This window comes from Rhodopseudomonas sp. RCAM05734 (assembly GCF_052658035.1).
On the sequence record NZ_CP199742.1, the window covers coordinates 4,587,443 to 4,702,785 of the forward strand.

Sequence of the window (115,343 nt, forward strand, 5' to 3'; positions counted from 1 at the left end):
AACAGCATGGCGCCTGCGGCGGGGATCGGCGAGGAGGCGCCGACAGCGACGTGGCGGACGCCGTCCAGCAGTCGCGCGATGGTGCAGATCAGCACTTCACGGGGAAGAACGCGGACCATCAGGCGGGCTCCATCTGTGCATTGCTCATATAGTCGGCGAATCCATCGGCAGTTCGTGCCGCCTTGGCATAGCGGACCAGCTCGGCCGTATCGGTGGCATATTCGCCCCACAGGCCGTAGGGCCACGCCCCGCGCGGCGCATGGCTGACGGCCGTGACGTAAATTGCCGGCAGCACGCCGGCGGCGCTCATCTCGTTGACCAGCAGGCTCTCCTCGACAATTCGCTCCACGGTGACCAGCACGGTTGCCGACGCGTAGGCCATGGCGGCCAGTTCGCGGCGCCGTCCGATCCAGACATTGCCGAAGCGGTCAGCCATCGGGGCGTGAAAGATTGCGACGTCCGGATGGATCGCCGGGATCAGAACGATCGGATCGCCGCCGTCGGCGAGCGGGTTGTCGATCATACGCCAGTCCTCGCGGTGGCGCAGCAGATTGCTGCCGATCAGGCCGCGAAGCGGCATGAAGGGGCTGCCTTTCTGTGCAGCCATCAGGCCGGCATGGATGGCCGGACAGGTGGCGTCTCTCAGGCGGATGGTACCTTCACGAACCGCGGCATTGAAGCGGGGTGCGCCGCCGGCTTCGCCGAGCGACACCGCGCTGGTCTCGACGGTGCGAACCAGGCCCGCGCCGATCAATTGATCCACCTGAAGACCGCCGGTCGGCACGCAGACCAGATGGAGATCGCCCGCGCCGTGCGCGATGATGGGACGCGTCATCGCCATGGAGACGCCGGCATAGTCGACCGGCAGTGCGATCCGCATGCCGGGTTCGATATGCTTCGCCATTGCGCAAAGTTCGCTCGGCACGTTCAACTCCCTGATCTTATGTTCTATATTATAGAACTTAGTTCTGAATAAAAGTAGTCAGACGAGGGTGGGGCTGTCAATCCGCTTGTGCGGAAAAGGCCTTTGGTTGTTGGGTTCTCGCACAAGCATCGTTGCGCGCGACGTTCCTGAAGGTCACCGGCACCATCGCATTGCTTGACAAGATCGAGCGCCGCGCCAACAATATATGAAATAACGTTCTATAGAATAGAACATGCAGGGAGGTTTGGAATGGTTGAGCCTGTGGCTCTGCGCTCCAGCGGTGTTGCCGTGCGGACAAGGCAGGACGTTCGCTCGCGTGACCGCGACGTGATCGGATCGAGCATTGCCGTCCGCGACGCGGTGAAGCGGTACGGCACCTTTTCAGCGGTGGACCGCATCAGTCTCGATATCGAACCCGGTGAGTTCATCACCCTGCTCGGGCCTTCCGGCAGCGGCAAGACGACGCTACTGAATCTTCTTGCCGGATTTCAGCAGCTCGACGATGGCGAGATTCTCGTCGACGGCAAGCCGGTGCAGGACGTGCCCACGCACAAGCGCGGCTTCGGCATGGTGTTCCAGAGCTACGCGCTGTTTCCGAACATGACCGTGACGCAGAACGTGGCGTTTCCGCTGCGCATGGCCGGCGTCGATCGTGCGACCACGGATCGACGGGTCGCCGAGACGCTGGAGATCATGCGGCTGTCCGAGCACGCGGCGAAGTCGCCGTCGCAGATGTCGGGCGGTCAGCAGCAGCGCGTGGCCATCGCGCGGGCAATCGTGATGCGGCCCAAGGTGGTGCTGATGGACGAGCCGCTCAGCGCGCTCGACCGCCGCTTGCGCGAATCGATCCAGATCGAGATCCGCGACCTGCATCAGACCATTGGTAGCACTGTCCTGTTCGTCACGCACGACCAGGGCGAGGCGCTGACAATGAGCGACCGCATTGCCGTGATGGACGCCGGAAAGATTGTGCAGATCGGCCGTCCGCTGGAGATCTATCGCCACCCGACGAATCGCTTCGTCGCGTCCTTTGTCGGCGAGAGCAATCTGCTCGACGTGGAAGTGATGCAGAAGCGCGGCACGACCATCACGGTCAAGAGCCGCGCCGGCTACGTGTTCAACGCCGAGAGCCGCGACACCGTCGAGCAGAGCAAGGCGACTGTGCTGGTTCGCCCGGAGCGGATCGTGGTCTCCGACGCGCCGACCGCCAAGTCAGCACCCGTCACCGTGACGTCTGCAATCTTTCTCGGCGAGATCCTCCGCATTCAGGCCGAGATGAGCGGTGGCGATCTGTTGTTGATCCGCTGCACAGACACCGCCAGCCGGCCGCTGCCGGCTGTCGGTGATCGCCTCCACGTGAGTTGGGACGCCGAAGACTGCTGGGTTCTGTCATGAGCTCGATCCTGCTCGACACAGTATCAAGGCGCCCCGCCCGTCGGGTGGTTGCTGAGGCCATGAAGAATCCGGCGCTGCTGCTGCTTCCGGCGGTCGCATTTCTCTCCTTCATCTATCTGCTGCCGCTGATCGATCTCATTCGCATCAGTTTCAGCGGGCCGACCTGGTTGGCGCATTTCGAGCGGGTCTTTGCAGTGCCGCTATACTGGGAATCGCTCGTCCGCACGATGCAGATCTCGCTGACGGTGTCGTTCCTTTGCCTGCTGTTCGGCTATCCGACCGCGCTGCTCATTCACCGCAGCCGGGGCATTGTTCGCATCCTGGTGACGACGGCGATCGTGCTGCCGTATTTCATTGCGATCCTGATCCGCACCTATGCCTGGATGGTCCTGCTGGGCCGCAACGGCCCCGTCAACAAGCTGCTGGTCGGGTTGGGAGTCCTGAGCGAGCCCGCGCAGCTTTTGTTCAATCGCGGCACGGTGCTGCTCGGCATGACCGCGGTGCTGCTTCCGCTCATGGTGCTGAGCATCTACTCCAGCGTGGCGCGGCTCGATCAGGGGCTGACAAGGGCTGCTTTGGCCAGCGGGGCAGGGCCGATTGCCGTGTTCTGGCGCGTGGTGTTGCCGTTGACCCTGCCGGGCATCGGCGCCGGCGTGCTGCTGGTGTTTGTCGCCGCCATCGGCTTCTTCATCACGCCGACGCTGCTGGGCGGCCCCGGCGACCAGATGTTCGCCATGCACATCACCCAGCAGGCGGACTCGGTGACGTCGGAAGGCTTTCTCCAGGCGCTCGGTGTCGTGCTGCTTGTCATCACGCTGGCCGTGGTGGCCATCGCAGGGCGCTTCATGGGCCTCGAATTCATCTGGGGTGGCCGCAAACTGGATGAAGACGCGCCGAAAATGGCCGGATCCGCAAAGGCTTCCGGCCACAGCCGTTGCGGCATCGCCAGCATGCTTGCTGACCTGATCGGCTGGCCGTTGCTGCGGCTGTCCGGACATTTGCCTGCGGGTTTCGGCAAGTGGACGGTCCGATTGATGGGCGGTGCCGTCGTCGCCATCCTGATCCTGCCGATCATCGTGGTGATGATCATCTCCTTCAGCAGCGCCAGCTACCTGACCTTTCCGCCACCCGGCTTTTCGCTGCGCTGGTACGAGCAGTTCTTCTCGGACTCGGGCTGGATGCGCGCGTTCTGGACGTCACTGCTGGTGGCGACGATCTCGGCCTGCATCGCGGTTGCGCTGGGTACGTCGGCTGCTCTGGGTGTCGTGCGCAGCAAGATCTCGCGGAAAGTCCGCGATCATGCTGCTGCTGGTCAGTCCGATCATCGTCCCGCCCGTCGTTCTCGGCCTGTCGCTGTACAGCCTGTTCCTTCGCTTCGACATGGTCGGCTCGGTGTTCGGCCTGGCCGCCGCCCATGCCATTGGCGGGCTGCCCATCGTTGTGGTGATCCTGTCGGCGGCGCTGCAAGGCGTCGATCCCAGGCTGGAGCAGGCGGCATCCGTTCACGGCGCGTCATCGCTGACGGTTTTCCGGCTGGTGACGCTGCCGGCGATTGCGCCGGGCCTCGCCGCGGCAACGTTCTTCGCTTTCCTGCATTCGTTCGACGAACTGGTTTTGACGCTGTTCCTGTCGAGCGCAGAGCTCAAGACGCTGCCGCTGATGCTGTGGGGCGACATCAACTACCGTCTCAACCCCGTACTTGCCGTGGTGTCCTCGCTCGAGGTCCTGCTGGTCGTCGGGGGACTGATCCTGGCGCGGCCGGTGCTCACCACATCACGAAAATCTGCATAATAAGAACTCACAGGGAGGATAAAATGTCGAAATACAAGCATCTGCGACTCTCGGCTTCCGTGCTCGCATCGGCCGCCATGCTCTTGATCGGGACCGGCGTTGCGCCTGCTCAGAGCAACGTCGTGATCATGCAGGACCCCGGCGGCGGCTACGGCGACGCGCTGCGCAAGGTGATGTACGATCCGTTCGAAAAGGCGACGGGCATCAAGGTCGTGACGGTCCAGGAGGCGCGCAGCGGCCCGCGCATCAAGGCGCAGGGCGAAGCAGGCAAGGCGCAGTGGGATCTTACCTTCATCTTCGATCAGGAAACCAAGCTGCTTGGCGACTGCTGCCTGGCTGACATCGATTATACCAAACTGTCCGAACCGGCGCAGAAGACGCTCGCGGCCATGCCGGACAACCTGAAGCGCAAGAAGGGCGTCGCGCTGCAGGTGATCGGCGTCGGTCTCGTCTACAACAAGGACAAGTTCAAGGGCGCCAACGTACCGGCAAGCTGGGCAGACTTCTGGGATGTGAAGAAGTTTCCGGGTCGTCGCTGCATGCCCGCCTGGCCACGCTTCGTGTTCGAGGCGGCGTTGATGGCCGACGGGGTCGACAAGAGCCAGATCTATCCGATCGACATGGAGCGGGCGCTCAAGAAGATCAAGGAGATCAAGCCTCATATCGCCAAGTGGTGGACGACATCCGCGCAGCCGCCGCAGCTGCTGCTCGATGGCGAAGCCGACATGTGCATGGCCTACACCGGATCGATGAGCAAGCTGGCACTCGAAGGCGCTCCGATCGATCTGACGTTCAATCAGGGGTTCATCTATTACGATTTCTTCTCCATTCCGAAGGGAGCTCCGAACTACGACAATGCGCTGAAGCTGTTGTCCTGGCGTCTCGATCCGACGCGCGCCGCACAGCCGACCTCGACATTCCCGGTCGCGCTTCCGTCGTCCGTCGTGTTCGAAGCGGCCACGGACAAGAAGATCGCTCGCTATTGGGCGAACAATCCGGACAATGTCAGCAAAGCGATCGAGTGGAGCCCGACCTATTGGGGTGCGCCGTCGCCGGCCGGTAACTCGACCAACGAGGAATATGGGCAGGAGAAGTTGAACGCGCTGCTCGCACAGTAGGCGACCGTATGATCTCGGCGCTCAGCTTCAAGCTGGGCGCCGAGGTCCTGCGCTGCGAACCGATCGGGCGAGGCGAAGATCAAATATGCGGCGGTGGTTATTGGATGGATAAGGCCTTTATCAAGGGACTTCGTCTTCTCGAAACGCTTGCTTTGAGCGAGCGGCCTCGGGGCATCACCGAACTTGCGAACGAACTGAAGTTCACCAAGAGCAACGTGCACCGGCTGCTCATGACGTTGCAGTCGCAGGGCTACGTGCGTCGGGTTCCCCCGCACAGCACCTATGAGCTGACGACCAAGATCTGGGCGCTCGGCACCCATGTCATCTCTCGGATGGATTTGATCAAGATTGCCCGTCCGGTCATGGCAAAACTGGTGCAGGTGACCGGCGAAACGATCCATCTTTCGATTCTGGAAGACACCGACGTGGTGTATGTCGACAAGATAGAAAGTGAACATCACATTCGCGCCCACACCAGCGTCGGCATGCGCGCGCCGGCTTTCACGATGGCGACCGGCAAGGCGATGCTGGCGTATATGCCGGACGATTATCTTGAGAAATTCAAGCCGCATTTCAGGCGTTATACAGACACGACGCGCATGACGATCGAGGAGCTCCGGGAGGACATCGCACTGGCGCGATCGCAGGGGTATTCCTACGTTCTGCATGGCGAATGGCGTGAAGGTATCGCGGCCTGTGCCTGCGCAATTCTGGGGCGGTCCGGCGAGCTGGTCGGGGCCATCGGCATGTCGGGGCCGGATACGCGCATCAAACGCAAGCAGATTAAGGAATACTCCGTTCACGTGATGGAAGCGGCCCGCGCCATCGGTACTGCGCTCGGCTATTCCCGGTAAGTTTTGGTGCAACAAGCTGAAGGATGATCTCCATCCGAAAACAGCCGAATATCTCACAATGCGTGCGGACTGTTTGCGCTGCTTCAGTCTGACTGACCTGAGCTGGTACAGGTTCAGTGGACGCCGAGTTAAGCTAATCCGACCTTGCGTTCGAACTCAACAGGGCTGAGGCGTGCGATCGTCGAATGGCACCGGCCCGCGCTTTCGCGCGGATTACCTCGCCGGTTGGGCCGTCGTCGGCAACGGGGCGCCGCCGACCGAAATCGCGCCGGCTGGCTTCGGCGCCGGTGGCTTTTTCGGCGCAGGCCTGGGGGCGGCAACGACTGGCGCGGCGGATGGGGCCGGGGCGGGGCGGGGCTGCAACTGGTCGATCTTGGCGGTCAGGCCCGACACCTGCTCGGATAGCCGCCTGACTTCGGCCTGCTGGGCCTCCAAAAGCTGCCGGGTCGCCAGCAAGGTGTCCGCCGTCTGTTGCTGGATCGCCTGCAGCTCCTTGAGCGCTGCCGCGTCCTCGCCAGCCGTGGAACTGGCGACCGTGCCGGTATGGGACGAGGCCTCGACCAGATGATCGTAATTCAGCCAGAGCAGCCCGGAGACGCCCGCGATGACCGCCAGCGCAGCAAAGATGCCGAACACGCCGGAATAGGACTTTCGCACGGCCAGCGGGGGCCTGCCGACTTCGATATCGTGCTGGAACTGGTCGGCCAAGTAACGTCCTCAATCTGTGCGGTACTTCCTGCACCTACAGCAGGTTGTAAGCAATATGCGCGCCGCTGGGAACTGGCGGCGCCGGGGAAATTTGGCAGCCAACGGGAGTACGGCGCAAGGCGCTCAAATATCACCGCGCTGTTGCCGCAAAAAGGCACGTCGTCGCGGCAATTTCGGCCCTAATTGCCGACGACAAGGCGGTCATGAAAACCTTGGCCGTTGTCTTCGTTCTCGCCCTCGCCGCCATCGCCGGGTCCGTCTATACCGACGAACTGTGGACTAATGCCCAGGCGCAAGTCGGTGCGGGCGAATTGCCGGTGATGATGGGGCAGTCGCACGCGCCATTGGGCATCCGCTGATCCTTAGCCGCGCCGGAGCCTAGCCGCCCGACTTGTTCAGCTTCTTGATCTTGGCGTCGGTGGTTTCCATGGAGGTCGCGAGTTCCAGGATCGCCTTGGAGAGCAGCTCAATGGCTTCCTTCTCGTCCTGCGATCGTGCTGCGCGCAGCGCATAATTCTTGGCGGATGACAGTGACATCGGTAGGTTCTCCTTCCGCGGAGCAGGCTGATGTAGCGCGGATTGCTGCGAATAGTTACGGCGCAAAAAACCCGCCGGGTTGAGGCGGCGGGTTCTAGTTGGATCTCGCGGTACGATTGACCAGGTTCCGCGATTGCCAGAATCGTAGCCAATCCCGGTTAACAAATCGCAGCCACGGCGGCATCGCCAGGCCGGGGCGTGCGTGCGATATTACTGCATTGCCGTTCAACCCGCCGGACCTGCCATGCTGCCAGCCGATCCCGATCCCGATCCCGCAACCCCCAAGCCGCCGCGCTGCGCCATGTGCCGCAGCCGGATGGTGCTGGCCGGCACGCAACTGGCCGCCGACGGGGCGGGAACGATCACCTACAAGTGCCCGAAGTGCGAGTTCACCAAGACCAAGATCGCCGGCGATCCGCTTAATGGCGGGCGCCATCGCGCCCCCAGGAAGAAGGCGGTGCGGCCGGCCTGAGGCCGATGGGGTGCGCGGGTGGCCCGCTCGGCGGTCTAGCATTCGCTGCAGATCGGACCTATATTGGGGAGGTCGCAAGACGATGGCGCTGAAACTCATAGCGGACCGCAGGCAGACCCGGGGGCAGTACCCGGCGCCTCCACCGCAGCAGCTTCACAGGTCCCGCGGGACCGGATTTGCCGAACGGTAAATCACGAGGGCTGCTGCGGCGGGGGCGAAACAGGATCGATGACTGCGAAGAAGGTATGAATTGTGCTCGGCATGATACCGCCGTTATCGGGTCAAAAACCTAAATGCAAACGATAACGTTGCATTGAACGAAGTGCGCCTCGCGGCGTAACCTGTTCGGGGGACGAAGCACCTGGCAACAGAACGCTTCATGGCCGCGTCAACCGCAAGGTTGGCGCGGCTTTGTTTTGGACGGATCCGATCGCAGTTCCCGGCGCGACCCGTTAACCCCAGGGAAACCACAGCGAGACAGGGGCGCAACCATTGCGCGCCAAGACGGTTGACCCTGTAGCAATACGGGAGTGACCCATGACGATCGATTTCACAGCGATGCGACAGACACTGGCACCCGGCCGACGCTTGAGCACGTTGCACAGCAACGCCTATCAGGTTCGACAGATTTCGCTGGGCGCCAGGGGCGATCTTGAGGGCTGGCAGATCGCGCGGCTGATGCGCGACGCCGCTACCTTGCCGCAGATCAATACCGCCGAGCGCCGGCTCAAGATCTGGCTGCAGATCCGTTCTCTCAAGCTGCCCCAGGCGGCGTAGGGCGCAGCCCGCGCGCGGACCCGATCATTACGGGCTTGCGACGTCGCCGGCGATAGCCTCGTCGATAGCGTTGATCAGCGCCTGGATTTCGATGAACTTGATGCGGGCGCGTTCGGCCTTGTCGCGGTCGAACGGCGCCGCCAGCACCTTGGCGAAGGCATCGCGGTCGTCGACCATGCGACTGCGAGCCCTGTGCAGCGTATCGAGTCGTTCGCTCATCTGGATGTCCTGACGGTTCAAGAGCCGCTGTGATGGGCGCTTCGGGCACCGATGACCAGCCAATTCGATTGATCCGCGGAGCAGGCTGGCGCGCCACATGCCGGGCCTTCTTCCGACCGCCTGTGGCGAACACCAAAATTAACCATTCGCTCACCATCCCGAGCCTGACCGCATTTCCGCCGCCTTCTCGCTGCGATATGTTTACCTTCCGGTGCGGATGTGGGCTGTATCGGAAGTATCGGCCGGGGGTGCCCCCGATGGGCAGACGGCTGCGGGAATGGTATTGGGGACTATGGGGATTCGTGGGTCATATCGACTCGGCCGGGCCGCGCGAGCGGTGACGGCTATCGGCGCGTGTATGTTCCTGGCGAACTGCGCGTCCTCCGGCAAATTCAGTCGCGTCGACCCCAAATATGGCGTCTCCAGCAGCCCGCGCGTGGTTGGAATGGGCGAACCCGTGCCCAAGGGCGGCGGCACCTATCGCGTCGGCAAGCCCTATACGGTCGCCGGGAGAACCTATGTACCGGAAGAGAACCTCAATTACCGCGCCGAAGGTCTGGCGTCCTGGTACGGCGATGATTTCCACGGCCGGTTGACCGCCAATGGCGAAGTGTTCGACATGGCGTCGCTGACCGCGGCGCATCCAACCCTGCCGATCCCCAGCTACGCCCGCGTCACCAATCTCGGCAATGGCAAGTCGCTGATCGTGCGCGTCAACGATCGCGGGCCGTATCATGGCAACCGCCTGATCGATGTCTCCAACAAGGCCGCCGAACTGCTCGAGTTCAAGGGCCGCGGCATTGCCAATGTGCGGGTCGAATACGTGGCACGCGCGCCGCTGGAAGGCTCCGACGATCGCCAACTGGTGGCCACGTTGCGCACCGGCGAGCCGGCGCCTTCGCCATCCCTGGTCCGCGTCGCGTCCGCGCGCTCCTTCGTGCCGGACATGCAGGGCGGACGCGTGGTCTCGCGCGATATTCCGTTGCCGGAAGGCCGTCCCTATACCCTCGGCAATACGCCGGCTGATGTCGCATCGATCAACGCGACCTCCGAGCTGTCGGCGTCCGGTCGCATGCGGCCGAGCCCTCGCATGACGGAAAATCACCGCGTCGTGTCCTATGAAGCCAGTAACGACGCCGCCCCGCGCGAGCGGCCGGTCGCCGCTTACGCGCCCGCCGACGAGGCCCGGGATATCCTGTCCGGCCGCGGTCTCTACTGAGCCGTCAGCGTCTTCAGAGCGCGCCGCCGGATCGTCCGGCCGTGCGTTGTTTGCGCCTGCCGATCCTGTTAAGACTTGGCCTTCAGGATAGCAGATGGCACCGAAACTCAGAACCAGTGACCGATCGCCGACGGCCGTTTCGCGCTGGCGGCTTCTGCTCGCCGCAACCGTGGTCGCGGTCATCGCGTTCGGCGGCATGGCTTTCGCGGCCAATCAGAGCGTGCAGGGCGCCAAGAAGCAGGTCGACGAGGGCTACGACACCGACGCGCCGACCGCGATTCTGATCGAGGCCGGCAGCGGCAGCGTTCTGTTCGAGAAGAACGCAGACGAATTGCGCGCGCCGTCCAGCATGATGAAGCTGATGACCGCCGAGGTGGTGTTCAGCGCCCTGCAGCGCGGCGACATCAAGCTGACGGATGAGTATCGCGTCAGCGAGAACTCCTGGCGCAAGGGGGCGCGCCGGCCGGCGGCGCCACCATGTTCGCAGCGCTGAACAGCCGGGTTCCGGTGAGCGACCTGCTGCGCGGCATGATCATCCAGAGCGGCAACGATTCCAGCATGATCCTGGCCGAGGGCATGGCCGGCAGCGAGAAGGCCTTTGCCGAAGTGATGACCAAGCGGGCCCGCGAGCTCGGCCTGACCAAATCGACATTTGCGAATTCCAACGGTCTGCCGGACCCCGACAACAAGATGACGATCCGCGAGATCGGCCGGCTGACGCGGCACATGATCCAGACCTATCCGGAATTCTACAAGCTCTACAACGAGCGCGAATTCACTTGGAACAAGATCCGCCAGACCAACCGCAATCCGCTGCTCAATCTATTGGAAGGGGCCGACGGCCTGGTCACCGGCTACACAAAGGAGGGCGGCTACGGCATGGCCGCCTCCGCCGTGCAGAACGGCATGCGGCTGATCGCTGTCGTCAACGGCGTCGATGACCCCGACGACCGCGTCACCGACGCCAAGAAATTGCTGGAATGGGGTTTCAAGAATTTCGAGGCGCGCACCTTGTTCGCAGCCGAGCAGCCGGTCGGCTTCGCCAAGGTGTTCGGCGGCGAAAGCCGCTCGGTCGGTCTGACCAGCAAGGAGCCGGTCAAGGTGATGGTGCAGAAGAACGGCACCGACAAGCTGATCGCACGCGTGGTCTACAGCGGCCCGGTGCGCGCGCCGATCGAAGCGGGCCAGCAGGTGGGTGTGGTCCGCGTCTGGCGCGGCGCCAACATCGCGGTCGAGGCGCCGGTCTACGCGGCCGAGGCTGTGGCGACGGGTTCGACCATGCGCCGCGCCATCGATGGCGCCGGCGAGCTGGTCGTCAGTATCTTCCGCGCCGGCGTCGAGAAGCTCTGACCATGGCCGATGCCGTCGACAACAGGGCGCCCCGACGCGGGCGCTTCATCACCTTCGAAGGCGGGGAGGGGGCCGGCAAGTCGACGCAGATCAAGCTGCTGGCCGACCGGCTCGACGCGGCCAAGTTGCGCGTCCTCGTCACCCGCGAGCCGGGCGGGTCGCCCGGCGCCGAGATCATCCGGCATGTCGTCTTGTCGGGGATGGGCAAGCTGCTGGGCGCGGAAGCTGAAACGCTGCTGTTCGCCGCGGCGCGCGACGATCACGTGCATGCCGTGATCGAGCCCGCTTTGGCGCAGGGCGTCTGGGTGCTGTGCGACCGCTTTGCGGATTCGACCCGCGCCTATCAGGGCGCGCTCGGCAAGGTGTCGCCTGGGCTTCTCAACGCGATGGAGCGCGTCACCATCGGCAACCTCAAGCCGGATCTCACCGTCATCCTCGACGTGCCCGTCGAAGTCGGGATGCAGCGCGCCGCAGCGCGTCGCGGCGAAGGCGCTCCCGACCGGTTCGAGGCGGAAGACATCGAGTTTCACCGCGGGTTGCGCGCGGCGTTCCGGCAGATCGCGGCGCAGGAGCCCGGACGCTGCGTGCTGGTCGATGCCAGTGCCGATCCCGCGACCGTCGCGGCCGGCATATGGGCGGCAACCCGCGAGCGCCTTCTGACAATGCTGCGACAGAACGAGACGGCATCCGCATAATGGCCCGTTCACCCGAGACCCAGAGCGCGATCCCGCATCCACGCGAAACCACTGCGCTGTTCGGACATCACGATGCCGAACAGGCCCTGCTCAATGCCTATCGCGGCGGGCGCATTCCCCACGCATGGCTGATCGGCGGTGCCCAGGGCATCGGCAAGGCGACGCTGGCCTATCGCATGGCGCGCTTCGTGCTGGCGCATCGCGATCCATTGTCTGCGCAAGTGCAGTCGGCGGATACGCTGGCCATCGATCCTGAGCATCCCGTCGCGCGACAGGTCGCCGCCGAGGCGCATGGCGGCCTGCTGACGCTGGAGCGCAGCCTCAACGACAAGGGCGTGATGCGCACGGTGATCACCGTGGACGAGACGCGCGAGACCATCTCGTTCTTCGGCTCCACCGCGGCTGTGGAAGGCTGGCGGGTCTGCATCGTCGATACCGTGGACGAGCTGAATGGCAACGCCGCCAACGCGCTGCTCAAGGTGCTCGAGGAGCCACCGCAGCAGTCGCTGTTCCTGCTGGTCAGCCATGCCCCGGCCCGCGTGTTGCCCACCATTCAATCGCGTTGCCGGAAACTGGCCCTGCGGCCGCTCGCCATCGCGGACGTCATCGCCGCCACGGCGCAGGCGGCAGAGACATCGATCGGCGATCCGGCCCTCGCTGAGGCCGCACAGGCGGCGGAGGGTAGTGTCTCCCGCGCCCTGACGCTGCTCGGCGGCGACGCGCTGAAACTGCATCAGCGCACCGCGGCCCTCTTGAATACCCTTCCGCACGTCGATCCCCGGGAGCTGCATGCGCTGGGCGACGCGCTGGGCGGTAGCGACCGCGTGGCGCTCGGCGCCTTTGTCGACAGCGTAGATCGCTGGATCGGCGAACGGTTGCGCGCCGACGATGCCCATGCCAACGCCAACCTGCCGCGCCTTGCGCGGCTCGCGGAGGTATGGGAAAAGATCAACCGCGCCGCGCGCGAGACCGAATCCTACAATCTCGAGCGAAAACCGCTGGTTTTTTCGGTATTCGGGCTGCTGGCCGAAGCAACGCGCTGAGTTCGACCGATCGCGTCAGTGTCGCAACGCCGATGACGACAATCCGATGAAAGGCTTTCGCAGCTATGGCGAATGCGAACAATTTGTCCCGCGAAACCTATTACATCACGACGGCGATCGTCTACCCGAACGGCGCGCCGCATATCGGTCACGCCTATGAGGCGATTGCCACCGATGCTCTGGCGCGCTTCCAGAAACTCGACGGCAAGGATGTTTTCTTCCTGACCGGCACCGACGAGCACGGACAGAAGATGGTGCAGACCGCGCAGCGGGCGGGCGTCACCGCGCTCGAGCTGGCAACGCAGAATTCAGCTTTGCTGCGCGACCTTGACGAGAAGCTGAACGTCTCGTTCAGCCGCTTCATTCGCACGTCGGAGGAACAGCACCATCGTTCGGTCCAGGAAATCTGGCGCCGCATGACGGACAACGGCGACATCTACCTGGCCAGCTATGCCGGCTGGTACTCCGTGCGCGATGAAGCCTATTACGCCGAAGACGAGACGGTGGTCGGCACCGACGATATCCGTCGCGGGCCGCAGGGGACGGCCGTGGAGTGGGTCGAGGAGAAGAGCTACTTCTTCAAGCTGTCCGCCTATCAGGGCCGGCTTCTCGCGCTCTACGAGCAGCAGCCGGATTTCATCGGGCCGGATTCCAGCCGCAGCGAAGTGGTCAGCTTCGTCAAGGGCGGCCTGAAGGACCTGTCGATCTCGCGCACCACCTTCGACTGGGGCGTCAAGGTGCCCAACGATCCCGACCATGTGATGTATGTCTGGGTCGATGCGCTGACGAACTACATTACCGGTGTCGGATTTCCCGACCGGTCCGACGCCAACTGGCGCTATTGGCCGGCCGATGTCCATATCATCGGCAAGGACATCATCCGCTTTCATGCGGTGTACTGGCCGGCCTTCCTGATGTCGGCGGGGTTGCCGTTGCCGAAGCGGGTTTATGCCCACGGCTTCGTGTTGAACCGCGGCGAGAAAATGTCGAAGTCGCTCGGCAACGTCGTCGATCCGTTCGTCATGGCCGAACGCTATGGCGTCGATCAGCTGCGTTATTTCTTTCTGCGCGAGGTGCAGTTCGGGCAGGACGGCGGCTACAGCCATGAAGCCATCGTGGCGCGCACCAATGCCGATCTTGCCAACGACCTCGGCAACCTCGCACAACGCTCGCTGTCGATGATCGCCAAGCAGTATGAAGGCGTACTGCCGACACCGGGTGAGTTCAGCGACAACGACAAGGCCATTCTGGCGCAGGCCGACGGCATGATCGAACTGGCGCGCGCCGCGATGAGCACGCAGCAGATCCATCATGCCTTGAACGCGATCTGGGCCGTTGTCGCCGAAGCCAACCGGTACTTTGCCGGCGAGGCGCCATGGGCGCTGGCCAAGACCGACCCGGCGCGGCAGCGCACCGTCCTGTATGTGACCGCCGAAGTGGTCCGCCAGGTCGCCATCCTGGCGCAGCCGGTGATGCCGGAGTCCTGTGGCAAGCTGCTCGATGTGCTCGGCATTCCCGCCGATCAGCGCGATTTCGCAGCGCTGGGCGGAGCGACCCGGATCAGCGCGGGCACGGCGCTGCCGACACCGACCGGCGTGTTTCCGCGCTATATCGAACCGACCGCAGCGTAACGGCCGGACGATGCTCGTCGACAGTCACTGCCATCTCGACTTTCCCGATTTCGCCGATGACCTCGACGGCATCGTCGCGCGCGCGGAAGCGGCCGGCGTGGGCCGCATGGTCACCATCTCGACGCGGGTGAAGCAGTTGCCGGCCCTGCTGGCGCTCACCGCGCGCTTCCCGAACGTCTATTGCTCGGTCGGCACCCATCCCGGGCATGTCGACGAGGAAGACGGCATTGCGGCAGAAGAGCTGATTGCGTTGACGGCACATCCCAAGGTAGTCGCGCTCGGCGAGGCCGGGCTCGACAACTTCTACGGCACCGACTTTAACGAAGCGCAGGAGCGCGGCTTCCGCGCCCATATCGCGGCGGCCCGCGCTACCGGACTTCCTCTGGTGATCCACACCCGCGTGGCCGACGAGCAGTGCGGCCGAATTCTCGAAGACGAGATGGGGAAGGGCGCCTTCCGCGCGGTGCTGCACTGCTACACCGGCGGGCGCGACCTGGCGATGAAGGCGATCGACCTCGGCCTTTCAATCTCCTTCACCGGCATCCTGACCTTTAAAAAATCGCAAGAGCTGCGCGACCTCGCCGCCGAGTTGCCGGCCGATCGCATCATGGTCGAGACCGACGCGCCGTATCTGGCGCCGGGCAAATTTCGCGGCAAGCGTTGTGAGCCGGCCTATGTGGTGGAGACCGCCAAGGTGATGGCAGAAACCCGCGGCGTCTCGCTTGAGGACATCTCGCGGCAGACCACGGAGAACTTCTTCCGGCTGTTCAGCAAGGTGCCGCGCGGGAACGCCGCATGACGCTGACCCTGACCATTCTCGGCTGCGGATCCTCCGCCGGCGTGCCGCGCCCGGCGCTGGGCTGGGGCGCCTGCGATCCGACCAATCCGAAGAACCGGCGGCGCCGCTGCTCGATCATGGCCGAGCGTGAATCCGCGGCGGGCGTCACCCGCGTGGTGATCGACACTTCGCCGGATCTGCGCGAGCAGTTGATCGATGCTGGCGTGGATCATCTCGACGCGGTGTTTCTCACCCACGAACATGCCGACCAGACCCATGGGATCGACGACCTGCGGTCCGTGGTCATGCATCAGCGCAAGCGCATCCCGTTCTATCTCAACGAGTCGACGGCGCGCGAAATCCTGCCACGGTTCTCGTACTGCTTCGAGTCTCCGGCGGGCAGCGACTATCCGCCCATCCTCGAGCGGAAATCCATTGAAGCCGGCGAGAGCCGGACCATCGACGGCAAGGGCGGTGCGATAACCCTGTCGGCCTTCATCATGCAACACGGCAACATCCCCGCGCTCGGCTACCGCATCGGCAATGCCGTCTATACGCCTGACGTCAGCGACATCCCGCAGGAAAGCTGGCCGGCGCTGGAAAATCTCGATCTGTGGATCATCGACGGACTGCGCTATGCCCAGCACCCCAGCCATTTCAGCCTCAGCGATGCGCTGTCGTGGATCGACCGCTTCAAGCCGAAGCGCGCGGTGATCACCAACATGCATGCCGATCTGGACTATGAAGCGGTGCAGGCGCAGGTGCCCGACGGCGTGATCCCGGCCTATGACGGGATGCGGTTGACGCTGGATCAGGGCTGAGTCACGCGCCCGTTTCCCGGACGCGGTGCGGCATCCTTATGCCGCTCCGCAGATCCGGGATCCCGGTCTTCTTTTCCCGTGTCACCGGGGCCCCGGATCTGCAGCGCACTACGCCGCCTGCGGCGGCGCATTGCGCTGCGTCCGGGGAACGGACCGGGGTTATCCCGAAATCGCCTTCGTCGATTTCACCTGATCGCGCAGCGCAAATTTCTGGATCTTGCCGGTCGAGGTTTTCGGGATCGCGCTGAACACGATCGACTTCGGCGTCTTGAAGCCTGGCATGTGCTCGCGGCAGAACGCGATGATCTCGGCCTCGGTGGCCTGCGCGTTCTCTTTGAGCTCGATGAAGGCGCAGGGCACTTCGCCCCATTTGGGATCGGGGCGCGCGACAACGGCGGCGAATAGCACCGCCGGATGCTTGTAAAGCACGTCCTCCACCTCCACCGACGAGATGTTCTCGCCGCCGGAGATGATGATGTCCTTGGAGCGGTCCTTGATGATGACGTAGCCGTCGGCGTCGAGCACGCCGAGATCGCCGGTGTGGAACCAGCCGCCGGCAAAGGCCTCTTCGGTGGCCTTGGGGTTTTTCAGATAGCCCTTCATGACGATGTTGCCGCGGAACATGACCTCGCCGATGGTCTCGCCGTCGCGCGGCACCTCGCGCATGGTGTCGGGGTCGAGCACGGTGACGGCTTCCTGCAACGGGTAGGGTACGCCCTGCCGGCGCTTGAGTTGCGCGCGCTGGTCGGCGGGTAGATCGTCCCAGCCCGGCTGCTCGGCGCACACCGAGGCGGGGCCATAGACCTCGGTGAGGCCGTAGACATGGGTCAGCTTGATGCCGATGTTCTCCGCGCCGGATAGCACGGCCACCGGCGGCGGCGCACCGGCGATCGATCCGTTGACCACCGGGCCGCCGGTATACTTCGGCGCGTCCGGCGCGTTGATCAGCGTGTTGTAGACGATCGGCGCGCCGGACATGTGGGTGACGCCGTGCTGCTTGATAAGCGCGAAGATTTTTGTCGGGTCGACTTTTCGCAGGCAGACGTTGATGCCGGCGGCGGCGGCGATGGTCCACGGGAAGCACCAGCCGTTGCAGTGGAACATCGGCAGAGTCCACAGGTACACCGGGTGCTGGCCGAGATTGGCGGCGAGGATGTTGCTGACGGCGTTGAGATAGGCGCCGCGGTGATGGGTCACCACGCCCTTCGGGTTGCCGGTGGTTCCCGAGGTGTAACTGAGCGCGATGGCATCCCATTCGTCTTGCGGCGGCGTTGCGGCAAAGCCGGGGCGGGCTGCCGCAATCGCATCCTCGTACTCGATCGCTCCGATGCGCTGGCCGCCGGCGAAAGCGGCGTCATCGACGTCGACCACGAAGGGGTGCGGACCGCTCATCAGCGCCAGGGCGTCGCTGATGACCCCCGAAAACTCCGGGTCGACCAGCAGCACCTTGGCACCGCCATGGTCGAGCTGGAACGCGATGGAGGCGGGGTCGAGCCGGATGTTGAGGGCGTTGAGCACGGCACCGGTCATCGGCACGGCAAAGTGGGCCTCGTTCATGGCGGGGATGTTGGGCAGCATCGCCGCCACCGTATCGCCGCGGCCGATGCCGCGGTCGGCCAGGAACGACGCGAAGCGGTGGCAGCGCTCGCGGGTCTGCACCCAGGTGAAGACGCGCCCTTCGTAGACCGCGCTGGTCAGGTTTGGGTAGACCGCGGCGGTGCGCTCGAGAAAACTCAGCGGCGACAGCGGCACGAAGTTGGCGGCGGTCTTGTCGAGATCGACGCTATAAGGACCTTGAGGATCGATAGCCATTTTACATCCAATATCAATGTCTTATGCAGATATTCTCTAGCATCAAGTAGTTAGCTCAGACTATGCCAAAATTACGCTGCTTTATGGCATAAGCTATTGAATTTGCGACGATCTAGAGAAACCCAATCGAGATCCACGGAAAGATCGCCACGATGATCAGGCCAGCCAGCAACGCCAGCATGTAGCCGAGGATCGGACGGATTCCCTCGGCAGGATCGACCCGGCCGATGGCGCAGGCGGCGTAATAGCCGACGCCAAATGGCGGTGCGAACAGGCCGATTCCCATGGCGAGAATGACCACCATGGCGTAGTGCACCTCGTGGACCCCCACCAGTCGGGCAATCGGGAACAGCAGCGGGCCGAACAGCACGATGGCGGGAATGCCCTCCAGCACGCTGCCGAGGATCACGAAGGCCACGATCGACACCGCGATGAAGCTGGCGCCGCCGCCGGGCAGGCCGGTCATGGCGGCCGCCAGCGCCCGCGAAAAGCCGGACTGGGTCAGGCCCCAGGCCATGCCGGTGGCGGTGCCGATGATCAGCAGGATGGCGCCGGACAGGCAGGCGGTGTCCACCAGCATCGGCATCAGCCGCGACCAGTTGAACTGCCGGTAGATCAGGATGCCGGCGAGCAGGGCATAGACGATGCCGATGGTGGAAACCTCGGTGGCGGTGGCGATGCCTTCGACCACGGCAAAGCGGATCACGAACGGCAGCGCCAGTGCCGGCAGCGAGATCACGAAGGCCTTGAAAATCTCGCCTGATGTGGCCCGCTTGACGTGGCTGAGGTCCTCGCCGCGATAGCGCCACCACACCAGGATCGACAGGGTGATGGCCAGCACCACGCCGGGCAGCAGCCCGCCGGTGAACAGCGCCGAGATCGAAACGCCGGTGACCGAGCCGATGGTGATCAGCACCAGGCTCGGCGGGATGGTCTCGGTCTGGGCGCCGGTGGCGGCAAGCAGGGCGACCAGATCGCCCGGCTTGGCGCCGCGCGCCTTCATCTCCGGAAACAGCACCGGCGCCACTGCGGCCATGTCGGCGGCCTTGGAGCCGGAAATGCCGGACACCAGGTACATGGCGCCGAGCAGGACGTAATGCAGGCCGCCGCGGACATGGCCGAGCAGGCTGGCCAGGAAGGCGACCATGGCCTTGGCCATGCCGGTCATCTCGATCAGCAGGCCGAGGAAGACGAACAGCGGCACCGCGAGCAGGATCAGGTGGCTCATGCCCTCGTCCATGCGGCCGACCAGCACGATCAGCGGCGTATGCGTGGTCAGCGCCATATAGCCGAAGATCGCCAGACCGAAGGCGAAGGCGATCGGCACGCCTGCAAACACGCACAGGCCGACCACGCCGACGAAGAAGATGATCAGATTGAGGTTGCCGAGCGTCCGCAGCAGCGGCTGCGCCAGCCAGAACACGCCGATGATCGCCACCACGGTACCGAGTGCCAGCAGCACGGTGCGCGGATTGCCGAAGCGCGCCAGCCGGAGCAGGGCGAACACCGCCATGATCGAGATGCCCACCGGCAACGCCGCGGCGCGAAAGCTGTTGGCGATCTGCAGCGCCGGCGTGGTGATGTAGCTTTCCTCGTAGGCGTATTCGTAGGACGGCCACACGATCATCAGCAGGAACGCCAGCGCCGAACAGGTCGCGATCAGGTCGAGAAACGCCCGCGCCGCCGGGCCGGCGCCGGTCACTAGCGCCGTCATCCGCATGTGTTCGCTGCGGCGGAACGCCACCGCCGATCCCAGCATGGCCAGCCACAGGAACAGGATCGACGCCAGTTCGTCGGACCACACCAGCGGCCGGTGCAGCCCGTAGCGCGCGACGACGCCGGCGAACAGGATGACGACCTCGGCCACCACCAGCAGCGCCGCCGGAATCTCCACCAGTGCTCCCAGGATCGCCTCGAGCGATGACAGCGACGAACGCGGGCGGGGAAGGTGGGTCACCTCCCCCGCGGCCGGATGGATGTCGACATGCGCCATGGTTGCGGCTTAGGCCAGCTTGCCGACGGATTTCTCCAGCAGCGCCCAGGCCTGCTCGCCGTATTTGCCCTTCCATTCGGCGTAGAATCCGGCCTGGCGCAGCTTGTCGCGGAACGGCGCCACGGTCGGCTGATTGAAGATCAGGCCCTTGCCGGTCAGCTCCTCGCGCACGGTGGCGTTCAACTTCTCGGTGTCGCCGCGTTCCTTGACGGCCGCCGCATTGATGTTCTTCGCGACGATGGTGCGCAGATCCTCGGGCAGCTTCTCCCAGGCGCGGCGGTTGGCGAGGAACCAGAAGCCGTCCCACATGTGGTTGGTCAGCGAGCAGTATTTCTGCACTTCGTAGAGCTTGGCGGTCGAGATCAGCGCTAGCGGATTTTCCTGGCCTTCGACGATCTTGGTCTGCAGCGCAGAATAGACCTCGCTGAAATTGATCGAGGCGGGCGAAGCATCGAACGCCTTGAACATCGAGGTCCACAGCGGCGACACCGGCACGCGGATCTTGAAACCCTTGAGGTCGTCGGGACCGTTGATCGGCTTGGTCGACGACGTCGTCTGGCGGAAGCCGTTGTCCCAGATCTTGTCCATGACCACCAGGTTGGCCTTGGTAATCTCGCCGCGCACATAGGCGCCGAGTTCGCCGTCCATGGCCTTCCACACGGTGTCATAGTCCGGGAAGGCAAAGCCGATGCCGTTGATCGACGCCGCCGGCACCAAAGTCGCCAGGATCAGGCCGGACAGTGTGAAGAACTCGACGCCGCCGGAGCGGATCTGGCTCAGCATGTCGGTGTCGGAGCCGAGCTGGTTGTTCGGAAAGATCTGCAGGTCGACACGGCCATTGGTCTCGGCCTTGATCGCGGTCGACATCTCGCGCGCGCGGACGTTGAGCGGATGGGTGTCGGGCAGGTTGTTGGCATATTTGTAGACGAATTCGGCGTTCTGCGCGCGGGCCACGAATGGCGCGCCGACGCCGCCGAGAACGGTCGCTGCGGCCGATGCCTTCAGCAATGTCCGCCGTGAAAAATGCATTTGATCTCTCCCTGCCAGTTCTTGTTTTTGCGAGATCCACCATAAGGACCCCTTGCCGTCTGGTCATCACGCCACCGCCGCCCGGTCAAGCTTTTTCACCCCGACCTTCGGCTGAGACCGCGTCGCGCTTTCCCGAGCGCCTGCGGCAACGGACCGTCCGACGGCCGTCAGAGAGCGTCCGGGCGAGGGTGTGTTGGCCGGCCATCGGCGGCCTGCGCTGCCGGCGTCCGAACGCACAGCCGGGTCGATCGGTGGCCCAGCGATCGTGCCGTCGCTTCTCGTGCGGCGCTCGTCATCCGTCTTGCCGGCGTCCGACCATGGGTAGCCCGCCGGATTGACAAGCGCTCACGGTCGACCGCGATATGCCGTGCAGCGGCGACTGGCGCGGCATTGCCGCCTTGCGTGGCCCGTCACGCGAACCGACCGGACGAAGACGTCATTCCAGCCGGGCCCGGTTAAGATCCTGAGATCACACCATATAAAATATTCCATAATATACCTTATGCGAATCCGAAATAGGCTATGCGAGGCGCCGCCGATCGGGATTGCTGTCGATCCCCACATAAGACCGACATGCTTTCATCAAGCAGGCCGACAGATCGTCAACCTTAGATGGTGATCGCATGCCAAATCGTGGTTTCAGCTCATTTGCGGTCGGTCGACTGTGCCGTAATCGACTGCTTACCCCGTGACCAAATCGACCGCCGGTTCAGGCTGACCGCTCCAGACCAGTCGATAAACGTCGCCTTGGGCCACTGATTGGACCGCGTGTGGAAACAGCGCGACCAGACACGTGCCGCCTGGATTGCGCACCGAGGGATAGATGATCCCGTTCAAGCCGCGCGCTCGCGCCTCTTCGGCCATCGCGTTGCCGACCGGGTAGCCGATGGCCTTATCCGGGTCCAAGGCTTGGTGCGTTCGGTGCAGCCTCAGATCGACGAATTCGCCTGCGAAACTCGCGAACATCTCGGCGTATTCGACCGTGGCGTTGAAGTCGCCGGTGGCCGCCAGTGCCTGGGTCAGGTGGAATGTCACCTCAGCCAAGCTGGTTTCGACTTCGAACCCGGCATACCAGGCACCGCGCTCTGCACCGTTGAATCTGTTCGGTTCACGGGGTTTGGCATAGGCGAAGGAAGCGTTGATGAAGTGGGCGTGCGGAACGCCGTACCGGAGTTCATTAGACGGGACATCGCCTGCCCCACGAGTTTGGGCAATGCGTCGGTTGCTTGTGGCGCCTTCGATTTCGCTGAGGGCTTCGAGTTCTGACGCATCAACCAAATCGCGCAGGACGGAATCGCGCAATCGAGCGGTGGTCACAAGTCGAACGGTCCGCTCGATTGCTTGGCGGCTGATCGTCAAGGATTCAAGCATTGATCAAAGGCCGCCGCGCACCGCATCGACGTAGCGACGGGTTTCGAGCATAAGCGGAATGCCGCCTTCGATCATAGCATCGACGGGCGTTCGCCTCTGGAAGATCGGACCCGTGTTCGCCAGCTTGACCCAACGCACAGCCATGTCGTCAGCGAAAAGTAGTCGGAGCCCCTTGTAGACACCGATTGCCGCCGATGCCCGCGTGAGCTGGTCCTGCGACAGCGGTTGATCCCAGACCCCTCTTTTGATCCGATCCCAGGTGCTTTCGGATACCCCAAGCAGCGTCGCCGCTTCGGCGTTCGTAAGGGACCATTGCTCGACGATATTACGGAATGCCTTGATGGCGACCGGAGACAGTCGCTCGCGATCCGGCGCTTTCGTAAACGTTTGTACATCGGCAGGCGTGACGTCGGTCGGCGCTCCGAATGATGCAGCTCGAGCCATGTCTATGTCCTCTTGTGCGCGACACAATACATATCGTCAATTGGTGCGATGTCAAGCGTCAAATGACGAGTTTTATTGATCTAGCAATCGCATAGGGAATGGTCTCTTGCACCCTACCCGGTCAATCTTTTGCTGAAACCAAAAGGGGGGAATTCGAGTGATCAATGCATTCGATACGCGCGAGACCGTCGAGATGCCCGGGGACGTCAGCGAGGCAATCGACGCCTATCTGGACGAGAACTTCGGCGACGACGTCTTGGATTTCCAAATCTATTTCAATGATCGCGGGGAGCATAGCGTTGCAATCGCGTTCCAGACGGAAGACGTCGTAAATGGCGGCGTCCTTCTGGTGATGCCCGTTCCATCTTCGGGCGAGAATATGTACGATCTGACCGGAATTTATGAAGACGAAGGTCCCGTGGCTTGCCTCTGCCCGCAGCGCATTCTCGATCTTCTATCTCCGACCGATAGCCAACTGGCGATCGATTGGCGAGAACGGTGTCGGGAACGGTTGCGGAGGGAGGTGGGTCAAGCTGCCCTGCCCGCGCCCCTCCCGGAAGCGATGGCCGACTTCTCGGATCGCCTCACTGACAAAGGTTTCCCGATGCCTAAGGACAACGGTCCCGACGATATGGACGATTTCAACCGCGGACACGATTGGAAGAGCGACAGGCGACTGAACGATGTTGTCGAAGAGCCTTCTGGGCCGCGCTTTTGATAGCCGAAAAACTCCGCCGCGCTTCGCCCTACCCTGTATATGGTGCGCACCGACGACGGCACGCTTCGCTCGCGACCGAAAATGTGCAATTCGGATCGGTCTCGCCAAGCGACGGATCCGGATCAGTCTCGGACGCATTCATATTCCGCGATCAATGATGGGTTCTATCGTCTCCCGTCGTCAAGTATGGGGTTTCGCGCGGCCTTCGATACGATGCGTGTGCCTACAGGTATGCGGTGAACGAACTCACCCAAACAATAACGGACATAATGATCCCGATCGGTCCGGCATTCTCCGCGAGAGCCCATGCGCTTCCGGACATTCCGAGGCGCAACTGCGTACTGTCGTACCCATCTGGCACCGAGATCACCGCCGGGTAGCCTTGCGCTCCGCCAATAGAACCTACGCGCGCGAGTTGGCCCGAAACGGCCATCTGACCTTGACCAACACCGCGCGGAATTACGAGTATTCGCGCCTTAAAGACTCGACCAGGATTGTCGTCGAAGACGAGCTTAACCGCTGTACCGGGTTTGACGGTTTGGAATCCGTTAGGCTTGAACGTCCCGGCGATAGTGATGTCACTGGTGATGATGAACGCCATTGCGGGACGCGCAGTCAGAGCTCGGGCGCCGACCGCCAGAGCTAGCGTACTGACGTAACCATCCCCCATCGCACGTATCGTCGTCTGATCCAATTCCCACCGGGAATTCTCAAGTTGAGCCTGGAGTTGCGCGACATTGGTATTCTCGCCGCCAATTTCAGATTCCATTGCGAGCCGCGCATTCTGTACCGCCGCCTCCGCCGCTACCAGTTGGTGCCGAACCGTATCGTACTTCACCTGCACATCTTGCAATTTGAACTCGGCCTGCGCGCCCGTGCTGGTGAGTTTGCGCATATCGGCCAGTCTTTGCGTGTGGTAATCGAGTTGCTCCGTCAAACCATCCGCGTTCGCCCTGGCCTGGTCATAACTGGCGCGAAGTTGTTTGACCTGCTGCTGCGCCTGAGCCAGGGAGGCCTCTAACCGCCTCACCTTGTATTTGTATGGCGTGGGGTCAATCTGAAAGAGTACATCACCCGCCTTGACAGGCTCATTCGCTTCCACGGGAATATTGACCACCTGGCCCGATACGTTTGGCGTGACCTCGACGACGCGGGAGATCACGACGAAACGGCCCGCGGGGGTGAGATAGTTAAACAGCCCCAAGAAGACCAGCATGATGAAGACGCCCATCACCGTGGTGATGATACCGGACCACTACCCCCATCTCACAACTCTCAGCTTTGAAAACAAGAGCCAAACCAAGAAGATGTAGAGAACGAGTACAATTGCCATTGGCGCTCAAGCTCCCGCAAAAAATGCGCCAATCTGAATGGCTTTTAGCGTCGCTCCGAAAGCAAAATAGACAAGAAACTTAACCTGTGCGCTTGATACAGATCAAAATAACAAAAAATGAATTCTGCCAATAGAATTGCACTGAATTGCAAACTGGCCATGAGAACATTCGGCGCGAGACGTGTATTTCTGATGGCTGCGGTGATCGCGGCCGGAATTTCAACCTCGATCGTGTCCCCGCCAGGAGAAGGCGGCGGAATGGGATTGTCAATTGGTAGCGCGCAGGCACGTGTCGGTAGGCCTCTTACGCCTCTTAGTGGTGCTGGCGTTGCGCGGCGCACAGTACGGCGCCACGTCTATCGCGCACAGGTGGTGGCGGCTCCGGTCGTAGTGGCTCCGGCCTGCGTTCGCGTTCGTGTGAACGGGGTCTACGTCTGCCGCTAACTGCCATTGGCCGGACAAATTGAGACGACCTGAAGCTGGCGGCTTTTATCCAAGCCGTCGGTTTCGTATGCAAGCTTGGGCATTTTTAGTGAGTAATCGAACATAGCTCCGCGTGGAGGTTTTCAATGATCCGATTTAAATCGCCCTTTGGGCGGCTCGGCTTCCTCGCAGCGAGCGCGGTTCTCGCATTCCTTCCCGACAGCTCCCGCGCCGACGAGAATGGCATTTCGTTCTGGTTGCCAGGGCTATACGGAAGCCTTGCTGCAACACCGACGACGCCGGGATGGTCCATAGGTGCGATCTACTACCATGCAAGCCTGAATGCATCGGGCGCCACCGCGGCGTCGCGGCAATTCCAGGTCGGACGGCTCTCGCCGAACGTCAATATCAACCTGAATGTGGCGTTGAGCGCCCAAGCCGATCTCATGCTCCTTGCGCCGACCTATACCTTCGCGACGCCGGTTCTCGGCGGCCAGTTGTCGGCGACGCTCGCTAGTGTTTACGGCAGGAACGCCGCGAGCCTCTCGGGTACCCTGACGTCGGCTATCGGCCCCGTCGTGACCACGCGGAATGGATTTCTGGGAGACGATCTCACGTCATATGGCGATCTCTATCCGACGTTGAAGCTTAAATGGAATAACGGCGTTCACAATTATATGGTCTATGCTGCTGGCGACATACCGGTCGGAGACTACAGCTCCGGCCGTCTCTCCAATATCGGTCTCGGTCACGGTGCCCTCGACCTCGGCGGGGGTTACACTTATCTCAATCCCGCAACCGGCGTGGAATTCTCCGGCGTAGGCGGCTTCACCTACAACTTCAAGAACCCGGATACGCAGTATCAGAGCGGCGTCGATTTCCATTTCGACTGGGGAGCGTCGCAATTCTTGTCGAAGCAGGTCTTCGTCGGCCTTGTCGGCTACGGCTATCAGCAGGTCACGGATGATTACGGGCAACCGGCCATTCTCGGCAGCTTCCGCTCCCGGGTTTTCGGTATCGGCCCGCAGGTCGGCTATATCTTCCCGATCGGAAGCAACCAGGCGTTTCTCGGGCTGAAGGGTTATGGCGAGTTTGCTGCCGACAATCGGCCATCCGGCTGGAACACGTGGCTGACGTTCTCGATCTCGGAGCCTGCACCCGTTAGCACGGTGACACCGACCAATCATCTGGTTCGGAAATAGGTCAGTTCAATTTATTGGCCTTGGCTCGGCCGTATAATTCTTCTTCAGCAACTTATGACACATAGCGTCATTGCGCTGCGCTGCAAATTCGGAGCACAGCGCGTTGATGAACGGCAAGATGTCCACGTCAATCTTGGGCCAAATGTTTAACTCGTACGTCTCGTGCCAGACGCAGCCCTTGGAAGGGCCACATTCTGACTTCCGCTTTCCGTCCGAAAGAAGAACTACCTTGGCAAAAGTGCTATGTCTGAAAAGTGCCAAACTCAGACATCAATGACCGGCAGTGCTTCACTGCGCGCGCTTTAGTGGTGGCGCGGTCCACTTGCCTTTCACGGCTTCGTCTTTCGGCCAGTAGAGGCGCATGGCCATGAAGAACGGCCCTTTCGGCGCAGGAAGCCAGTTTGCTTCTTTATCCTTGCCCGGGTTTTCGTTTTGGACCAGCAGCGTTACGCCACCGTCGCCATCGCGATTGAAATCTGGCAGCATTGGTGAGTTGAGGAGATAGCGGTTGAGCGGATTGGCCGAGAGCAGGCTCGACGGCAGTTCATACATCGTCAGCGACCAAAAGGCGTTTACAGGTGGCAACTGGCCCGGCGCAAAGCGCACCCTGTAACGGTTGGTCCCGTCCAGCTTCTGCCCATCGGCATCGACGGTATAGATCGGATACATCGCTTCTAACTTGGAGTTGCCGTAGATACCAACCACGGCTGCGGCCATGCGGTAGAGGTAATTATTCTTGAGATACTGCCGCGTCCCGAACAAATCGCCGGAGGTTATTTCCTTGGCGTCCATTCGTTTTTGCAGTTGGGCCAGAGCTTGCCACGCGTCCGCCATGCCCTGTTCAACAGCTACCTTCACTTCGGGCGAAAGGTTGTTCGCGTTGAAGGTCTTACCTGCCCCGATACCGACTTTGGCGAACCGCGCCATAAGTGCTTTCTCGGACGGGTGTGTGGGGCAGAACTGCAAGACGGAGTTCAGGATATTGAAAAACTCGAGCGAAGTCTTCTGTGTATTGGGCGTCAGCGGCTTGATAAAATCTATGGCCGGTGCGGCCTTCGGTGCAGGTTGACCGAGGAATGCAGAGAGCGGCTGCGCGCTATATCCGGCTTGCACTTTCTTCACGTTTTCGAGGTCGTCCAGATTGAATAATTGGGTGCGATAGACAGCGAGCACCACCTCGGTCTCCGAACGGATCACCTTTTTCACGCCCTTGGGCGTCTTGCCTTTCCAGTTTGGTCCGGCGATGAGGAAGCTGCCCCCATCATTGCCGGTAGCGCGGCTGCCGATGTAGTCAAAGTTGAAGGTGTAGGCGTCGATGAGTTGGATGCTGAAATAACGGTTCTTCTCGATCTTTGGCACGGTAAGGACGATAGGTTCAGCGCGCAGGTCCATACCCAACATAGAGTAAGGCGTGTCCGAATTGGGCGTCTGCACCGCCTTATCATCCGGCGTATAGACGCGAGGGATGTTGCGAAGCTGGTTCCAAGGAGCTTTGTATTCGGGATTATTCTGATCCACGAAGTAGGCGTGTTGGATGCGATAACCATCCACCATCGGGTAGCCGTAGATGTAGGCTTCCTTGGCGATGGCACGGGCCTCAGAGGCACCGACGCCAGTTTGGGCGTGCGCCACGGAAATTGAAGATGAGATAACCAGCGCCGTCGCGCAAATGAGAGCTTTTAGCACGGAGGTTTTCACAATCATCGTCCTTGTCTGGTGATAGTCCCACCACCCGTGCTTGGCAGCATTGAGTTGGATCAACTATCGGCTAGGCCGCCGCACCGGGTGTTTGTCTGCGCCTGCTGAATGTCGCAGATGGGTCAAACGCTGTAGATTGGGCGTTTTCTTATATTGATTGCTCGTTCTATGAGCCGCCGGTGATTTTCTGCGTCACGATAGATGGAGTGAAATCTTATACGAGCGCCACTATGGTAGACGTGACCAAATCACATTCAGCTTCAAATCGAACCGATCCTTTTACGAACCCGGATTTTCTCTTCAAGATGCTCGATTCCGCGAAGGAAATCGGTCGTCCGGAAACCGTCGGTCATTACTTGACGATGATTGAGGAATGCGTCGCTGACGCGCCAGATCCATTGATTTTAAGTCGCCTCGTTGCTGCAAGACAATGGCTTGTTTTTGCTCGTGAGCACGAAAAAGTTCACGGCAAGAACAGCCTTCTCGACCGAACGCACCCGACACATCTCCGAGCCTTAAAAATGATCGCTCGGGATCGTCAAGGTTTAACAGGTGCCGACTCATCCTCGATATCCGGGTCCGTTAACGCAGTAAGCGCTTCTTGTATAGATTGAACTCCTAAATCGTCTTTGGGATCGTAATCATGGGCGGTCGGATGCAAATCCTCGGATTCCGAATCCCAGAATGCGACCGCCAACTCGCCATTGTCCCGTTCGAACTTAACGGCTTTCCATTGATCATCATGGAAGCGTTTTTCAATCTGGGCGAGTTTCTCCTCAACGGACTTCTCCGCGCTTAACGCCCTCATCTTTCGAACCGAATAGACGACCAAGAAGAAAACCACGTCGAGACTTGCCGACCCAGCATGGCTTACCTCCCAGGGGAAAGTCACCGAAAACATTGAAAAATTTCGTTCAGGATGCCGATCTTATGAGGGGATCAACAATTGCGGCTCCCCCACGATCCCCCACTTGGTCCCCAAAGCGCTCCCCAAGGCCGTCGCATTCCCTCCGTAAGTCGAACCGGTTTGTCGCTCAGGCTGGACGGTTGCTGATGCACTTTTCGGATACGACTGGCGCTCGCGATTGCATGGCAACTGGAACGGGGCTTCTGATGTTGAAATACGTTGCGCGCATGGGGGCGCTTGGCGCGGTTGCGGCTGTTGTCGTGCCGATGTCCTGCCTGGGCGCAAGCGAAGCGCTTGCTCACACCGTCACGACGGTCACGGTCAGGAACAATACGGCCTTTGCCATGACCTTCCGTTCGCCCGCCGGGCAGATTCTCGGAACGGTGTCGCCCGGTCCGACCGGCATTGCGGGCGCCGGCGGCGGGACGCTGACCTTCACGGTGGACAGCCACATCCCGACCGTCGCATCGATCCACTTCTATCTCGAGAATGGCTCCCGGGGCTGCCGATTCGACACGTCGTACACGGCGAACGGCGGCTATACGAAAATGGCGGCCTCCTCCGGCGGCACGTTCGTGAGCTGCGCGGCCGGCGCGATCAGCTTCGATCCGACGACGCGCGACTATTCGATCACCTTCACGCTCAACTGATCCGCATCAGACCGGCGAGCGAGTCCCGAGGAACTCGCTGATCCGGTATCGCGCAAGGCGGCGACGCGCGCACCCCTCGCTGCGCAATTTTGGGCACCAAGGGACTGGCGTCGCTTTGCGAGCGGGCGCATCGTTTCCGATAGCCTGCTCAGCCTTGGCCCACCCGAACATCATGCGAAGCATGGCGTTCGGATCGAGTGCGTTCCAACCTAGAAATGGTAGTTCACACCGACCTGTCCCGCATTGGAGTTCGCCACGCCGGACGCGATGCCGGCCGGCACCAGGCTGGCGAAGTATTTTTCGCCGGACAGGCTGCGATACAGATATTCAGCCTTGAGCGACCATTTCGGCACAAACATCCATTCGACACCGCCGCCGGCGACCCAGCCACTGTGCATTTGGCTGTCGCTGAAGCTGTTACCGGGCAATGTGAAGGAAATCTGGTTGTCGGCCCAGGCATAGCCGCCGGTGCCGTAGATCAGGACGGTGTCGAAGGCGACGCCGAGTCGGCCGCGGACCGATCCCGAGGCTTTCACCTTGTGGTCGAGAGTGTTGAGCAGCGGAAGACCCGCAGCGAGTCTGACGTTGGCTGCGGAAGACTTGACGTCGCCCCAATGCGCGTCGACCTCGATTCCGCCGACAAAGAGGCCGGCCTGATAGTTGTATCCGAGCGTGCCGCCTGCCCGTACGCCTTTGACGCCGAGGCCGCTGCTGCTGACACTCTCCGTGTAGCCGGCGTTGGCGCCGATGTAGAATCCGCTCCAGTTGGTGGCCGGCGAGACGCGCGGCGCCTTGGTGGCATATGGCAGGTCGGCCGCATGGGAATCAGCCGCAAAAAAGCCGATTGCGAGCAAAGTTGGTATCAAGCGCTTCATCAATTCATTCCCCATTGACGGCTCCAAAGCCGAATCGACCTTAGGTGCAGGGTCCCGAGAGTCAATTGCTGAGGTCGATCGAGCGGCCGGTCAATTCTTGTACGGCATTGCGATGCCCCAACTGCCGGCGAGCGCAATCGTCGTGCGTTCGCTGGTTATTGCCGGACAATCCGGCATCGAAGGAGTCGCGCAGTACCCTCGCCTATTTCGCCGGCACCGCGACCGCCTGCGTCCCGAGGTCCTTCTTTGAATCCTCGAAATACTCGTCGAGCACCTTGCGGGTAAATCTGCCGATCGCGGCATATTCGATGTCGGTGAGATTGGCGAGCGAAACCCGCGCCGATGTGTCGACCACCTCAAATCCCTTGCCCGGCAGCAGAACCACCCCGGTTTCCTCGGCGAGCCGGAACAGGAAGCGGGTGCCGAGATCGCCCTTGATGAACCAGCGCTCGAAGTCCGGGCCATACAGCTTGCCGCCGAGTTCCTGCAGGTCGATCAAGGTGTAATAGTTGACGTCGCAGGGCTTATGCGGAGCAGCGACGCCCATGTTGCGATACAGCGTCTGGTAGCGTTGACGGATCAGCTGCTTGGCGGCGTTCTTGTACTGCTCCTGGCGGTCCATCAGGCCGTTCAGTGCGAACAGCGCCATCTGCAGCTGCTGCGGCAGCGACAGACCCGCGGTGTGGTTGAGGGCCACTGCCCGGCTGTCTGCCACCAGACGGTCGATGAAGCGCAGCTCGCGCGGCGTTGTCGTCAGCGACTCGTAGCGCGTGTCGAGCAGCTTCCTGGTGGCTTCCGGCAATTTCGCCAGCGCGGCATCGATGGCATTGTCCTGATGCAGCGCGATGACGCCAAGCCTCCAGCCGGTCGCTCCGAAGAATTTCGAAAACGAATAGACGCACAACGTGTTGCGCGGGCATTTGGCGAACAGCGAGACGAAGTCATCGGCGAAGGTGCCATAGACATCGTCGGTGACCACCAGCAGGTCCGGCCGCTTGTCGTTGATCAGTGTAGCCAGTCTGCCGAGCACCATGTCGGACAATTTCGACGATGGCGGATTGCTGGGATTGACCAGGAAGAACACCTTGACCGCGGGGTCCAGCAGTTTTGCCATCTCCTTGTCGGAGAACTGCCAGTCGGAGGCCTCATCCATGCGCACGTCGACAACATCGAGGCCGTATTCGGCCAGTACGGGAATTTCCAGATAGGGCGAGAAGATCGGCGTGGCGATGGCGATCTTGTCGCCTTTCGCAATCAGCTTGTTGACGCTGAGACTCTGGAAAATGTAGGTCATCGCCGCGGTGCCGCCCTCGGTGGCGAACACATCGAACCTGCCTTCCGATCGTAGCGGTCCGAACATTTCCTTGGCGAGATAGGCTTTGACGATCTCCTCGCAGTGCACGAGCATGCGCGGTGGCGTCGGATAGTTGCAGCCCAGGAACGCCGCGACCATCTCGAACAGGAAGGCTTCGCGGTCAAGGCCGAGCTGATCCTTCACATAGGAAATGGCAGAGCGCAGGAACTTGATGCCGTCGGTGTCGGTGTGATGCGTCGCATAGGCCTCGAAGCGCTGCACGATGCCGCGCAATTCCGGCAGGCCGCCGAAGCCGCTGTCGAGATAGGAATAGGCGCGCTCGGCTTCCAGCATGGCGAACTCGCCGAGGCTGAGGAATGCCCAGCGCGGCAGCGTGGCAAGGAAGTTGGGATTGCCCCTGCCCGCGTTCAGCATCAGCCGCTGGGCGTCGGACGACGCCACCGCCATCAGCTTATCCTTGAGTTCGAACGGACTGAGACCTTCGAACTTGCTGAAATCCTGTTCTGGCTTGTTCATATGCGTCGATCCTGGTTCAAGGTGTCGCGTTCTTGGTGATGATGCCGACGATGATCGGCCCCCACAGCGTCAGGAACACGTTGGCCACGGCGTAAGTCACCGTGAAGGACACGACCGGCGTGGCGTTGCCGGCCTTTTCAAGCAGCGCTGCAAACGCCGGATTGGCACTGCGACCGCCGGCGACGCAGGCTAAGGCCTCGATCGGATTGCGGATGCCCAGCACGTAATAGGAGAAGAAGAACGTCACGATCTGGGGTACCAGCGTTACGGCGACGCCAAGAAACAAAAGCGTCAGGCCGGATTGCTTGATGGCCACCAGTGCCTGCGGTCCGGCGGTAATGCCGACGATGCCGACGAACACCGCGAGACCGAAATCGCGCAGAAAGTTCGAGGCGCCCAGCGGCAAAGCCGCAAAGTTCGGGTGCACGCTGCGCAGCCAGCCGAACAGCAGGCCGGACAGCAGGCAGCCGCCGCCGCTGCCGATGGACACCGGGACGCCCCATAAGCGGAATTCGATCATGCCGATCAGGATGCCGATCGCCATGCCGATGCCGAAGAACACGAAGTCGGTGACCGCCGCGGCGCTGATCTTGTAACCGATCTTCGCCTGCACCCGGTCGAGATCCTTCGGACTGCCGACGAAGTGCAATTCGTCGCCGGACTTGACTTCGAGCTTGCCGAGCAGGGGCAGCCCGAGCCCCATCCGCTTCACTTCGGTGAGGAACACGCCATGGCGGGTCTCTACGCTGGCGTGGTCGTGGATGTCGGCGATGGTGCGACCGCTGAGCGCGCGGTTGGTGAGGATGATCTCGCGGTTCTCCTCGACCGGCTGGAAGCCTGCGGGCGCGGCAACTTCGGCGCCGAACAGGTCGCTGGCGCTCGCCATCGTCCCGACCCTGCCGGTGACGGCGAGCAAGTTGCCGACCTGCAGACGGGTGGTGTCGTCGAATTGGATCGGCGAGCCGTCGCGCAGCACGGCTTCGATGGCCGCATCGGTGATGAGTTCGTTGATCTCGAGTACGGTCTTGCCGGCAGCCCTGCCCTGCGCGTCGATCGCGTAGAAACGTGTCACGACGCTGCGGATCGCGTTGAACTGGCCGGGATCGAGTTCGGCATGGCCGCCCGACATTTGCTGGGCAAGCTTGATCGCCTCCGCGCGGATGTCCCACTTCATGATGGTCGGGAAGAACCAGGTGACCATGATGATCGGGCCGAGCGAGCCGAAGATGTAACAGACGGCGTAGCCGACCGCGACGTTGGTCTGCATGATCTTGGTGAGGTCGGCCGAGAGCCCGAGCTTGCCGATGGCGTCGCCTGCGGTGCCGATGATCGCCGACTGCGTGAGGCCGCCGGCGGCGAGGCCCGCAGCCATGCCGCGATCGAGATCGAACATCCAGGCGGCGCCGAGCACGCAGAGCAGGCCGACGGCGCACATCACGAAGGCCGAGACCGGCTGGTTGAGCGAGCGGCGGTTGAGCGCATGGAAGAATTGCGGGCCGCCCTGGAAGCCGACCGCATAGATGAACAGCGCGAAGAAGATCGCCTTGATGCCACTATCGATGTTGATGCCGATCTGGCCGATCACCACGCCGACCAGCAGCGTGCCGGCAATGCCGCCGAGGACAAATTTCTGCACCCTGAACTTGCCGACGAAATAGCCGAGGGCAATGGTAATGAACAACGCCACCAGCGGTTGGCTGGCGAAGAGCTCGCGCACGACGGTCATCTGTGATTCCGGAAGGCTTGCGCGGGAACGCCTGTCGAGGCGACCACCCATGACGCGGGCGGCGTGCTGCTTCGCGCGGAGCCTGACACATAACCGCGCTTTTGCCGGCGTATTGTCCAGTCTTATCGTACGGTCGGCGACTTATATATATTTGGCTATGCCAATGCCCGCGTCATGAATTTGATGAAAACGCGAGAAGGCTTCCAGAATAGGCTATTGCGCTGCATGCGACGCGACAGATTCGGGACAGCGACGGTTCGATGCGCTGATGTTCAGTGTCGCTGTTGATCTGCATCAATGCGGATCTGTCTGCTGCCCGAACGCCCAGCTACGATTGCGCTACAAATGCGGATTGGAGTCGCGCGTGCTGCCCGGCGGCGGAAACCGTATGGTCGTGCCGACCGTGATCCAGTCGGCGTTCTCGCCGGTGATGTTGTGGCCATAGATCACATCGACCGAGAAAATATCGTTGGGCCGATAGCGCAATCCGGTCTGGAATTTCGGACGCGTGACGCTCGGGATGTCGGCCGCGCCCACCTGCCCGTAGACTTCGATCGTGTACTGGAAAACGTCGGTAAGCTTCCAGTCGAAGCCGGCTCCATAGGTGAAATAGTGGCGGTCGACGGTGCGGTCCCACAGCCAGCCGGCATTGAGATTGATCCGCGTGACCTCGGAGAATCGCCAGGTGACGGGGATCTCGCCGAACATCGCGGTGTTCTGTCCGGTCTGCGCATCGAACGCGACGCCACCAAGGGCCGAGGCGCCGAACTTGCCGATGCCGGTCGGCACGAGGTTGATCTTGGCCTTCGGCGCCACCGACGTGCCCCAGTCGCCGTCGCTGCGAGACCGGTTGGTCATGACGCTGAGTTCGACCGGCCTGACGATGTCGACCACGCAGGATGGGTTGGCGACCGCGGAAAAGTCGGTGTTGGTGGCTGTCGACAGCCAGCTTTCCACCTTGCATGAGCCGAGATCGGAGATGTCGGCGGCATCGACGGCATAGGCGCCATTGGCCGCCTGCGCATATTGCGGCGCCAGCACTGCGGCGCCGATCGCCAGCATCGACAGCGCGGTTTGCAGGCTGCGCGTCAGATGTGGGGGCATGCAGTTCATGGGGGTGAGGCTAGCAGAGCCCTGCCCTCGACATGCGGTATTTGTTGCGATTATCCTCAGCCCATGAGCGAACATCATCACGATCATGATCACGACCATTCCGAATTGTCAGAAACCGAGCTCCGGGTCCGCGCCCTCGAGACCGTTCTGACCGAAAAAGGCTATGTCGATCCGGCGGCGCTGGACACCATCGTCCAGGCCTACGAGACCAGGATTGGCCCGCACAACGGCGCCCAGGTGGTGGCGCGGGCCTGGACCGATCCGGCGTTCAAGCAGGCGCTGCTCGCCGACGGCACCAAGGCCGTCAGCACGCTCGGCCATGTCAGCCGCACCGGCGACCATCTGGTGGTCGTCGAGAACACGCCTGAACGCCACAACATGGTCGTCTGCACTCTGTGCTCCTGCTATCCGTGGGAACTGCTCGGCCTGCCGCCGGTCTGGTACAAGGCGGAGCCGTATCGCTCGCGCGCGGTCAAGGATCCGCGCGGCGTGCTGGCGGATTTCGGCGTCAGCCTGCCCGGGGATGTCGAGATCCGGGTGTGGGATTCCACGGCGGAGACGCGCTTCCTGGTGCTGCCGATGCGCCCCGCAGGCACGGAAGGTTTGAGCGAGGCGCAACTCGCCGAACTGGTGACGCGGGACTCGATGATCGGCACCGGCCTGGCGACGACACCGGGCGCGCTGTCATGAACGGCGTCCACGACATGGGCGGCATGGACGGCTTTGGCAAGGTGGAGCCTGAAGCCAACGAGCCGATGTTTCACCACGAATGGGAATCGCGCGTGATGGCCATGGTGCGCGCCATGGGTGCCGCCGGCGCCTTCAACATCGATGCGTCGCGTTTTTATCGCGAGATGCTGCGGCCCGACATCTACCTGTCGAGCAGCTACTACCGGAAATGGCTGCTCGGTCTGGAAGACCTGCTGGTGGCCAGGGGCTATGTCGCCCGCGAGGAGATTGCAGCGGGCCACGCGTCGGCCCCGCCGAAAGCGCTGTCGCGCGGTGCGTTCACGGTCGGCGATGTCGAGCGCGTGATGATCCGTGGTGCGTTCGGCCGCCCGGCCCCGGCCCCGGCGAAATTCAAGGCCGGCGACCGCGTGCGCGCCAAAAACATCCATCCCGTCACGCATACGCGGCTGCCGCGCTATGTGCGCGGCCATGTCGGGGTGATCGAGCGCGACCACGGCTGTCATGTGTTTCCCGACACTGCCGCCCATGACGCCGGCGAGAACCCGCAATGGCTCTACACCGTGGTTTTCGATGGTGCGGAATTGTGGGGCCCGGACGGCGATCCAACCCTGAAAGTGTCGATCGAGGCCTTCGAGCCGTATCTGGACGCCGCCCAATGACTGTTGATCCGCAGGCCGCGCAGCGCGCCACGGCAGCCCTGCCCGGCATTCCCGTCGATGCCGACGGGCCGGTGTTTCGCGAGCCCTGGGAGGCCCAGGCCTTTGCCATGGCGCTGGCGCTGCACGAGCGCGGCCTGTTCACCTGGACCGAATGGGCGGCGGCGCTGGCCGCGGAGATCAAGCTCGCCCAGGCGGCCGGCGACGCCGACACCGGCGAAACCTATTACCGGCACTGGCTGGCCACGCTGGAAGGCCTGGTCGCCACCAAGGGTGTCGCCTCGGCCGAGATGCTGCATCGCTACCGCGATGCCTGGGACCACGCCGCCGACCGCACCCCGCATGGCCAGCCGATCGTACTGACACCGGCGGATTTTGCGCATTAAGGGATCAGTGTCTCCGTGCCCCGGATGCTGCGCAGCGCGTCGCCCTTGCAACGTAATGCTCTGCTGATCCGGGGCCGTACCAAATGCCGGAGCTCGTTACGGTCCCGGTTCTGCGCGGCAGCACTTCCGCGCGAAGCTTCGCTTCGCCAGGCTGCAGCGCGTCCGGGACACGAGACTATGCCGGTCTCGCCGAAAACTCCCGCCATCCCTTCGCCCGCAGCTCGCACGCCGGACATTTGCCGCAGCCATAGCCCCAGTCGTGCAGCGCGCCGCGTTGGCCGAGATAGCAGGTGTGGGAGTGCTCGCGGATCAGGTCCACCAGACCGGCGCCGCCGAGTTCATGGGCCAGCGCCCAGGTCGCTGCCTTGTCACGCCACATCAATGGCGTGTGCAGTTCGAATTGGCGGTCCATGCCGAGATTAAGCGCGGTCTGCAGCGCGCGGATGGTGTCGTCGCGGCAGTCCGGATAGCCGGAATAGTCGGTCTCGCACATGCCGCCGATGATGTGGGCGATGCCGCGGCGATAGGCCAGCGCGGCGGCGAAGGTCAGGAACACCAGGTTGCGGCCGGGCACGAAGGTGTTGGGCAGCCCGCCTGCCCCCATCTCGATGGCCACGTCGCGGGTCAGCGCGGTGTCGGAGATCACACTCAGCGTCGGGATGTCCAGCGTATGGCTGTCGCCCAGCTTGGCGGCCCAGCCTGGGTTCAGCGCCTTGATCCCGTCGAGCAACTTTTCGCGGCTGTCGAGTTCGATCAGGTGGCGCTGGCCGTAGCTGAAGCCGAGCATCTCGACACGCTTGAACCTTGCCAGCGCCCAGGCCAGGCAGGTGGCGGAATCCTGGCCGCCGGAGAACAGCACCAGAGCGGTTTCTTGTGAAAGATCGTCGGTCATGGACGTGCCATTAGCATCTGGCGCGGCAGCGGGAAAGTTGCGTCGTTTTGTAGGGCGGGTTAGCGAAGCGTAACCCGCCGGCCGAATTCATATGGCGGCAACGTCGGCGGATGACGGCTTCGCCTCATCCGCCTTACGGCTCGGAGCTTCAATGACCCCTTCCCGCGACATTGCCGGCCTCATCGAAATCATGGCGCGGTTACGCACGCCCGGCACGGGCTGCCCCTGGGATCTCGAACAGACCTTTGCGACCATCGCGCCCTACACCATCGAGGAGGCCTATGAGGTCGTCGACGCCATCGCCAACAACGACCTCGGCGATCTCTGCGAGGAACTCGGCGATCTCCTGCTGCAGGTGGTGTTTCACGCCCGCATGGCCGAGGAACAGCAGGCCTTCGCGTTTGGCGACGTGGTCGAGGCCATTACGCGAAAAATGATCCGCCGGCATCCCCATGTTTTCGCCGATGCCGACGGCAATATCACCCCCGCCCACGTCAAGGGCGTGTGGGACCGCATCAAGGCCGAGGAAAAGGCCGAACGCGCCGCGCGCCGTCCCGCAGTCGCCGCACCGTCATCGCTTCTGGCCGGCGTCAAGGCCGGGCAGCCAGCGCTGAGCCGCGCCACGGCGCTGCAGAACAAGGCCTCGACCGTCGGCTTCGACTGGAACGACCCGCGTGCGGTGCTGGCGAAAATCCGCGAGGAAGCCGACGAGATCGAAGCGGCGCTCGACGCCGGCGACAAGGCCGAACTGGCGGCGGAGACCGGCGACCTCTTGTTCGCCGTGGTCAACCTGGCGCGCCATGTCGACGCGGATCCGGATCAGGCACTGCGCGGCACCAACGCGAAATTCGAACGGCGGTTTGCCTATATCGAACAGGCGCTGGCGGCGAAGGGGCGCACGCTGCAGGACGCGACGCTGGAAGAGATGGATGCGCTGTGGAATGCGGCGAAGGGAACGGAGTAGCCACGAATTGTAGTAGCGCAACGCTGATGGATTCCCTCCCCACCACGCGCAGCTTCGCTGCACGCGGGGGAGGGAAAGGAAGAGCTGTGACGTCAGTGAAAGCGTTGCTATCGCTTACCCCGTCGCATCGTCAGGATGCTGCACGGCCTTGTACTTGCTCATCACGATGTCGCGCTTGGTCTCGTCGACGCGTACGGTCATGTCGAAATGATCGTCATGCAGTTCCTTGACCAGCACCTCGGCGTTGCGATGCAGCCAGCTGATGCCGGCGCCGTCGGAAGCGGCGATGGTCAGGTCGAGTGTGATCCGCGCCGCCGCCAGCCGCTCCTCGATGGCGTTGAGCAATGCATCGATGCCCTCGCCGGTTTCAGCTGAGACCATGAAGCACGGCTTTTCCGGCGGACGGCGCGCGGCGATGTTGGCGAGGTTCTCGCGCTGCTCGGGGTCGAACCGGTCGATCTTGTTCCAGACTTCGAGGATGCGGCCGCCGGCCTCGGCGTCGATGCCGAGCTGCTGCAGCACCTTGTCGACGTCGCTCTGCTGGGCGTCGGCGTCTTCATGGGAGATGTCGCGGACGTGCAGGATGATATCGGCTTCCAGCACCTCTTCCAGCGTGGCGCGGAAGGCGGCGACGAGTTGCGTCGGCAGGTTCGAAATGAAGCCGACTGTGTCCGACAGCATCGCCTTGCCGCCATGCGGCAGCGTCAGCGCGCGCAAGGTCGGATCGAGCGTCGCGAACAGCATGTCGGCGGCGGTGACCTCGGCGCGGGTCAGCCGGTTGAACAGCGTAGACTTGCCGGCGTTGGTGTAGCCGACCAGCGCCACGACGCGATAGGGCACGCGCTGGCGGCCGGCACGATGCAGCCGGCGCGTCGCCTGGACCTTCTTGATCTCGTTCTCGATGCGCGTGATGCGGTCGCCGATCAGCCGGCGGTCGGCCTCGATCTGGGTTTCGCCGGGGCCGCCCATGAAGCCGAAGCCACCGCGCTGGCGCTCCAGATGGGTCCATGACCGCACCAGCCGGCTGCGCTGATAGTTGAGATGGGCGAGTTCGACCTGCAGCGCGCCCTCCTTGGTCTTGGCGCGGCGGCCGAAAATTTCCAGAATCAACCCGGTGCGGTCGAGCACCTTGGTGTTCCATTCCTTTTCCAGGTTGCGCTGCTGAATCGGCGATAGCGCGCAATCCATCACCACCAGCTCGATGTCATGGCCGGCGATCAGGCCGAGGATTTCCTCGACCTTGCCCTTGCCGAGATAGGTGGCCGGCCGGATCTGGGCGAGCGGCGCGACGATCGCCTCGGCGATGGTCAGGTCGATGGCCCGCGCCAGACCGACGGCTTCCTCGAGCCGGGCGTCGGCATTGCGGACATGAATCTGCGCTTGCGATTCGGCGTCGCCACGCCGTTCACGCAAATACGGGCCGATGACTACCACCCGCCCGCTGTGTTCGCCTTGCGCTGACCCAGGACGGTCAACGCCCCCTTCGAAGCTCCGGGGTTCCAATCAGTTTAATCTCAAGCTGGTGCGTCCTCGCCGCCTTCGAACAGCTGGATCGGAGCGCCCGGCATGATGGTCGAGATTGCGTGTTTGTACACAAGCTGAGAGTGACCATCACGGCGCAGCAGCAGACAGAAATTGTCGAACCATGTGACAATACCCTGCAGCTTCACTCCGTTGACCAGAAAGATCGTCAGGGGCGTCTTTGTTTTACGTACGTGGTTGAGGAAGGTGTCCTGTAGATTCTGTGCGCGGTCTGCCGCCATTTTTTTATCCCGCAGTTTGTTGTGCTTGTTTTTTTTTAACCTGACGCAGCTCTCTCCGGAGCGTCGACTGGCCGCCGCGTTTCCCTGAGATCCCCCTCCGGGAGCGCGACGAATTGATTAGAGGGCAGGCAAGCTTTTTAGGCAAGCCAGTTCAGCCAACGGCCGGGCAAATCTGAGGCAAATCTCAGGAAATCGCCGAAAATCGATGAAATTCCTCGCGCAATCGCGTGGCGATCGCGCCCGGCTTGCCGTCGCCAATGGTTTTGCCGTCGATGCTGATGACGGGCATTACAATCTGACTCGCCGAGGAAACGAAAGCCTCGGCGGCCTGATAAGCCTCCTCCGGCGTGAAGTTCCGTTCTTCGAGCTTGAGCTGCAGCGACTCCAGCACCTCGATCAGAACCGCGCGGGTGATGCCCGACAAAATGCCACGTTCGGCGCTGCGCGTGACCACCTTGCCGTCGCGGGTGACGATCCAGGCGTTGCACGAGGCGCCCTCGGTCACAAAGCCGTCGGCATCCACATACCAGGCCTCATAGGCTCCCTTGTCGCGCGCTTCCTGGCGCGCCAGCACGTTCGGCAACAGACCGACGGTCTTGATGTCGACGCGCGGCCAGCGGTTTTCGGCGGTGGTGATCACCTTGACGCCGCGCGCGGCCTGGGCCTGGTTCTTGGCAAAGTTGAGCGACTTGGCGGTGATGACCAGGCTCGGCTTCACCTCCGGCGACGGAAAGCCATGGTCGCGGTGGGCGACGCCGCGGCTGATCTGCAGATAGACGATGCCGTAGCTGATGCGGTTGCGCCGGATCACCTCCTGCATCACGATCTTCAAGGATGCCAGCGGCATCGCCTCGGCCATGCGCAGCTCGCGCAGCGAGCGCTGCATCCGCGCCATATGGCGGGGAAAATCCACCATCTTGCCGCCGATGATTTCGCAGACCTCATAGATGCCGTCGGCGAACTGATAGCCGCGGTCTTCGACATTCACGGCGGCATCGCGCAGGTTTTGATAGTGACCGTTTACATAGGCAATGCGCGACATAGGACGTCCTGATGGCTGAGGATTTGAGTGACAGCGAGCGAGTTAGCCGACGCCGAGCGCCTTGAGTTTGCGGTGCAGGGCCGAGCGTTCCATACCGACAAATTCCGCGGTGCGCGAGATATTCCCGGAAAAACGACTGATCTGGGCGATCAGATAATCGCGTTCGAACACTTCGCGGGCCTCGCGCAAGGGCAGACCCATGATGTGCTCGCCATTGTTGCTGGTGGGCATCGACGGCACCATGGAGCCGACGTCCTGCGGCAGCATGTCGGCGGTGATGATCACCTCCGGGCCGCCGCCGGCGAGAATCATCACGCGCTCGACGTTGTTGCGGAGCTGCCGGATGTTGCCGGGCCAGACATGCGACTGCAGCACGGCCATGGCGTCCTGGCCGATCTGGCGTTTCGGCAGGCCGGTGGCCACCGAAATCTGCTCCATGAAATACTCGATCAGCTCCGGAATGTCCTCACGATGCTCGGACAAAGGCGGCACGCGGATCGGCACCACCGAGAGGCGGTGATAGAGATCCTCGCGGAAGCGGCCTTCGGCGATTTCCTCCTCGAGATTGCGCGCGGTGGAGGAGATGATGCGGACGTCGACATGGACCTTGGTGGTGCCCCCCGCCCGCGTGAACGTCTGGTCGACCAGCACGCGCAGGATCTTGTTCTGGGTCTCGCGTGGCAGGTCACCGATCTCGTCGAGGAACAGCGTGCCGCCATGGGCTTCCTCCAGCGCGCCGGCCTTGCGGGCCTGTTCGCCGTTGGTCTGCTCGATACCGAACAGTTCGACCTCCATGCGCTCCGGCGTGATCGCCGCGGCATTGATGACGACGAACGGGCCTTCGGCGCGCTGCGAGGCATTGTGCAGCGTGCGCGCCGCCAGTTCCTTGCCGGCGCCGGACGGGCCGACGATCAGGATGCGGCTGTTGGCCTTTGCCGCGCGGTCGATGGTCTGGCGCAACTGGTTCATGGCCGCCGAACGGCCGGTCAGCGAACTTGCCACCGGCGCGAGTTGCTTGAGTTCCTTGACCTCGCGTTTCAGCCGCGAGGTTTCCAGCGCCCGCGTCGCCACCAGGATCAGGCGGTCGGCCTTGAACGGCTTTTCGATGAAGTCATAGGCGCCGCGCTTGATGGCAGCGACGGCGGTCTCGATATTGCCGTGGCCGGAAATCATTACCACCGGCATTTCGGTGTGGTCGCGCTTGACCTGTTCGAGCAGTTGCAGACCATCCAGCTTGCTGCCCTGCAGCCAGATGTCGAGGAACACCAGGTTGGGACGGCGGTTGGAGATTTCCGCCAGTGCGCTGTCGCTGTCGCGCGCGGTGCGCGTGGTGAAGCCTTCGTCCTCGAGGATGCCCGCCACCAGATCGCGAATATCGGCTTCGTCATCGACGATGAGAATGTCATTTGCCATGGGATGCGCTCTGTCTTTTTTCGTTCGGTCAGTTGCCGCTCACGGCGACGGTCTTGATTTCGTTGCTCTGCGCGGCTTTTGGCTCGGCGTTTGCCGCATCGGGCTTCTGGCCGGAAATCGCAAAGCGCAATCGCATCCATGCGCCGCGGGCACCGGGCCGGATGTCAGAGGCATCGTTGAGCTCGATTCGCCCGCCGTGGTCCTCCAGAACGCGCCCGACAATGGCGAGACCAAGGCCGGTGCCCTTCTCGCGCGTCGTGACATAGGGCTCCAGCAGCCGCGACCGGCTCACCGTGGGCAGACCGATGCCGTTGTCGATCACGTCGATGACGATGTCCTCGCCCTCGCGCGCGGCGATCACCTCGATGCGGCCCTTGCCAAGCTCTTCCGCCGGCACCGCCTCGATGGCCTCGGTGGCGTTCTTGATGATGTTGGTCAGTGCCTGCGAGATCAGCCGGCGATCGAACCGGGCGCGCATCGGCTCTTCCTTGATCTCGGCCTCGATATCGACGTCGGGATGCCCGACCCGCATCAGGAACACGGCCTGGCGAACCGTATCGGCGACATCCTCGCCCTCGATCACCGGCTTCGGCATCCGTGCAAACTTCGAGAACTCGTCGACCATGCGGCGGATGTCGTCGACCTGGCGGACGATGGTGTCGGTGCACTGCTCGAAGATCGCCTTGTCGGCGACGATCACCTTGCCGAATTTCCGCTTGATGCGCTCTGCCGAGAGCTGGATCGGCGTCAGCGGGTTCTTGATCTCGTGGGCGATGCGGCGGGCGACGTCGGCCCAGGCCGAAGTGCGCTGCGCCGACACCAGCTCGGTGATGTCGTCGAGGGTGATGATGTAGCTGTCGCGCGACTGGCTGGTCTGCTCGGCGCTGATGCGCACTGACAGCACCCGCTCCTGGCCGCCGCGCGCGATGTTGATCTGGCCCTGCACCAGCCGCTGCGAGCCCTCGCGCACGGTCTGCATCATCTCGTCGAGTTCGGGGATGATTTCGTGCAGGGGGTGGCCGAGGGTCTCGGATTCCGAATGGCCGATCAGCTTTTCCGCCGAGCGGTTGAGGATGCCGATGCTGTTGGCCCCGTCGACCCCGATGATGCCGGCACTGGCCGAGGACAGCACCGCCTCGATGAAGCGGCGGCGGCTGTCGATGACGTCGGAGGCCGACACCAGTTCGTCGCGCTGGGTGCGCAGCTCCTGGGTCATCTTGTTGAAGGTCTCGCCGAGATGCGCCAGATCGCCTTCGGACTGGATCACCGGCACCCGCACATGCAGGTCGCCGGTCGACACCGCATTGGCGGCGCCCATCAGACGGCGGATCGGCGTCACCAGCCAGTTGGCGAAGTTCAGTCCGATCAGCACCGACGACATCAGCACCGTCAGCGCGATCACCGTGAACATCAGCGCGAAGGCCACCTGGACGCCGAGCCGGCGGGATTCGAGGTCGGCATATTCGGCGACGCTGGCCTGGGTCTGGCGCAGTTGCGCCACCACCCGTGGATCGAGCAGCCGCGCCACATAGAGGAAGGTATCGTCGAAGGCGCGCAGCCGGATCACCGCGGCGACGTAATTGGCTTCGATGAACACCGCGATTTGCGGCTCGGTCTCATCGACATTCTTCAGAAAGTCGGCGGCCGGGGTCGTAAAGTCCTGGCGGATGCCGGTCTGCGCCGATTCCAGGACATTGCGGTCCTTGTCGATGATCATCGCCCCCGGCAGGTTGCGCGACGCCGCGCTGGCCGTCAGCAGGCTGCGAAAGGTGCCGCGGTCCTGGTCGTATAACGGCCGCGCATGGGCGATGTCGTTGGCCATGCCGAGGATGTCGCCGCGGATCAGCTGCGCATGTTCGTGGAGATAGGCATTGGCAACGATCAGGGAGTTCTGGATCACCTCGCGGGTCGGCCCCGAAAACAGCCGGTCGAGGCCGCGATCGAGGGTGACATTGGCGACGATCGAGACCAGCACCGCGGGAATCACCGCGATCACCGAGAACAGGCTGACGATCTGGACATGCAGCCGGGCGGCGGCGCGCCCGCGGCGGCGGGCCTGCACCACCTTCCAGACTTCGCGGGCGATAATGACCACAAGCAGGAACACGGCGGTCGCGTTGATCAGCAGGAAGGTGACGACTACGTTGTGGGTCGGCGAGATCGGCGTCAGCCCGGTCAGGACGACAAAGGTCAGGAAGGCCGACAGCAGCGCCAGACCGACGGCAATCGGCGGCAGCAGCCGGCGCAGAGTCCATCGGCGCGGTTCAGCCGGCGATGCTTCAAACGCTGGGGGCGACGTGTCTGCGCTGGTCATTCCGGATTTTGGTGAGCGTGAACGCCATGTCGTCGCGGGATCGAGCCCGACACGTACTGATGCAATCATACAACAATGTTGCTCAATTACGACAATTCCGCGGCGTGTAAAAGCCGCGGAAAGCGCAGTCGTGCCGGTTTCACGTCGCGATGACGTGGAATTGCTCGATCTGATGCGTTTCCCTCGCCCGGGTCCTGCGGGTAGAGGGGCGCTCGAAGGACCGAGGTCGTCCGAGTCGGGTGAGGAGCGGCTGCGAGCGAACACTAACAGCTCACCCGGAGCCTCGCTATCGCTCGGCTCCGACCTCTCCCCGCAAGAGCGGGGCGAGGTTAGTCCCTGTGCGCGGCGCCCTACCCGCCGGTGCGATAGACTTGGATATCCAGATCGCGAATCTTCTTGCGCAGGGTGTTGCGGTTGAGGCCGAGCAGATCGGCTGCACGGATCTGGTTGCCGCGCGTCGCCGCCAGTGCCGCTGTGAGCAGCGGTACTTCGATCTCGCGCAGGATGCGGTGATAGAGGCCGGGCGGCGGCACGCCGTTCGGGAAGCTCGAGAAGTGCGAGGACAGGTAGACCTCGACGGCGCCGCCGAGGTTGTCGACGCCGTTCTGGGGGCTGCCGCCGGACACCACCGCAGGCGGTGCCAGTTCGCCGTCGATCACCGAGCCGGTGATGACATCCTGCGGATAGAGCGCCGCCAGCCGGCGGGCCAGGTTCTCCAGCTCGCGGACGTTGCCGGGCCAGCGATGCTGCTTCATGCGCTCCAGCGCCAGGGCGTCGAGCTTCTTGGGCGGCAGGCCATCCTTTTCGGCCAGCGCAAAGAAATGCCGGATCAGGTCCGGGAGATCCTCGATGCGTTCACGCAAAGGAGGAAGACGCAGCGGCACGACGTTGAGGCGGAAGAATAAATCCTCCCGGAACAGGCCCTGCTGGATGAGAATCCGGAGGTCCTTGTTGGAGGCCGCAACGATGCGCACGTCGGTCTTGATCGGGGTTCGGCCGCCGACCGTGGTGTACTCACCCTGCTGCAGCACGCGCAGCAAGCGGGTCTGCGCCTCCATCGGCATATCGCCGATTTCATCGAGGAACAGCGTGCCGCCCTCGGCCTGCTCGAACCGGCCGGAGGCGCGGGTGTTGGCGCCGGTGAAGGCGCCGCGCTCATGGCCGAACAGTTCGGATTCGATGAGGTCGCGCGGGATCGCTGCCATGTTGACGGCAACGAAGGGCCCGTTGCGGCGCTTGCCGTAGTCGTGCAGCGCGCGCGCCACCAGTTCCTTGCCGGTGCCGGACTCGCCGGAGATCATCACCGTCAGGTCGGTCTGCATCAGGCGCGCCAGCACGCGGTAGATTTCCTGCATGGCCGGCGAGCGGCCGACCAGCGGGATCGAATCGAACTCGCCGTCATCGGCAACGCTGGCGACGCGCTCCTTCGGTTCCGCCAGCGCGCGGCCGACGATGGCGATCAGTTCCTTGAGGTCGAACGGCTTCGGCAGATATTCATAGGCGCCGCGCTCCGACGCGCGGATCGCCGTCATGAAGGTGTTCTGCGCGCTCATCACGATGACCGGCAGGTTGGGCCGCATCTTCTTGATGCGCGGCAGCAGGTCGAAGGCGTTCTCATCGGGCATCACCACGTCGGTGATGACGAGATCGCCCTCGCCCTGGCTCACCCAGCGCCACAGCGTGGCGGCGTTGCCAGTCAGGCGAACCTCATATCCGGCGCGGGAAAGGGCCTGATTCAGGACGGTGCGGATCGCAGTGTCGTCGTCTGCAACCAGAATGCTACCAGCGGCCATTGTCATTTCTCATCTTGGTTTTTAGGAGGTGTGCGGCGACGTCGCCGGGACGTCGCCGTTGCTCGGTTCGAAGTTTTTGGCAGCGTTGAACATGGGCAGCAGCACTCGGAAAATCGTCTTCCGCGGCTGGGATTCGCATTCGATGATTCCGCCATGATCGCCGACAATCTTGGCAACCAATGCAAGACCCAGGCCGCTTCCGGTGGGCTTGGTGGTGACGAAGGGATCGAACAGGTTCGGCAACAGGTCGTCCGGCACGCCGGGGCCATTGTCCTTGACGCAGAATTCCAGCGGCAGCGAGACGCGGGTCTTCTTGCCCGGCACCGACAGCCGAACGCCAGGCCGGAACGCAGTGGTGAGCTGGATCTCACCGTCGTGGCCCAGTTCCGCGACGGCCTCGGCGGCATTTTTCACCAGGTTGAGGAACACTTGGATGAGCTGGTCCTGATTGGCCAGCACCGGCGGCAATGACGGGTCGTATTCCTCGATGAAGCGGATGTTGCGGGCAAAGCCCGACTGCGCGAGCCGTTTCACATGGTCGAGCACAGAGTGGATGTTGACCGGACCGCGCGCCACCGGGCGATCATCGCCGAACACCTCCATACGATCGACCAGGGTCACGATGCGATCGGCCTCGTCGCAGATCAGCCGTGTCAGCATGCGGTCTTCGGACGATGCCGCCTGCTCCAGCAGCTGCGCGGCTCCGCGAATGCCTGACAGCGGATTCTTGATCTCATGGGCCAGCATCGCGGCGAGCGCGATCACCGAGCGTGCGGCGCTGCGATGGGTGAGCTGGCGGTCCATCTTGTCGGCGATGGTGCGTTCCTGCAGCATCACCACGATATGCCCGGGCCGTTCGCTCAACGGCGCGACATGGAGATCGACCTGGCGATCCCTGCCGATCCGCGGCGTGCCGAGATCGACCTTGAACTCATTGACCGGCGAGCCGGAGTCGCGAACCTGATCGATCAGCGCCAGCAGCGGGCTGCCGAACGGCACCAGTTCCTTCAGCGACTGGCGCCGCAGGAACTGGGTCGAGATCTCGAAAAACGATTCCGCTGCCATGTTGGCGTCGACGATCTTGCCGTCGGGTGCGATCAGCAGCACCGGATTGGGCAAGGCGTTGAGAATCGCCTCGCTGTCGGTGGAAATCGGGTGGCGGTGTCCTGCGACGGCTGTCATGCGGCAGCACTCCATGCGAAGGCGTCAAACGCCTCGTCAAGCGAACGGTGTACGCCTGCGGGGGCCTCGGCGGTTTGAATCTTCTGTTTCCAGCTTCTCAGAACGTCCGGTGGCGCGTCGCTGGCGGCTGCGGCCGCATCGAGCGACCAGCCGAGATGTTTTCGTGCATGGCGCAGCCCGACATGGACGCCGTAATGGCTGAGAATTTCCTCGTAGAGCGTGCGGACGTAGGAAAGTTGCACGGCGAGCGCCGGCTCGGCCTCTGCTGCACCGCTCTGCAGGCGACGGGCAATCTGGCCGGGCACCCAGGGGCGCCCATAGGCACCGCGGCCCACCATCACGGCGTCGGCGCCGGACAGTTCCAGCGCGGTCAGCGCCTTCTCGTAGGAGGTGATGTCGCCGTTGACGATCAGCGGAATATCGATCGCGTCGCGGACCGCGCGCACCGCGCCCCAATCCGCCTCGCCCTTGTAGAACTGGCAACGGGTGCGGCCGTGCACCGTGATCAACTGCACGCCGGCCGCTTCGGCGCGGCGCGCCAGCTCCGGCGCATTGAGCGAATTGTCGTCCCAGCCGAGCCGCATTTTCAGCGTCACCGGCACCTTGACCGCCGCGACCGTGGCGTCGATCAGCGTCAGTGCGTGATCGAGGTTGCGCATCAGCGCTGAGCCGGACTGGCCGGTGCCGCCGGTGACCTTGCGGGCGGGGCAACCCATGTTGATGTCGATGATATCGGCGCCGCCGGCTTCGGCGATGCGCGCGCCCTCGGCCATCCAGCGGGCCTCGCAGCCGGCCAGCTGGACCACGTGCGGGCCCAGGCCGGTCGCCTCAACGCGCAAAACAGACATCGGTCGGCCATTGACGAGATCGGCGCTTGCCGTCATTTCTGAGACGACGAGGCCGGCGCCGAGTTGGGCCACCTGCCGCCGGAACGGCACATCCGTGATGCCGGTCATCGGTGCCAGAACCACACGGTTCGCGATTTCGATGTCGCCGATCCGCAACGACTTGTGGTTTGGTGATTCCAGGGCGGTCACAGACCTACTGTCCTTTGTACGCTACGATGCGGTTGAACGTATCTTGCGCACATTTCTTGTGCAATCAACCGTCATGCCTAGACATTAGACAGATGTGCTGATTTTGCAAGTGCAGTGCAGCATTGCGTTGTTGATCATTCACGCCGAGGGAAACATGCTGTTTTTGCCGTCCGGCATGGTAATGGCTGTGCGCCCACAGCTTACCCCTTAATCAGTTGAGCCTGATGACGAAATCGACAAGATCTGCCGCCATTGTCGTCGCTGCCGGACGCGGATTGCGCGCCGGTTCCGGCGGACCGAAGCAATACCGCACGATTGCCGGGCGCACTGTCATCGCCCGCGCGATGGAGCCGTTCTGTGCACATCCCGACATCGCGGCGGTTCAACCGGTCCTCAATCCCGACGACATGGCCATGTTCAACGAGGCCGTCGGTCATTTGCGGTACGATCATCCAGCAAACGGCGGCGCCAGCCGGCAAGCCTCGGTCCGCGCCGGCCTTGAGGCATTGGCCGGCAATCCGCCCGATGTCGTGCTGATTCACGACGCCGCGCGGCCCTTCGTGACCCCTGCCCTGATTTCGCGCGCCATCGCCGCCGCCGGAATCACCGGCGCCGCGGTGCCCGCAATTGCCGTCACCGACACCATCAAGCAGGTCGGCGATGCCGGCCATGTGGAAGCCACGCCGGACCGAGGGCGCTTGCGCTTTGCGCAGACGCCGCAGGCATTTCGCTTCGACGTCATTCTCGAAGCCCATCGTCGTGCGGCGCGCGAGGGCCGCGACGATTTCACCGACGACGCCGCACTCGCCGAATGGGCAGGATTGACGGTGGCAACCTTTGAAGGCGATCCTGCAAACATGAAGCTCACCACACCGGAAGATTTTGTGCGCGAGGAAGCGCGTCTTGCTGCTGCGCTCGGCGATATCCGCATGGGCACCGGCTATGACGTGCACGCCTTCGGCGACGGCGATCACCTGATGCTCTGCGGCGTGCGGGTGCCGCATACGCGCGGCTTCCTCGCGCACTCTGACGGCGACGTCGGCCTGCATGCGCTGGTGGATGCCATCCTCGGCGCGCTGGCGGACGGCGATATCGGCTCGCACTTTCCGCCGAGCGATCCGCAATGGAAAGGCGCGGCCTCCGACAAGTTTCTGAAATACGCCGTCGACCGCGTCACCGCGCGTGGCGGACGCGTGGCCAATCTCGAGGTCACGATGATCTGCGAACGGCCGAAGATCGGGCCGCTCCGCGATGTCATGCGGGCGCGCATTGCCGAGATCACCGGCGTTGCGATCTCGCGCGTGGCGGTGAAGGCCACCACAAGCGAGCGCCTCGGCTTCACCGGTCGCGAGGAAGGCATCGCTGCCACGGCGTGCGCCACCATCCGCCTGCCCTGGAGTGACTAGATGAGCGGCAGCGACGCCCGTGCCCTGTCCCGTGCGCTGCTGGATCTCTGCCGCAGCCGCAAGCTGACCATTGCGACCGCTGAATCCTGCACGGGCGGCATGGTGGCGGCAGCGCTGACCGACATTCCCGGCTCGTCCGATGTGATCGACCGCGGCTTCGTCACCTACTCCAACGACGCCAAGCGCGCGATGCTCGGCGTGCGCGCTGCGACGCTGTCGACGTTCGGTGCGGTCAGCAAGGAGACCGCGACGCAGATGGCGGTGGGTGCGCTGGAAAAGGCAGGTGTCGATCTCGCGGTGTCGATCACCGGCATTGCCGGCCCCGGCGGCGCGACGCCGGGCAAACCGGTCGGCCTGGTCCATTTCGCCGTCGCTTCGCGCGATGGCCGCATTCTCAATCGCGAGTGTCGCTTCGGCGCCATCGGCCGCGGCCCAGTGCGGCAGCGCTCGGTGGTGGAAGCCTTGCGGATGTTGATGGAACTGGCGCGGGGACCGCAGCCGCCGGTCAAGAAACGCGAAGCGGCCAGCTTGGCACGGCCGCGGGTCGCGCGCACGCCGCGCCGAGCGGCCGTCAAACGCCACCGCGCCGGGCCGCTGAAGCCGAAGCCAAAACCCGAAAAGTAACTGTTCCACGTTTCCCGGATGCGGTGCAGCGTGAGCGACGATGCGCAGCATCGTCCGAAACGGTGCTCCGCAGATCCGGGATCTTCTCGTTTGACGTCGCATGAGACGGCCCCGGATCTGCGGAGCAGGCCTTCTCGGCAATGCTTCGCATTGCCGGGCTGCGCCGCGTCCGGGGAACCTCAGCTCTTGGCCCCGTAGACCTGATCGGCGCGCTTCTCGAACGCCGCAGAAAAGCGCTGGAACGCGGTGTCGAACATGGTGCCCATCAGCATGCCGAGCATCCGGCTCTTGAATTCGTAGGACAGAAAGAAACCGACATCGCATTCGGTGTCGGACTTCGGCTCGAAGGTCCAGCGGTTCTCGAGATTGCTGAACGGGCCCTGCAGATACTCCACCATGATCTTGAGGTTGGCGCGGTCCAGCGTCACGCGGCTGGTGAAGGCCTCGCGGATCAATTTGAACGCGACCGTCATGTCCGCGACGATCACCTCGGTGCCGTCAGGTTTTGTCGTGCGCTGGCGGATCTTCAGCGCCTTGCACAGCGGCACGAACTCCGGATAGCGCTCCACGTCGGCCACGAGGTCGAACATCTGCGATGCGCTGTGCCGGACCCGGCGCTTGCTGGCGAATTGAGGCATCGGATCGTCTCAGCGCGCGAGTGCAGCGCGTGCCGCCTGCAGTTTTGCAAAATCCTCGCCGGCGTGGTGCGACGAGCGCGTCAGCGGACTCGCCGACACCATCAGGAAGCCCTTGGTATAGGCGACCTTCTCATAGCCGGCGAATTCGTCGGGAGTGACGTAACGCATGACCGCGTGATGTTTTCGCGTCGGCTGCAGGTACTGGCCGATGGTCAGGAAGTCGACGTCTGCCGAACGCAGGTCGTCCATCACCTGCAGCACCTCATGGCGCTGCTCGCCGAGCCCGACCATGATTCCCGATTTGGTGAAGATGGTCGGGTCGATCTCCTTGACCTTCTGCAGCAGGCGAATCGAATGGAAATATCGCGCGCCGGGCCGTACCGTCAGATAGCCCGACGGCACCGTCTCCAGATTGTGGTTGAAGACATCCGGCTTGGCTGCGACAACGATCTCCATCGCGCCCGGCTTGCGCAAAAAGTCCGGCGTCAGGATCTCGATGGTGGTGGTCGGGCATGCCGCGCGGATGGCGCGGATGGCGCGGATGGTCTGGGCAAAGTGCTCGGCGCCGCCATCGGCGAGGTCGTCGCGGTCGACCGAGGTGATGACCACGTGATGCAAGCCCAGCTTCGACACCGCCAGCGCCACATGCTCCGGCTCCGCCGCGTCGAGCGCCCCGGGCATCCCGGTCTTGACGTTGCAGAACGCACAGGCGCGCGTGCACGTGTCCCCCATGATCATGAAGGTGGCGTGCTTCTTGTCCCAGCACTCGCCGATATTGGGGCAGCCAGCCTCCTCGCAGACGGTGACCAGGCCGTTTTCCTTGACGATCTTGCGGGTGTCGCCATAGCCGCGCGTGGTCGGCGCGCGAACCCGGATCCAGTCCGGTTTCGGCGGCGAGGCCGAATCCGGCCGGTTCACCTTTTCGGGGTGACGCGGGCGCAACTGGTTGGTGGAAACCGTATCGAGGACGACGACCATTGACTGTCCATTCTGAGTGAAACTCTAGGTAATCCGCCGCGCCGTGACCCGCAACCCACTCGCCTTGCCGTGGCTTGGTCATTAGCATGCCGGATGCCCTGCCGCACCCGTCGGCCCTTCATGCCTGCCAAGCCCTTGCAAGCCCAATTGAATGCCTCAAAGCCCAAGAGTCCCAAGTCGAACCGCTCCCGCCCCTGCAAAGGGCCTGGGAAAGCCGCTCAAGCGCGGCTTCTTCGCGCGCAGCGTTCATGAGGTGGCGCCCGAGCTGATCGGTGCCACGCTGCTGGTCAACGGCGTCGGCGGTATCATCGTCGAGGTCGAGGCCTACCACCACACCGACCCGGCGGCGCATTCGTTCAACGGGCCGACGCCGCGCAACATGGTGATGTTCGGGCCACCCGGCTTTGTCTATGTCTACCGCTCCTACGGCATCCACTGGTGCGTCAATTTCGTCTGCGAGAAGGAGGGCTCGGCCAGCGCCGTGCTGATCCGCGCCCTGCAGCCGACGTTCGGAATCGGCGAGATGCAATTGCGGCGCGGGCTTGAGGACGAGCGGTTGCTGTGCTCGGGGCCGGGAAAACTGTGTCAGGCCTTGGGGATCACCCATGCCCATAACGGGCTGGCGCTGGACGCCCCGCCATTCGACATTCTGGCGCGGACCGAGGCGCCCGAGGTGATATCCGGGACGCGCATCGGCCTCACCAAAGCGGTGGAACTGCCGTGGCGCTACGGGCTGAAAGGCTCGAAGTTTCTGAGCAAGCCGTTTTCGAAGTGAGGCTGTCTTGTCCCGGACGCGGTGCAGCGCAGGCGAAGCGAAGCTTCGCCGACAACGCTGCTCCGCAGAGCCGGGACCGTCACGGGCGACAGCGTCCGCAACGGCCCCGGATCTGCAGCGCACCACGTCGCTTCGAGACGTACTGCGCAGCGTCCGGGGCACGAGAGTAGCTTTACACCGCGCTCTTGAGCCGCTCCATGGCCTCCAGCACCTTTTCCTTGCGGGCCACGGCCTCGGCGCGCTTTTCCTTCTCTTCCTCGACGATCTCCTCCGGCGCGTTGGCGACGAATTTCTCGTTGGAGAGCTTGGCATCGACGCGCTTGATGTCGGCCTCGGCCTTGGCCAGTTCCTTGGCGAGTCGCGCCTGTTCGGCGCCGACATCGATCACGCCCTTCAGGGGCAGTGCGACGACTTCGCCGCGGATGAGCAGTTGCACCGAGCCGTCGGGGGCACGATCGGCCGATGACACCTCGCCGAGGCGTGCCAGCCGCTTGATCACGTCGCTCCAGCGCACCGCGCGCGCCTGGGTCTCGGCGGAGGCGCCGGCCAGCACCAGCGGCGTCAAGGTCGCCGGGGTGATGTTCATCTCGGCACGCACCGAGCGCACCGCGGTGACCAGATCGACCACCCAGCCGATCTCGGCTTCAGCGGCGTCATCGCGGAAGTCGGCCACGGGATCCGGCGTGGCCATCAGGATCGGCGTCACCAGCGGATCGCTGGCGGCAGTGGCGATCATCAGCGCTTCCTGCTCCTGGGTCAGGCCGCGCGCCTTCAGCGGCCACGGCGCCAGCGCCAGCAGGCCCGAGCGCGGCGCGGTCACCGCCCACAGCTCTTCGGTGATGAAGGGCATGAACGGATGCAGCAACTTGAGGATCTCGTCGCGCGCCCACGCGACCATGGCGCGGGTCTCGGTCTTGGCGGGCGAATCCTCGCCCATCATCACCGGCTTGGCCAGTTCGAGGTACCAGTCGCAATACACGTTCCAGACGAAGCGATAGGCGGCGCCGGCAGCGTCGTTGAAGCGATAGGCTTCGATGGCTTCGGTGATCTCACGGGTGGCGCGTGCGGTCTCGTGCGCGATCCAGCGATTGACCACTTCGGTTGCCTTGGTCGGATCGAAATCCGGCGGCAGGAAGCACTCGTTCATCTCCGCGAAGCGGCACGCGTTCCACAGCTTGGTCGCGAAGTTGCGGTAACCCTCGACGCGTTGCGGCGCCAGCTTGATATCGCGGCCCTGCGCGGCCATGGCGGCCAGCGTGAAGCGCAGCGCATCGGCGCCGTAATCGTCGATCAGGTGCAGGGGGTCGATGACGTTGCCCTTCGACTTCGACATCTTGGCGCCCTTCTCGTCGCGGACGAGGGCGTGGATGTAGACCGTCGGGAACGGCACTTCCTTCATGAAGTGCATGCCCATCATCATCATCCGGGCGACCCAGAAAAAGATGATGTCGAAGCCGGTGACCAGCACGTTGGTCGGGTAGTAGCGCTCCACGTCGGTGGTATCGTCGGGCCAGCCGAGCGTCGAGAACGGCCACAGCGCCGACGAGAACCAGGTGTCGAGCACGTCTTCATCACGCGTGATGAAGCCGGCGCGCTTCTCCGGATCTAGTGCCATGTCATGGCCCTGCTCTGCGGTAATGACTTCCTGCTCGACGTAATAGCCGAGCGCGTTCCCGACAGCTTCTTCCTCGGTTTCGGCGACGAACACCTTGCCGTCCGGTCCGTACCAGGCCGGGATCTGATGGCCCCACCACAGCCGGCGCGAGATGCACCAGGGCTGGATGTTCTCCATCCACTCGAAGTAGGTCTTCTCCCAGTTCTTGGGCACGAAGGTTGTTTCGCCCGAGCGCACCGCGGCGATCGCCGGCTGTGCCATGGTCTTGGCATCGACGTACCACTGGTCAGTCAGATAGGGCTCGATGACCACGCCGGAGCGATCGCCGTGAGGCACCATGTGGGTGTTGGGCTCGACCTTCTCGAGAAAGCCGAAATCCTCCAGCCGCACCAGAATGCTTTTTCGCGCGGCGAAGCGCTCCATGCCGTTCAACTCATCGACCAGTTGCTCGGAGCCAACGGGCAGACCGCGCAAATAGTCCTCGTTGTCCTCGAGCGCCAGCCGGCCCTCGGTGTCGAGAATGCTGATCTGCGGCAGGTTGTGCCGGCGGCCAACTTCGAAGTCGTTGAAGTCGTGCGCCGGGGTGATCTTGACGGCACCGGACCCCTTTTCGGGGTCGGAATATTCGTCGGCGACGATTGGAATGAGGCGGCCGACCAGCGGCAGCACGACATGCTTGCCGATCAGGTGGGTGTAGCGTTCATCGTCGGGGTTCACCGCCACGGCGCTGTCGCCGAGCATGGTTTCCGGGCGCGTGGTGGCGACCACGATGAAGGTGCTGGCGTCGTCGGGATCGAATGTCTTGCCCTGCAGCGGATAGCGCAGATGCCACAGGTTTCCCTTGACCTCGATCTGCTGCACTTCGAGATCGGAGATCGCGGTGAGCAGCTTCGGATCCCAGTTGACCAGACGCTTGTCCTTGTAGATCAGGCCTTCGCGGTGCAGTTGCACGAACACTTTCACGACGGCGCGGGACAGCCCCTCGTCCATCGTAAAACGCTCGCGCGACCAGTCGCAGGAGGCACCGAGGCGCTTCAGCCGATTGACGATGACGCCGCCGCTCTCGGCCTTCCATTGCCAGACGCGCTCGAGAAACTTCTCGCGGCCCATGTCGCGGCGACCGGGCTCCTTGCGCTCCATCGGCTGGCGCTCGACCACCATCTGAGTGGCGATGCCGGCGTGGTCGGTGCCGGGCTGCCACAGCACGTCGCGGCCGCGCATGCGCTCGAAGCGGCACAGCACGTCCTGCAGCGTGTTGTTCAGCGCATGACCCATGTGCAGAGAGCCTGTCACATTGGGCGGCGGGATCACGATCGTATAGGGCTCGGCGTCGATGCGGTCCGCGCGTCCGGCCTTGAACGCACCGGCCTGTTCCCAAGCGGCGGCCATGCGGCCTTCGATATCTGCGGGCTGATAGGTCTTTTCGATCATGACAATTCAATCGGTCAGGAGTTTTCGGCGCCTTCTCGACACCTTGGCGGGTGCGCAGGCCGAACGCGCTAGAAACCCGCCAGCGGGCGCCAAGTCAACATGATGGCAGGTATAATTGGCCGCAGCGGCCAGACAAAGGCAGCATGGAGCGGTGGCGGGCTCCCGGGCGACTAACGGCCGCCGCGCGAAACCCGCTCGATTTCGGCCTTGACGATGCGCTCGACCAGACCAGGCAGATTGTCGTCGAGCCAGGACTTCAGCATCGGCCGCAGCATCTCCTTGACGAGATCCTCCAGCGTACGGGCGTTGTTGCTCAGCACTGTATTGGCCAGCGTGTTGAAGGCAGATTCCACGGCCGATACGGTAGAATGCGACAGTATCTGCTGCTGGGGCGCCGGCGGCGGGTCGTAAGACGGCGGATCGAATACCGGTGACCGCGGGCGCTCGGTAGTTGCGGCGACCGCTTCGGCGAATTCCAGGTCGTCCTCGGGCTCGACGTGCTGGAAAGCAGGTTCGGGCTCCGGATCAGGCAGCACCATGTCGTCTGTCAATTCGAACACGTCGCCGTCGGGCAGCGGCGGCCGGACCTCCTCCTCGGTCGTGGCGGCATCGAGACCGGCCAGCAGAGCGTCAATGTCGTCCTGCCCGTTGGTAGCCGCAGGCTCCGGCGCCGGTGCCGGCTTGGGCACAGGCGGCGCGGCCTTTGCGACGGCGGCCTGCGCAGCGGGAATGGCCGACGGAGGAATGTTGGTCATCGCCGCAGGCTTCGGCGCGACGGCTGCGGGCTTCGGCGGTTCCGGCTTCACCGGTTGCGGCGCGGGTACAGGCTCAGCGGCGACGGGCTTGGCTTCGTCATCGGCGATGATGCGTCGGATTGACGCCAGAATCTCCTCCATGGAGGGTTCCTGGACCTTTGCAGGCTGCGTCATGTCCGACTCCACATCATCAACATCCTCGTCCACATTTACACCAGACGAGGCTCGATTTGCCGGTTCTCGATGTGCGGGCGGGCTTTTCATCGCGCCAGCCCGACTTGTCCCCAGATCAAGCAATGCCCGACCAAGCGCATGTCACGCCGATCGCGCGTCGAATCGCCTTGCTACCTGAGGGAAAGTTACGTCATCGCAACAATCGATTGCAAGCAAAGGGCTGTGCGGACAGCCCTTTGCGCAGCCGCCGAACGTCGCTCAGCGGCCGTCGGGGGTCCGCACGCCGCCCCAGCTATCGCGCACCTGCTGGTAGTGGACGCTGGGATCGTAGACCGTGGTGGAGAGCTTGAGCACGGTCGGCGACAGCCGGCCGACCGCATTGAGCACCGCATATGATGCCACGACGCGGTCATGCTGGGCCGTGACCAGCGCAACGCGCGCGTTGACCAGCGCCTGCTGTGCATTCAACACGTCCAGCGTGGTACGCTGGCCGGCCTTGGCTTCCTCGCGCACGCCATTGAGCGCGATTTCCGATGCCGACACCTGGGCCTGCGCCGACGACACCTGCGCCCTGCCCGCCAGCAACTGTCCCCATGCCTGCACCACGCTGGCGCGGGTCTGATCCCGGGTCTGTTCCAGCACCAGACGCTGCTGGGCGAGCGATTCCTTGGACTGGCGGATCAGCGCGTATTCGGCGCCGCCCTGATAGATCGGCACCGAGATCTGGGTCACCGCAGACGCCGTGAAGCCGCGCGGACTCGAGATCGACGATTCCCAAGCCTGCTGCGCGCCGACTTGCAGCGTCACAGTCGGAAACAGCGCGCCTTCACTGACCTTGACGTTGAGGAAGCTGACGTCGATGCCGAACATTGCCGCGGTCACATTCGGGTTCTCGGTCAAGCCGAGGTCGATGGCGGAAGGCAAGGTCGAAGGCAGGAAGCGATCGACCGGCGAACCGGCAGCGAGCGCGACCGGCTCGCTGCCGATGATGCGGCGAAAATTCGATCGCGTGGTGGTCAGGGTGGATTCGGCAGTCGGCTGCTGCGTGCGGCCAGCGGCAAGCTGCGCTTCCGATTGTGCCACGTCGGTGCGGGTCACTTCGCCGACATTGAAGCGGTCGCGGGTCTGCTTCAGCGTTTGCTCGAGCACGCGGACGTTGCTGCGCTGAACTTCCAAAGTGGCTGAGTCGCGCAGATAGTCCATGTAGATGGTGGCGGCCGCCAGCATCACCGACTGCTCGAGAACGCGCAGGCCTTCGCGAGCCGACGAAACCTGGCCTTCGGCGGCACGGGTGCGGTTGGCGGTCTGCTGGCCATTGAACAGCGTCTGCGTCACGGTCGCGCCCACGGAGCGCGGAACCTGTGTGCCGGTCAGATGAGACGCGCCGAGCTGAGAGGTGGCCACGGCATCGGTGTACTGGTAGCCGGCGCTCGCGGTCACGGCGACCTTAGGGCGATAGCCCGACAGAGCCTGGGGAACGTTCTCGTCAGTGGCGCGCACCGAGGCGCGCTGGGCATTGAGCTGGGGGTTATTCTGGTAGGCGCGGATCAGCGCAGCCTCGATCGTATCGGCCCGGACGGGCGTAGCGCCGACAAATGCCAGCAAGAGGGCCGCAGTCGCAGCGCCGGTAAGGACTTTTACGCCACCCATTCGAGGTATTCCATCTATGCCGTTCACCGGCCGAGCCACAATGCGGGCTCGGGACCCGGGTCGTTAAGTCTTGAGTCTTCACTCACCATATTCCTCGCAACCGCGAGACGGAACCCCGGGAGCCGGCTCCGGTGGCTTATTCCTGTGAAAACTTGGCAGCTGGGACATCCAAGCCACACTTGAAATGCCGCGCGCACAATACAGGTCTATGTCCCCCTAGAAAACGAAGGCCGGACGTTTCTCCAACCCCGGCAGCACCGGAACTGCCGCATCGAACAGCGCCCGGGTTCCGAAATCATCCTGAGAGTGGGTGACGATCATCGCGCGCTGCGGCAGGCCCATGGCAAACACGCCGAGCAGTCGCCCACCGGGCGCCAGCTGCTTGTACAGCCCCGCGGGGACGATCTCGGTGGCGCCGACCAGCACGATCACATCGTAGGGGGCGTTGGCGGCGTAGCCATCGGCAGCCATAGCCGCCACGCATTCGACATTGGCCGAGCCGAGCTTCGCCAGGCAATCGCGGGCTTTGGCCACCAGAGCCGGACCGCCTTCGGTCGCAGTCACCCGCGCGGCCAGCTTCGCCACCACGGCGGCCGAATAGCCGGTGGCGCAACCGACCACCAGCACATTATCGGTTGGCTTGATGTCGGCGGCCTGCAGCATCCGCGCCAGCACCACCGGCTTGATCAGGAAGCGCTTGTCCGCGCCGGGCGCGCTGATGTCGAGATCGATGTCCAGATAGGCCAGCGCCCGCTGGCTGGCGGGGATGAAGTCTTCGCGCGGCACCGCCAGCATGGCGTCGATGATCCTGAGATCGGTCACATCGCTGGGACGCACCTGACCATCAACCATCTTCTGGCGGGCGGTCGAAAAATCGGACATGGGCGATCCCTTGCAAGTGGCTGTAACTTCCTCAGCAAGGAATTACGGCAGTGCCAAGTCTGATGCAAGGTTGCTTGAAAGGCAACGCCACGGAGGTCAGCGACCGGTCATGTGACGGAAATTTTGGCTCCCCGGGCCGGATTCGAACCAGCGACCATTCGATTAACAGTCGAATGCTCTACCACTGAGCTACCAGGGAACAGGCGAATTGCTTCGCAGGCCGCAGCGTATAACAAAGCATTCTCGCGTTGCAAAGCGGGAAATGCCCGGACACCCAACAAGCGTCTTTTTTGCTGGGAAAATGCAGAAAGACTCGATTTTACAGGCCTTTCTGCCGCGTCGTTGGATGCGCTTGGGCCACAAGGGACTGCGGCGCGTCCCCGGCGAATCCATTATTGAATCGCCAAAACGTCGCAATCCGGCATGAGACTAGGCGAAGTTTCGAATCGAATGAGGTATTTCATGCCGGCCATTCAGACGCGATCCACGCTCCCCCACGTCGACCCTGCCTCCCTGCCCTTCGTCAGCGATGACGAATGCCTGATCCGGCTGGCTGCAGCGGTGCAAACCCACGACAGCGACCGCCTCGACGAACTTGCCCTGTTGATCGGCCGACTCGCGGTTCCCATCGAATAGCGGCGCGCCCGATTCCAGCGGATTGAAGGCATTCTGCGTCTGGAAGGACGGCGCGTGTAGCGGCGCGCTCGGCGTTTCCGAATCGAACCATTTTCGGGATTGCGGCAATAGGCCGGTAACCAAGCTGTCTGCGGCGTGTGGATCGATACAATTTGAGCGATCCATTCAACGGCATCACAAATGCTTTTCGCCAAGTTGCGCCCAGACAGGGAGCGTGACGATGAGCGAAGCTGAATTCGAACTTTTGCTGGATATGGTCAGGACTGAAATGGAGCCGGATCCGCAGGATCTCGCCAGCCTGCAGACCTTCTTCTCAGAGGTTCCCCTGGCCGCCAACGACAATGGCACCGCGTGGCCGCTGGTTCCGTTCCCCGACGGCTGGGAAGCCTCTTGCTGACGCATTCGTTGCGTCGCCTGCCAGAGACAGGCGACTCAACCGCCTCCCGTGCAAAGCACGGATCCTCAGCCTGAGATGTCGGTTGGAGTGATGGAGGCCACGTCGGGAATCGAACCCGAATAAACGGTTTTGCAGACCGGCGCGTAACCACTCCGCCACATGGCCCCATTGGCGCTTTGTTACAGTTGGTTCGCCGTTTAGGCAATGCCCCGCTGAAATCTTACCTGAGCCGCCGTGGATGGCGGCCCTCCCCGGCCTCTCCCGTGCCGACCCGGCACCATCCGGTGTCGGATCGTCCGAGGGGCCAGCGAGCGGTCAGGCCCGCTTCTTGCGGCGGTAGTCACGTTTCGGTTTTGGCTTCGGCGCCAGCTCCGGAATGGTGCTTTGCGCCTGGCGATAGGTCGCCAGCATGCGTTCGAACGCCGCATTGAGGGTTTCTTCGACATCGGGGCGCTTTTCCAGCCGGGCGATCAGCATGCCCGCCGCCTCGATGGTGGACAGCCCGTCCTTGCGCGGTTCCTTGCGCAGCTTGCCGTACAGCGATGGCTTTGCCGGTCCGAGAATGACCCGCTGCAGCTTCAGCATCCAGGCGTTGCGCCACCACAGCGCCTTGGCCTGGCTCCAGGTGCCGTCGAGGATCACGATGCCCTGGATGTCCTTGAGCAGCGCGCGCTGGTTCTCCTCGGCTTCGCCCTTGCGGTCGATGGCCAGGATGTCGCGGTCGGTCTCGAAGTCGGCGACCTTTGCGGAGCCGAGATACAATACGGCCCAGCGCGATTGGTCCTGGACCGGACGGCCGAGCGCCTTCGCCAGGCTCGGCCACGACAGGCCGACCTTGACCACGGCGTTCTTGAAATGGGCTGCGGCGACCCGGGCGGTGCCGAGCGCGCGGTCCTGCTCCTGCGGATGCTGCAGGATCAGGATGCTCAGCTTGTTCTCGATCGGCGTGATGCTGTCGCAGACGCACAGCGGCACAGGCTTCTGGCAGCGCGGACATTCCGGGATCGCTTCGGGCGCATCACCGGCTTTCAGTTCTGAATTTTTTGACATGGTCCGTCATACGCCGCGCCGCCGCCGGCTTCAACAGTTGTGACCAGACCGGCGCCGCTATTCCGCTGGCACCGGCAGAGGTGCGGGCCTCGATCGGCTGCGCAGCCGGTCGATCAGAAGGTAAATAACCGGCGTGGTGTAGAGGGTCAGGATCTGGGAAATCAAAAGCCCGCCGATGATGGTGATACCGAGCGGCCGGCGCAGTTCGGTGCCCGGCCCGGTGGCCACCACCAGCGGAATGGCCGCGAACAGGGCCGCCAGTGTCGTCATCAGGATCGGGCGAAAACGCACGCTACAGGCCTCGAAAATGGCGTCGACCGGTGACAGCCCGCGATTTCGCTCGGCGTCGAGCGCGAAATCCACCATCATGATGCCGTTCTTCTTGACGATGCCGATCAGCAGGATGATGCCGACAAAGGCGATCACCGTGAGCGGCGTGTTGGTGACCTGCAGGGCCAGCAGCGCGCCGAGCCCGGCGGAAGGCAGCGTCGAGATGATGGTCAGCGGGTGCACGAGGCTCTCATAGAGCACGCCCAGGACGATATACATCGCGATCAGGGCGCCCAGGATCAGCAACGGCTGCCGCCCGGTCGACTTGTTGAAGTCGCCGGCGTTGCCATCGAAGCTGCCGCGAATGCCTTCGGGCATGTGCAATTCATCGACGGCGCGCTGGATATTGGCGGTCACGGAGTCGAGCTGCACCCCGGGCAGCGTATTGAACGACACGGTGGTCGAGGGGAACGACTGCGAGTGAAATACCGCCAGTGCCGACAGCGTGCGGGTGGCGTGGACCACGGCCGACAGCGGCACCTGTGCGCCATTGGCGCCGGCCACAAAGATCCGGTCGAGGTCCGACGGATCGTTCTGGAACTTGCCGTCGATTTCCATGATCACCTTGTACTGGTTGCGCTGGGTGTAGATCGTGGAAATCTGCCGCTGTGAGAAGGCGTTGTTGAGCGCGTTGTCGATGTCCTGCACCTTGACGCCGAGGCTTGAGGCGGTCTTGCGATCGATCGACAGCGTCAGTTGCAATCCGCCGGGATCGCGGTCGCTGGAGACGTCGGTGATGCCCTCGACGCTCTCCAACCGCTTGCCGACCAGGGGGGCCCACTTCTGCAACAGGTCGAGATTGGTCGACGTCAGCGTGTACTGGTAGTTGGAATCGCTCTGGCGGCCGCCGGCGCGCAGATCCTGCGCTGCGAACATAAACAGTCGGATGCCTGGCACCATTCCGAGACTGCGGCGCAGCCGATTGATGACGTCTTCGGTGGAAGCGCCGTTGCGTTCCTCCGGCGACTTCAGGCTGATGAACATGGTGCCGCGGTTGGCGCCGCCGCCGCCCGGACCGCCGCCGCCAAGAATCGACCCGATGCTCTGTACGCCGGGGTCGGCCAGCACGAGGTCGGCAAGGCGCTGTTGCAGGCCGAGCATCGCCTGGAACGAGGTGTCGGCCGAGGCGCGCGTCGCGCCGATCACGAAGCCGCTGTCGTCGTTCGGAAAGAAGCCCTTCGGCGTCTTGATGTAGAGCGTCACCGTGAGCGCGATGGTGGCGAAGAAGACCAGCAGCGTCAGCAGCGGGAAGCCCAGCACCACATGAAGCGTGCGCTCGTAGAACGCCACGATACGCGACAGCGTGCCCTCGACAATGCGGTCGAAACGCGTCTCGGTGCTCGACAGGCCGGTCTTGATGTAATGCGCGCAGATCATCGGCGTCACGGTCAGCGACACCACGGTGGAGACCACGATGGAAAAGGTCAGCGTCAACGAGAACTCGCGCAAGAGACGGCCGACCAGCCCGTCCATGAAGATCAGGGGCGTGAAGGCGGCGATCAGCGACAGGCTGATCGACAGCACCGTGAAGCCGATTTGCCGGGCACCTTCCAGCGCCGCCTGCAGCGGCGCCATGCCCTCCTCCAGATTGCGGTACATGTTCTCGATCATGACGATGGCGTCGTCGACCACGAAGCCGACCGAGATGGCCAGTGCCATCAGCGACAGGTTGTTGATGGAGAAGCCGGCCAGCCACATGCCCGCACAGGTTCCGGCCAGCGCCAGCGGCACCGAGACGCCTGCCGCGATGGTGGGGATGCCACGGCGCAGGAACGCAAACACCACCACCATCACCAGGATGGCTGTGGCCAGCAGCGTCCACTGCATATCCTCGACCGAGGCGCGGATCGTGCCGGTGCGGTCGGTCAGGACGGAGACCTCGATACCGGCGGGGATCCATTGCTTGAGATCGGGGATCAGTGCCTTGACGCGATCGACGGTGTCGATGACGTTGGCGTCGCCCTGCTTGGTGATCTGGATCAGCACCGCCGGCTGCTTGTTGAACCAGGCGATGGAGCGGCTGTTGCGGGTGGCATCCTGGACGTCGGCCACATCCGACAGCCGCACATAATTGCCGTTCGAACTTTTGACGATGATGTCGCGGAATTCCTTGGCCGTACGCATTTGCGGGTTCATCGACAGCGTTTCGCTCTGCCGCGCCCCCTGGAAGATGCCGACCGGACCCAGCGGATTGGCGTTGACGATGGCGGTGCGGACGTCGTCGGTGGCGATGCCGGCATTGGACAGCGCTACCGGATTGAGCTGGATCCGTACCGCCGGCTGATCCGCGCCTGATGCGGTGACCTCGCCGACCCCCGGCACCTGCGAGATCCGCTGCACGATGACGGTATCGGCGACATCGTAGATCGCGCTGGCCGACATGGTCTTCGACGTCAGCGCCAGGATGAACACCGGCGCCGCCGACGGGTTGGCCTTGCGGAAATTAGGCAGCGTCGGCAGGTCGGTCGGCAGGTCGGCAAGCGATGCGTTGATCGCGGCCTGCACATCGCGCGCGGCGCGGTCGACGCTGCGGCCGATGGCAAACTGCAGCTGGATGCTGGTGGTCCCCAGCGAACTGGTCGAAGTGATCTGGTCGAGGCCGGCGATCACGCCAAGCCGCCGTTCCAGCGGAGCGGCCACCGTCGCCGCCATGATCGCCGGATCGGCGCCGGGCCGGCTGGCCGAGACCCGGATCATGGGGAAGTCCACATTCGGGACCGCCGCGACGGGCAGGAAATCGTAGGCGACGGCGCCGATCAAAAACAGGCCGATGCCGAGCAACGTGGTCCCGACCGGGCGCCTGATGAAGGGTTCCGAAATGGACGCCATTACGGCGCTCCCTTTGCCGCTTCTGCTGTCGGCGGCACCGGCGGCAGCGGGGCGGACGGCACGGCTCTCTCGAAGCGGCGATTGATGCGGTCCAGCGCCAGGTAGATCACCGGCGTGGTGTAGAGCGTCAGCAACTGGCTCAGCACCAGACCGCCGATGATCGACACGCCCAGCGGAAACCGGAGCTCGGCGCCGGTGCCGCTTTCTACCGCCAGCGGCAACGCGCCGAACAGCGCGGCGAGCGTGGTCATCATGATCGGTCGGAAGCGCAGCAGGCAGGCCTCGACAATAGCCGCTTCCGGCGTCATGCCGCGATGTCGCTCGGCATCCAGCGCGAAGTCGATCATCATGATGGCGTTCTTCTTGACGATGCCCATCAGGAGGATGATGCCGATCAGGCCGATCACTGAGAGGTCCTGCCCGGTCGCCATCAAAGCCAGGATCGCGCCGACGCCGGCCGAGGGCAGCGTCGAGAGAATGGTGATCGGGTGGATGTAGCTCTCATAGAGCACGCCCAGCACGATGTAGATCGTCACCAGTGCCGCGAGGATCAGCCAGGGCTGGCCGGACAGCGATTTGGAGAACTCAGCGGCATCGCCGGCGAACAGGCCGACGATGCTGCCGGGCATGCCTATCCGGGTCTCGATTTTCCGGACTTCCTGCACGGCGTCGCCGAGCGCCTCCCCCGGCGCCAGGTTGAAGCTCAGCGATATCGCCGGAAACTGCGCCTGATGCGAAATCGCCAGCGGCGCCGTGGTGCGCGTCAGCGTCGCCACCGCCGACAGCGGCACCTGGGCGCCGGCGGCGCCGGGCAGATACAGCTTGGACAGAACGTTCGGATCGCGCTGCTGCGACGGCAGCGCCTCCAGCACCACACGGTACTGGTTGGCCTGGCCGTAGATGGTTGAGATCTGGCGCTGCGCGAAGGCGTCGTTGAGCGTGTCGTTGATGGCCTGCAGACTGACACCGAGCTGGCCGGCGCGCTGGCGGTTGATATCCAGCGAGGCGCGCAATCCGCCGGCCTGGTTTTCCGACGAAACGTCGCGGAACATTGGATCGCGGCGCAGTTCGGCAACCAGTCGCTCCGACCACAGCGTGACCTGCGTCGAGTCCGTGCCGGTCAACGTATACTGGTACTGCGAACGGCTGGCCTGGGTGCTGATCTGGATATCCTGCACCGGCTGGAAATACACCGTCATCCCGGGAATGCCGGCGACGCTCTGCTTCAACCGCACGATGACCTGGCCGATGTCGTCCTTGCGCTCGCCGCGCGGCCTCAGATTCAACACAAGGCGGCCGACATTGGTGGTCGGGTTGACGGTGCCGCCGCCGATCACCGAGACCACGCCGGTGACGTCGGGGGCGGCCTCGATGGCCGCTGCCACTGCGCTCTGCCGGCTCTGCATTTCGGCGAAGGACACATCGGCGCCGGCTTCGGTCACCGCCGTAATCGCGGCGGTATCCTGCAGCGGCAGGAACCCCTTGGGGGCGACGATGTAGAGCACCACGGTGGCCGCGACGGTCAGGAACGTCACGACCAATGTGGCGCGCTGGTGCTGCAGCACCCACAGCAGCGTGCGGTGATAGAACGCGACCATGCGATCGATGCCGCGGCTGACCGCGGCGAGACCGGGCACCTGCCATTCCTCACCGGTGTGCTTCAGCAGCCGCGAGCACATCATCGGCGTCAGGGTGAGCGATACGACAGCCGAGGTGATGACGGCGATGGTCAGGGTCAGCGCGAATTCGCGGAACATGCGGCCGACCAGGCCCGACATGAACAGCAGCGGGATGAACACCGCGATCAGCGACACCGTCAGCGAGATCACGGTGAACCCGATTTCGCTGGCGCCGCTCAGGGCTGCCTGCATCGGGCTCTCGCCATCCTCCATGTGCCGGACGATGTTCTCGATCATGACGATAGCGTCGTCGACCACGAAGCCGGTGCCGATGGTCAGCGCCATCAGGGAAAGGTTATCGAGGCTGAAGCCGGCGAAATACATCACCCCGAAGCTGGTGATCAGCGACAGCGGCAGCGCCACCCCGGCAATCAGCGTCGCTCGCAGCGAGCGCAGGAACAGCAGCACCACCAGCGTCACCAGAATGACCGACAGCAGCAGCGTGAACTGCACGTCATGCACGGAAGCCCGGATGGTGACGGTGCGGTCGCTGACCACGGTCAGCTTGACGCCGGCCGGCATCGAGCGCTGCACCTTCGGAATCTCTTCGTTGATCTGGCGCACGACCTCGATGACATTGGCGCCGGGCTGGCGCTGGATCTCGATGATCACCGCCGCCGTGCCTTGATACCAGCCGCCGGTGCGGTCGTTCTCGAGCCCGTCGACGATCTGGGCGACGTCGCCGATCGTCACCGGCGCGCCGTTGCGATAGGCGATGATGATGGGGCGGTAGGCGTCGGCCGCGGCGATCTGGTCGTTGGCGGCGATGGTGTAGGCCTGCTGCGCGCCGTCGAGCGAGCCCTTCGGCCCGGACACGTTGGCGCCTGCGATCGCGGTGCGCAGGTCCTCCATCGCGATGCCATAGGCGGCGAGCCGCGACAGGTCGGCCTGGACCCGCACGGCCGGCTTAAGGCCGCCGAGCACGGCGACGCGGCCGACGCCGGAGATCTGGCTCAGCCGCTGCGCCAGCAGCGTGTCGGAGATGTCGCTCATGGCGCGCAGCGAGATGGTGTCGGAGGTCAGCGCCAGCGTCATCACCGGCGCATCGGCCGGATTGACCTTGGCGTAGACCGGCGGGTACGGCAGGTTCTTCGGCAGCACGCCGGCGGCGGCATTGATCGCCGCCTGCACGTCCTGGGTGGCGCCGTCTATATCCCGGTTGAGATCGAACTGCAGCGATACCGAACTGACGCCGAACGAACTGGTCGATGTCATCGAGGTCAGCGACGGAATCTGGCCGAGCTGCCGTTCCAGCGGCGCGGTGATCAGCGAGGCGATCACATCCGGGCTGGCGCCTGGCAGTTGCGTCGAGACCTGCACGGTCGGGAAATCGACCTGCGGCAGCGCCGAGACCGGCAGCGCCCAATAGCCAAGCGCGCCGCCGATCAGCAGCGCCACACCGAGCAGCGACGTCGCGACCGGCCGGCGAATGAAGGGTTCCGAGACGCTCATGGCTGCGCGCTCTTCGCTGTTGCGTTGGTCAAATCAGGTGGCCGATATCGACGTCATGGCTGCTTGGCTGCGCCGGGCGCGGCGCTGCTGGGCGCCTTGGCAGGACCGGTCTGTCCCTTCTGGTCGCCCTCGCCCGAACGCCGTTCGCCGCGCTGGCCACGCTTGCGCGGCGCCAGGTCGGCGGTCGGCTCTTCGCTGTTGCTGCCGATCGTCACCTTGCTGCCCTCGGCGAGATTGGCAAAGCCGGTGGTCACAACGCGGTCGGTCGGGGAAAGCCCCTTGGCGATCACCGCGTCGGTCTCGGTCTGCTGGGTCACCGTGACCGGCACCGCCTTCACGACCTCACCCTCGCCAATCACATAGCTGAAAGTCCCGGCGGGGCCGCGCTGCACGGCCGATGTCGGAACCACCAGCGCCTTGGACAGGGTCTCGACCTTCAGGCGCACATTGACGAACTGGCCGGGCCAGAGCTGGAAGGTGGCATTGGGAAATTCTGCCTTCAGCTTCACGGTGCCGGTGGTGATGTCGACCTGGTTGTCGATGCCGGTCAGGGTGCCGTTGTCGATGACGGTGACGCCGTCATTGCCGAATACGTCGACGGCGAGCGTCCCCTTGGCCGCCGCGGCATTGGCACGGACGATCTGCTGCTGCGGCAGGCTGAACTGCACCGCGATCGGCTGCAGCTGGGTGATGATCACCAGGCCGGTGGTGTCGGAGGCATGGATGATGTTGCCCTGGTCGACCTGGCGAAGCCCGGCCCGGCCGGACAGCGGCGCGATGATCTTGGTATAGCTCAGCGTCGCCGCGGCATTGTCGATGGCCGCCTGGTCGGAATTCACCAGGGCTTCCTGCTGCGCCACGACCGACTTCTGCGTGTCGGCCTGCTGCTTGGAGCCGGCATTAGATGCGGCCAGTTGCTGATAGCGAATAAGGTCGAGCCGGGCATTGGCCAGCGTCGCCTCATCTTGAGCCTTCTTGGCGACGGCCTGATCGTACAGCGCCTTGTAGAGCACCGGGTCGATCTCGCCGAGCACGTCGCCCGCCTTGACGTCCTGGCCCTCCTTGAAATTCACCTTGATCAGCTTGCCGTCGACCTGGGCGCGCACTGTGACGTTGTTCAGCGCTTTCACCGAGCCGACGCCGTCGAGATAGACGGGCACGTCCATAATCCGTGGCTTCGCCGCCAGCACCGGCACGCTGAGGTCAGGACGCACGCGTTCGGCGGCCTGTTTCTGCTGCATCGCCCGCCAGCCGATATAGCCGAGGCTGCCCAGGATGATCAGCGTGACCAGGATCGAGACCGTGCGGCGGCGCGCGCGCCCGGCGACGCGGGTGACACCCTCGCCGGCGGCCTTCGCGGTCTCGTTCAATTCCGGCTTAAAGAGCATTGACCGGCTTCTCCATCTTCGGCTCCCAACCGCCGCCCAGCGCCTGATACAGGCTGACGATCGCCAGCAGCCGCGCCAGTTGGGCCTGGGACAGCGCATCTTCGGCCTGAAATAACGTCAATTGGGTGTTCAACACAGTCACGATGTCAGCCGTCCCGGCGCGCAGTTGCTGCTCGGAGAGCTGGAATGCGCGCCGCGACGCCGTCACCACATCACGCTGCAATCGCAGCTTTTCGGACGTCTGGCGGATCGCCACCAGGGCATTGTCGACATCGGCGAAGGCCGACACCACGGTCTTGCGATAAGTCTGCAGCAGCTCGTCCTGCTTCGCCTGGGTCAATTCGAAATTGCCCCGGATCCGGCCGCCGTCGAAAATCGGCTGGGTCAGGCCGCCGACCAGGCTGAAGAACGCGGCATTCGGTTGGAACAGCGCTACCAGCGCCGAACTCTGATAGCCGCCCTGCCCGGTCAGCTGGATGCTGGGAAAGAACTGCGCGCGGGCGCTGCCGACATTGGCGGTGGCGGAGGCGAGCTGGGATTCCTGGCGGCGGATATCCGGCCGCTGCGTCAGCAACTCCGAAGGCAGGCCTGGCGTCACCCGTGGCGACGAAATGTTGTTCAGCGAGCCGCCGGCAACGCGCACGCTCTCCGGGGGGCGCGACACCAGGGTGGCCAGCGCGTTGACGTTCTGGGCCAGCGTCTGGCGCAGCGGCGGCACAGCGGCGCGCTGGTTGGCGAGCACGCTCTCCTGCTGGGCGACGTCGAGGTCGGTGCCGGTGCCGGCACTGAGCCGCTGCTTGATGGCATCGAGTATCCGCTGCGCGCTGGCGATATTGCGTTCGGCGGTCCGAATGCGGTCCTGCGAGGCCAGCACCTGGAAATAGGCGTTGGCGACCGCGGTCAGCGTGGTCAGCGCCACCACATCGCGATCGAAGCGGTTGGCGTTGGCGGTCTCTTCGAGCGCCAGCGCGGCGTCGCGATTCTTGCTCCAGAAGTCGATTTCGTAGCTCGCACTGAGCGAGGCCGAATAATTGACGATCTCGCGCCCATTATTGGTCAAGCCGCTGGCGCTCGAACCCGAGGTCCGGGAATAGGTTTCCTGCCCGCCTCCGCTGAGGCTCGGCAACAGCGCCGCACCGGTGATTCGCGCCTGGGCATCGGCCTGGATAATGCGCGCGGTGGCCGCCGCGATATCCAGATTGACGGTCTGGGCCTCCTCCATCGGCTGGGTCAGTTCGCGCGAGCGGAAGCCGCGCCACCAGTCCAGCGCCGGAACCGCGCCGCCGGAATTGGCCAGCCGCGCCGCCTGGTAAGACGCCGGAACGTCGAGCGCCGGGTCCGGCAGGTCCTTGGTGAGAATGCAGCCCGACAGCGACACGGCGACTGCGCAAGGCATCAGTCTTCCGCCGATCCGGAGCATCAGCCGCCGCCCCGCCGGCCCGGCCGGCAACCGCCATGGCGACGGTGATGTCACGTCAGCGCCTCGACGCGGGCATCGCTGCGCTGACGCGCTTCCGGGAACATTCCGACGTTTTTCACTGCAGCTTGTGGCACGTTCACGAGCGATTCTTCTTTCAAGGGACTGAAGGCCATTGTAGCGGGCGGATTCCGGCGCGGACAGCATTGATCCGCGTTTGCCCCGGAAAGTGCGGCCTCGGCTGAGGCGTCGCCAGCCGCACCGGACTCTCAAGAATCTCCATATTCCACGGTACTTTTATGCAGACTGGCCGGATTGTCGCATGTGGCAGTCTTACCAAGATTTCATGTGATTTTATGTGTCTGGTGGCGTTATGGCGGCGCGCCCCCGGCCGAGCCGCTCTGGTTTGAAACCTCCATCGGTTACCAACGTATCTCTACAGCAACAAATGGCGGGGGCTGGGAATGCGCGTGGCAGTAATCGGAACGGGAATCGCCGGCAACGCGGCGGCCTGGGCCTTGTCGAAGCGCTATCCGGTCACTGTCTACGACCGCGAATTGCGGCCCGGGGGCCACAGCCACACCGTGACCATCGACTATGACGGCGCGGCGCTGGCAGTCGATATCGGCTTCATCGTCTATAACGAGCTGAATTATCCCGACCTCACCGCCCTGTTTGCGCATCTTGGCGTCGACACGGTGGCGAGCTGCATGAGCTTCGCAGTCAGTGCGGATGCCGGGCGTTTCGAGTGGAAAGGCGGCGGCATATCCTGGGCCGAAACGGCCCGCGGCCTGTTCGTCCAGCCCAAGAACCTCCTGTCGCCATCGTACCTGCGCATGCTCCGCGACATCCTGACCTTCAACGAGCAGAGCGTGAAGGACCGAACCGAAGGCTTGCTCGGCACCATGACGCTCGGCGAATACTTTGCCTGGCGAAAATTCGCGCCGCGGCTGCTCTCGGATTACCTGGCGCCGATGGGCGCCGCGATCTGGTCCGCACCGGCCGAGCAAATGCTCGATTTCCCCGCCGAGAATTTCGTCGCGTTCTTCAGCAACCATCGCCTGCTGCAATATGATCGTCCGGTCTGGCGCACGGTCAAAGGTTGTAGCCAGCGCTACGTCGAAAAACTGGTATCGGCTTTCGGAGACCATCTGCGGCTGGGATGCGCGGTGACGTCCATCGCGCGCACGGCGCATGGCGTCGTTGTCAATGACAGCCATGGTCGCAGCGATACCTACGACCATGTGGTAGTGGCGTCGCACAGCGACCAGGCGCTGGCGATGCTGGCAGATCCCAGCGTCGAGGAACAGGAGATCTTGGGCGACATCGGCTACGCGCCCAACGTCGTCTACCTGCATCGCGACCCCCGCCTCATGCCCAAGCGCAGAGGCGCATGGGCGTCATGGAACTTCCTGCGCTGGCAGCGGGAGGGAAGCTCCATCAACGACGTCGCCGTCACCTACTGGATGAACCCCTTGCAGGGCATCGCCGACGACAAGCCGCTGTTCGTCAGCCTCAACCCGCCCTTCGAGCCCGAGCCGGGGCTCACATTTGGTCGCTATCTGTGCGACCACCCGCGATACAATGCGGCAGCCTTCGCCGCGCAAAAACGGCTCGGCGAGATTCAGGGGCAGCGCCACACCTGGTTCTGCGGCGCCTGGACCGGATATGGATTTCACGAGGACGGGCTGCGCTCCGGCCTGGCGGTCGCCGAGGCGCTCGGCGCGACGGTGCCGTGGCGGGAGCCGCCGCCTGAAATGGCAGAAGCCGCGGAGTAACGATGCCGGCGGACATGACTCAGGCGACAACACGACCGGACGCGGCACATGCCGCGGCCGTGCTTTACTTCGGCGATGTCATGCATGCACGCCTGAAGCCGATGGGCCATCGCTTCAGCTATCGCGTCATGAGCCTCTTGATCGATCTCGACCAGCTCGAGACAGCCAGCAGGGCATCGCGGTTGTTCGGCGTCAACCGTGCCGCGCTCTACAGCTTCCATGAATCCGATCATGGCGATCGCGATGGCTCGTCGCTGCGCGCCTATGCGCAGCGTTGCGCCGCCGGGCACGGCATCGACTTGACCGGCGGCAGGGTCACGCTGCTGTGCTACCCGCGCCTGCTCGGCTACACCTTCAATCCGCTGTCGGCCTATTTCTGCTACCAGCCCGACGGCACGCTGGCGCTGATGATCTATGAGGTGCGCAACACCTTCGGCGACATCCATGCCTATGTGCTGCCGGTGCAACCGGGCGAGTGCAGTGCGGCCGGCATCCGGCAGCAACAGGACAAGCTGTTCTACGTCTCGCCGTTCCTCGGGATGGCCATGCGCTATCATTTTCGTGTGTCGCCGCCCGGACAGAACGTGAAGCTGCGCATCCTGGAAACCGACGTCGAGGGCCCGATCCTCGCCGCCACCTTCATCGGGGAGCGGCGCCCACTCACCACAGCGGCTCTGCTGCGGTCCTTCATCTCACTGCCGCTGGTGACCTTGAAAATCATGGCCGCCATTCATTGGCAGGCGCTGCGGCTGTGGATCAAGGGCGCCCGGCTGGTGCCGCGACCGGCGCCTCCAAATACTACCTTGGCTGCAGACCCTCGCAGTGATTATAGTCAGGAGCTAATGTCGTCGCGGACTGCGAATTCCGCGGCGCATAAGGGGGCTCTTGTTTAATCAAGCGGCTACGGCCACGCACAGTCGTCGCGCACTCGGACACAGAGCCACGCTACTCGATGGATCTGACATGTCTGAACTGATTGCCCTGACGCCCGAAAATGTGGAGACCCAACTCGCGGATCTGCCGCGCATTGTGCGGCTGGCCTTCGGCTTCGGATCGCGCCTGCGACGCGGGACGCTGGACGTCACCCTGCCCGATGGCCGCCGCGTGCGGCTCGGCGGCATGGAACCCGGCCCAACGGCGGCCATGACGATCTACGGCTACGGCTTTGCATCCCGTCTGCTCAATGGCGGCGATATCGGCATCGCCGAGGCCTATCTGCATGGCGAGTGGGATACGCCGGACCTGACCCAGTTCCTGTATCTGTTCTGCGTCAATCACGACCTGATCCAGGCCATGCTCGGCGACAATCCGCTGATGCGCTTCGTGCAGATCGTCCGTCACTGGTTCAACCGCAATACCAAACGACAGGCGCGCAAGAACATTTTCGCGCATTACGACATCGGCAATGCATTCTACTCGGCATGGCTCGATCCGAGCATGACCTATTCGTCGGCGATCTATGAGGACCACACCCAGGATCTGACCGCGGCCCAGAACAACAAGTATCGCCGCCTCGCCGAAGCCATCGACCTGCGGCCCGGCCATCGGGTGCTGGAAATCGGCTGCGGCTGGGGCGGCTTTGCCGAATACGCCGCCAAGAACTACGGCGCCCATGTGGTCGGCCTCACCATCAGCACCGAGCAGCGCGACTTCGCGCAGAAGCGCATCCAGGCGGCCGGCCTTGGCGACCAGGTCGAGATTCGGTTCCAGGACTATCGCGATGAGCGCGGCCAGTACGACCGCATCGCGTCCATCGAAATGATCGAGGCGGTCGGCGAGCAATTCTGGCCGCAATATTTCTCACAACTGCGCGACCGCCTGATGCCCGGCGGGCTGGTCGGGATTCAGGCCATCACCATCCAGGACAAGTTTTTTCAGACCTACCGGCGCGAGGTCGACTTCATCCAGCGCTACGTGTTTCCCGGCGGCATGCTGCCGTCGCCCGAGATCCTGAAATCGCTGGGCACGCGGTTCGGTGTGCCTGTCATCCGCGAGCGGATTTTCGGGCAAGACTATGCCAAGACACTGGCCACATGGAGAGATAATTTCCGCGCGGCATGGCCGAGCCTGACGCCGCTCGGCTTCGACGATCGCTTCCGGCGGCTCTGGGAATACTACCTTGCTTATTGCGAGGCCGGGTTCCTGTCGGGAAATATCGACGTGCGGCAGGTGGTGTTCGCCAAGGTGGAGTGACTGCGGCCAGGAAGGGCTGCTTCCCTTGTGCAGCCCCCGGCCGTCCACTAGGGTCGCCGCAACATTGGCATCCCCGCTGGCAGAATTCCGCATCATGAACATTGATAACGACGTCGTCGAAGCAATCGGCAACACGCCGCTGATCAAGCTCAAGCGTGCTTCCGAGCTGACCGGTTGCACCATTCTCGGCAAGGCCGAATTCATGAATCCAGGCCAGTCGGTCAAGGATCGTGCGGCGCTGTTCATTATCCGTGACGCCATCGCGCGCGGCACGCTGCGGCCGGGCGGCACGGTGGTCGAAGGCACGGCCGGCAACACCGGAATCGGCCTGGCCCTCGTGGCCAATGCGCTCGGCTTTCGCACGGTGATCGTGATCCCCGACACGCAGAGCCAGGAAAAGAAGGACATGCTGCGGTTGTGCGGCGCCGAACTAATTGAAGTGCCGGCGGTGCCCTATGCCAACCCGAACAACTACGTGAAGCTGTCCGGCCGCCTTGCCGAGCAACTCGCAAAGAGCGACCCGAACGGCGCGATCTGGGCGAATCAGTTCGACAACGTCGCCAACCGCCAAGCCCATATCGAAACCACGGCGCCGGAAATCTGGCAACAGACCGACGGCAAGATCGACGGCTTTGTCTGTTCGGTCGGCTCCGGCGGCACACTCGCCGGCGTCTCGCTCGGCCTGAAGAAATTCAACGACAAGATCCGGATCGTGCTCGCCGATCCGATGGGTTCGGCGCTGTACGAGTACTACAAGCACGGCGCGCTGAAATCCGAGGGCTCATCGATCACCGAGGGCATCGGCCAGGGCCGCGTCACCGCCAACCTCGAAGGCGCTGTGGTCGACGACGCCTACCAGATCCAGGACGACGAAGCCGTGCGGATCGTCTTCGATCTGCTCGAACACGAAGGCATCTGCCTCGGCGGTTCCAGTGGCATCAACATCGCCAGCGCGATCCGGCTCGCCAAGGACATGGGCCCCGGCCATACCATCGTGACCATCCTGTGCGACAACGGCAGCCGCTACCAATCGAAACTGTTCAATCCAGCCTTCATGCGTTCGAAGAACCTGCCGGTGCCGGAATGGCTGGAGCAGAAGAGCAGCATCAGCGTGCCGTTCGAGAAGGTGTGATAACTTAACTCTCAGCAGACTCTGTCGTCATCCTGAGGCGCCGTCGCGCAGCGACGGCCTCGACGGGTGGCCGCACGCGCGGGCGTTCGCGGCCGCATCCTTCGAGGCTCGCCCTGTCGGGCGAGCACCTCAGGATGACGGCGACAAAGCTCGTGCCGGCGCAAAGCGCACGACGAGCGTCAGCGCAAAATCTGCCCGAGAAACAACTTGGTCCGCGCGTGCTGCGGATGGGCGAAGAACTCCGCCGGCGTGTTGGCCTCGATGATCTGGCCGGCGTCCATGAAGATGACGCGGTTGGCGACTTCCCGGGCGAAGCCCATCTCGTGGGTCACCACCAGCATGGTCATGCCCTCATTGGCGAGATCGACCATGGTGTCGAGCACTTCCTTGACCATCTCCGGATCGAGCGCCGAGGTAGGCTCATCGAACAGCATCACCTTGGGATTCATGGTCAGCGCGCGCGCGATCGCGACGCGCTGCTGCTGGCCGCCGGAGATCTGACCGGGATACCTGTTGGCCTTGTCGGGAATCCGCACACGTTCGAGATATTTCATGGCCGCCGCCTCCGCGTCCTTCTTCGGCATGTTGCGCACCCAGATCGGCGCCAGCGTGCAGTTCTCCAGCACGGTGAGGTGCGGGAACAGGTTGAAGCTCTGGAACACCATGCCGACCTCGCGGCGGACGTCGTCGACCCGGCGCAGGTTTGGCCCAAGCTCGATGCCGTCGACATTGATGCGGCCCTCCTGGAACTCCTCCAGCGCGTTGATGCAGCGGATCAGCGTGGACTTGCCGGAGCCCGACGGGCCGCAGACCACGATGCGTTCGCCGCGCCCGACACCCATCGAGATGTCGCGCAGCACATGAAAATCCCCGAACCATTTGTTGAGGCCGGCGATGGTGACGATCGGTTGCGTTGTCATAGTCGTTGATCTCGGCTGCGCCGGTGAGCATTGAGGCGATGCTCGACGAACAGGGAATAGCGCGACATTGCAAAGCAGAACACGAAATACAGGATGCCCGCAAAGGCAAAGCCTGTGAACAGCGTCGACGGCGTCGACCAGACCGGGTCGGCGAACGACGCGCGCAGCGATCCCAACAGATCGAACAGCGCGACGATCGAGACCAGCGACGTGTCCTTGAACAATGCGATGAAGCTGTTGACCAGGCCGGGGATGACGTGTCGCAGCGCTTGCGGCATCACCACCAGCGCCGTGGTCTTCCACCAGGAGAGGCCGAGCGCGCTGGCGGCTTCCGATTGGCCGCGCGGGATCGCCTGCAGACCGCCGCGGATGACCTCGGCATTATAGGCGCCGGCGAACAGCGCGATGCCGATCAGCACGCGCACCAGCCCATCCACCGTGAAATTGCCCGGCAGGAACAGCGGCAGCATATAGGTGGCGAAGAACAGCACGGTGATCAGTGGCACACCGCGCCAGAACTCGATGAAGGCGATGCAAAACAGCCGGATCAGCGGGATGCTCGAGCGCCGCCCCAATGCCAGCGCAATGCCGACGGGCATCGAGGCGACGATACCGGTGACGGATACCACCAAGGTAACCAGAAGCCCTCCCCACAGTCGCGTGTCGACGACGGGCAGTCCGCCACGATCAAGGCCCATCACTGCGATGACCGCGCCGATCCCGGCGAAGCTGGCCAGGCTGACGATCAGGATGCGCCGGCCGCTGCGCAGGCCGCCGCCGAGCAGGAACAACGCCCCGGAGACGATCAGCGCCGTCGCCGCGAAGTCGGCCCATACCGGCTGTCCGGACGTCTGTATCAGATTTCTCAGCCACGTCAGCGGCCACAGCACGATGGCCACGACGTAGCCGATCAGTTCGATCAGGCTGCCGAGTGCGGCGAGTATCTGCGAGAGCACCGGCAGATTCGTCGCTGCCGCCAGGCTGCGGCCGCCATCCACCAGGTTGTTGGCAAGGCCGGCCAGCGCGCCCTCGGCCCAGCCGAGGCCGAAGCCGCGCAAGCCGCCGCCATGCAGCAGGAAGAAGGCAACGACAGGAAACGCAGCGAACAACAGGACGGAATTGAGGCCCTTGGCCGGCAGGCGCGGGATCAGCAGCGGCAGCAGCAGCAGCGCCGCCAGCGCGAAGGTCAGATTGACCCGCCAGCGTTCCGCCTGCGGATAAAAGCCGTAGATAAACTGCGTGAATTTGGCTTGCACGAACGGCCAGCATGCGCCGACCGGATGGCCGGCGTTTTCGGCCAGACAGGCGTTGCGGTCCGTCCCCTGCCACACCGCATCGACGATCAGGAACCTGACGGCCGGAATGACCGTGAACCACAGCAGCAGCAGGCTGGCTGCGGTCAGCAGGATGTTGGTCGGCGAATTCATCAGTCGCGTTCGGACGAAACCGACGAAGCCTGTTGTTTTGATCGGTGCGGCGCGCTCCGGAATGAGCTCGCGGGAGATGAAGGCGCGATCGGGCTCGCTCATGCGCCCATGCTCCGCCCGATGCGCCAGCCGTAGAGGCTCATGATGGCCGATGTGACCAGCGAGATCAGCAGGTAGACGCCCATGGTAATGGCGATGATCTCGATCGCCTGTCCGGTCTGGCTCAGCGTGGTGCCGGCGAACACCGAGAACAGATCGGGATAGCCGATCGCCACGGCCAGCGACGAGTTCTTGGTGAGGTTGAGATACTGGTTGGTGAGCGGCGGCAGGATGACGCGCAAGGCCTGCGGCACCACGATCAGCCGCAAGGTATTGCCACGGCTCAGCCCCAGCGAAGCCCCCGCCTCCATCTGTCCCTTGTGAACCGACTGCACGCCGGCGCGCACGATCTCGGCGATGAAGGCCGCCGTATAGGTCGACAGCGCCAGCACCAGCGCGACGAATTCCGGGATGACGCGGGAGCCGCCGGAGAAATTGAAACCCTTCAGCTCGGGGATTTCAAAAGTCAGAGGCTTGCCGAAAATGAGCACTGCGATGACAGGCAATCCGACCAGCAGGCCGACAACGTAGGGCCAGATCCGGATCAGCCGCCCGGTGTCGAACAGGAGCTTGAGCGCGACGCGGCGCAGCACCAGCGCACCAATGATCGCAATGACGAGGGCTATGGCGAACGCATCGAAGCCGGCGGCGCCAACCGGCTTCGGGATCACGAATCCGCGGTTGCTGAGAAAGAAGCTGCCGAACAGCGAGATGCTTTGTCGCGGGTTGGGCAGCGTCCCCAACACCGCGAGATACCAGAACAGGATCTGGAACAGCAGCGGCAGGTTACGCACCAGTTCCACATAGCCGCCGGCAATGCGCGACAGCAGCCAGTTGGGCGACAGCCGGCCGAGGCCGACGACGAAGCCGATGATGGTGGCGAAGAAGATGCCGATGATCGAGACGACGAGGGTGTTGACCAGACCGACGAAGAACACCCGCGTGTAGGTGTCTGCTTCGGTGTAGGGAATCAGCGACTGGCTGACGCCGAAGCCCGCGGTATTGACCAGGAAGCCGAAGCCCGAGGCGATGCGCTGGTTCTGCAGATTGCTGCGCGCATTGTCGATAATCTCGTAGCCGATCCAGGCCAGCAAGGCGACGAACACGATCTGCAGGGCAAAGCCGCCCCAGCCGGCCTGGCCGCCGAGTGCACGCCGCATCCTGGCGGCCCATTGCGATGGCGGTTCCCGGGGTTCGATCGCCATCGGTGCGATCGGTCGCGCGGTCAGGTCAACGGATCGGCGGCGCGTACTGGATGCCGCCCTTGTTCCAGAGCGCGTTCAAGCCGCGGGCGATGCCGAGCTTGGAACCGGCGCCGACGTTGCGATCGAAGGATTCGCCGTAGTTGCCGGTCGCCTTGACGATGCGGGAGACCCAGTCCTTGGTGAGGCCGAGCTGTTCGCCGAGATTGCCATCGGTGCCGAACACCCGCTTCAGCTCGGGCTTGTCGGACTTGGCCATGTCGTCGACGTTCTTCTGGGTGACACCGAGTTCCTCGGCATTGATCATCGCGAACAGCGTCCATTTTACGATATCGAACCACTGGTCGTCGCCATGGCGCACCAGCGGGCCGAGCGGTTCCTTGGAGATCACCTCGGGCAGCACGGCGTGATCGGCGGGAACGGCGAGCTTGAGGCGTTCGGCATACAGTCCGGAAACGTCGGAGGTGAACACGTCGCAACGGCCGGCTTCATAGGCTTTCACGGTTTCATCGGCGGTGCCGAACGCGATCACCTCATACTTCATGTTGTTGCCCTTGAAGTAGTCGGCAAGGTTCTGTTCGGTAGTGGTACCGGTCTGCACGCAGACTGACGCGCTGTTGAGCTCGAGCGCGGAATTGACCTTGAGCGACTTGCGGACAAGGAACCCCTGGCCATCGTAATAGGTGACGCCGGTGAAGTTCACGCCCAGCGAGGTGTCGCGCGAGACGGTCCAGGTGGTGTTGCGCGACAACACGTCGATCTCGCCGGACTGCAATGCGGTGAAGCGATCCTTGGCCGACAGCGGCACAAACTTGACCTTGGTCGGATCGTTGAACACTGCGGCGGCTATGGCGCGGCACACGTCGACGTCCAGTCCGGCCCAGTTGCCCTTGTCGTCCGGCGCGGAGAAGCCCGGCAGCCCGGAACTCACGCCGCACGACAGCACGCCGCGATCCTTGACGGTCTTGAGGGTCTGCGCGTCTGCCTGCCCTGAGAGACCGGCGGCAAGCGCGAGCGCGACGACGAGGGATACGCGTTTCATGGCAAAGCCTTTCAAGAACCTGCGGGCTGTCTCATGCACCACCGGGGCAACCTAGCCATCCGCCCCGGTTTCGCAAAGCCCCCGTCAGATATCGGAGCGGGCAAGGGCTGCCTTATGAACAGGCAATGGACCGAAATGGACAGCGCGCGGTTCAGCTTGCGGTGACCAGGCCATTGATTTCTATCACAGAACGGCCGGCAAGGGCGGTCAAGGGGTTGACGATGATCTTCCGGGTCCTGTTATTAGGAACCCCAGCCTTCCCGCCATACGGCGGCCCTGCGCACCGGCTGCGGCAAAATGACTCGGGATCCGTGGCGAACGCATGACTCATTCAGACGACAGGCGAAACTCGATCGACCTTGGCGCGGAGACCCTGCTGGTCACCGCCGGCCGCGACACCGAAGCCCAAAAGGGCTTCGTCAATCCGCCGGTCGTCCGCGGCTCGACCGTCCTCTATCCGACCGCAGCCGACCTGCACGCGCATCGCGGCGAGTATCAGTACGGCCGCCACGGCACGCCCACCACCAAGGCGCTGCAAGAAGCACTGATGGCCCTGGAGGGACCGGCCTGCGCCGGCGTCGGTCTCGCACCCTCGGGCCTGGCGGCGATCTCGACAGCCCTGCTGGCCGTGCTGAAAGCCGGCGATCATCTGCTGGTGTGCGACAACGCCTATCGGCCGACGCGCAACTTCTGCAACGGCATGCTGGCGCGCTATGGCGTCGAAACCACCTATTTCGATCCGCTGATCGGCGCCGGCATCGCGGCCCTGTTCAAGCCCAACACCCGTGCCGTCATGGTCGAAGCGCCCGGCTCGCAGTCCTTCGAAATGCCGGACGTGCCGGCCATCGCCGCCGTCGCTCACGCGCGCGGCGCGCTGGTGATTGACGACAACACCTGGGCGACGCCGTTGTATCACCGCTCGCTCGACCAGGGCGTCGACGTCAGCATCCAGGCCGCGACAAAGTATATCGGCGGCCATTCGGACATCATGTTCGGCACCATCTCTGCCAACGCCGAAGCGTGGCCGCAGATCAGCGACGGCATCAAGCTGCTCGGCGTCTGCGCTGGGCCGGACGACGTGTTCCTGGCGCTACGCGGCGTACGTACGCTATCGGTTCGATTGGCGCATCATCAGCGGTCGGCACTGGAGATGGCGCACTGGCTGGCGGCACGACCGGAGGTGACCCAGGTTCTGCATCCCGGCCTCGAGAGCCATCCCGGCCATGCGATCTGGAAGCGCGACTTCACCGGCGCCTCCGGCCTGTTCAGCATCGTGCTGCGCGATGCCCCCCAGAAGGCGGTCGACGCCTTCCTCGACACCGTACAACTGTTCGGCATGGGCTATTCCTGGGGCGGTTTCGAAAGCCTCGTGATCCCGTTCGATTGCGCCAGCTATCGCACCGCCACCACCTGGGCGCCGGGCGGCCCTGCCCTGCGGCTGCATATCGGCCTGGAAAACGTCGACGACCTCAAGGCCGATCTCGCGCGTGGATTCGATGCCTTCAACGCGGCACGCTAGCGGCGCGAGCCGCAGCATGATGCGGAAGTGCTGCTAACGCACTGGCGCTGTCGAACCCGACAGCGCGCGCCTCGCGATAGCGGCCGCCGTTCGCCGAACCGGTTACCACGCGAACCGGGCGCCGGCCGACAACTGGTGACTTTCGGCGTTGCTGCGGAATTCACCGTTATAGGCTGCGAACAGCCGGAAGTTTTCGCTGCGCCAGCCGGACATCTTGAGGCCGACCAAGGCGGCATCCCGGCCGGGATGCGCGGCGTCGACCAGGAACGCTTCGTCGAGCAAGGCCGCCGTGCTGACCAGGGTGGTGTCGCGCAGATCGTGACCCCAGCCGACCTTCAGCTCGGGCATCAGGGTGGCGCCTTCCAGCGTGCTGATCCGCGCGCTGAGGGCGACTCCGGCTGTGGTGGTCAGCTTGTCATAGGTCTGCGTGGCATAGACCAGACCGAACGGGAGCTGGCTTTCGCTGTAGGCGTCGCGGCGAAAGCCCTGCCAGTTGATGCCGGCGTACGGTTTCAGCACCACGTTTGGCGCCACCGCAAAGCGATACCCGGCCTCCAGCGAAGTGCCCACGCCGATGCCATTGGTGCTGCCCTGGAGGGCCGTGCTCGTCAGAATCATCTGGCGGGTGGTGGAAATCTGGCTCGGGCCGACCGCGACGCGGAAGTCGACGACGGCCGCACCGGGAGTCCAGCTGGCATAGGCGGCACCAGCGTAGGTGTCGGAGGTGCCGCTGATGTCGGTGCTGGTCGCCGTGGTGCGCGCATAGCCGAAGGCGCCGCCGGCGATCAGATTGCTGGCAAAGCGGCGATCCGCGCCGACGGTGAAGCCGCCGCTGACGGCCTTCGAGCCGGACAATTCGCCGGAGTCGCCGACCCGGCTGCTGCGGCCGAAGCCCTGCCCCCACACGCTCCAGCCGGTCTCGACCCGTTCCGCGGCTCCAACGCTGGCAAAGGCATTCATCGCCGAGGCAGTTTCGGCGCTCATGACGTTGCGGCCGGCATAGGACAGCGCGAAGGATTGTGATGTCCCGTTCTGGCCCTGCTCGGCGCCAAGCCCGAGTGCATCCTGACGATCGCCGATCGCACCGAGAAAGCCTGAGAAGGCCTGCAGCGGCGCGCTCGACACCGCCGGCTGGCCGGGGCCGCCAAGCTGGGACAGTGCCTTGTCGATTTTCGCCTCGCTATCGAGATTGTAGAGCGCATCGAACAGCGCTTTCTCGGCTGCGCTCGGCATGGCGCCAGAAGGCGCGCGCTCCCTGTCAAGAATGCCTGCGACCGAGCTTGACGCCCCGGACCCAAGGCCGGCGAAACTGGCGGGCATCACGACCAGCGTGATCGCGCTGTCCTTGTATATAAGGTCGAAGCGGCCGTTGGCCGGCAAACCTGACGTTGGCTGAGCCAGTGTCGAGAAGCTGCCTGCGGTGCGGGCGCCGTTCTGCGCCTGCACGAAGGCGAATTCGGTGCCGATGGACGGGGTGTAGTTGCTCACCGTGCCGACGCTACCGCGCAGCACCGGCGTCACCGTGCCGGCGGCCCAGAACACATTGCCGGCGCCGGTGACGTAGATCCGGTCATAGGTCCCCGGTCCGCCCGGCACATTCGCCGTGCCGTCGATGTCGATCCGGGTATTGGCGGTCGAGGTCAGGGTGACGTTGCCATTGAAGGTCAGCGAGCCCACCGAATTGCCGGACAGCACCGTACCCGGCGCAACCGCGCCGCTGGCGAGGAGATCGGTGATATTCGCCATCTTGCCCGGCGACAGCGTGCCGGCGATGGTGGTGTTACCGTTGATAGTGCCGAAGCCGGCCAGCGTCGCCGGTTGCGCTACGCTGAGACCGTTGCCGCCCGACATGGTGAGCGTGCCGTCCACGGCCAGCGTGCCCAAAGCGGCAAAGACATTTCCGCCCGCATTGGTGCGGCCGGAGATCGACAGGATGCCGTCACCCGACTTGGTGAAGTCACCTTGCGTGTTCAGCAACTGGCTCCAATAGGTGGTGGTGTTGGCCGCGACCGGGACATTGGTGTTGGCGGCCAGCGTGGTCGGGCCTTCTGTCGCGCGGTCGAGCCGGATCAGGCCATAGCCGAACATCGCATCGACGCCGGGTGCGCCGAGATCCTCGGTGGTCGCAAACAACAGATGCGCCAGATCCTGCGCATTATAAGTCGGATTGGCCTGGATCAGGACGGCGATGGCGCCGGACACCGTGGGCGCCGCCATCGAGGTGCCCTGCAGCGCTGCATAGGTGTTGTCAGGCACCGTCGAGAAAACGCCGAGATTGTTATTCACGTCGCCTCCGGGAGCGGCAACGCACCAGCTCGCCGTCACGCCGCAGTAATTCGAGTAATAGGCCGCCTTCTTGTCGCTTCTCACGGACATCACGCCGATAATCAAACCATTCTGGTGCTGAAAGTTTGAGAAATCGGCCTCGGCTCCGGCCCCCGGATCGTCATAGACACCGGTATTGGCATGGGCCGGCTGGATATAGGGATATAGCGCCATGCCGCTGGGATTACGTCCCGCGAGAGGGTGGTCGTCGCGCTCGTTGCCGGTGGCCGCGACAATGATCTTGCCGGCTTGCAACACGTTCAAGATCGCCTGAATTTCGGCCTGACTGCTCGGCAGGGTATTCGCCCACACGGTCTGCGGTGGCGTGCCATCGAGTACGCTGGGACCGTAACTCGCATTGTAGACCATGACTCCCTGCAACGACGCGAAATAGTCGAGCGGCGCGGCATTGCCGTCAATTCCCGGCGCATAGCCGTAGGGAGCCTTGTTCGCGACGATCGTGCGGATCGGAATGACCGTGGCGTCATAGGCCACGCCGTGCATATCCACATTATCGAATTTTTGCGCAGCGACGATGCCTGCAACGTGGGAACCGTGGACATCTTTAGCATTAGGTTTTTCCGGATCGACGATTGTCTGCAGCGTGAGCTGCGCCGGATCGTAGGTCCCGCCGTTCTGGACAAGGAAGTTACGGCCGCGTGAAATATTCAGCTTGTTGACAAGCGCGGCATTCGTCGTGTCGAAGCCGCTATCGCCGACTGCGACCGTCACGCCGTTGCCCGTGAAGCCTCGATTGTAGGCCGCCTGCGCGCCGATCAACTGCAGATTCCACGTCTGCTCATAGGCGCTCGGCATGGGAGAAGGCAGGTTCGGCGAGTTGTTCACCGCCTGCGCGACGTTCTGATAGGCCGATTGCCCGAGTCCCGAAGCGCTTGCCGTGCGCGTCGCCATCACCTGCGCGGCATTCGGCGCGAGCGTCATGGGCTGACCGGAGGTGAGCACGCCGAGATCGGCAGCCGTGGTCATGTTGCGCGTCAGGCCCGGTGCCAATTCGCGCACATGCTCGATCACCGCATTGCGCAATTCCGGGCGTCGGTAGGTGCTGTCGTAAACCTGGGCAATCAGCCCCAGTTCGCCCAGCTTCAACGCGGCCGACAGTTCACGGCGAAAATCCGCCGGCAGCGGTGCCATTGCCTTCGGTTTTGAAGATTGAGCGGTGCGAGCCGATTTGTGGTGGTGGGCCTCAGCCGCATGCAGGACCGTCTGACCACAGACTGCACTCAGGATCGTGGATCCCAGACAAAGTGCGGAAAAACCGCGCAAACCAATCCTGCCCACCACGAACTCCCCTGCCAGCTGGGTCCCGGAAGCTGCGGCCAAAGGCCCGCATCGCTCCCCGGCCGTCGGCGCCGCGGCGGCGCCATTGTGTCCAAATGTTGTCGGCTCGTTGCCGTTCTAATACGGCTCGGATTTGGTTGGACAGAGCCATCAGCACGGCTCGGACGAGGGTCCGGCTTTTTCCCTTGATCCCCCGTCTCATCTTGGTGAGGAGACATGTCAGCGTTGCTTTGATGCGACATACGGAACCGGCGGATGACGACGAGCCTCGCGTCGCCTTAGCGTTGGTGCGAGCACGGCAAGCGGAAGACCGGGCCGATTGCGCTTAACTCTGATGCTACCCTAGGCTATAGAGCCGCTGCGCGCGCTCTCGGGGCTCGGTCGACGTCAGGATGACCGCGCCGGCCATGTCGTCCAAATTTGCCGCGAGTGCGTCGAGATGGGGAATTGTGTGAATTTGTCCGAATTGTCCCCCGTCGTGCCGAAGCCTGGCGTCGCAGCTTCGGGCAGCGAACCCCGGTCAGCCACGTCAAATCTTCCCCGGCTCTATTATGTGACAACGGGTCTCGATACGCCGAATGCTTTCGAGACCTGGAGCGCGGTGATATCGCCGCTGTTCGAGCCTCGCGCCTGCGGGCCGACCAAAAAGACCCCCACAGGGTCAGCCTACGGCGTCATTATCGGCGACATCATTATCGCCAAGGTGGCGTTCAACGCGCAGGACTTCGTGCGGGACGAGCAGCGCATTCGTGCCACGCCGGATCATTTGCTGCTGCACCTCTACGTCAGCGGCGGGTTCAACGGCCATGTGACCGGACAGAAAACCACGATCGGACCGGGCAAGGTAGCCCTGATCGACTTGGCTCATCCCGTGGACACGCGGGCATTCGCGTCCAGCACGGTCACGCTCATCGTTCCGCGCAAGCTGCTTGGCGATCTTGCGCTGGACGATCTCAAGCCGCGGCTGGACACATTCAGGAATGACCTGCTGGCGGCGCATATGCAGTCGCTACTGGAACGCAGCGCTCAGTTGAACGACAGCGACATCGAAGCGACAGTGGCGGATACGGTCGCGTTTCTCAAACGTCTGCTCGCCCCGGCCCCCGACGACTCCTTCGTCGAACAGCGCGATACCGACGAGAACGTGCTGGCGCTGACGGAGGCGGCCATCCGCGACAATCTCGCCCTGCCCGAACTGTCGCCGGACTGGCTGGCTTTGAAGCTCGATGTGTCGCGTGCCTCGCTCTACCGGTTTTTTGCGAGCCGTGGCGGAATCATGCGTTACGTCCAGGAACGGCGGTTGCTCGCTGTACAGGCTGCCCTCAGCGACCCGCTCGAGACGCGACGCCTGTCGCGCCTGTCGGCCGATCTGGGGTTCAACAGCGAAGCCCACTTCAGCCGCAGTTTTCGTGCCCGCTTCGGTGTCACCGCCAGCCAGTATCGCAAGATGCAGCTCGACGCCGCCGCGACGACGCAGCTGACGAGTCCTGAAGTTGTGCAGCAATGGTGGAGCAGCGTAGCTCAACCGTGAGAAGCAGCCAGCCCGGCGGCTTGCTCAGTTGTCCAGCGTCTTCGATCCGCTGGCGTGGTTCTTGATGATCAGCATGATGTTGCGAACGTAGATCACCGTGGCAAAGGCCTGACCGAGGATGATCACCGGCTCGCGCTTGGCGATGCCATAGACCAGGGTCATCAATCCGCCGGCCATCGAGAAGAACCAGAATGCCATCGGCACGACGCTCTGTCCGGCGCGCTCGCTGGAAATCCACTGCACCAGAAAGCGCGCGGTGAACAAGAGCTGCGCAACCAAACCGAAGGCGAGCCAGAAATCGAACTTGGCGACGAACACGTCGTAAAGATAGTCGCCCAGCGTCTGGCCATAGTGAATGAGCATTATTTGAACTCGGTTGCGACCGGCGTCGCGCGCTTGCGGCGGATCAGCCACCAGACGCCGGCCAGATCCATGATGCCGATCCACAGCCGGTCGAAGAAGCCGTAGTTGGAGACGCCCGAATGGCGCGGGCGGTCGGTGACATCGACATAGGCGATATCAAAACCTTCGCGGCGCACCAGCGCCGGGAGGAAGCGATGCAGCCCGTCGAAATACGGCAGCGACAGAAATACATCTCGGCGAAAGCACTTCAGGCCGCATCCGGTATCGCGCGTGCCATCTTTCAGGATCGCGTTACGCACCGCATTGGCGATACGCGACTGCATCTTCTTGAAGCCTGTATCCTTGCGGCCGACGCGCTGCCCGGCGGCAAGGCCGACACGACCGTTGCCATTCACTACGGCAGCGATCAGGTCGGGCAGGAAGGCCGGATTATTCTGGCCGTCGCCGTCGAGGGTCGCGACCACGACACCGCGTGCGGCGCGCACCCCGCTCCGCACCGCCGCCGACTGACCCGAGGATTTTGCGTGATCGAGGCGGCGGAGATTCGGACGCTGCTTCATCAGATCGGCGAGGCGCTGCGGGGTCGCGTCTGTGGAGCCGTCGTTGATGTAGATGATCTCGTAGGGCCAGCGGCCATCCAGCGCGGCGGTGATCTCGGCGATCAGAGGCGCGACGTTGTCCGCCTCGTTGCGCACCGGCACAACGATCGAAACATCAACGGTGGAAGTCTCGGAAAACGACAAATCGAGGCTCAAGGTTTGAGGCGGTCCAACGGGAACCCGGGCCGCGGGCTCAGCCTGCAGCGTCCGCTTCTTATGGGGCGAATGCCCCGCGGGCAACCCTTTTGAGGTGCTCTGGCGAGGGGCCGGCGAGCGGATCGATGGTGCCGTCGGCGCGAATGGTGAAGGCCAGATGGCGGGCAGCGAACCAGTAGCGAACGAACATCGCGCCAACCACGCCGACCAGGGCACCGGCGACCACGTCGCTCGGATGGTGTGCCAGCAGCACCAGACGGCTGACGCAGATGGCGATGACATAAACGATCATCACCGGCCGCGCCCGAGGCCACACAGCAGAGACCGCAAATGCCAGTGCCGCGCTTGCGATGGCGTGGCCGGACGGAAGACTGGCATAGCTCTCGCTCCAGGCAAACAGCGAGTAGTTGAAGGGATTGGCAACGCCGCCGACGAACGGCCGGCCACGGCCGACGATCCCCTTGATGACCTCGCCGGCCAAGACCGGCAGCAGTACGGCGAAAAACACGAATGCGAGGCGGGTCCCGCAGGCGATGAGCACCGCCCGCCCATGCCCGCGAAGCCGCGGTGCGAGCATGGCCACCAGAACGAGCAGCGCCGCGAGGGCCCATAGAAGATAAGTCGATTTGCCGAAGTCGGTCAGAATGCGGACCGGCCAAAGGCTTGCGGTGCCCCGCGGCGGCATCAGGCCGATCTCGATCGCGTCCAGTCCGACCATCAGCATGACAATGGCCACGGCGACCAAGGCAGTCAGCGCCAGCGAGCGGCGGGCCCAGCGCCTGCCGGCCTCTGCCCGACGCGAATGCGACGGCGCACGCACCAGTCGCGCAAGCGACGACCCTACGAAGGCGAAGAGCGTCGTGAAATAACCGTTCGCAGGCGTCAATGCTGGGCCGGTCGACATCCTATTCGGTGCCCTCGGACCGGAAAATGGCAATCGAGATCGCCCTGCCCTGGGAGAAATTGTAGCCTTCGATACGGGTCGCCATATTGTAGCGCAGCCCGATCGCCTCGGCGCGCTGCGCGAAGCCGCGTTCCGAGCGCGCTTCCACCAGCGCGAACCGGCAGCTGCCCTGGCCGAGGAAATCCGCCGCGCCGGAGCCGTCGGTCAGAAGCGTCGATGTCCCGTTCATGAAGACCAGGCTGGGCTCATGATAGCCGGCCGCGGCGGCCCGCGGTCCCACGCAGACCACGTTGCGCAGCGCCCGCGCGATTTCCTGGCTGGGGAACAGCGGCTTCATCGCCGGCATCACGATGCCGTAGAACGACGCGCTCATGAACAGTGCGGCGACCACCGCATTGAGCAAAGAGCGCTCGGCATGGTTGTCGTCATACATCCACCACGCCAGCAGCCCGAAGCACAAAGCGGCGCCGGCGAACGGCCAGGCCAGGAACACTGGATGGCGAACCACCATGATGGCGCCGATCAGCACGAACACCGCCGTCAGGACCGGAATCGTGAACCACCACGCCGCGCCCTTGGCCAGCCACGACCGCGACAGCACGCGGCGCTCCAGCGCGCCAACGATCAGGATGGCGATCGCCGGGTACAGCGGCAGCACATAATGCGGCAGCTTCGTCATCACCACTTCGAACACGATCCACGAGGGTATCAGCCAGGCCAGCAGGTACTGCGCGCCGGGCTCGCGTCGCGCGCGCCAGATCGCCGGCGCGGCCATACCGGCCAGCGGCGCGCCGGGCCAGAACGTCACCCAGAACAGCAGGAAATAGGCGCCGGGCGGAGCGCCGTGGGATTCCTGCGCCGCCAGCTTGCTCAGCATGTCGCCGCCGAGCGAATTGGAAAAGAACGCCTCGCCGGACTTCAGGTAAATGGCGATGAACCACGGCAGCACCAGCAGCAGCAGCCACACCACGCCCCAGCCGATCCGTAGCCGCCACAGCCATGCGGCGGAGCGGTCGAGGATCGCCAGGGTCACGACGGTCAGGCCGACGAACATCAGAATCAGCGGACCCTTGATCAGGATCCCCACCGCCAGAGCAGTCCAGAAGATCGCCGGCTCGCTCCATGACTTGCGCGCGGGCTCCTCGCCGCGCTGCCAGGGCAGATAGACCCGCGCCAGCGCGCCCATCACGGCAACCACGGTCAGCAGCAGCATGGCATCGGTCTTGGCCAGCCGCGCCTCGACGCCCAGCAGCACCGAACTGCACATGATCAGCCCGGCCAGCACGGCACCGCGTTGCGTGACGAAGGCCAGCGCGGTCCAGTAGGTCAGAAGCACGGCGCCGATGGCGCCGATGAGCGACGGAACGCGGTACAGCCAGATGCGGACGTCGGCGCGCGGGAGGCCGAGCTTGGTGGCCGTCTCGACCACGGCGGACTGCAGCCAGTAGATACCGACCGGCTTCTTGTAGCGCACCTCGTCCTGGAACCGGATATCGACGAAATCGCCGGTCTCGACCATCTGCTTGGTGGCCTGCGCGAAGCGGGCCTCGTCGCGGTCGATGGGGGGAATATTGAAGAAACCGGGCAAAAAGAACAGCAGGCCGCAGATCGCCAGAAACGCGACCGCCCGGGCATGGCCGGAGGACACATAGTCCAGTACCCGCACCAGTCCGCTGCCCGGATTGACCCGGGTTTTCGGCTCGCGCGGTGCTCCAAATCGGGGTCTTGCATAGGTCTCGGCCATCGCTGTCGCATACGCTGAAACAGTCGGCCGGACAACCAGTTAGCTTGCGCTTATTGAATTCTGACCACAACTGTGTCCGCGGCGCCCGCAGCGTCCTGAACGGTCAGCCGGACGAAGCCGGGCCCCGGCGGGTCGACCAGCCGCTGCCGCCGTCCGTCGATCTCACCCACCGCCACGCCGTTGACCAGCATCGTCAGGGGCAGTACCCCGCCGGCGACCTTGACCGGCAGCGCCGAAAACGTGCCTTCGGCGATACCGGCAGCGTCGATCCGCGAGCCGTTCAGCGGAAACTGGATGTGCAGGGCCTGCTCGGTGCCGGTCTGGATCAACTCGCCCAGCGGCCGAAACCGCCGCAGCGGCAGCGGCAATTTGGCGTTGCTGCTCACCAGGATCCCCTTTGGCGCCCTGGGCAAGGGGGCCGGCAGCTTGCCGGTGCGCGCGAAGGCATCGAACAGGATCGGTGCCGCCGCAGTACGGCCGACCAGTCCGGGGACCGGCGCGCCATCGGGGCGCCCGACCCAGACGCCGATGGTCATCCGCCCGTCAAAGCCCACCGACCAAGCATCGCGATAGCCGTAGCTGGTGCCGGTCTTGAAGGCGATCCGGTTATGGGCGGCATTGTCCGGCGGCGGCGTACCCAGCAGCACGGTGCCGACCTGCCAGGCGGCCACCGGATCCATCAATCGCAGCGTCTCGCGGTCGTCGCCGCCATTGGCCTGCATGATCTCGCGCAGCGGTCGCGCACTGCCCTGGCGCGCCATGCCGGCATAGAGCTGCGCCAGATCCTGCAACGTCACGCCGACGCCGCCCAAGCCCATGGCGAGGCCCGGCGCCTCGTCCTTCGGCAGCACCAGCCGGGCGCCGGCTTGCTTCAGCCGAGATGACAGCCGGGAGGCGCCGACGCGGTCGAGCAGCGCGATGGCCGGTACGTTGAGCGACAATTGCAGCGCCTTGCGCACCGGCACCGTGCCCTGGAACGTCATGTCGAAGTTCTCCGGCGCATAGGAGCCGTAGCGGATCGGGCGGTCGTCGATCAGACTGTCCGGGTGAACGAAGCCGTCCTCGAAGGCGAGGCCGTAGATGAACGGCTTCAGCGTCGAACCGGGCGAGCGCACCGCGCGGGTCATGTCCACCTGTCCGGCCCTGCGGTCGTCGAAGTAATCGGGCGAGCCGACATGCGCGAGCACGTCGCCGCTCTCGTTGTCGACGGCGATGATCCCGATCGACAGATTGGGCCCCAGCGCCGCGGCGCGGTCGCGGGCCAAAGATTCAAGTGTCTTCTGGATGCCGGCGTCCAGCGTCAGCCGGATCTGCGGCGTGTCCTTGACCAGCGACGTCGCCTGATCGGCGGAATGCGGCGCCAGGATCGGCATCGGCTTGCGCAGCCGCGGCACCGGCACGGCTTTCGCCTGCGCTGCGTCATCAAGCGAGACCTTGCCTTCATGGACCATGCGGTCGAGCACGCGGTCGCGCGCCAGCCGTGCAGTGCCGGGATGGCGATCCAGCCTTCGCGTCTCCGGCGACTGCGGTAGCGCCACCAGCAGCGCCGATTCAGCCAGCGTCAGGCGTTTCGGCTCCTTGCCGAAATAGGCCAGCGACGCGGCGCGGATGCCTTCGAGGTTGCCGCCGAACGGCGCCAGTTCGAGATACAGGTCAAGGATCTCGTCCTTGCTCAAGCGCCGCTCGAGCTGCAGAGCGCGCACCGCCTGGCGGATCTTGGCGCCGACCGAGCGCTGCTGCCGCGGTTCGAGCAACCGCGCCAGCTGCATGGTGATGGTGGAGCCGCCGGAAACGATGCGGCCGCGGGTGAATAACTGAAACGCCGCGCGTCCCAGCGCCAGCGGGTCGACGCCCGCATGCGCGCGGAAGCGCTTGTCCTCATAGGCCAGCAGCAGGTTGAGATAGCCGGGATCGACAGACGTTTGTGCGACCACCGGCAACCGCCACCGACCGTCGGCCATGGCATAGGCGCGCAGCAGTTTTCCGTTGCGGTCGACCACGGTGGTGGAGACCTGCTTTGCTTGTTCCAGCGGCAGCGGGCCGAGGGAGTAGACCCAGGCGGCTATCGCTGCGCCACTGAGGACGAAGACAGTAGCGACCACAACGAATGAGCGTCGAGCAATGCGCCACGCTTTCCCCAAGTCATGGCCGGGCTTGACCCGGCCATCCACGACATCGTCATCGTCACCAGAAGGCGTGGATCCCCGGGTCAAGCCCGGGGATGACACCGGAGTCGTGGCTGGCACTTCGCTCATTTCGCCTTCGTCACTTCGACAGAGCCGGTGCCGGTGCGGCCGTAGCGCGAGGGATTGTACATGTCCTCGACGTAGGCCTGCGGCAGCACATACTTGCCCGGCGATACCGCGCGCACCACGTAGGCCACCGTGAACACCGCCTTGTCATCGCTCTTGCGGTCGATGGCTGCGGTGAAACGGTCGTCGCGGAACTCGGTATGTTCGGGCTCCTCGCCGTCCTCGATCCAGTCCAGCGTGCCGGTGTCGCCGGACGATACCAGATGCGGATTGTCGATCTCCAGGCCAGCCGGCAGATAGTCGGCCACCATGATGTGGCCGTATTCCGGCTTGGCTTCGGTGATCTTCAGCACCACGGCAAAGCGGTCGTTCTGCTTCGCCTTGGTCACATCGGCAGGCTTGCCGTCGAGCGTAAAATAGCTGCGCTCGATCTTGAAGCCGTTGGATGCCGCCGGCTCCGGCGTGACCGGCGCGCCGGTGACTGAGATCACCGCCTGCACCGGCACGTCGCCGGTATTGGTGATCTTGATCGGCTGGCCCGCCATCTCCGCCGCCTTGTAGCTGCGGTACAGAGCCGTCTTGATGGGGGCGCCGTTGACGTCCAGCGACAGCGTGTTGGCCTCCTTGGCCAGCGCCCGCGATGCCAGAACCAGCCAGGCGTTCTCCTGGGTCGAGGTGTAGGGCGTGAGACCACGGGCGGCCTCGACGCGCTGCACCGCCTGGGTCAGCGTCGCCTTGGGTGCGTTGCCTTCACTGGCCAGTGACACCAATGCCGCGGCGTCGCGCAGCGCCGAACCGTAGTCGACGCGGCCGAACTGGATCACCGGCTTTGGCGCGAGGCTGTCGACCGCTGCGGCATAGACCCGCTCGGCTCGGGCGCGGTCGCCGACCAGCGCCAGCGCGGCGGCGAGCTGGGACTTGGCGATCGGGTCGCCAGCTTGTCCAGCTTGGTGTCGGCGAGATAGCGCAGGTCGCCGATCGGCGCGGTGCCGTTCTTGGCCAGCACATAGAGGCCGTAAGCGAGATCACGGCCGCCGTCCTTCTCCGGCTCCTCGGCGTTGACCACCGAGTTCCTGATCCGGTCGAGTGCGCTGCGGAACAGCACGTCCGGCACCGCAAAACCCTTTTCGCGGGCGCGGGTCAGGAAGTCCGTGACATAGGCGTCGAGCCAGGAATCGTCGCCGCCGGCCGACCACAGGCCGAACGAGCCGTTGGAGCCCTGCCTTGCCAGCAGCCGGTCGATGGAGTCCTTGATGCGCTGGTCGATGCCGGTGTCCATCGCCAGATGCGCGCCGGCGGCGAGATCGTTGACATAAAGCAGCGGCATCGCCCGGCTGGTGATCTGTTCCGAGCAGCCATAGGGATAGCGGTCGAGCGCCTTCAGGATGGTGGCGGCGTCGAGCGCGGTGGAGAACGACGCCGACAGCGACACGCCGCCGGTGCCCGGCACCAGGTCGGAGAACATATCCGAGGTCAGCGTCAGGCTCTCGCCCTTGGCCAGGGTGCGGATCGAACGCCGCGCTAGGATCTGGGTCGCGGCCTTGACGTCGAGCATGTAGTGCCGCGCCAAAGTGATGCCATTCGGTCCCTTGATATCGACATCGAGCTGCGCGGTGCCGGCGCCGCCATTGGCATCCAGCGCCAGCGCCATGGAGCTGCGCTGCTCGGCCGCCAGCCTGACGGTGGTGGCGGGATTGCCGGTGACCTTCAGCGGGCCGGTGGTCTTGACGTTGATGGTGTAATCGCCCGGCGCGCCTTCGACATTGTCGAGGTCCATGCTCATGGTGCCCTTGTCGCCGGACAGCAGAAAGCGCGGCAGCGTCGCGGTCAGCACCACGGGATCCCTGACGATTACGTCAGTGGTGGCGCGGCCGAGTTTTGTGGCGGTCCAGGCCACCGCCATCACGCGGGCGGTGCCGGCGAATTCCGGGATCTCGAACACGATCTCGGCGGTGCCGTCGGCGGCCACGGTGACGATTCCCGAATACAGCGCCAGCGGCTTTTGCGTGGGCGGCGAGCCCTGCAATTCGGCGCCGGCGGAGTCGCCGCCGGTCCTGAGCTGGCCGCGGGTACCCTGCATGCCGTCGATCAGCTGCCCGTAGATGTCGCGGATCTCCGAGGTCATGCGGCGCTGGCCAAGATAGTAGTCGTCCGGCGCCGGCGGCTTGTAATTGGTGAGGTTGAGAATGCCGACATCGACGGCGGCCACCACGATCTTGGCGTCCTCGCCGGGATTGAGCCCGCCCAGCTTGACCGGCAGCTTCAGCGTCGTGCTCGGCCGGATCAGCGCCGGCGGCGACAGCGCCACGTCGAGGGTGCGCGCCTTCTTGTCGATGCCGAACCACTTCACGCCGATGGCGCGGCCGGGCATGCGCTTGGCCGCGGTATCGAGTGGCCGGCGCAGCGTCGCCACCACATAGGCGCCGGTTCCCCAGTCCTTGCCGACGGGGATCTTGACCTGCGACGCGCCTTCCTTGACCTGCACGGTCTGCGTCGTCAGTAGCCGGTCGCCCAGCACGTTGACGGTCAGGCGTCCCGCCGAGCGGGAGTTCACCGACACGGTCATGGTGTCGCCGGAGACATATTCCGGTTTGTCGATGGAGGTCTCCAGCAGGTCCGGCGTGTCGGCGCTGCCGTCGGAATACCAGCCGACATCGAACTGCACCGAGGTCAGCGGGCCGTCGGCCTCGGTCGACTTGACGTCCAGCCGATAGCGGCCGGGCTGCGGCGCCAGGGATACGCGTGCCGGCTTGTCGGCGGCGATGGTGAGATCGCCGTCGGCGACACGTTTGGTGGACTTGACCGGCTCATATTCCCAGGACGAGTTCTGCCGGTACCATTGGTAACGGGACTCCATTTTCAGCAGCTCGTAGCGCAGGCCGTTGCGGGCCAGCGGCTTGCCGTCCGGCGACACGAAGACCACGTCGAACTCGGCCTTGTCGCCCTCGGCGACGTTCTTGTCGGCGAACAGCGGCTTGACGCCGATCAGCGCCGTGGCAGGGGCCACCGGCAGCACCAGCTTGCGCTCGACCGCGCGGCCGCCGGTCTCGGTCATGCGGATGAAGATCTGCGCCTCCTGCGGCCGCGTCGAGGACGGCGGCTTTGGCAGACTCACCGGGAACGTGGCAACACCGTTGGCGTCGGCCTCGGGCAGATCTTCAATGGGCGTACGCTCGTTGCTGGTGGTCTCCTCGTCGGCGACCCCGAACTGATAGCCGGCAAAGCCCGGCCGTGCGGCCGCCGGGGCGACCAGCAGATCGCCTTCGAGCTGCAGACCGGAGGCCGGGGCACCGTACAGGAACCGGCCTTCAACCTTAAGTTCTACCGGAGCTTCCGCTTTGATCTGCTTGTCCTTGGAAGATATATCGAATTCGATCCGGTCCGGGACGTAATCCTCGACCATGAAGGTGGTCTCGCCGACGGCGGCGGCCTTCGGATCGGTGAACACCCGGGCCCGCCAAGTGCCGGTCGGCACCGCGGAATTCAGCGGCAGCGTCAGGCTGCGGCCGCCGGCGCCCTGGTCCTGCAGCACGACGCGGCGGAACTCGACGCCATCGGGCCGCTCGATCACCATGGTCAGCGGCCCGCCGGTGACGGCATTGCCCTGCCCGTCGCGCAGCAGCGCGGTGAGATAGACGGTCTCGCCGGAGCGATAGACGCCGCGTTCGGCATAGACGAAGGCATCGGCGCCGGCCGGCACCGCGCGGCCGGAGACGCCGCGGTCGGAGAGGTCGAAGGCGTCGGTCTTCAGGCTGAGAAAGGCGTAGTCGCCCTTGTCGCCGGTGACCGTCAGCAGCGCCGGCGCAAGCCCGCCCTCGCCGCGGGCCAACCCGGCCTCGAACAGCACATGGCCGGCGTCGTCGGCCTTCCTGGTGGCGAGGATCTCGTTGTTGCGCGCCAGCAGCCGGACCTCCGCCTTGCCCACCGGATCGGTCGAGGCCAGTGAATTGACGAACACGTGGATGCCGTCATTGCCGGAGAACGCGGTCAGGCCGAGGTCGGAGACGATGAACCACTGGGTCGCCAGCGAGCCGTCGTCGTCGTCCTTGCCGGAGCCCGGCCCCTTGGCCACGGCGGTCATCACATAGACGCCCGGCTGCAGCTCGCCGATGGCCTGATCGACCGGGAATGCCGTGGTCACGTCGGCGTTCAGCGTGGAACCGGTCACCAGGTCGCCCGACCACACCTTCACGCCGCGCTCGGAGCCTAAGCTGTCGAGCTGGTATTTGCTGAGCGTCTTCTGGAAATCGCTGTCGATGACCGTGCCGATCAGGTTGCGGTCGCCGATCCGGAACACCTGCACCGACACCGCCTGGGTATTGACCGACACCAGCGGGATGCCCTGCTGGCCGGTGCGCGGCAGTACATAGGCGCGGCCGGTGAAGCGCACGAACGGCTTGCGATCACGCACATAGATATTGAACTCGGCGGATTTCGGCAGCGTCTCCTTCACGGTCGACGGCAGGCCGGCGCGCAGGTTGATGTTGTAGCGCTCGCCATGCTTGAGGCCCTCGACGCAGAGCTGTTTTTCCTCGGAGGTCAGCGCCGGCTTGTCGCTGCCGGCCAGTGCCAGGAACGGCGCGAAGTCGACCCGCTTGGCGAGATCCTCGGAGAACTGGAAACACGCGCGCGGCGAGGCGGAATCCGAGTCGACGGTGTAGTCGAGCAGCCGGAAGCCGTGGTCGTCGCGTAGTTTTTCGTACTGGCCGCGGACGTCGGCGACCTCGCGCAGCTCCAGCGACAGCCGCAGCGTGTCCAGCGCCGGGCGCCACAGCTTGCGTTCGGACATGGCACGGCCCAGCGCCGCCAGCGCCTCGGCCTCCTCGCCGGCATTGCCGGCGCGCTGATAGGCGATATAGGCGGCGGTCGAGGCCCGCTCGAGCAGGAAGGTGGTTTCCGACGATGTCGCGGGACGGATCTGGAAGATGGTCTTGGCCAGCCGCAGCCAGTTGGCGCTGTCTTCCGGCGCGATGGCCACGATCTGGCCGAGGGTGGTCAGCCCGGCGCGGTAGTCGCTGCGCCGGAACGCGGCATCGGCGTCGCTGCGCAGCGTCGCGGCCGACTTGCTGACCGGTCCAGCCTCGCTCTTGATCTGGGCCTCCAGCTTGATGGCGGAGTCCTGCAGATCGTCGCGCCTGAACGCCTTGTCCGCCGCACTTGCCGACACCAGGCCGAATGCCAGCGCGGCGCAAAAGGTAACGGCGCGAACCAAACCAATCATGATGGACTCCCTGCGTGGACCGCCTGAGGCGCGCCCAGACATGCGCAAAATGGTGACGGACTCATGACCGCCGAAAACTGCTCTTCAAACAACGCCACGCGACAGCAGCCTGACGAATCCGGCGCTGCCCCGCCTGACGGCGCATCATGCGATGCCGCCGTCGAAACGCAAAGCTGCGCCGTGCATGTGTCGCGCCGACGCAGGATTTGGTTCGGCTGTTCGCTGCCCCGGCGGGCGCTGCCCTATGCCAGTGGCACGGGACGCAGACGCAGCCCCCGCGCCTGCCGGATGCCGGCGACGGCAATGGCCAGCAACAGAAGCGACGTGGCGAGCAGCAGCACCCCGCCGATCGCCTTGTAGACCAGCACGCCGACGGTGCCGCCCGCCAGGAACGACAGGATGCTCATGGCATGCAGCCGCAGCTTGGCCCAGTACGGCGCGGCGGTTTCCCGGGGCTCCCGGCCCAGCGCCACGTCGATCAGCATGCCGATCTCTATGCCGATGTCGGTGGCCATGCCGGAGACGTGGGTGGTGCGAACGCGGGCGCCGGAAATGCGCGTCACCACGGCGTTCTGCAACCCCATCAGAAAACTCAGCCCGAGGATCAGCGACGGCCCGCGATGGACCTGCGGCAGGCCGAGATCGATGACGCCGAGGATGGCGAGAAGAATGGCCTCGGCGAGAATGCTGTAGGCGTAGATGCCGTGGATCGCCCGCCGCCGGCCGAAATTGATCAGCACCGTGGACACCACGGAGCCGGCGATGAAGGTCAACACGATGGCGAGAAAGAACCAGCCACTGAGAAAATTGCCGAGCGCGATATGATCGGAGAGCATCGACACGTTGCCGGTCATGTTCGCCGAGAAGAACCCTACCGCCTCGAACGCCGCGGTGTTCAGCGCGCCGGCGACCGCCGCCAGCGTGCAGGCCAGCCGCCGGTCGACATCGTTTCCGCGCTCTTCGCCCTGCTGTACCAACATGTCTCGTCCTCAGGCCTCCATACAACTTTACGAATGGCGGGCGCATGGCGCGGGTACGAGCCGGCGCCCCGTTTCATGCACGGCCGACGTCATGCCGCGGCAGACCCTGCGCGGAACGACGGCAGATGCGATGCAGCTTTCGATGAAGGCCGCCGAACAGGAGGTCCGCAAACCGTCAAGCACATGAGCGACGGCACAGACCGGCGACTCGGAAATTATAGCCGCATATGTCCGCGACTGTCATGCTTACCGTGAGGTGTGGGCCGGAGCGAGGCCATAACGGTAATCGCCTGCGCAACAATCCTCCCGGACGTCGCCCCGCGTTTCGACTTATCGCGCCGAGTGGCGATCCCAGCAGGAGCGGAACGGCAAGCGAAATCAAAGGGTTGGCCAGGCTCACCTTACTAAAGGCGAGCATTGTACCGTAAAGGCTTTTTCCCATAGTGGCTCACCGCTGGTGTCGGCATGACCAGCGATATCGATTGGGCACTTGAGCAACAGACCGGTTCGGCAAAAGCCAAGATGGTATTGCTGGTGCTGGCCACGCTTTCCGACGGCAGCGGCTATGTTCCCGACACCCGCGACTTCGTGGTGGCGGAACTGGCGGAAATGCCGCTCGACAGCGTGCGGACCCAGATCGCCCGCCTGCACGAACGCTGGTTCATCCAGATGCTGCCGGCGCCGGAATGGGGCTACCGCCTGATTCGCGCTGCTGACGAGCAGCCGGACCAAACCAACGTTGTCACATTCCCGGGCCGGAGGGCGGCAAGCTAATGGCCGGCGAGAGGCACGCGCGCGCAACTTTCATCTCCGATGATTTTAAGGTTTCAGATGAGACCTACGCATGGGCGCTGGATCGTCTCGGGTCCAACGAAGCCGTCGATATTTCGGTCGAGCGCTTCCGAAACCATTTCCTTCAACTCGCCGGACCGAAGGCGAAATGTCGCAACTGGGAAGCCAGAGCGCGAATCTGGATCGACGATGACGCGAAGAGCGGCCCTCGGCCTGAGCGTCGGCCAGCGCGAAGCAATGCCGGTAGCTCAACGGGCCGAGAGAGCAAGCATCTCGGCGCCTTCATGCAAGGCGCAGCGCGTCGCCTAGCCAGCACCGCCGGGCCGCGTGCGCTCGACCTGCAATCCGACGAAAAGTGGGATGCCGTTCTGAAGATGTACGCCAAGTGCGGGGACTGGACAAAACACACCGAGTTCGGGCCGCCACCAGACGACCCGGAATGTTTCGCTCCTCCGCACCTCCTCATCAGGCACGGCATCCCGACGGCACCCGCATCGTCAAGACGGTGGTGCTGTTGCTGCCCCGTGGCAACCGCAAAACCAGCCTTTCGGCCGCGCTGGCGCTGCTCCACACGCTCGGTCCTGAGCGGATTCCCGGTGGTGAGGTGCTGTCGGCCGCGGCCGATCGCAAGCAAGCCCGGCTCGGCTTCCTCGAAGCCATGGGCATTATCCGGGCCGACAAGCGCCTGAGCGTCGTCACCAGCGCGCAGGATTACAAGAACCGGCTGGTGTCGAAGAACCACGGGTCGTTTTACGAGGCCATTTCCTGCGACGCCGGCACCCAGCACGGCCGAACGCCAGTATTCGTGCTGGCCGACGAATTGCACGCCTGGAAGAAGCGCGACCTTTGGGACGTGCTGCGGTCCGGCCTGGTGAAGGTGAAGGGCTCATTGCTGGTGGTGGCGACCACCGCCGGCCGCGGCCACGACAACATCGCGTGGGACAAGCTTGCGCCGTATGCGCTCGATCGTGGCCGGCAGCACCCAGTCCTTGAAGGGAGCACCGTTGCGCAAGGCGCCGGGTTTGCGCGCCAACACCGGCACGTAATGCCAGGGGTCATAGGTGGTCTCGCCGCGGCCGAAAGCGCGCGGATGTTCGGCAACGATACGTCCGTCCTGGCGGATCACGATGCGGTCGGCATAGGCATGAACCTCGACCGGCCGCCCGACGGCGCTGGCCGCGACCGAGTACTTGTTGTTGTCGAAGCGGACCAGGCAGGTCTTCGAGACCGATGCCGGCACCGCATGGAATCCATCGAACCGGCCCGCATAGGGAACGAGCTTTGGCCGTTCGGCTTCGAACACCTGCCAGATCGTCTGCTCGGTCAGTTCCGGATGACGGTGGGCCTTGGTGTAGGCAATGCACTTGTCCAGCAGCCAGGCATTCAACTCGTCGAGGGTTTTGAACCGCAGCCGCGGTGTGAAGAAGCGCTCGCGGACAAGCCCTACCTGGTTCTCGACCTGGCCTTTCTCCCAGCCTGACGCCGGCGTGCAGGCGACCGGGTCGACGAGGTAATGGCTGCACATCTGCATGAAGCGGCGATTGTAGAGACGGCCTTTGCCGACGAAGATCGTCTCGACTGCGGTCTTCATGTTGTCGTAGATGCCGCGACCGCAGGTGCCCTTGAACAGCGCGAACGCCCGGTCGTGGGCGTCGAACACCATCTCCTGCGTCTCGCGCGGGTAGCACCGCACAAACAGCATGCGGCTGTGGCACAGCCGGACGTGGGCCGCCTTGACCATCACCGTCACGCCATTGAGCAGAACCACTTCGTGGCTCCAGTCGAACTGGTAGGCTTCGCCGGGCGCAAAGCTCAGCGGGACGTAGGCCGCAGCCGTCGATTGTCCACGGTCCGTACTCCATCGTCTGGCGTAACGCCGCACGGCATCGTAGCCACCGTCGTAACCGCGGCCGCGCAGTTCTTCGAAGATCCGGATCAGCGTCAGTTGCTCGCGAGCGGCCTTGGTCGCATTGGCCGCCAGCACCCTGTCGAGCTCTGCTGCCCATCGTCCCAGCTTCGGACGCGGCTGAACCGCACGCTCATACTCGAACGATGTCTCGCCCGACCTCAGCACCTTCCGCACCGTGTTCCGAGATACCTTCAGGTCCCGGGCGATCTCCTTGATCGTCTTGCCCTTGATGAAATGCTCGCGCCGTATCCGGGCAATCGTCTCCACGATCAGCATCTCCGACCACCTGCTTTGTTAAGAAGCAGGCAGCGCAACAGACCAACATTAGGGGGTCAATTTTAGACGCCGATCCCCCGGCTTAGGGGGCAATATTGCAAGCCGAATGACAGCCAAGAAGTCTTCGCGCAGATATATCGTGGCGCCAGCGTGCCTATCGGGGCGCGAGCAGATGGCTATGGTAGCGGGCTCGTCATAAGTGGAGCCACGCTCCTCGCAATGGACATGCCGGGCACGACCGCATCGACCAACTACACTGTATATGTCTGGTCAGCCGTTGCCTACACGACTACATGGAATACGGACGCGGTCCCCACGGCAATGCTGGTGAAGGAGATCATGGGGTAGCGGCGGCCGGCGTCGCAACCTCTCGCTTCGAATGGCGGGACGTTCCGACCGCGGAAGGGCAATGGACCGTGAGCGACAACAGCAACCGACCGACGAGGCAGGATCAGGACGGCGTCAAGCAATTCGCGGGGCAGTAGATTTGTCGCTGCAACTCATCACGTATTGACGACGCTTGTACAATAAATCCACGCCTTCACGTTGGCGGCTTCTTTTTGGCTTCTTCCTCGGCGAGTAACCGCAGTATTGTTGCATGGCGCACTGGGTCATTCGCGACACCCGGATCCTCAAGTAAGATCCGATAGTGCTTCGAATTTTCGTCACTTATAAAATGCTCCATTGAACCTCCGGTAGGGGTGCATGGGCTGAAGCGGCGCGCAGTTAAGCGTGGGGGACTCAACAGTCCGTAACGGATTGGCTTCTATAAGCGGAAAGCGAGCTATGAACTGACCGCGGCCGGATATGTTCCAAAATCAATTGCCGCATATATCGCGGCTGAAGGTTCCGAGTTTGTGGCTTTATTGGACGTGGTGTTTAAAATGACGCCCTGAGGGACAGATGCCGAAGAAGCCCATCACCGCTGACGAACTGATTTATATGTTTCACAAAGAATTGGTGCTTCTCTTCGACTGGGGCCGAACACCAAGTGTCGCCATCGTTCCGGACTCGCAGTACGGGTGAGCGGCGATGACATCCCGCAAGGACCTGCGCCGTTCCGAGCATCAGGCCCAAGCAACGTCATCCTGTTCTGCGTTCCCGCGAGCCTCGATCTTTAGTTCTGCATCGGGCTGCGGTCTTTGCAAGGCGGCAGCCTCGGTCCACGGCGCGCCCTCATCCATACGTCCCATTCTTCGGCCCCGTGAAGATCGCCGGCATGGCCTCGGGGCTCATGGCAAGCAGATTGCCGCACCCCGTCCCTTGCTCTTGAGTAGGAGAACATACCCCCAATTTCATTGTTGCAACTAGCAACATTTAGAAACATTATGCTGTCGCTTATTGGTTGCGTTCCGATGCGCGAACTTCGGGGGCGGCATGCATCGAAAAATTGGGACGCTTCAGGGGCTCCGCGCGTTCGCTGCGAACCTTGTTGTCATGGATCATTTAATAGGGCTTCAGAGCCGTTTCTATCCTTGCTTCAGCCCTACGTCTTGTTCGGACACCAACTCGGCCGGCTTGGGGTCGACATTTTTTTTTGTTATTAGCGGCTTTGTCATAGCCCGCGTGGCCCTTCAGGAAGACTTCAGGACTTTCGTTTTTCTTCGGATTTCGCGCATTTATCCGATTTACTGGTTTTATCTCGCCCTGACCGTTGGCTTTTTCGAATTCTGGCAACCTCATACAATCTCCGGCCCACAGCTTTTGCCTGCGATTTTGTTGGTGCCATCGAGCGCGGTGCCGATCGTGTCTGTGGCGTGGTCACTCATCTATGAAGTCTTTTTCTATGCGGTCGTTTCCCTGTTCATTGCGGCGAGAATAGAACTTCGAGCTGCATATCTGGCCTGGGCCATTGTAACAGCGACAATTTGGATCTTCGACAGTTCGGCGTTTCTAGGGTCCGTTAATACTCTCGAATTCATTGCGGGCGGCCTTCTCAGCTTATTTGCTGGCGGATGGACGGATTCGAAACTTCTAAAGCTCAATTGCCCTCGCTGGCTCGAGGCGCTGGGAGACGCCTCGTATTCCATCTATCTGTGCCATTTTCTGTTGATAGCTATTCTCGGGAGGCTTCTTTTTTCGGCGGGTTTAACCGGCTGGATCATTCCTTCGGTGCTTTCCTTCGTCATGGCCAACTTTGCGGGGCTAGCAAGTTACCATTGGCTTGAGAAACCGATACTCAGGTTCGCGCGAACTGTCCGAAATAGATGGGCGTAGCGCGTGTATTGTCACCGATCACTCTGAACCTGGACGCTCAAATGCTAAACGACCGAGAGAAAGTTATCGCTGCGTTGCGCGAGAAGCCGATGAAGGTCTTCGAAGTCATGAAGCGGACGAACATCGCCAATCAGGAGGCCTGTCAATCGCTCCTCCTCAAGATGCGAGACGAAGGCTCCATCAAGTTCGACATCAATAAAGGTATCTGGTCGGCGATTTCATGATCGCCCGCGCTTCGGAGGCGGAGCGCGCAATGGCGATCTAAGTCCGGGCTTTCGGACGCGAGAGAACGCATCTCGGCGGCTGGTAAACACTGCCCGCCAATTGAAGCGGAGTCCGGCTGAGGGTAATCGCCGGATCCCTGACACATACCGGAACTGCACCCCCTCAGGTCGTTCGGAAAGTGCTCTTATGACGATAGTCTCCAAGTCGGCGGCCACGTTGATCTAAGACAACTGAAGCGGCTCTCAGGGGTGCTTTTCTTGCGACCGTGATTTGGTGGCTTTCGCACCCGCTTCTATTTCATCCTCTCGGCCGACTACCTTAGCAATGAGATCCAGCAAGACCGCTCTTTTCTTTGGGTCAGTGGTCTCCGAAAGCTGCCTGCGCCACAAATTCAGGTTCTCATCATGGATGAATCGTTCCATAGGAAATCTCCCTGACGATCTTGGTCAGGGCTGAAAGTAACAACGAATCCGGCATTGATCCAAATCAAAATTGGCGGCACGGCCAGACGAGGATACTCACTCAGGTTGCCTTAGCGACGTGAGCAGCTTTGCCACGTCGGGCGACTTCATCGGATCTTCTGAAGCGCCGCCTTTCCTGACCAATGACTTTGGACAGCCCTCGCACCATGGGAACTCAAAAGCGCAAAGCTCCTCACCTGGCAGACACTCGCCAGCGGCTGGCTTAAATCTGCATGTGAATGATGCGAGAACGTGTTCCATGGAACTTTGTGGCATGTCCGCTATCGGACGTTGTGGTCATTTTTGCTCACTGATCAAAAATTCACAAACTGGGCCATGGCGGTCGGACGCCGGCAGCACCAAGCTGGTTACTGGCGGACTTAGCCGCTCTCCGGGGCAAATTAGGCCCCCTCGATATTTGCCTCACTCGTCGGCAACCGGGCAGACACGTTCGCTCCGGGCCGGTACGTTGCGCGATGGTAGATTTCTATTTCGAGATCGTCAGCGATGGGTCCGACCCCGTTTCTCGCCGCCCTGGTCAATTCGCCGATGCCGCAGCGGCGCGGGCAGAAGCTGCCGCGGTGTTCGCCGACTTTTCCCGGGATATTGCCGCCCAACTCGTAGCAAGCTCAGAGTGGCGCTTGGACGTCCTAGATAAATCCAGGAAGCTGATTTATCGCATCAAGGTTGTTGCTGAGGCACCGTGAGGGGGCGGTATCGTGGGAGATGCACTAGAAGACTTCAATGCGACCGAGCAGAACGACGATGCTCAGGCCATTAGCGATCTGGCGGAAGCACTCGTCCGGCTCTGCCCGCACCTGTCACCCGAATTGCGGGAGGCCACGTATCTAGCGGCACTTGCGGGTGTCAGGTCAATGTAACATTGAGACCTTATAGTCCCGGCACGCCACCACGGCCCGGCGTCATCCGGGCCACACCAGAGCGAGAGCACAAGGCTAGTTCTGTGGCCGGGATTTCCAACCGGCGGTGAAGGGCACAGCATGCTGCGTGTTGGTGTGCCAGTGCGGTTCGAAGTTCACGGCGCCGACGCCGCCGCATTCCTCGCAGAGCATATGCCGACCGATCTGAGCCCACGTCAGGCCCTGCGGTAGCGTCGCCAGATCGACTGTGACCTGGTGGCGGCAACCGCCCGTCAAGCAATGTACGCCGACCGTGACGAAGCCGTTCCGGATCCAACTCGCCGGGCCGCCGGCCTGGTAGGTCTGGCGCCACTGCCCCGGCACCTTGCGGGTGCGAACAGTCCCCCGCGGCGTCAGGACCGCGATCGGTAGATTCCGGAACGGCATTTCGCCGAGAAAGATAGCGGGCTGGTTTGTCATGGGCGTAGCCTAAGCAGGAATCGATCACCCGGACAGCCGCTAGGGCTGGATACGGTCGGCCCGCGCGTCTCTATCGCTCGGTCAAGAAATTTGGTTCTGCCATCAACATTTCTGGCGACCGGTTCGCTAATTATGCCCATAGCCCTTCGGATTCGGATATTGCTTCGATCAGCGGTGTTGCACCCTCTCGGAACGCCGGTGCATCCACTGAGGGCGGCGCATATTTGCTTGGGAACACGCGGTTATAGGATGCCTTGAAGTCGTTGACCGCCTTCGGAAGGTCATCGAGGGCGATGGCGCCTTCTTTTACGGCGACCCACATATCGTTGACGATCACGCGCCTCATTTCGGACGGCAGGTTTCGAGGCAACGCAGCCTCAGTCGCTGAATGGATTGGGTCTGGCTGAGCGGCGATGACACCTGTAAGCCTCGCCTGCAAGTTCGATCTATCATCTGATGGCAGCTTTCGCGCGCGCACCTTGCGAGCCTTTTTCACCTTCGGCTTTGCGCGGTGGCTTTCGATTACGGCTAGTCTAAGCGCATCGATCTCAGGGTAAGCCCTGCACATCGCGATGAAGTTTTTATGGCTAGTGATGAAGCCTAGCGATCCGCCTGCCGTGAACGAGCTAATCGGGCGTTTCAGCAAAAGCTGCACCATCACACGTCCAATAATTTCCTCGTTCGGAATGTGGCCGCGGTCCCAGGCCATTTTCTGGCAAATTGAGCACTTCGTGTAGGGCTTGCCGTAGCGCAGCGCGTTTGGTTCGGTCGGCAGTTCATGACCTCTTTGGCAGTGCGTGCCGCCTCTGCGGCCCTTACCTTTGTTAAACCTCGAATTCGTGTCAGCAAGGGCCTTCATTTCGGCACCCCAAGCCGGATAGGCAGCGCAATGGTATTTAAACTTAGAGGGCGTGCATACAGCAGCGCCGTGCCTCACGAGTGAACTTGTTATCGTCTGTAGCGATTTGCCTTCGCGCAGCGCGGCCTCGACACCGCGCGCTTGTGCCGGCAGCATCAACCGCGAAAAGGCGTTGGCCTCCAGCAACGGCCTTGCAATATCATTCAGGCACGGCTTGCCCTTGCATTCCGCCGGGTGCGGACATCCCTTGCATATCGCTTTGACGTGCAGCGGCGGCGGCAGCGCGTCAAGCGCGGCGCCAACAAGGGCGCGATGAGTTTCATGGGGCTGCAATTTCGACATGACCAACCTCGTCCGTTTAAAGGGATAGTTGTTCAGCGACTCTGGCGTCTCATGTTGTGATACTTGGCGCGATACTCTCGGGGCAGGATAGTACGGCTAAGCGAGTCGAGAAGACGGGAACGAACGATTTCCACCGCAAAGCTCAGGCGTCCGGAAAACGCCCCCATGGCCTGTCATCGCAGTCGTTCACTCGCGGTGGATTGAACGATAGACGGTGTAGCTGCGCTTTTGGCCAAGGCCAGCGCCGATCCCAAACATGATCGTTCCACCGATCCAGACGACGCCAGCCTCGATCTGTTGAAACACGGTGGTCGCGGCGGAGAACGTGAATAACGAACCGATCGCCGTCACAATAATCATGGCGATGCAGAAGCCACCCCATGCGGTCGGGTTCGTTTCCTCAACGATATTGGCCAACTCCCGGGCAGCCAGCGCCTCGGCCAGCTGCCGGCGCCGCGGGATCACGAAGATGGCCCGGAAACCCAGCACGATGATCGCCAAGCCGACTGCGATTCCCACGCCTATAGCGCCTCGCACCTCTTGAGCCGAAAACTCCATGCCGATCTCCCCACCCGATAGTTCCGCAACCTGAGCGGGCGCGCAAGGGGCGTAACGCCGTAACGCTTCGTTACGCTGGCGGGACGGCGACATAGGACTGGCCGGGCGGGCGGAAGGGTGAAGTCTACGAAAGGGGCCGCCAACTGAGGCACCTTACTATCTCAATGTTTCCGCTTCTTTGGCCAACCGAGCCCGCCGCTCCGCTCGCATGGTCGGAAACGGCTTTCCGAGTTGATTTGCCTTGAATCGGACAGAAACAATAGTTCGTTTTAGCGCAGCGGCTGCACGGAATGCGGACGCGCCAGATGCCAACAGAGCCTCTAAGCGAGCGATATGCTCTGGTGTCCAGTCGCTCTTTTTAGGGATGCGCATTATTAGATCGGCGCCTTCAAGTCGCTATGGAGCCACCTCGATGCCGCAGACTTCATCGGATCTGTGGCGACCGTGACAACGTGGGCAAACGTGCAGCTCTCGCACTCGAAGGACTGAACGTCGAAATTTTTTCCTGCCGGAGCGATTCGCGTGAGCGACATTCTGGCCGTGCATTTCGGGCATGGTGAATGCCCCACCAGTATTCCTGACGGGCTGCGGGAGAAAGAATGGAATTTGGGCATGTGGTGCCCCCCCCCCTTTGAATCAGGCGGGAGCGTTACCGTGCTCTCAGTCACCGGTCGAAGCCAAAGGCGGGCGGTGATGAAGCAGGCTAAGCGAGTTTATGTCCGGGAGTCGACGTATTTTTTCTAAGAATTGTGGCGATTTGCCTTGGGCTTCGTCCATGCCCGGACCGACCGAGGCGCCCCGAATGGGGTGGATTTTTAACCAAATCAGTGGTGGAGTGTCCGTGGGTGTCGAAACCCGGACTTGGACTAAAGGCAACCCTTGGCGGGGAAGCCTTGATTGCGCGTAGGAGACCTTGGCGGGTTTCCTCAGGCGCTCATCGGTGGCGCTTGGCGGCGCACCAACTTGGCCATTATGGCCGGGGGCGGTGCGCCATGTCCAGAGCTTAGCGGCTTAAAAGCGCTGCCGACCAGTCGTCCAGGCTGGTTTCGACCCCCCGGCTGCCGGTCTGTCACCGGCAAGGGCTGTCGAAAGCCTCAAACTGGACAACTGCCATGACCATTGAACGTCCCATGTTCCCGCCGCAGCGCGACGAGCACCCCCTTATCGACACCGTTGGTTGCCCCGAATTTTTCGCAGAGGGTGTGGCTCGAATTGAGCGCGTAGGAGGCTGCCGCCGGCTGGTGCTCTATTCGACCCAGCCGGGGTATCAGGGGGCCATAGAGCGCGTTGCCGTGGTGCGGCTGGTATTGTCCGCCGAAACCGCTGCAGGCCTTGCGGAGGCCCTCTGGAGCGATGCGCCGAACCCGACGGCCTTCGCGTCCCTTTCCCTCGCCGTAGCGAACTGAGGGGCGGTGTTCCAATGACGCAAATCAGCAACGAGGATATGAACGAGATCGACCGCGCCATCTTCAACGCCGTCCAGATCGCGTCTGTGGTCACAGACACGGCAGAGAGTATTTCGCGGGATGGTCCCGAGGGGCCGTTTAAGTTGGATCCGGATTCGGGGGAGCGCCTCGCTCACTTCGCCTACATGCTGACGGGTTCTCTGCGCGACCTTGAGGCCCTATTCAAGCGGACGATAAAGCCGCTAGAGGCCTGACCATAGCTTATCCCAAGATGATGCCCGGGCTGGTCCCGGGCATCATGCAGTCGGAAGAACAAAGTTAGAAACCCGCGGCGCCGGCTGAGCCCAACCATCCAAACAGCATGGATGCCAGCGAGAGCAGTAGCCCGATCCCGCAGAAAATTAGGATGCCCGAGTCGAACTCGGAAGTTTTGCTGGTCGCTCGCGCGCGGTTTGTGGAAAGCCATTCGATAACGGTCATGACACCCTCCAAAGCTGCCCAGCTTGACAGTTTGTCGCAGGGTGGCTGGGAAGGTTCACGAAGATGCCCGGGCTGGTCCTGGACGTCGTGCTGTCGGGAGAACAAAAAGCGACTTCGTGTACCGTCCGTGTACCACGCACTAAACGGGACTAGACGGGAATGCCTGAAATCAAAGGGTTTCTTTCAATATCAGGCGGTACACGGTTTTTAGTGCCTAACTCCACCTAAGTTATTGAATTTATTGGCGATCCCAGCAGGATTCGAACCTGCAACCCACGGAGTAGAAATCCGTTACTCTATCCAGTTGAGCTATGGGACCGTGGCGGCCTACATACCATCGCCCCCGCCGGTTGCACAGCTATCCCAACGGTTTGATGTCGGGCGGCGACCGGTCCGCAGCGGCGCACCAATCTACCGTCATCCCGCTGGATTCACACTGTTATTTCAATCCGATTGCGGCTGCCGCCGGAGCCGGCTACACCGGCGCCGGAATGTTCAGCCAGTCCGGCTCAGCGCTCTCACAGGGATAGCTGACCATGGCCGACGCAGCGTTGTTCTCGATCCTGACCTTTCAGCGGCGCCCCGGACAGTGGCGCGCCTCGATCAGTCCGAAAACGCCGAGCGGCAATACCATCCAGGGCAAGACCATGCTCGGCTTCGTCACCGAGGACGATTGCGAGACCGAACAGGCCGCGGAGGCTGCCGCCAAGCTGGCGATCCGGAAGCTCTAGCAGTCTGCTGAAAAACCAGCTCGCCAAGCGGTTTTCTTGATGATTCACTTTGTCATCTCGAATCGGTGGAGACGAGCATGCGCGGCAATTTTGTGGATCAGGGCGGGTTGTTTTCGTACATTTCACCAGACAAGCGGGTGCCGACGAACCACCCTCTGAGGAAGATCCGCGAGCTTGTCCGGGATGTGCTGGGTGAGTTGAGCCGTAGCCTGGCGAAGCTTTACGCCAGCGAGGGACGTCCTTCGATTCCTCCCGAACAATTACTGAGCGCGCTGTTGCTGCAGGTGTTCTACGGCATCCGCTCGGAACGCCAGCTGATGGAGCAGCCGAACTATAATCTTTTATATCGCTGGTTCGTAGGGCTTTCACCGGACGATCCGGTCTGGGACCCGACCACCTTCACCAAGAACCGCGACAGGCTGCAGAACGGCGAGGTGTTTGCGAAGTTCATGGCCAGGCTCCTGAACCATTCCCAGGTCAGGCCGCTATTGTCGAACGAGCATTTTTCGGTGGACGGGACGCTGATCGAAGCCTGGGCTTCGCAGAAGAGCTTTCGTCCCAAGGACGGCAGTGGCGACGATGACAACGGCGCCAATTTCCATGGCCAGAAGCGCAAGAACGACACCCATGCCAGCACCAGCGATCCCGACAGCAGGCTCTACCGCAAGGCGGCCGGGCGCGAGGCCAGGCTTTGCTATATGGGCCACGCGACCATGGAGAACCGGCATGGCCTGGCAGTCGCCGGCATGGTTACGCACGCCAATGGCACGGCCGAGCGCCGCGCTTCGGAGACGATGTTGAAGGCTCGGCGCAAGACGGCCCGCCGCCGCATCACGGCCGGTGAGGACAAGGCCTACGACACCGCCGATCATGTGGCCAAGCTTCGCGCCATCGACGTGACGCCGCATGTGACGCAAAACAACGCCGTCACCAAAGCCGGCAAGACCCGCACCAGCGCCATCGACGATCGCACCACACGACATCCCGGCTATGGCATGTCGCAATCACGCCGAGCGATGATCGAGTGCATCTTCGGCTGGGGCAAACAACACGGCACCATGCGCAAGACCAAGCATCGCGGCATCGGTCGCGTCGCCGCCGACTTTCTCCTTAACCTGATCGCCTACAATCTGATCCGCATCCCCAAACTGCTCGCAGCATAGGCCACCGGCTTCGGGGACAACCCCGGCACCCCGCCGATAAGCGCGCTCCCTCACCGCTCCCCACTTCGATAACGACCGCAGAGAGACAAGAAAACTCTCAAATCTAGGGTTTTTCAGCAGACTGCTAGCGCGGGCGCCACGACAGGTCGTCGGACCACAGATAGATCGCGATCGCCGCCAGGCAGAGGACGACGCCGACCCAGAACGCCGGCGAATGATGGATGCGACGCCAGTCGCGCCGACCGTTCGGTCGCCGCGCGTCGCGATGTTCACTGTTCGCCATCTGCCCCCGTTTTAGTGTTGACCGCGCCTGTGGCCCGGTTACGTCCGTGATCGACCGGATCCTAGGCCCAAGGTCTTAACAGCCGGCTTGTCGGTTCCCCAAGATGTGCGAAGATGCGCAACGCGCACCCTCCTCCTTTATCAATATTGAGCCCAGCCATGCTGTCTCGGCGTCGCCTTCTGATCACCGCGGGGTTGGCCGTTACCTGTCCGGCGGTGCTGCGCGCCGAATCGCTGAAACTGCGCCTCGCCCATGGCCTGCCAACGACCCATCCGGTGCACCCGGCAATGCAGCGTTTCGCCGATATCGTGCGCGAGCGCACCGGCGGCGAGATCGAAATCGCGATTTTCGCCGATGGCCAGCTCGGCCAGGAGGTCGACCTTCTGTCGCAGGTCCAGGCCGGCAAGCTGGATTTCCTCAAGGTCAGCGCCAGCTTGCTGGAGCGTTTCCACCCCGCCTACAAGGTGCTGAACCTGCCATTCACGCTGCGCGACAGGGCGCACTGGCTGAAGGTGACCACCAGCGATGTCGGCCGCGACATCCTCGCCTCCACCGCGCCCGCGGGGCTGGTCGGGGTGACATTCTACGATGCCGGCGCCCGCAGCTTCTATGGCCGCAAACCGATCAACCACCCCGATGACCTCAAGGGCATGAAGATCCGCATCCAGCCGTCGGAGACCATGACCCGGCTGATGCAGGTGTTCGGCGCCGAGGGTGTCGAGCTGGCCTGGAGCAATGTGTTCATCGCGCTCAAATCCGGCTTGGTGGACGGCGCGGAGAACAGCGTGGCGGCGTTGATCATTGGCAACCACGCCGACGTGGTATCGCATTACTCTTTCGACGAACACACCATGATTTCGGATGTTCTGCTGATCGGCAGCGCGCGGTTGCAGTCGCTCAGCCCGCAGCATCAGAGCGTCGTCCGCGAGGCGGCAATGGCCTCATACGATCACATGAACACGTTGTGGACGGATTTCGAGACCCGCGCCAAGACCGAGATCGCGCAGCGCGGTGTCACCTTCGTGCGCCCGGACAAGACCCCGTTCATCGAGAAGGCTGCGCCCCTCATCGAGCAGTTCGCGGCCGATGAGGTGTCGCGGAGCGTATTGCGCCGGATTGCCCAATCCTGAACGGGATCGGGCGTCCGAGGCCCTCAGCCCTTCACGTCGAGCAGTTCGACGTCGAAGATCAGGGTGGCATTCGGCGGAATCACGCCGCCGGCGCCGCGGGCGCCATAACCGAGATCCGGCGGAATGATCAGGGTGCGCTTGCCGCCGACCTTCATGGTCGAGACGCCCTCGTCCCAGCCGCCGATCACGCGCTTCATGCCGATCGGAAACTCGAACGGCTCGTTGCGGTCGAGCGAGGAGTCGAATTTCTTGCCCTTGACGCCGTTCTCGTAGAGCCAACCGGTGTAGTGCATCACGCAGGTCTGTCCGCGCGTCGGCGTCTTGCCGGTGCCGACCACGGTATCCTCGATTTTCAGGCCTGAAGCTGTCGTCATGATTTTTCCTGCGGCCTGAGCCGTTGCTGTTGAGAGTGAACTGTCTGTTGCAACCGACGCCAGGCCCAGACCCAGCAACACGGTCGCGAGCCTGCCCGCAAGCTTGAAAGAACGCATCTTATCTCCGGGGGTGAACATGGCTGGCGCGGGCAGATCTATGCCCGCGGAACCTGCATGGGCGCAAGCCCCCGAGCGCCACGCGCCGGTCAACTTGCCGTCGGCTTGGGCGGAGCCTCGGGATACAGGCTGCGCTGGGCGAGCTGGCCCTTGTAGTTTTCCAGCAGTTGCGAGGCGAATTGCGCGGCATCGTCACGCGCAGCAGCCGTCTGACTGTCCGAAACCGGGTGTTTCAGGTTCAGCCTGGCGATAACGCGGTCAACGGTGGTCAGCATAGGTTACTCCTGATTGCCACGGA

Annotated in this window: 96 protein-coding genes, 3 tRNA genes, 1 other RNA gene and 6 pseudogenes (1 of these 106 cut by a window edge); 43 read left to right on the top strand and 63 right to left on the bottom strand. The window is 63.4% G+C overall.

The window, feature by feature from the left end; all coding sequences use genetic code 11:
- Positions 1-119 carry the beginning of a CoA transferase gene (locus tag ACUXVA_RS21610; RefSeq protein WP_265078432.1) on the bottom strand. Its footprint begins 658 nt before the window's first position, so only the first 119 of its 777 coding nucleotides appear in the window; its start codon is at positions 117-119; the stop codon falls past the left edge of the window.
- Entirely contained in the window at positions 119-904 is a 786-nt protein-coding gene (locus ACUXVA_RS21615; protein WP_265083707.1) for a CoA transferase subunit A, read from the bottom strand. The genes ACUXVA_RS21610 and ACUXVA_RS21615 overlap by 1 nt, the downstream gene beginning before the upstream one ends.
- 270 nt (positions 905-1,174) lie before the next feature.
- Between ACUXVA_RS21615 and ACUXVA_RS21620 the strand changes: the two genes are divergently transcribed.
- The 4 genes and pseudogenes from ACUXVA_RS21620 to ACUXVA_RS21635 all read left to right on the top strand — a co-directional run bounded on the left by ACUXVA_RS21620 (position 1,175) and on the right by ACUXVA_RS21635 (position 6,083).
- Positions 1,175-2,320 (top strand): ABC transporter ATP-binding protein, encoded by a 1,146-nt coding sequence (locus tag ACUXVA_RS21620; protein WP_265078431.1) that lies wholly within the window; start codon positions 1,175-1,177, stop codon positions 2,318-2,320.
- A gap of 59 nt (positions 2,321-2,379) precedes the next feature.
- A pseudogene (locus ACUXVA_RS21625) lies at positions 2,380-4,111 on the top strand (ABC transporter permease subunit).
- Between the two features lie 167 nt (positions 4,112-4,278).
- A pseudogene (locus tag ACUXVA_RS21630) lies at positions 4,279-5,229 on the top strand (extracellular solute-binding protein); the annotation flags it as partial.
- 8 nt (positions 5,230-5,237) lie between these two features.
- Positions 5,238-6,083 (top strand): IclR family transcriptional regulator, encoded by an 846-nt coding sequence (locus ACUXVA_RS21635; protein ID WP_445488024.1) that lies wholly within the window; start codon positions 5,238-5,240, stop codon positions 6,081-6,083.
- A 213-nt stretch (positions 6,084-6,296) separates the two neighbouring features.
- Here the strand turns inward: ACUXVA_RS21635 and ACUXVA_RS21640 are convergent, their stop codons facing one another.
- Positions 6,297-6,791, bottom strand: a complete 495-nt coding sequence (locus ACUXVA_RS21640; protein WP_445488026.1) for a hypothetical protein — start codon at positions 6,789-6,791, stop codon at positions 6,297-6,299.
- A 203-nt stretch (positions 6,792-6,994) separates the two neighbouring features.
- Here ACUXVA_RS21640 and ACUXVA_RS21645 point away from each other — a divergent pair, with 203 nt between their 5' ends.
- Complete coding sequence (locus ACUXVA_RS21645) at positions 6,995-7,150, top strand: hypothetical protein (protein WP_265078425.1); 156 nt, start codon at positions 6,995-6,997, stop codon at positions 7,148-7,150.
- Between the two features lie 19 nt (positions 7,151-7,169).
- Here ACUXVA_RS21645 and ACUXVA_RS21650 read toward each other — a convergent pair whose 3' ends face one another.
- Positions 7,170-7,328, bottom strand: a complete 159-nt coding sequence (locus ACUXVA_RS21650) for a hypothetical protein (protein WP_265078424.1) — start codon at positions 7,326-7,328, stop codon at positions 7,170-7,172.
- A gap of 244 nt (positions 7,329-7,572) precedes the next feature.
- Here ACUXVA_RS21650 and ACUXVA_RS21655 point away from each other — a divergent pair, with 244 nt between their 5' ends.
- The 3 genes from ACUXVA_RS21655 (at position 7,573) to ACUXVA_RS21665 (ending at position 8,577) form a co-directional block, all read left to right on the top strand.
- Positions 7,573-7,800, top strand: a complete 228-nt coding sequence (locus ACUXVA_RS21655; RefSeq protein ID WP_265078423.1) for a hypothetical protein — start codon at positions 7,573-7,575, stop codon at positions 7,798-7,800.
- 32 nt (positions 7,801-7,832) lie between these two features.
- Positions 7,833-8,182, top strand: a transfer-messenger RNA (tmRNA) gene (gene ssrA / locus ACUXVA_RS21660).
- A gap of 155 nt (positions 8,183-8,337) precedes the next feature.
- The gene (locus tag ACUXVA_RS21665) at positions 8,338-8,577 is read left to right on the top strand and encodes a hypothetical protein (protein ID WP_265078422.1); all 240 of its coding nucleotides are present in this window, start codon (positions 8,338-8,340) and stop codon (positions 8,575-8,577) included.
- Between the two features lie 27 nt (positions 8,578-8,604).
- On the opposite strand, the gene ACUXVA_RS21670 is transcribed toward ACUXVA_RS21665, so the two are convergent.
- Positions 8,605-8,796: a hypothetical protein gene (locus ACUXVA_RS21670; RefSeq protein WP_265078421.1), complete on the bottom strand. Its 192-nt coding sequence runs from the start codon at positions 8,794-8,796 to the stop codon at positions 8,605-8,607.
- 292 nt (positions 8,797-9,088) lie between these two features.
- On the opposite strand from ACUXVA_RS21670, the gene ACUXVA_RS21675 reads away from it, so the two are divergent.
- From ACUXVA_RS21675 to ACUXVA_RS21705, 7 genes and pseudogenes are all read left to right on the top strand, one after another.
- Positions 9,089-10,015, top strand: a complete 927-nt coding sequence (locus tag ACUXVA_RS21675) for a septal ring lytic transglycosylase RlpA family protein (RefSeq protein WP_265083706.1) — start codon at positions 9,089-9,091, stop codon at positions 10,013-10,015.
- 94 nt (positions 10,016-10,109) lie between these two features.
- Positions 10,110-11,365, top strand: a pseudogene (locus ACUXVA_RS21680) (D-alanyl-D-alanine carboxypeptidase family protein).
- Positions 11,366-11,367: 2 nt separating this feature from the next.
- Positions 11,368-12,060 (top strand): dTMP kinase, encoded by a 693-nt coding sequence (gene tmk, locus ACUXVA_RS21685; protein WP_265078420.1) that lies wholly within the window; start codon positions 11,368-11,370, stop codon positions 12,058-12,060.
- Complete coding sequence (locus ACUXVA_RS21690; RefSeq protein ID WP_265078419.1) at positions 12,060-13,103, top strand: DNA polymerase III subunit delta'; 1,044 nt, start codon at positions 12,060-12,062, stop codon at positions 13,101-13,103. Before tmk ends, ACUXVA_RS21690 begins: the two co-directional genes overlap by 1 nt.
- Before the next feature lie 65 nt (positions 13,104-13,168).
- On the top strand, positions 13,169-14,734 hold the full coding sequence (gene metG, locus ACUXVA_RS21695) for a methionine--tRNA ligase (protein WP_265078418.1): 1,566 nt from the start codon (positions 13,169-13,171) through the stop codon (positions 14,732-14,734).
- A 10-nt stretch (positions 14,735-14,744) separates the two neighbouring features.
- Complete coding sequence (locus ACUXVA_RS21700) at positions 14,745-15,533, top strand: TatD family hydrolase (RefSeq protein WP_445488031.1); 789 nt, start codon at positions 14,745-14,747, stop codon at positions 15,531-15,533.
- Complete coding sequence (locus tag ACUXVA_RS21705; RefSeq protein ID WP_265078416.1) at positions 15,530-16,333, top strand: MBL fold metallo-hydrolase; 804 nt, start codon at positions 15,530-15,532, stop codon at positions 16,331-16,333. Before ACUXVA_RS21700 ends, ACUXVA_RS21705 begins: the two co-directional genes overlap by 4 nt.
- Positions 16,334-16,492: 159 nt before the next feature.
- On the opposite strand, the gene ACUXVA_RS21710 is transcribed toward ACUXVA_RS21705, so the two are convergent.
- The 5 genes from ACUXVA_RS21710 to ACUXVA_RS21730 form a co-directional block, all read right to left on the bottom strand.
- Complete coding sequence (locus ACUXVA_RS21710; protein ID WP_265078415.1) at positions 16,493-18,145, bottom strand: acyl-CoA synthetase; 1,653 nt, start codon at positions 18,143-18,145, stop codon at positions 16,493-16,495.
- 112 nt (positions 18,146-18,257) lie between these two features.
- Positions 18,258-20,138, bottom strand: a complete 1,881-nt coding sequence (locus ACUXVA_RS21715; RefSeq protein WP_445488034.1) for a TRAP transporter large permease — start codon at positions 20,136-20,138, stop codon at positions 18,258-18,260.
- A gap of 9 nt (positions 20,139-20,147) precedes the next feature.
- Positions 20,148-21,167: a TRAP transporter substrate-binding protein gene (locus ACUXVA_RS21720; protein WP_445488036.1), complete on the bottom strand. Its 1,020-nt coding sequence runs from the start codon at positions 21,165-21,167 to the stop codon at positions 20,148-20,150.
- 681 nt (positions 21,168-21,848) lie between these two features.
- Positions 21,849-22,538: an RES family NAD+ phosphorylase gene (locus ACUXVA_RS21725; RefSeq protein WP_445488038.1), complete on the bottom strand. Its 690-nt coding sequence runs from the start codon at positions 22,536-22,538 to the stop codon at positions 21,849-21,851.
- A 3-nt stretch (positions 22,539-22,541) separates the two neighbouring features.
- On the bottom strand, positions 22,542-22,982 hold the full coding sequence (locus ACUXVA_RS21730; RefSeq protein WP_265078411.1) for an antitoxin Xre-like helix-turn-helix domain-containing protein: 441 nt from the start codon (positions 22,980-22,982) through the stop codon (positions 22,542-22,544).
- 157 nt (positions 22,983-23,139) lie between these two features.
- Between ACUXVA_RS21730 and ACUXVA_RS21735 the strand changes: the two genes are divergently transcribed.
- A complete protein-coding gene (locus ACUXVA_RS21735; protein WP_265078410.1) occupies positions 23,140-23,700 on the top strand; it encodes a hypothetical protein in 561 nt (186 codons plus the stop codon).
- A 223-nt stretch (positions 23,701-23,923) separates the two neighbouring features.
- Here the strand turns inward: ACUXVA_RS21735 and ACUXVA_RS21740 are convergent, their stop codons facing one another.
- Complete coding sequence (locus ACUXVA_RS21740; protein ID WP_445488041.1) at positions 23,924-24,916, bottom strand: HlyD family secretion protein; 993 nt, start codon at positions 24,914-24,916, stop codon at positions 23,924-23,926.
- A 686-nt stretch (positions 24,917-25,602) separates the two neighbouring features.
- Here ACUXVA_RS21740 and ACUXVA_RS21745 point away from each other — a divergent pair.
- Positions 25,603-26,658 carry a SphA family protein gene (locus tag ACUXVA_RS21745; RefSeq protein WP_265078408.1) on the top strand — a complete coding sequence of 352 codons (1,056 nt, stop codon included), beginning with the start codon at positions 25,603-25,605 and terminating at the stop codon, positions 26,656-26,658.
- Positions 26,659-26,946: 288 nt separating this feature from the next.
- Here ACUXVA_RS21745 and ACUXVA_RS21750 read toward each other — a convergent pair whose 3' ends face one another.
- Positions 26,947-28,362, bottom strand: a complete 1,416-nt coding sequence (locus tag ACUXVA_RS21750) for a DUF1254 domain-containing protein (RefSeq protein WP_445488043.1) — start codon at positions 28,360-28,362, stop codon at positions 26,947-26,949.
- A gap of 532 nt (positions 28,363-28,894) precedes the next feature.
- Positions 28,895-29,257, bottom strand: a complete 363-nt coding sequence (locus ACUXVA_RS21755; RefSeq protein ID WP_265078407.1) for a hypothetical protein — start codon at positions 29,255-29,257, stop codon at positions 28,895-28,897.
- A 146-nt stretch (positions 29,258-29,403) separates the two neighbouring features.
- Between ACUXVA_RS21755 and ACUXVA_RS21760 the strand changes: the two genes are divergently transcribed.
- Positions 29,404-29,913: a hypothetical protein gene (locus ACUXVA_RS21760; RefSeq protein WP_445488045.1), complete on the top strand. Its 510-nt coding sequence runs from the start codon at positions 29,404-29,406 to the stop codon at positions 29,911-29,913.
- A 209-nt stretch (positions 29,914-30,122) separates the two neighbouring features.
- On the opposite strand, the gene ACUXVA_RS21765 is transcribed toward ACUXVA_RS21760, so the two are convergent.
- The 4 genes from ACUXVA_RS21765 to ACUXVA_RS21780 form a co-directional block, all read right to left on the bottom strand.
- A complete protein-coding gene (locus tag ACUXVA_RS21765) occupies positions 30,123-30,788 on the bottom strand; it encodes an outer membrane protein (protein ID WP_265078405.1) in 666 nt (221 codons plus the stop codon).
- 202 nt (positions 30,789-30,990) lie between these two features.
- Positions 30,991-32,619: a bifunctional aspartate transaminase/aspartate 4-decarboxylase gene (locus tag ACUXVA_RS21770; protein WP_265078404.1), complete on the bottom strand. Its 1,629-nt coding sequence runs from the start codon at positions 32,617-32,619 to the stop codon at positions 30,991-30,993.
- Positions 32,620-32,635: 16 nt separating this feature from the next.
- Positions 32,636-34,345 carry an aspartate-alanine antiporter gene (gene aspT / locus ACUXVA_RS21775; RefSeq protein ID WP_445488048.1) on the bottom strand — a complete coding sequence of 570 codons (1,710 nt, stop codon included), beginning with the start codon at positions 34,343-34,345 and terminating at the stop codon, positions 32,636-32,638.
- Positions 34,346-34,684: 339 nt separating this feature from the next.
- Entirely contained in the window at positions 34,685-35,449 is a 765-nt protein-coding gene (locus tag ACUXVA_RS21780; protein ID WP_265078402.1) for a hypothetical protein, read from the bottom strand.
- A gap of 72 nt (positions 35,450-35,521) precedes the next feature.
- Between ACUXVA_RS21780 and nthA the strand changes: the two genes are divergently transcribed.
- The 3 genes from nthA to ACUXVA_RS21795 are packed head-to-tail and all read left to right on the top strand — an operon-like array spanning position 35,522 to position 37,190.
- Positions 35,522-36,148, top strand: coding sequence for a nitrile hydratase subunit alpha (nthA, locus tag ACUXVA_RS21785; protein WP_265078401.1), 627 nt, complete (start codon positions 35,522-35,524; stop codon positions 36,146-36,148).
- On the top strand, positions 36,145-36,807 hold the full coding sequence (gene nthB / locus ACUXVA_RS21790; protein WP_265078400.1) for a nitrile hydratase subunit beta: 663 nt from the start codon (positions 36,145-36,147) through the stop codon (positions 36,805-36,807). Before nthA ends, nthB begins: the two co-directional genes overlap by 4 nt.
- Complete coding sequence (locus ACUXVA_RS21795) at positions 36,804-37,190, top strand: nitrile hydratase accessory protein (RefSeq protein ID WP_265078399.1); 387 nt, start codon at positions 36,804-36,806, stop codon at positions 37,188-37,190. Before nthB ends, ACUXVA_RS21795 begins: the two co-directional genes overlap by 4 nt.
- Before the next feature lie 175 nt (positions 37,191-37,365).
- Here ACUXVA_RS21795 and queC read toward each other — a convergent pair whose 3' ends face one another.
- On the bottom strand, positions 37,366-38,082 hold the full coding sequence (queC, locus tag ACUXVA_RS21800; protein WP_265078398.1) for a 7-cyano-7-deazaguanine synthase QueC: 717 nt from the start codon (positions 38,080-38,082) through the stop codon (positions 37,366-37,368).
- Between the two features lie 151 nt (positions 38,083-38,233).
- Here queC and mazG point away from each other — a divergent pair, with 151 nt between their 5' ends.
- Positions 38,234-39,046 (top strand): nucleoside triphosphate pyrophosphohydrolase, encoded by an 813-nt coding sequence (gene mazG / locus ACUXVA_RS21805; RefSeq protein ID WP_445488052.1) that lies wholly within the window; start codon positions 38,234-38,236, stop codon positions 39,044-39,046.
- A gap of 114 nt (positions 39,047-39,160) precedes the next feature.
- On the opposite strand, the gene hflX is transcribed toward mazG, so the two are convergent.
- From hflX to dusB, 8 genes are all read right to left on the bottom strand, one after another.
- On the bottom strand, positions 39,161-40,549 hold the full coding sequence (hflX, locus tag ACUXVA_RS21810; RefSeq protein ID WP_265078397.1) for a GTPase HflX: 1,389 nt from the start codon (positions 40,547-40,549) through the stop codon (positions 39,161-39,163).
- An 11-nt stretch (positions 40,550-40,560) separates the two neighbouring features.
- Positions 40,561-40,809, bottom strand: coding sequence for an RNA chaperone Hfq (gene hfq / locus ACUXVA_RS21815; RefSeq protein WP_006020546.1), 249 nt, complete (start codon positions 40,807-40,809; stop codon positions 40,561-40,563).
- Between the two features lie 184 nt (positions 40,810-40,993).
- The gene (locus ACUXVA_RS21820) at positions 40,994-41,851 is read right to left on the bottom strand and encodes a D-amino-acid transaminase (RefSeq protein ID WP_265078396.1); all 858 of its coding nucleotides are present in this window, start codon (positions 41,849-41,851) and stop codon (positions 40,994-40,996) included.
- Between the two features lie 42 nt (positions 41,852-41,893).
- Complete coding sequence (gene ntrX, locus ACUXVA_RS21825) at positions 41,894-43,264, bottom strand: nitrogen assimilation response regulator NtrX (RefSeq protein ID WP_265078395.1); 1,371 nt, start codon at positions 43,262-43,264, stop codon at positions 41,894-41,896.
- A 28-nt stretch (positions 43,265-43,292) separates the two neighbouring features.
- Positions 43,293-45,578: an ATP-binding protein gene (locus ACUXVA_RS21830; protein ID WP_445488058.1), complete on the bottom strand. Its 2,286-nt coding sequence runs from the start codon at positions 45,576-45,578 to the stop codon at positions 43,293-43,295.
- A gap of 350 nt (positions 45,579-45,928) precedes the next feature.
- Complete coding sequence (gene ntrC, locus ACUXVA_RS21835; protein ID WP_265078394.1) at positions 45,929-47,371, bottom strand: nitrogen regulation protein NR(I); 1,443 nt, start codon at positions 47,369-47,371, stop codon at positions 45,929-45,931.
- A 21-nt stretch (positions 47,372-47,392) separates the two neighbouring features.
- Positions 47,393-48,553 carry a two-component system sensor histidine kinase NtrB gene (locus ACUXVA_RS21840; RefSeq protein ID WP_265078393.1) on the bottom strand — a complete coding sequence of 387 codons (1,161 nt, stop codon included), beginning with the start codon at positions 48,551-48,553 and terminating at the stop codon, positions 47,393-47,395.
- A complete protein-coding gene (gene dusB, locus ACUXVA_RS21845; protein WP_265083703.1) occupies positions 48,550-49,557 on the bottom strand; it encodes a tRNA dihydrouridine synthase DusB in 1,008 nt (335 codons plus the stop codon). Before dusB ends, ACUXVA_RS21840 begins: the two co-directional genes overlap by 4 nt.
- Before the next feature lie 257 nt (positions 49,558-49,814).
- Between dusB and ACUXVA_RS21850 the strand changes: the two genes are divergently transcribed.
- Positions 49,815-50,996: a bifunctional 2-C-methyl-D-erythritol 4-phosphate cytidylyltransferase/2-C-methyl-D-erythritol 2,4-cyclodiphosphate synthase gene (locus ACUXVA_RS21850; RefSeq protein WP_265078392.1), complete on the top strand. Its 1,182-nt coding sequence runs from the start codon at positions 49,815-49,817 to the stop codon at positions 50,994-50,996.
- Positions 50,997-51,620, top strand: coding sequence for a CinA family protein (locus tag ACUXVA_RS21855; RefSeq protein ID WP_265078391.1), 624 nt, complete (start codon positions 50,997-50,999; stop codon positions 51,618-51,620).
- Positions 51,621-51,799: 179 nt separating this feature from the next.
- Here the strand turns inward: ACUXVA_RS21855 and ACUXVA_RS21860 are convergent, their stop codons facing one another.
- Positions 51,800-52,258, bottom strand: a complete 459-nt coding sequence (locus tag ACUXVA_RS21860; protein ID WP_265078390.1) for a type II toxin-antitoxin system RatA family toxin — start codon at positions 52,256-52,258, stop codon at positions 51,800-51,802.
- Positions 52,259-52,267: 9 nt separating this feature from the next.
- A complete protein-coding gene (gene lipA / locus ACUXVA_RS21865; protein WP_445488062.1) occupies positions 52,268-53,236 on the bottom strand; it encodes a lipoyl synthase in 969 nt (322 codons plus the stop codon).
- Between the two features lie 151 nt (positions 53,237-53,387).
- Here lipA and ACUXVA_RS21870 point away from each other — a divergent pair, with 151 nt between their 5' ends.
- Positions 53,388-54,011 carry a DNA-3-methyladenine glycosylase gene (locus ACUXVA_RS21870; protein WP_265078388.1) on the top strand — a complete coding sequence of 208 codons (624 nt, stop codon included), beginning with the start codon at positions 53,388-53,390 and terminating at the stop codon, positions 54,009-54,011.
- 172 nt (positions 54,012-54,183) lie between these two features.
- On the opposite strand, the gene ACUXVA_RS21875 is transcribed toward ACUXVA_RS21870, so the two are convergent.
- From ACUXVA_RS21875 to ACUXVA_RS21900, 6 genes are all read right to left on the bottom strand, one after another.
- Positions 54,184-57,057, bottom strand: coding sequence for a valine--tRNA ligase (locus ACUXVA_RS21875; protein ID WP_445488064.1), 2,874 nt, complete (start codon positions 57,055-57,057; stop codon positions 54,184-54,186).
- Between the two features lie 170 nt (positions 57,058-57,227).
- Entirely contained in the window at positions 57,228-57,986 is a 759-nt protein-coding gene (locus ACUXVA_RS21880) for a PopZ family protein (RefSeq protein ID WP_445493331.1), read from the bottom strand.
- A 258-nt stretch (positions 57,987-58,244) separates the two neighbouring features.
- Positions 58,245-59,636, bottom strand: a complete 1,392-nt coding sequence (locus tag ACUXVA_RS21885; protein WP_445488066.1) for a TolC family outer membrane protein — start codon at positions 59,634-59,636, stop codon at positions 58,245-58,247.
- Between the two features lie 216 nt (positions 59,637-59,852).
- The gene (locus ACUXVA_RS21890; protein ID WP_265078385.1) at positions 59,853-60,518 is read right to left on the bottom strand and encodes a protein-L-isoaspartate O-methyltransferase family protein; all 666 of its coding nucleotides are present in this window, start codon (positions 60,516-60,518) and stop codon (positions 59,853-59,855) included.
- Positions 60,519-60,642: 124 nt separating this feature from the next.
- Positions 60,643-60,717 (bottom strand) — tRNA-Asn (locus ACUXVA_RS21895).
- A gap of 230 nt (positions 60,718-60,947) precedes the next feature.
- Positions 60,948-61,319 carry a hypothetical protein gene (locus tag ACUXVA_RS21900; protein ID WP_445488069.1) on the bottom strand — a complete coding sequence of 124 codons (372 nt, stop codon included), beginning with the start codon at positions 61,317-61,319 and terminating at the stop codon, positions 60,948-60,950.
- Positions 61,320-61,374: 55 nt separating this feature from the next.
- Here ACUXVA_RS21900 and ACUXVA_RS21905 point away from each other — a divergent pair, with 55 nt between their 5' ends.
- Complete coding sequence (locus ACUXVA_RS21905) at positions 61,375-61,551, top strand: hypothetical protein (RefSeq protein ID WP_265078384.1); 177 nt, start codon at positions 61,375-61,377, stop codon at positions 61,549-61,551.
- Positions 61,552-61,642: 91 nt separating this feature from the next.
- Here the strand turns inward: ACUXVA_RS21905 and ACUXVA_RS21910 are convergent.
- From ACUXVA_RS21910 to ACUXVA_RS21940, 7 genes are all read right to left on the bottom strand, one after another.
- Positions 61,643-61,716 (bottom strand) — tRNA-Cys (locus ACUXVA_RS21910).
- A 150-nt stretch (positions 61,717-61,866) separates the two neighbouring features.
- Positions 61,867-62,601, bottom strand: coding sequence for a tRNA-uridine aminocarboxypropyltransferase (locus ACUXVA_RS21915; RefSeq protein ID WP_265078383.1), 735 nt, complete (start codon positions 62,599-62,601; stop codon positions 61,867-61,869).
- 57 nt (positions 62,602-62,658) lie between these two features.
- Positions 62,659-65,760: an efflux RND transporter permease subunit gene (locus ACUXVA_RS21920; protein ID WP_445488071.1), complete on the bottom strand. Its 3,102-nt coding sequence runs from the start codon at positions 65,758-65,760 to the stop codon at positions 62,659-62,661.
- Positions 65,760-68,891 carry an efflux RND transporter permease subunit gene (locus ACUXVA_RS21925; protein WP_445488072.1) on the bottom strand — a complete coding sequence of 1,044 codons (3,132 nt, stop codon included), beginning with the start codon at positions 68,889-68,891 and terminating at the stop codon, positions 65,760-65,762. The genes ACUXVA_RS21920 and ACUXVA_RS21925 overlap by 1 nt, the downstream gene beginning before the upstream one ends.
- Before the next feature lie 53 nt (positions 68,892-68,944).
- Entirely contained in the window at positions 68,945-70,279 is a 1,335-nt protein-coding gene (locus ACUXVA_RS21930; protein WP_445488074.1) for an efflux RND transporter periplasmic adaptor subunit, read from the bottom strand.
- A complete protein-coding gene (locus ACUXVA_RS21935; RefSeq protein WP_445488076.1) occupies positions 70,269-71,675 on the bottom strand; it encodes an efflux transporter outer membrane subunit in 1,407 nt (468 codons plus the stop codon). Before ACUXVA_RS21935 ends, ACUXVA_RS21930 begins: the two co-directional genes overlap by 11 nt.
- 74 nt (positions 71,676-71,749) lie before the next feature.
- Positions 71,750-71,872, bottom strand: a complete 123-nt coding sequence (locus ACUXVA_RS21940) for a hypothetical protein (protein ID WP_265078382.1) — start codon at positions 71,870-71,872, stop codon at positions 71,750-71,752.
- A 288-nt stretch (positions 71,873-72,160) separates the two neighbouring features.
- Here ACUXVA_RS21940 and ACUXVA_RS21945 point away from each other — a divergent pair, with 288 nt between their 5' ends.
- The 4 genes from ACUXVA_RS21945 to ACUXVA_RS21960 all read left to right on the top strand — a co-directional run bounded on the left by ACUXVA_RS21945 (position 72,161) and on the right by ACUXVA_RS21960 (position 76,799).
- Positions 72,161-73,474, top strand: coding sequence for an NAD(P)/FAD-dependent oxidoreductase (locus ACUXVA_RS21945; protein ID WP_445488078.1), 1,314 nt, complete (start codon positions 72,161-72,163; stop codon positions 73,472-73,474).
- A 14-nt stretch (positions 73,475-73,488) separates the two neighbouring features.
- Positions 73,489-74,367, top strand: a complete 879-nt coding sequence (locus ACUXVA_RS21950) for a DUF1365 domain-containing protein (RefSeq protein WP_265078381.1) — start codon at positions 73,489-73,491, stop codon at positions 74,365-74,367.
- 70 nt (positions 74,368-74,437) lie between these two features.
- Positions 74,438-75,667, top strand: coding sequence for an SAM-dependent methyltransferase (locus ACUXVA_RS21955; RefSeq protein WP_265078380.1), 1,230 nt, complete (start codon positions 74,438-74,440; stop codon positions 75,665-75,667).
- A 94-nt stretch (positions 75,668-75,761) separates the two neighbouring features.
- Positions 75,762-76,799, top strand: a complete 1,038-nt coding sequence (locus tag ACUXVA_RS21960; RefSeq protein WP_445488080.1) for a cysteine synthase A — start codon at positions 75,762-75,764, stop codon at positions 76,797-76,799.
- A gap of 179 nt (positions 76,800-76,978) precedes the next feature.
- Here the strand turns inward: ACUXVA_RS21960 and ACUXVA_RS21965 are convergent, their stop codons facing one another.
- The 4 genes from ACUXVA_RS21965 to ACUXVA_RS21980 are packed head-to-tail and all read right to left on the bottom strand — an operon-like array spanning position 76,979 to position 81,489.
- Entirely contained in the window at positions 76,979-77,719 is a 741-nt protein-coding gene (locus ACUXVA_RS21965) for an amino acid ABC transporter ATP-binding protein (RefSeq protein WP_320109625.1), read from the bottom strand.
- Positions 77,716-79,248: an amino acid ABC transporter permease gene (locus tag ACUXVA_RS21970; RefSeq protein ID WP_445488082.1), complete on the bottom strand. Its 1,533-nt coding sequence runs from the start codon at positions 79,246-79,248 to the stop codon at positions 77,716-77,718. Before ACUXVA_RS21970 ends, ACUXVA_RS21965 begins: the two co-directional genes overlap by 4 nt.
- The gene (locus ACUXVA_RS21975) at positions 79,245-80,450 is read right to left on the bottom strand and encodes an amino acid ABC transporter permease (RefSeq protein ID WP_265078377.1); all 1,206 of its coding nucleotides are present in this window, start codon (positions 80,448-80,450) and stop codon (positions 79,245-79,247) included. The genes ACUXVA_RS21970 and ACUXVA_RS21975 overlap by 4 nt, the downstream gene beginning before the upstream one ends.
- A gap of 25 nt (positions 80,451-80,475) precedes the next feature.
- A complete protein-coding gene (locus ACUXVA_RS21980) occupies positions 80,476-81,489 on the bottom strand; it encodes an amino acid ABC transporter substrate-binding protein (RefSeq protein WP_265078376.1) in 1,014 nt (337 codons plus the stop codon).
- Between the two features lie 322 nt (positions 81,490-81,811).
- Between ACUXVA_RS21980 and metC the strand changes: the two genes are divergently transcribed.
- Positions 81,812-83,008, top strand: coding sequence for a cystathionine beta-lyase (gene metC, locus ACUXVA_RS21985; protein ID WP_265078375.1), 1,197 nt, complete (start codon positions 81,812-81,814; stop codon positions 83,006-83,008).
- A 102-nt stretch (positions 83,009-83,110) separates the two neighbouring features.
- On the opposite strand, the gene ACUXVA_RS21990 is transcribed toward metC, so the two are convergent.
- Complete coding sequence (locus ACUXVA_RS21990) at positions 83,111-86,485, bottom strand: autotransporter domain-containing protein (protein WP_445488085.1); 3,375 nt, start codon at positions 86,483-86,485, stop codon at positions 83,111-83,113.
- A 700-nt stretch (positions 86,486-87,185) separates the two neighbouring features.
- On the opposite strand from ACUXVA_RS21990, the gene ACUXVA_RS21995 reads away from it, so the two are divergent.
- Positions 87,186-88,163 (top strand): helix-turn-helix domain-containing protein, encoded by a 978-nt coding sequence (locus tag ACUXVA_RS21995; RefSeq protein WP_413776523.1) that lies wholly within the window; start codon positions 87,186-87,188, stop codon positions 88,161-88,163.
- A gap of 24 nt (positions 88,164-88,187) precedes the next feature.
- Here ACUXVA_RS21995 and ACUXVA_RS22000 read toward each other — a convergent pair whose 3' ends face one another.
- From ACUXVA_RS22000 to ACUXVA_RS22030, 7 genes and pseudogenes are all read right to left on the bottom strand, one after another.
- Positions 88,188-88,526, bottom strand: coding sequence for a lipid-A-disaccharide synthase N-terminal domain-containing protein (locus tag ACUXVA_RS22000; protein WP_265078373.1), 339 nt, complete (start codon positions 88,524-88,526; stop codon positions 88,188-88,190).
- On the bottom strand, positions 88,526-89,281 hold the full coding sequence (locus tag ACUXVA_RS22005) for a glycosyltransferase family 2 protein (RefSeq protein ID WP_445488088.1): 756 nt from the start codon (positions 89,279-89,281) through the stop codon (positions 88,526-88,528). The genes ACUXVA_RS22000 and ACUXVA_RS22005 overlap by 1 nt, the downstream gene beginning before the upstream one ends.
- A gap of 58 nt (positions 89,282-89,339) precedes the next feature.
- Positions 89,340-90,185 (bottom strand): phosphatase PAP2 family protein, encoded by an 846-nt coding sequence (locus ACUXVA_RS22010; RefSeq protein ID WP_445488090.1) that lies wholly within the window; start codon positions 90,183-90,185, stop codon positions 89,340-89,342.
- A gap of 1 nt (position 90,186) precedes the next feature.
- The gene (locus ACUXVA_RS22015; protein WP_445488091.1) at positions 90,187-91,929 is read right to left on the bottom strand and encodes an ArnT family glycosyltransferase; all 1,743 of its coding nucleotides are present in this window, start codon (positions 91,927-91,929) and stop codon (positions 90,187-90,189) included.
- Between the two features lie 50 nt (positions 91,930-91,979).
- The gene (gene pbpC / locus ACUXVA_RS22020; RefSeq protein ID WP_445488093.1) at positions 91,980-94,184 is read right to left on the bottom strand and encodes a penicillin-binding protein 1C; all 2,205 of its coding nucleotides are present in this window, start codon (positions 94,182-94,184) and stop codon (positions 91,980-91,982) included.
- Positions 94,181-99,402 (bottom strand): annotated as a pseudogene (locus ACUXVA_RS22025) (alpha-2-macroglobulin family protein). Before ACUXVA_RS22025 ends, pbpC begins: the two are co-directional and overlap by 4 nt.
- A gap of 242 nt (positions 99,403-99,644) precedes the next feature.
- Positions 99,645-100,382, bottom strand: a complete 738-nt coding sequence (locus tag ACUXVA_RS22030) for a YoaK family protein (RefSeq protein WP_265078371.1) — start codon at positions 100,380-100,382, stop codon at positions 99,645-99,647.
- Between the two features lie 465 nt (positions 100,383-100,847).
- Here ACUXVA_RS22030 and ACUXVA_RS22035 point away from each other — a divergent pair, with 465 nt between their 5' ends.
- On the top strand, positions 100,848-101,156 hold the full coding sequence (locus ACUXVA_RS22035) for a hypothetical protein (protein WP_445488095.1): 309 nt from the start codon (positions 100,848-100,850) through the stop codon (positions 101,154-101,156).
- 490 nt (positions 101,157-101,646) lie between these two features.
- Positions 101,647-102,117: pseudogene (locus tag ACUXVA_RS22040) on the top strand (terminase large subunit domain-containing protein); the annotation flags it as partial.
- Here the strand turns inward: ACUXVA_RS22040 and istA are convergent.
- A pseudogene (gene istA, locus ACUXVA_RS22045) lies at positions 102,118-103,359 on the bottom strand (IS21 family transposase); the annotation flags it as partial.
- Positions 103,360-104,262: 903 nt separating this feature from the next.
- Here istA and ACUXVA_RS22050 point away from each other — a divergent pair.
- The 3 genes from ACUXVA_RS22050 to ACUXVA_RS22060 all read left to right on the top strand — a co-directional run bounded on the left by ACUXVA_RS22050 (position 104,263) and on the right by ACUXVA_RS22060 (position 105,800).
- Positions 104,263-104,385 (top strand): hypothetical protein, encoded by a 123-nt coding sequence (locus tag ACUXVA_RS22050; protein ID WP_445488097.1) that lies wholly within the window; start codon positions 104,263-104,265, stop codon positions 104,383-104,385.
- A 351-nt stretch (positions 104,386-104,736) separates the two neighbouring features.
- On the top strand, positions 104,737-105,576 hold the full coding sequence (locus ACUXVA_RS22055; protein ID WP_445488099.1) for an acyltransferase family protein: 840 nt from the start codon (positions 104,737-104,739) through the stop codon (positions 105,574-105,576).
- 89 nt (positions 105,577-105,665) lie between these two features.
- Entirely contained in the window at positions 105,666-105,800 is a 135-nt protein-coding gene (locus tag ACUXVA_RS22060; RefSeq protein ID WP_445488101.1) for a hypothetical protein, read from the top strand.
- 243 nt (positions 105,801-106,043) lie between these two features.
- Here the strand turns inward: ACUXVA_RS22060 and ACUXVA_RS22065 are convergent, their stop codons facing one another.
- Positions 106,044-106,223 (bottom strand): hypothetical protein, encoded by a 180-nt coding sequence (locus ACUXVA_RS22065; protein ID WP_445488103.1) that lies wholly within the window; start codon positions 106,221-106,223, stop codon positions 106,044-106,046.
- A gap of 515 nt (positions 106,224-106,738) precedes the next feature.
- On the opposite strand from ACUXVA_RS22065, the gene ACUXVA_RS22070 reads away from it, so the two are divergent.
- Positions 106,739-106,969: a DUF6894 family protein gene (locus ACUXVA_RS22070; protein WP_445488105.1), complete on the top strand. Its 231-nt coding sequence runs from the start codon at positions 106,739-106,741 to the stop codon at positions 106,967-106,969.
- A gap of 249 nt (positions 106,970-107,218) precedes the next feature.
- Here the strand turns inward: ACUXVA_RS22070 and ACUXVA_RS22075 are convergent, their stop codons facing one another.
- The 3 genes from ACUXVA_RS22075 to ACUXVA_RS22085 all read right to left on the bottom strand — a co-directional run bounded on the left by ACUXVA_RS22075 (position 107,219) and on the right by ACUXVA_RS22085 (position 109,361).
- Positions 107,219-107,602: a hypothetical protein gene (locus tag ACUXVA_RS22075; RefSeq protein ID WP_445488107.1), complete on the bottom strand. Its 384-nt coding sequence runs from the start codon at positions 107,600-107,602 to the stop codon at positions 107,219-107,221.
- Positions 107,603-107,732: 130 nt separating this feature from the next.
- Positions 107,733-108,803 carry a hypothetical protein gene (locus tag ACUXVA_RS22080; RefSeq protein ID WP_445488109.1) on the bottom strand — a complete coding sequence of 357 codons (1,071 nt, stop codon included), beginning with the start codon at positions 108,801-108,803 and terminating at the stop codon, positions 107,733-107,735.
- A 186-nt stretch (positions 108,804-108,989) separates the two neighbouring features.
- Complete coding sequence (locus ACUXVA_RS22085) at positions 108,990-109,361, bottom strand: hypothetical protein (RefSeq protein ID WP_445488111.1); 372 nt, start codon at positions 109,359-109,361, stop codon at positions 108,990-108,992.
- 1,112 nt (positions 109,362-110,473) lie between these two features.
- Here ACUXVA_RS22085 and ACUXVA_RS22090 point away from each other — a divergent pair.
- Both ACUXVA_RS22090 and ACUXVA_RS22095 read left to right on the top strand, forming a co-directional pair.
- Positions 110,474-110,767: a hypothetical protein gene (locus ACUXVA_RS22090; RefSeq protein WP_445488113.1), complete on the top strand. Its 294-nt coding sequence runs from the start codon at positions 110,474-110,476 to the stop codon at positions 110,765-110,767.
- Positions 110,768-110,805: 38 nt separating this feature from the next.
- Positions 110,806-111,021, top strand: coding sequence for a hypothetical protein (locus ACUXVA_RS22095; protein ID WP_445488115.1), 216 nt, complete (start codon positions 110,806-110,808; stop codon positions 111,019-111,021).
- Between the two features lie 64 nt (positions 111,022-111,085).
- On the opposite strand, the gene ACUXVA_RS22100 is transcribed toward ACUXVA_RS22095, so the two are convergent.
- Together ACUXVA_RS22100 and ACUXVA_RS22105 are read right to left on the bottom strand one after the other, a co-directional pair.
- Positions 111,086-111,247: a hypothetical protein gene (locus ACUXVA_RS22100; RefSeq protein ID WP_445488117.1), complete on the bottom strand. Its 162-nt coding sequence runs from the start codon at positions 111,245-111,247 to the stop codon at positions 111,086-111,088.
- A 242-nt stretch (positions 111,248-111,489) separates the two neighbouring features.
- A tRNA-Arg gene (locus ACUXVA_RS22105) sits at positions 111,490-111,566 on the bottom strand.
- Between the two features lie 217 nt (positions 111,567-111,783).
- On the opposite strand from ACUXVA_RS22105, the gene ACUXVA_RS22110 reads away from it, so the two are divergent.
- On the top strand, positions 111,784-111,978 hold the full coding sequence (locus ACUXVA_RS22110) for a hypothetical protein (protein WP_265078370.1): 195 nt from the start codon (positions 111,784-111,786) through the stop codon (positions 111,976-111,978).
- A 77-nt stretch (positions 111,979-112,055) separates the two neighbouring features.
- Positions 112,056-113,141: an IS5 family transposase gene (locus ACUXVA_RS22115; RefSeq protein WP_445488119.1), complete on the top strand. Its 1,086-nt coding sequence runs from the start codon at positions 112,056-112,058 to the stop codon at positions 113,139-113,141.
- A 124-nt stretch (positions 113,142-113,265) separates the two neighbouring features.
- On the opposite strand, the gene ACUXVA_RS22120 is transcribed toward ACUXVA_RS22115, so the two are convergent.
- Positions 113,266-113,424 (bottom strand): hypothetical protein, encoded by a 159-nt coding sequence (locus tag ACUXVA_RS22120; RefSeq protein ID WP_265078369.1) that lies wholly within the window; start codon positions 113,422-113,424, stop codon positions 113,266-113,268.
- Between the two features lie 158 nt (positions 113,425-113,582).
- Between ACUXVA_RS22120 and ACUXVA_RS22125 the strand changes: the two genes are divergently transcribed.
- Complete coding sequence (locus tag ACUXVA_RS22125) at positions 113,583-114,554, top strand: TRAP transporter substrate-binding protein (RefSeq protein WP_265078368.1); 972 nt, start codon at positions 113,583-113,585, stop codon at positions 114,552-114,554.
- Positions 114,555-114,577: 23 nt separating this feature from the next.
- On the opposite strand, the gene ACUXVA_RS22130 is transcribed toward ACUXVA_RS22125, so the two are convergent.
- Positions 114,578-115,045: an FKBP-type peptidyl-prolyl cis-trans isomerase gene (locus ACUXVA_RS22130; RefSeq protein WP_265078367.1), complete on the bottom strand. Its 468-nt coding sequence runs from the start codon at positions 115,043-115,045 to the stop codon at positions 114,578-114,580.
- 89 nt (positions 115,046-115,134) lie between these two features.
- Positions 115,135-115,320, bottom strand: coding sequence for a hypothetical protein (locus ACUXVA_RS22135; RefSeq protein ID WP_265078366.1), 186 nt, complete (start codon positions 115,318-115,320; stop codon positions 115,135-115,137).
- Positions 115,321-115,343: the final 23 nt, after the last annotated feature.

Coding starts and splice junctions, on each gene's coding strand:
- ACUXVA_RS21615 (WP_265083707.1), bottom strand. CDS start 904: ATGGCGAAGCATATCGAACCCGGCATGCGGATCGCACTGCCGGTCGAC.
- ACUXVA_RS21620 (WP_265078431.1), top strand. CDS start 1,175: ATGGTTGAGCCTGTGGCTCTGCGCTCCAGCGGTGTTGCCGTGCGGACA.
- ACUXVA_RS21635 (WP_445488024.1), top strand. CDS start 5,238: ATGATCTCGGCGCTCAGCTTCAAGCTGGGCGCCGAGGTCCTGCGCTGC.
- ACUXVA_RS21645 (WP_265078425.1), top strand. CDS start 6,995: ATGAAAACCTTGGCCGTTGTCTTCGTTCTCGCCCTCGCCGCCATCGCC.
- ACUXVA_RS21650 (WP_265078424.1), bottom strand. CDS start 7,328: ATGTCACTGTCATCCGCCAAGAATTATGCGCTGCGCGCAGCACGATCG.
- ACUXVA_RS21655 (WP_265078423.1), top strand. CDS start 7,573: ATGCTGCCAGCCGATCCCGATCCCGATCCCGCAACCCCCAAGCCGCCG.
- ACUXVA_RS21665 (WP_265078422.1), top strand. CDS start 8,338: ATGACGATCGATTTCACAGCGATGCGACAGACACTGGCACCCGGCCGA.
- ACUXVA_RS21670 (WP_265078421.1), bottom strand. CDS start 8,796: ATGAGCGAACGACTCGATACGCTGCACAGGGCTCGCAGTCGCATGGTC.
- ACUXVA_RS21675 (WP_265083706.1), top strand. CDS start 9,089: ATGGGGATTCGTGGGTCATATCGACTCGGCCGGGCCGCGCGAGCGGTG.
- tmk (WP_265078420.1), top strand. CDS start 11,368: ATGGCCGATGCCGTCGACAACAGGGCGCCCCGACGCGGGCGCTTCATC.
- ACUXVA_RS21690 (WP_265078419.1), top strand. CDS start 12,060: ATGGCCCGTTCACCCGAGACCCAGAGCGCGATCCCGCATCCACGCGAA.
- metG (WP_265078418.1), top strand. CDS start 13,169: ATGGCGAATGCGAACAATTTGTCCCGCGAAACCTATTACATCACGACG.
- ACUXVA_RS21700 (WP_445488031.1), top strand. CDS start 14,745: ATGCTCGTCGACAGTCACTGCCATCTCGACTTTCCCGATTTCGCCGAT.
- ACUXVA_RS21705 (WP_265078416.1), top strand. CDS start 15,530: ATGACGCTGACCCTGACCATTCTCGGCTGCGGATCCTCCGCCGGCGTG.
- ACUXVA_RS21710 (WP_265078415.1), bottom strand. CDS start 18,145: ATGGCTATCGATCCTCAAGGTCCTTATAGCGTCGATCTCGACAAGACC.
- ACUXVA_RS21715 (WP_445488034.1), bottom strand. CDS start 20,138: ATGGCGCATGTCGACATCCATCCGGCCGCGGGGGAGGTGACCCACCTT.
- ACUXVA_RS21720 (WP_445488036.1), bottom strand. CDS start 21,167: ATGCATTTTTCACGGCGGACATTGCTGAAGGCATCGGCCGCAGCGACC.
- ACUXVA_RS21725 (WP_445488038.1), bottom strand. CDS start 22,538: ATGCTTGAATCCTTGACGATCAGCCGCCAAGCAATCGAGCGGACCGTT.
- ACUXVA_RS21730 (WP_265078411.1), bottom strand. CDS start 22,982: ATGGCTCGAGCTGCATCATTCGGAGCGCCGACCGACGTCACGCCTGCC.
- ACUXVA_RS21740 (WP_445488041.1), bottom strand. CDS start 24,916: ATGCTGGTCTTCTTGGGGCTGTTTAACTATCTCACCCCCGCGGGCCGT.
- ACUXVA_RS21745 (WP_265078408.1), top strand. CDS start 25,603: ATGATCCGATTTAAATCGCCCTTTGGGCGGCTCGGCTTCCTCGCAGCG.
- ACUXVA_RS21750 (WP_445488043.1), bottom strand. CDS start 28,362: ATGATTGTGAAAACCTCCGTGCTAAAAGCTCTCATTTGCGCGACGGCG.
- ACUXVA_RS21755 (WP_265078407.1), bottom strand. CDS start 29,257: ATGTTTTCGGTGACTTTCCCCTGGGAGGTAAGCCATGCTGGGTCGGCA.
- ACUXVA_RS21765 (WP_265078405.1), bottom strand. CDS start 30,788: ATGAAGCGCTTGATACCAACTTTGCTCGCAATCGGCTTTTTTGCGGCT.
- ACUXVA_RS21770 (WP_265078404.1), bottom strand. CDS start 32,619: ATGAACAAGCCAGAACAGGATTTCAGCAAGTTCGAAGGTCTCAGTCCG.
- aspT (WP_445488048.1), bottom strand. CDS start 34,345: ATGACCGTCGTGCGCGAGCTCTTCGCCAGCCAACCGCTGGTGGCGTTG.
- ACUXVA_RS21780 (WP_265078402.1), bottom strand. CDS start 35,449: ATGCCCCCACATCTGACGCGCAGCCTGCAAACCGCGCTGTCGATGCTG.
- nthA (WP_265078401.1), top strand. CDS start 35,522: ATGAGCGAACATCATCACGATCATGATCACGACCATTCCGAATTGTCA.
- nthB (WP_265078400.1), top strand. CDS start 36,145: ATGAACGGCGTCCACGACATGGGCGGCATGGACGGCTTTGGCAAGGTG.
- ACUXVA_RS21795 (WP_265078399.1), top strand. CDS start 36,804: ATGACTGTTGATCCGCAGGCCGCGCAGCGCGCCACGGCAGCCCTGCCC.
- queC (WP_265078398.1), bottom strand. CDS start 38,082: ATGACCGACGATCTTTCACAAGAAACCGCTCTGGTGCTGTTCTCCGGC.
- mazG (WP_445488052.1), top strand. CDS start 38,234: ATGACCCCTTCCCGCGACATTGCCGGCCTCATCGAAATCATGGCGCGG.
- hfq (WP_006020546.1), bottom strand. CDS start 40,809: ATGGCGGCAGACCGCGCACAGAATCTACAGGACACCTTCCTCAACCAC.
- ACUXVA_RS21820 (WP_265078396.1), bottom strand. CDS start 41,851: ATGTCGCGCATTGCCTATGTAAACGGTCACTATCAAAACCTGCGCGAT.
- ntrX (WP_265078395.1), bottom strand. CDS start 43,264: ATGGCAAATGACATTCTCATCGTCGATGACGAAGCCGATATTCGCGAT.
- ACUXVA_RS21830 (WP_445488058.1), bottom strand. CDS start 45,578: ATGACCAGCGCAGACACGTCGCCCCCAGCGTTTGAAGCATCGCCGGCT.
- ntrC (WP_265078394.1), bottom strand. CDS start 47,371: ATGGCCGCTGGTAGCATTCTGGTTGCAGACGACGACACTGCGATCCGC.
- ACUXVA_RS21840 (WP_265078393.1), bottom strand. CDS start 48,553: ATGACAGCCGTCGCAGGACACCGCCACCCGATTTCCACCGACAGCGAG.
- ACUXVA_RS21850 (WP_265078392.1), top strand. CDS start 49,815: ATGACGAAATCGACAAGATCTGCCGCCATTGTCGTCGCTGCCGGACGC.
- ACUXVA_RS21855 (WP_265078391.1), top strand. CDS start 50,997: ATGAGCGGCAGCGACGCCCGTGCCCTGTCCCGTGCGCTGCTGGATCTC.
- ACUXVA_RS21860 (WP_265078390.1), bottom strand. CDS start 52,258: ATGCCTCAATTCGCCAGCAAGCGCCGGGTCCGGCACAGCGCATCGCAG.
- lipA (WP_445488062.1), bottom strand. CDS start 53,236: ATGGTCGTCGTCCTCGATACGGTTTCCACCAACCAGTTGCGCCCGCGT.
- ACUXVA_RS21870 (WP_265078388.1), top strand. CDS start 53,388: ATGCCTCAAAGCCCAAGAGTCCCAAGTCGAACCGCTCCCGCCCCTGCA.
- ACUXVA_RS21875 (WP_445488064.1), bottom strand. CDS start 57,057: ATGATCGAAAAGACCTATCAGCCCGCAGATATCGAAGGCCGCATGGCC.
- ACUXVA_RS21880 (WP_445493331.1), bottom strand. CDS start 57,986: ATGACGCAGCCTGCAAAGGTCCAGGAACCCTCCATGGAGGAGATTCTG.
- ACUXVA_RS21885 (WP_445488066.1), bottom strand. CDS start 59,636: ATGGGTGGCGTAAAAGTCCTTACCGGCGCTGCGACTGCGGCCCTCTTG.
- ACUXVA_RS21890 (WP_265078385.1), bottom strand. CDS start 60,518: ATGTCCGATTTTTCGACCGCCCGCCAGAAGATGGTTGATGGTCAGGTG.
- ACUXVA_RS21900 (WP_445488069.1), bottom strand. CDS start 61,319: ATGGATCGCTCAAATTGTATCGATCCACACGCCGCAGACAGCTTGGTT.
- ACUXVA_RS21905 (WP_265078384.1), top strand. CDS start 61,375: ATGAGCGAAGCTGAATTCGAACTTTTGCTGGATATGGTCAGGACTGAA.
- ACUXVA_RS21915 (WP_265078383.1), bottom strand. CDS start 62,601: ATGTCAAAAAATTCAGAACTGAAAGCCGGTGATGCGCCCGAAGCGATC.
- ACUXVA_RS21920 (WP_445488071.1), bottom strand. CDS start 65,760: ATGGCGTCCATTTCGGAACCCTTCATCAGGCGCCCGGTCGGGACCACG.
- ACUXVA_RS21925 (WP_445488072.1), bottom strand. CDS start 68,891: ATGAGCGTCTCGGAACCCTTCATTCGCCGGCCGGTCGCGACGTCGCTG.
- ACUXVA_RS21930 (WP_445488074.1), bottom strand. CDS start 70,279: ATGCTCTTTAAGCCGGAATTGAACGAGACCGCGAAGGCCGCCGGCGAG.
- ACUXVA_RS21935 (WP_445488076.1), bottom strand. CDS start 71,675: ATGCCTTGCGCAGTCGCCGTGTCGCTGTCGGGCTGCATTCTCACCAAG.
- ACUXVA_RS21940 (WP_265078382.1), bottom strand. CDS start 71,872: ATGGCCTTCAGTCCCTTGAAAGAAGAATCGCTCGTGAACGTGCCACAA.
- ACUXVA_RS21945 (WP_445488078.1), top strand. CDS start 72,161: ATGCGCGTGGCAGTAATCGGAACGGGAATCGCCGGCAACGCGGCGGCC.
- ACUXVA_RS21950 (WP_265078381.1), top strand. CDS start 73,489: ATGACTCAGGCGACAACACGACCGGACGCGGCACATGCCGCGGCCGTG.
- ACUXVA_RS21955 (WP_265078380.1), top strand. CDS start 74,438: ATGTCTGAACTGATTGCCCTGACGCCCGAAAATGTGGAGACCCAACTC.
- ACUXVA_RS21960 (WP_445488080.1), top strand. CDS start 75,762: ATGAACATTGATAACGACGTCGTCGAAGCAATCGGCAACACGCCGCTG.
- ACUXVA_RS21965 (WP_320109625.1), bottom strand. CDS start 77,719: ATGACAACGCAACCGATCGTCACCATCGCCGGCCTCAACAAATGGTTC.
- ACUXVA_RS21970 (WP_445488082.1), bottom strand. CDS start 79,248: ATGAGCGAGCCCGATCGCGCCTTCATCTCCCGCGAGCTCATTCCGGAG.
- ACUXVA_RS21975 (WP_265078377.1), bottom strand. CDS start 80,450: ATGGCGATCGAACCCCGGGAACCGCCATCGCAATGGGCCGCCAGGATG.
- ACUXVA_RS21980 (WP_265078376.1), bottom strand. CDS start 81,489: ATGAAACGCGTATCCCTCGTCGTCGCGCTCGCGCTTGCCGCCGGTCTC.
- metC (WP_265078375.1), top strand. CDS start 81,812: ATGACTCATTCAGACGACAGGCGAAACTCGATCGACCTTGGCGCGGAG.
- ACUXVA_RS21990 (WP_445488085.1), bottom strand. CDS start 86,485: ATGGCACCGCTGCCGGCGGATTTTCGCCGTGAACTGTCGGCCGCGTTG.
- ACUXVA_RS22000 (WP_265078373.1), bottom strand. CDS start 88,526: ATGCTCATTCACTATGGCCAGACGCTGGGCGACTATCTTTACGACGTG.
- ACUXVA_RS22010 (WP_445488090.1), bottom strand. CDS start 90,185: ATGTCGACCGGCCCAGCATTGACGCCTGCGAACGGTTATTTCACGACG.
- ACUXVA_RS22015 (WP_445488091.1), bottom strand. CDS start 91,929: ATGGCCGAGACCTATGCAAGACCCCGATTTGGAGCACCGCGCGAGCCG.
- pbpC (WP_445488093.1), bottom strand. CDS start 94,184: ATGAGCGAAGTGCCAGCCACGACTCCGGTGTCATCCCCGGGCTTGACC.
- ACUXVA_RS22030 (WP_265078371.1), bottom strand. CDS start 100,382: ATGTTGGTACAGCAGGGCGAAGAGCGCGGAAACGATGTCGACCGGCGG.
- ACUXVA_RS22035 (WP_445488095.1), top strand. CDS start 100,848: ATGACCAGCGATATCGATTGGGCACTTGAGCAACAGACCGGTTCGGCA.
- ACUXVA_RS22050 (WP_445488097.1), top strand. CDS start 104,263: ATGCCGAAGAAGCCCATCACCGCTGACGAACTGATTTATATGTTTCAC.
- ACUXVA_RS22055 (WP_445488099.1), top strand. CDS start 104,737: ATGCATCGAAAAATTGGGACGCTTCAGGGGCTCCGCGCGTTCGCTGCG.
- ACUXVA_RS22060 (WP_445488101.1), top strand. CDS start 105,666: ATGAAGGTCTTCGAAGTCATGAAGCGGACGAACATCGCCAATCAGGAG.
- ACUXVA_RS22065 (WP_445488103.1), bottom strand. CDS start 106,223: ATGGAACGATTCATCCATGATGAGAACCTGAATTTGTGGCGCAGGCAG.
- ACUXVA_RS22070 (WP_445488105.1), top strand. CDS start 106,739: ATGGTAGATTTCTATTTCGAGATCGTCAGCGATGGGTCCGACCCCGTT.
- ACUXVA_RS22075 (WP_445488107.1), bottom strand. CDS start 107,602: ATGACAAACCAGCCCGCTATCTTTCTCGGCGAAATGCCGTTCCGGAAT.
- ACUXVA_RS22080 (WP_445488109.1), bottom strand. CDS start 108,803: ATGTCGAAATTGCAGCCCCATGAAACTCATCGCGCCCTTGTTGGCGCC.
- ACUXVA_RS22085 (WP_445488111.1), bottom strand. CDS start 109,361: ATGGAGTTTTCGGCTCAAGAGGTGCGAGGCGCTATAGGCGTGGGAATC.
- ACUXVA_RS22090 (WP_445488113.1), top strand. CDS start 110,474: ATGACCATTGAACGTCCCATGTTCCCGCCGCAGCGCGACGAGCACCCC.
- ACUXVA_RS22095 (WP_445488115.1), top strand. CDS start 110,806: ATGAACGAGATCGACCGCGCCATCTTCAACGCCGTCCAGATCGCGTCT.
- ACUXVA_RS22100 (WP_445488117.1), bottom strand. CDS start 111,247: ATGACCGTTATCGAATGGCTTTCCACAAACCGCGCGCGAGCGACCAGC.
- ACUXVA_RS22110 (WP_265078370.1), top strand. CDS start 111,784: ATGGCCGACGCAGCGTTGTTCTCGATCCTGACCTTTCAGCGGCGCCCC.
- ACUXVA_RS22115 (WP_445488119.1), top strand. CDS start 112,056: ATGCGCGGCAATTTTGTGGATCAGGGCGGGTTGTTTTCGTACATTTCA.
- ACUXVA_RS22120 (WP_265078369.1), bottom strand. CDS start 113,424: ATGGCGAACAGTGAACATCGCGACGCGCGGCGACCGAACGGTCGGCGC.
- ACUXVA_RS22125 (WP_265078368.1), top strand. CDS start 113,583: ATGCTGTCTCGGCGTCGCCTTCTGATCACCGCGGGGTTGGCCGTTACC.
- ACUXVA_RS22130 (WP_265078367.1), bottom strand. CDS start 115,045: ATGCGTTCTTTCAAGCTTGCGGGCAGGCTCGCGACCGTGTTGCTGGGT.
- ACUXVA_RS22135 (WP_265078366.1), bottom strand. CDS start 115,320: ATGCTGACCACCGTTGACCGCGTTATCGCCAGGCTGAACCTGAAACAC.